Here is a 115343-nt window from a genome sequence, read left to right as displayed (position 1 = left end):
GCCGGGCTCGGGCTCGCCGTCCTGGTCAACCGGCCGCTCAAGGCGCGTGGACTGTTCCGCACCCTGCTCTATCTGCCGGCCGTGGTGCCCCCGGTCGGCGCGGGCCTCGCCTTCAAGGCACTCTTCGACCAGAACTCCGGTGCCGCCAACGGTGTCCTGACCCTCTTCGGCATCGACGCCGTCGGCTGGCTCGCCGACCCCTACGCCCGCTATGTGCTGCTGATGACGGTGCTCTGGGGCGCCGGAAACATCATGATCATCTCGCTGGCCGGGCTCCAGGACGTGCCCCGCGAACTCCACGAGGCGGCCCGGATCGACGGAGCGAGCGCCTGGCGGACCTTCCGCAGCATCACCGTGCCGCTGCTCTCGCCGGTGCTGCTGTTCCAGACGGTGACCGGAGTGATCGCCTCGGTGCAGACCATCATGCCGCTGCTGCTGTCCGCGGACGGCACCACGGCGGGCGTCACCGCCCTGCCGCAGTCCAACTACCTCTACATGATGCACGTGTTCGGGCAGTACTTCGCGCTCGGCCGCTACGGCTACGCCTCCGCGCTGCTGTGGGTGCTCTTCGTCCTGATCCTCGTCGTGACCGGGCTCATCTTCAGACTCACGTCCGGTGCGGTGTTCTACAACGTCGACCCGGAGGCGAAGAAGTGACCGCCACCAGCCTGCCCACGAAGACCAGGGGGTCCGCCCCCCGGGTACGGATACGCGTCAACCGCCTCGTCCTCTACACGGTCCTTGTCGCGCTCACCGGCCTGTTCCTCGGCCCCTTCGGCTGGCTGATCCTCACCGGCCTCAAGACCCCCGCCGAACTGGCCGCCTCTCCCGTGCACTGGCTGCCCGACCACGTCCTGTGGCACAACTTCGCCGACGCGTTCAACCTCATCGACTTCCTCGGCTACGCCCGCAACTCCCTCGTCATCGCCCTCATCTACGCCACCCTCGTCACCCTCAGCTCGGCCTGGGTCGGCTTCGGTTTCGCCCGCCTGTCCGCGCCCGGCAAGAAGACCCTGTTCGGCATTCTGCTCGGCTCGATGATGCTGCCCCAGCTCATCACCCTCCTGCCGACCTACCTGATCTTCGCGAAACTCGGCATGGTCGACACGTACTGGCCGTGGGTGCTGTGGGGCCTGTCCGCCGCCCCGTATCTCGTGTTCCTCTTCCGGCAGTTCTTCGCCGGCCTGCCCCGCGAGCTGGAGGAGGCCGCGATCGTCGACGGCTGCGGCTACGCCACGATCTTCTGGCGGATCTTTCTGCCGCAGTCCTGGCCGGTCCTGTCCGCGAGCTTCGTGATCGCCTTCACCTGGACCTGGGGCGACTACATCGCCCCGCAACTGCTGCTGTCCACCGACCGCTCCACACTCGCCGTCGCCGTCATGTCCACCTACGTCACCTCGGCCGGCACACCCGTCGCCAACCTCCAGGCCGCGGCGTCCGTGATGTACGTCGTGCCCATCCTGCTGATCTTCCTCGTCGCCCAGCGCGGCTTCGTGGCCGGGATGTCGACCTCAGGCCTCAAGTAACCCTTCCGGCACGTCTTTCGCAAGGAGTCCTGCATGAACACGCCACTGTCCCGCCGCACCGCCCTCCAGGCCGCGGGTGCCACCGTGCTCGCCGCCGGTCTGTCCGGCACGACGGCCACAGCGGCCCACGCGGACGACGACAACTCCGCACCCAAGCTGGTCACCTACCCGCGCCCGGCCGCCATGCCGACCAACACCAGCTTCAAGGTGAGAGTCCGCACCGCTCCCGACGGCGAGTGGCAGACCCTCGACATCTGGCGGCCGCAACTGGAGGAGATCAACGCCACCACCGGCTCCGGCAAGGTCTACAACACGTCGATGGTGTACTTCGACTTCTGCGACTCCGTCGAGATCGAGGTGACCTACCTCAAGGGTGGCACCACCAAGGCCAGGGTGAGACCGGACGCGCTCGGCATCACGCCCGAACTCCTCGGCGACACCCTGCGCTTCACCCTCGACGAGCCGCGCGACGTCGTCGTCCAGGTCAACGACGAGATCTTCGACTGCCTGCACGTCATCACCAACCGCGTGGACCGGCACCCGCCCGCCGAGGACGACCCGGACGTCATCTACTTCGGCCCCGGCGTGCACACCGTCACCGGCAACGTCCTCAGCGTCCCCAGCGGCAAGACCGTCCATCTGGCCGGCGGCGCCGTACTGAAGGCCCAGGTCTTCTTCAAGGACGTCGAGAAGGCCCGCCTGACCGGCCACGGCATGCTGTACGCGGGCCCCGGCGGCGTCCTGTGCGAGGGCAGCAAGAACATCCGCGTCGAGGACGTCATCATCATGAACCCCAACGGATACGCGGGCACCTTCGGCGAGAGCGAGAACGTCCACGTCAGGAAGGCACGCTCGTTCAGCTCCAAGGGCAACGGGGACGGCTTCGACGTCTTCTCCTCCACCGACGTCGTCTTCGACGGCTGCTTCATGCGCAACTCCGACGACTGCTTCGCGATCTACGCCCACCGCTGGGACTACTACGGCGACACCCGCGACATCACCATCCAGAACTGCACTCTGTGGGCGGACGTCGCGCACCCGATCAACGTCGGCACGCACGGCAACACCGACGCCCCCGAGGTCATCGAGAACCTGGTCATCAAGAACCTCGACATCCTCGACCACCGCGAACCCCAGATGGGCTACCAGGGCTGCATCGCGCTCAACCCCGGCGACTCCAACCTGATCAAGAACGTCCGCATCGAGGACGTACGGATCGAGGACTTCCGCTGGGGCCAGGTGATCCACATGCGGGTCATGTACAACACGAAGTACAACACCTCGGTCGGCCGTGGCATCGAGGACGTCTACGTCAAGAACCTCAGCTACAACGGCACCCACGCCAACCCGTCGCTCTTCCTCGGCTACGACGCCGACCACGCCATCAAGAACGTCACCTTCGAGAACCTGGTGATCAACGGCACGGTCGTCGCCGACTCGATGAGGAAGCCCACCTGGTACTACACCACCGACTCCGTGCAGTGGTACTACAACGAGCACGTCCTGAACCTGAGGTTCCTCACCACCGCCGAGGCGGAGGCGGCCGCGCAGTGAGCCCGATCAGCCGCCGCGGCCTGCTGAAGTCCTCCACGGCGCTGCTGCTCGCCGCGGGCACGAACTCCCTGTTCGTGCCCGCGGCCCGGGCAGCCGACGGCGCCACGGACTCCGCCTTCGCGTTCACCCACCCGGGCCTGCTGCACACGACCGCCGACCTCGCCCGCATGAAGGCCGCGATCGAGGCCCAGCAGTCCCCCATCCACGACGGTTACCTCGCCCTCTCGGCCCACGCCCGCTCACAGGCGACGTACACCGTCCAGAACACCGGCCAGATCACCTCCTGGGGCCGCGGCCCCTCCAACTTCATGAACCAGGCCGTCGCCGACTCGGCCGCCGCCTACCAGAACGCCCTGATCTGGTCCGTCACCGGCGACCGCGCGCACGCCGACAAGGCCCGCGCCATCCTCAACGCCTGGTCGGCGTCCCTGACCATCGTCACCGGCGCCGACGGCCCGCTCGGTGCCGGCCTCCAGGGCTTCAAGTTCGCCAACGCGGCCGAACTGCTGCGCCACACCGACTACGACGGCTGGGCCGACGCCGACATCGCGCGCTGCGAGCGGTCCTTCCTGGACGTCTGGTATCCGGCCGTCTCCGGTTACATGCTCTACGCCAACGGCAACTGGGACCTGACGGCAATCCAGACCGTCCTGGCCATCGGCGTGTTCTGCGAGGAACGCACCCTCTTCGAGGACGCCCTGCGCTACGCCGCGGCCGGTGCCGGCAACGGCAGCGTCCCGCACCGGGTGGTCAGCGCGTCCGGTCAGGGCCAGGAGAGCGGCCGTGACCAGGGGCACGAGCAACTCGCCGTCGGTCTGACGGGCGACGCGGCGCAGGTCGCCTGGAACCAGGGCGTGGACCTCTTCGCCTTCGACGGCAACCGCATCCTCGCGAACGCCGAGTACGCCGCCCGCTACAACCTCGGCGGCGACGTCCCCTTCGCTCCCGACCTCGACCGCACCGGCAAGTACATCAAACAGGCCGTCTCGACGACCGGACGCGGCACCCTGCCCCCGATCTACGAGATGTACTACGCCCACTACGCCGGCATCCGCGGTCTCGACGCCCCGTACACCAAGGCCGCCGTCTTCCGCGGCACCGGCGGCGCCCGCGTCGTCGAGGGCGGCAACGACGACCTGCCCAGCTGGGGCACCTTCGCCTACGCCGGCGCGACCTCGCCCACCCCCACCCCCACCGTGCCGGTGCCTCCGGCGGGCGTGACGGCGGCCGGTGACGACAAGGCCGTCACGGTGGCCTGGCTGCCGTCCGCCTGGGCGAGCGAGTACACCGTCCGACGGGCCACTCGCCCCGAGGGCCCGTACGAGGAGATCGCCTCCGGGGTCGTCGCGCCGACGTACACGGACAAGGGCGTGAACCCGGGCCGGACCTACCACTACACCGTCACTGCCGCCAACTCCCTCGGCGGCAGCCCCGATTCGAGTCCGGCGACTGCCGTGTCGGGCCTCCCCGCGCCCTGGTCCAGCCAGGACGTGGGGGAGGTGAGGATCCCCGGCTCCGCCGACTTCGACGGCGAGCGCTTCGTGCTGGAGGCTTCCGGTACCGCCGATGCCCACCGCCTCGCGTATGTGCCGTTGCGTGGCGACGGCACGGTCACCGCGCGGATCGTGTGGCCGCTCAGCTCCCAGTACTCCAAGATCGGTGTCACCGTCCGGGCGTCCCTCGACGCGGACGCGGCCCACGCCTCGATGCTGATCCAGGGGCTGCCGCTGCACACCTGGAGCGGGGTGTGGACGGTACGCCCGCGGGCCGGGGCGCCGGTGTCGGCGACCGGCAGCACCCCGGTACCGCCGTCCCAGCAGGAGGCCATCACCAGCAAGGCCTCCTTCCCGATCTCCGACCTCGGTGCGCTGCCCGAGTCGGCGACGCCCTTGGATGCGCCGTACGTGGAGGGTGCGGGCGACGGTTACCGGCTGCGGGCGCCGTACTGGGTGCGGGTGACCCGCAAGGGCCGCCGGTGTACCGGGGCCGTCTCTGCGGACGGTATGCAGTGGACCGTAGTCGGTAGGAGCGAGGTTGACGGTATGTCGCACACTGCATACACCGGCCTCACTCTCGCCTCCTGCCTGGGCGTCGACGCGGAGTACGCCGAGACCGGCGTCGGCGCCTTCGACAACGTCAGCGTCACCGCGGAGGACGGCGACGTCTGGCGCGTGCCGCGCCCCACCCGCACCGCCGACGACCTGCGGGCCACGACCGCCACCGACGGTGTGGAGCTGGCCTGGACCGACCCGGACCTCTCGGCCCGCTACACCGTCCTGCGCTCCACCCGCGCCCACGGCCCCTACGAGACCCTCGCCACCGGCGTCGGCGCGGTCGGCTTCGGCACCCGCATCCGGTACGCGGACGCCACGGGTACGCCAGGGACGGCGTACCACTACGCCGTGGCGAAGACCAACGCCGGTGGCCGTGGGCCGCGTTCGGCGACGGCGAGCGCGCCGATGCCGACCGGCACCGCCCCCGTCGCCGCCGCTGTCCCGACCACGACGACCACGACGACGACCGCCGACGCCGAGGCGGCACCCCTGCCCGCCCCCTGGACCCACGGTGACCTCGGTGACGTGGTCAAGGACCGGCGTGCGTTCGGCACGCTCGGCGTGGTGGCCGTGCTCACTCCCGGCGACGCGACGTACGCGGACGGGACCTTCACGGTGCGGGGCGCCGGTGTCGATCTCAACGTCAACTCCCAGGGGATGACCGGTCAGTTCGTGCGTCGGTCCGTCACCGGCGACTGCGAGATCACCGCCCGCCTGGTCTCCCGCGGCGGGGCCACCGCCGACCGGGTCGGGCTGCTCATGGCCAAGTCGCTGTCGCCGTTCGACCAGGCGGCGGGGCTGATCGTCACGGGCGGGAGCAGCGCTCAGCTGATGGTGCGCCCCACAGTGGCGGGCGCCTCCGCCTTCTCCGGGACGACCCCTGTCCAACTGCCCTTGTCGCTACGGCTGAGGCGCACCGGTACCGCCTTCACCGCCTCTGTCTCCACCGATGACGGTGCCACCTGGAGCCTCCTCGCGCAGGGGTCGGTCCCCGGCTTCGGTGACGCCCCCTACTACGTGGGCCCGGTGGTCTGCTCCCGCAGCCCCCTCGCCCTCTGCACCTCCGAGTTCGACGAGGTGAGCATCACCACGACCTGATCCCCCCACGGACGGGAGAGCACCGCAATGAGCCGCACATCCCCCCACCTCCACCGGCGCGTGAGCCGCCGCGGTCTGCTGAAGACCGCCGGCGGTCTCACCGTCGCCCTCGCCCTCGGCACGGCTTCCGCCACCGCCGCCCCGGCGACCTTCACCCACCCCGGCATGCTGCACAACTGGGGCGACATCAACCGGGCCAAGGTCAGGTCGCCGCCGGCACCGACCCCTGGCTGTCCGGCTGGAACAAACTGACCGCCAACTCCCACGCCCGGTCCACCTGGACGCCCAACCCCCAGGCCACGATCATCCGGGGCGGCACGGGCGAGAACTACGGCATCCTCTACAACGACATCGCCGCCGCCTACCAGAACGCCCTGCGCTGGCAGGTCGGCGGCACCGAAGCCAACGCCCGGTGCGCGGCGGACATCCTCAACGCCTGGTCGTCGACGCTCACCACGGTCACCGGCAACGCGGACCGCTTCCTCGCCGCCGGCCTCTACGGCTGGCAGTTCGCCAACGCGGCCGAGCTGATGCGCGACTACGACGGCTTCGACCTCGCCGCCTTCCAGCAGATGATGGCCGACGTCTTCTACCCCCTCAACAACCAGTTCCTCACCGGCCACAACGACGCCTGCATCACCAACTACTGGGCCAACTGGGACCTGTGCACCATGGCGTCCATCATGGCCATCGGGATCCTCACCGACGACGGCACCAAGTACGACCAGGCCGTCACCTACTTCAAGTCCGGCGCCGGCAACGGTTCCCTCGCGCACGCGGTGCCGTACCTCTACACCGACGACGACGGCTACGCCCTCGGCCAGTGGCAGGAGTCCGGTCGCGACCAGGGCCACTCCGTGCTGGGCATGGGCCAGATGGGCGCGATCTGCGAGATGGCCTGGAACCAGGGCGACGACCTCTACTCGTACGACGGCAGGCGGTTCATGAAGGCCGCCCAGTACGTCGCCAAGTACAACCTCGGCTCCGACGTCCCGTTCACCACCTACACGTGGGGCAGCGGCCAGAACTGCGCCCAGCAGTCGCAGACCGCGATCTCCGCCGCCTCCCGCGGCCAGGTCCGTCCCGTCTGGGCGATGCTGCACTACCACTACAACCGGCGCCTGTACCTGGACGACAAGTACATCTCCCAGATGTGCTTCTCGGTCGCCCCCGAGGGCGGCGGCGGGGACTACGGCTCCACCAGCGGAGGCTACGACCAGCTCGGCTTCGGCACGCTGATGTACGCCAAATAGCCCCGTCGTACGCCGAACGGCCCTGAAGCGGCCTCGTGCACCGGAATACCTCGCGCCGCTGTGGTGCTCTGGTCCTACCGGTGCACGAGCACGGCGAAGGGCTGGTGGGCGCATGACAGCAGGCCAGGCAGACCCCGTGGTCAGGACCCCCTACGGGGCGGTACGCGGCAGGTACGAGCGGGGGATCGCGGTGTTCCGGGGCATCCCGTACGCCGCACCCCCCTTCGGCCCCCGCCGGTTCCGGCCGCCCGTGCCGCCCGAGCCCTGGGACGGCGTACGCGATGCGGGCGCCTTCGGCCCGACAGCGCCGAAACCGCCGTACTCGGAGGCCTTCGCGCAGTACCTGTCCGACCCGGTCCTCCCGGGCGAGGACTGCCTCAACCTGAACGTCTGGACGCCGGAGCCGGGCCCGGGTGCCCGACTGCCGGTGATGGTGTGGCTGCACGGCGGCGCGCTGACCCGCGGCTCGTCGGCCGTGCCCGTGTACGACGGGCACCCCTTCGCCCGGGACGGGGTCGTGCTCGTCTCCGTCAACTACAGACTGGGAGTGGAAGGCTACGGACTGTTCCCGGACGCCCCCGCCAACCCCGGCCTGCGTGACCAGCTCGCCGCGCTGCGGTGGGTGCACGAGTCGATCGAGGCGTTCGGCGGCGACCCCGGCCGGGTGACGCTGTTCGGGCAGTCGGCGGGCGCGATCAGCATCGGCGCGCTGATCGCCGCCCCGCAGGCACAGGGGCTGTTCCGGCGGGCCGTGCTGCAGAGCGGGCCGCCGGAGGCCGTCGAGCGGGACAAGGTGCGGCGCGTCGTCCGCCGGATGGCGACCCGGCTGAAGATTCCCGCGACCGCCGAGGCGTTCGCCGCCGTCGACCGCGCGTTGCTGCTCAGGACCCAGGCCGAGGTCGGCCGCCTCAGCAGCCCGGTCCTGGGCGGGCCCGCCTTCGGCATCGTCGTCGACGGCGACCTCGTGCCCCGGGACCCCCTGGAGGCTCTGGTCGAGGGTGCCGCCGCCCCGGGAGCCGACCTGCTCCTGGGCTGGACCCGCGACGAGTACCGGCTGTGGCTGGTTCCGGGCGGGCTGCTGGAGCGCGTCGACCGGCTCGGACCGGTCGCCCTGGCCGGCGCCATGGCCCGCTGCCGCTGCGGCAGCGAGGTGGTGCGCGGCTACCGTGCCCTGCACCCCGACGCCGGCACCGCCGAGATCGTCGGCCAGCTGGTCACCGACCACCTGCTGCGGATCCCGCTGCACCGCCTCGCCGACGCCCGGCCGGGCTCGTCGTACGTCTACGAATTCGCGTGGCCCTCGCGGCTGCCCGGCCTCGGCGCCTGCCACGCCCTGGAGCTCGGCTTCGTGTTCGACACCGGCGATGTTCCGGAGTCGCGCAAACTCGCCGGAGAGGGTGCGCCGACGGAACTGGCCGACGCGATGCACGCGGCCTGGGTGCGGTTCGCCGTCGAGGGTGACCCGGGGTGGCAGGCGTGGGACGCCGCACATCCTGTGCAGATTTTCGGCGACGGTAGCCCGCATATTGCATACGGACCGCGGGATGCCGAGCGCGCCCTGTGGGCGGCCGACGTCAGAGCTCCGGAGTGCACACCCGCATCCGAGCCTCCTCCCGGTTGGCCCACGCGCGGCACGGAACTGCGGTCAGCGGTACGGCGGCTCCGTCGCAACGGCGGCGTCCGTCGGCACTGATCGCCCGCACCCCGCCCAGCAGATCCGGCGCATGACGGACGACGGACGGTCAGGAGAGCGTCCGACGGCAGCGTCAGGTCGTCGAAGCGGACGCCCGACGGCCGGGCGACGCCCTCCAGGCAGTACCCGAGCGGCCCGCGCTCCACGGCGACGCGGCCGCGGGCGGCGGCCACGCGCGGCTCGGGATCCGCCGGAGCCTTCTGCGCGGTGACGGTGATCCGGGCCTCCCACGGGTCTCGGGCCGCCGCCACCGAGTCCCGCACCACCACGTTCGAGCCGGGCGCTGCCGCGCGTGCGGCTGCCGGGACGGGCCCAGGACCGGACCCACCCGGCACCGCTGCCGGGATGCCTACGCCGACGTCTCGGCCGCCTCCTCGGCCGACACCCGAGGCCGTGCGGCGGGCGCCAGCCGCAGCCGGGTGCCCGCTGTCGGGTCCGCCGGGCGACGGGTGTGCCAGTCGGTGACCGCCTGGTGGGCGGCGGCGACCTCCAGCAGCCGGTCCTCCTCGTACGGCTGGCCGCCGAGGATCGCTCCGACGGGGACGCCGGCGTCGTCGAACCCGATGGGGAGGGCGAGTTCGGGCAGCCCGAGGATGTCGAAGGGGACGGGGCCGGTCTGGAGGACCACGTCGCAGGTGTCGAGCACGCCGTCCAGTACTTCGCGCAGCAGGTGGTTCTTGGCCCGCTGAGCGGTGATCCACTCGTCGCCCGACAGCATCAGACCTTGGAGCCAACTCAACAGTGAGACACCGAACTTGGCCGGGTCGTCGCGCAGCCAGTGCCGGAAGGGCTCGGTGCGTTCGGCGAGCCGGGCCGCGTTGAACGTGCCGGTGAGCAGCGTCCAGTCGTCCGGGTGGACGACATCGACGAGTGTCACGCCCGGGATCGCGTCGAGTCGGTCGAGGAACGCGCCCCGCACTTCCTTCTGGGCGGACAGGAAGTCGGCGGGCACGCCGATTCTCGTGGCCCGTCGCAGGCGGACCGTGCCGCCGCGGGAGATGACCGGGGTGGCAGCCCTGATCAGGTCCGGAACGGCCGGAAGTCCCAGCGTGCGCGGATCGTTCGGGTCCGGTCCGGCCATGACCTGGAGCATGATCGCCGCGTCCAGGGCGTCACGGGCCAGCGGCCCCGAGTGGTCCCGGGTGAACGACAGCGGGATGACGCCGTGCACCGACACCCGGCCCATGGTCGGCTTCAGCCCGGTCAGGTTCTGCTGGTTGGACGGCAGCACGATCGAACCACCGGTCTGTGTCCCGATCGACGAGGAGGCGAGCCGCGCGGCGACAGCGCAGGCCGGGCCGGTCGAGGAACCGCCCGGATCGACCGCCGGGTCGTCGGGCGTCCAGGCGTTGACCGTGGTCACCGTGCCGTTCGGCGTCGTGGCGCGGGTGGTGGCCAGCGGGCCCATCTGCCCCTTCCCGAGCAGGATTCCGCCGGCTGCCTTCAGTCGCGCCACGGCGGTGGCGTCCTCGTCCGGGACGAAGTCCGCAAAGATGTACGAGTTGCACCGGGTGGGCACGCCCCGCGTGAAGTAGTTGTCCTTGATGCACAGGGGGATGCCGCGCAGCGGGCCGCCGCCCGATCCCCGGTCGGACTTGTCCGCCTTGCGGGCGGCCTGCAGTGCCGCGTCCGCGGTGACCTCCGCGTACGCCTGGTAGGTGGAGTCGTGGCGCTCGATGCGGTCCAGGTACGCCTGGACGAGCCCGGTCGACGTCAGCTTTCCGCGCCGCATCAGGACCGCGGCCTCGGCGAGGGTGGCCTCGGACGGGTCGTCCAGGGCCGCCGGCCGTACGTCGATGTCGGGGACGCGTACGGAGGGGACGCCCGCAGCGGGCGCTGCCGATGCCGCGGTCGCCGTCCCCAGCGAGACTCCGCTCGACGCCAACGCCGCCGAACTCGCCAGGAAAACACGCCGGTTGAGAGGTCTGCTCATCACGCGCCCGCCTTCCCGGTCCATGCCTCGGTGATCGACGGGTACAGCAGCGGGGGAGAGGCCTGCTGTGCGGACGCGGGACTGTCGGCGGGCGGTGTCCAGCCGGCTATCGCCCCCGGTGTGGACGCCACGAACGACCTCAGAGAGGCGATGACTTGGGCCCGCGTCGGTACTCCTGTCGCGGGATCGGCCTGCTCGGGCAGCAGGGAGAGGTCGAACCCGGCGAGTGCGAGCCGGGTCCGTACATATGTGTCAAGCTGGTCCTGAGTGGGCGGCTCGGTCACAACGGCCTCCATGATCGGCGACGGGTACGGGGACTTCATCACCGGTCGATGAAGTCCCTGTTGACGCCGTGCTTCACCGGAGTTACCGCGCAAGTGCTCCCCTACCGCACGCGATTCAGCGTCCCGGCGATCGAGGCGATCGCCTCGGGGCCCACCCGGCAGCAGCCGCCGATCAGCCGTGCCCCGGCCGCCCGCCAGCCCTCCACCTGTCCGGCGGCGAAGGAGGAGCGGCCCGTCCAGGCGCGTGCCTCGGCGTCCCAGACCTCGCCGCTGTTGGGGTAGACCACGACCGGCTTGCCGGTGACGCGGGCCGCCGTCTCGACGGCCGCGGCCACGTCCTCGGGGGCGCAGCAGTTCACGCCGACCGCGATGACCTCGTCCGCCTCGGCGGCCAGGGCGAAGGCCTCCTCCAGCGGTTGCCCGGCGCGGGTACGGTCGCCGGCGACGGCGTACGACAGCCAGGCCGGTACCCCGAGCCCGCGCACCGCCCGCAGCAGCGCCCGGGCCTCGTCGGCGTCCGGGACCGTCTCCAGGGCGAGGACGTCGGGACCGGCGGCGGCCAGTACCTCCAGGCGGGGGCGGTGGAAGCGTTCCAGCTCGTCGACGCTCAGCCCGTAGCGGCCCCGGTACTCGGAGCCGTCCGCCAGCATCGCCCCGTACGGGCCGACCGACGCGGCCACCCACAGCGGACGCGTCACGCCCTTGGCGCGGGCCTGCCGTGCCGCCTCGCGGGCCAGTTCCACGCTCAGCCCGAGCAGCCGGGCCGCCTCCTCGCGGTCGACACCGCGCTTGCCGAAGCCCTCGAAGGTGGCCTGGTAGCTGGACGTGATCGCGACGTCCGCGCCTGCCTCGAAGTAGGCGAGGTGCGCCTCGGTGATCGCCTCGGGCCGCTCGGCGAGCAGCCGCGCCGACCACAGCTCGTCGCTGAGGTCGTGCCCGGCGGACTCCAACTGGTTGGACATGCCGCCGTCGAGGACGACGGCGCGGGCGGCGAGGGCCTCGGCGAGGGCTCCGGAGACGGGGGCAGGGGAGTCGCTGGTCATGTCACGACGCTAGTCGAAGGGCCGGAAGACAGCCGTGTGCGGCCGGAACATGAACAGATCGACCACCATGTGGGACGACGGGTACGGTCGCGCTCCTGCCCGTCCCGCTTTGCTGGTCCGCGACCTGGTCGTCGCCGCCCTCTCCTGCGAGGAGAGCGAAAAAGGCCGGGAGACCGGAAGGCCCGCCGCCTAGGCTTGGCGCGTGACCGAAACCGCTGCCGCCGTTCCGGACGCCGAGGTCCGCGAGATCCTCGGTACCGGGCCGGACCGGGTCGTCGTCGAACCTCTCGTCCACAACCACAAAAGCGGCGTCACCGCCGGCGTGTGGCGGGTGCGCGCGGGCGCCCGCTCGGCCGTCCTGAAGCTCCTCACCCAGGCCAAGGAGACCGACGCCCGCTGGGCGGCCTCGGACGACCCCCGGCACTGGAACTTCTGGCGCCGCGAGGCGTACGTCTACGAGTCCGGCATCGCCCGGCTCTGGGAGCCGTACGGCATCCGCGCGCCCCGACTGCTGGCCTGCGTCGAACGCGCCGACGGCGACGTGGCGCTGTGGCTGGAGGACGTACCGGGCGAACCCGCCACCGCCTGGCCGCTCGCCCGGCACGTCGAGCACGCCCGCCGCCTCGGCGCCGCCCAGGGCGCGACGCCCGCCGCCGACCAGCCCTGGCTGAGCCGCCGCTTCCTGCGCCGGTACATCGGCGGCCACACACCCGGCCAGGAACTCCTCGACGACGACGAGGCCTGGCAGCAGCCCCTGGTCCGCGACCACTTCCCCGCGGACCTGCGCCGCGACATGGTCCGCCTGCACCACGACCGCGCGTGGTTCCTCGAGGTCATGGAGGCGTTGCCGCGCACCTTCAGTCATCTCGACATGTGGCCGGCGAACATCCGGTCGCACGGCGGGGACTCGGTCGCCTTCGACTGGGCGTTCGCCGGCGACGGCGCGCTCGGCGAGGACCTCGGCAACTACCTCCCCGACTCCGTCTTCGACCTGTTCGTCCCGGCCGCCCGGCTGCCGGAGTACGCCGCGGACGCGTACGACGCCTACGTCCAGGGACTGGTGGACAGCGGTTGGCGCGGCGACGAGCGGCTCGTACGGCTCGGGCTGTGTGCCTCCGCCGTGAAGTACGACTGGCTCACCGCCCTGATGCTCGCCCGAGCGGGCGAGGAGCAGCTCGACTACGGCGGTCGCCGTGAGGTCTCCGCCGAACTGCGCTACCGGGAGCGCGGGTCGACCCTTGCCTTTCTCGCCGGCTGGGCCGCCGAGGCCCGTGCGCTGGCGCCTCGACTGGGCTTCCCGGAGGCACCGAGCGGCCGCTGACGGCCAGTCGTCAATTCCACTGCGCCGCATGCCGCCCGTTCCCGCGACGCCCGCCGGAGCGGGTGCGCCGGGCCGCCGGGACCAGCAGCCCGCCCCGTAGTGGCGAGGACCGGGGTTCGGCGACACTTTTCGTCCCGTCCGACCCGTTGACCTGCCCGTGACACGCCCATACCTTTTCGCCGTTCGTAATGACAGATGCTGTTCGCTATACCGAACGGTCTCGTGTGTCCCCCCACCGAGAGGCAGCCCGCATGAGTCGCGACCACGATCTGCCCCAGGACCGTCTGCCCCAGGTTCCCAGCCGGCGACTGCTGCTGAAGGGCGCGGCCGGCGCCACCGCCCTGGGGGTGGTCCCCGTCGTCCCGGATGTCGCCCAGGCGGCGACGCCCGCCGTGCCCCCGAAGGTGGCCCCGTACGTGAACCCCCTCGTCGCCCAGCGCGCCGACCCGCACATCCACCGCCACAGCGACGGCTCCTACTACTTCACGGCCACCGTCCCCGAGTACGACCGCATCATCCTGCGCCGCTCCCGCACCCTGAACGGTCTCACCACCGCCCCCGAGTCCGTCATCTGGCGTGCCCACACCACCGGCAGCATGGGCGCTCACATCTGGGCGCCGGAGCTGCACCGCATCGACGGCAAGTGGTACATCTACTTCGCCTCCGCGCCCGTCGAGGACGTGTGGGCGATCCGTATCTGGGTCCTGGAGAACTCCCACCCCGACCCCTTCAAGGGCACCTGGGTGGAGAAGGGCCAGATCAAGACCGCCTGGGAGACCTTCTCCCTCGACGCCACCACCTTCACCCACCGGGGCACCCGCTACCTCGTCTGGGCCCAGCACGAGCCCGGCATGGACAACAACACCGCGCTCTGGCTCTCCGAGATGGCCAACCCCTGGACCCTGACCGGACCCCAGATCCGGCTGACCACACCCGAGTACGACTGGGAGACCGTCGGCTACAAGGTCAACGAGGGCCCGTACGTCCTCAAGCGCAACGGCCGGATCTTCCTCACCTACTCCGCCAGCGCCACCGACCACCACTACTGCGTCGGACTGCTGACCGCCGACGCCGCCGGTGACCTCCTGGACCCGGCGAACTGGACCAAGTCCCCGACCCCCGTCTTCACCAGCAACGACACGACCAAGCAGTACGGGCCGGGCCACAACTGCTTCACCGTGGCCGAGGACGGCCGCACCGACGTCCTCGTCTACCACGCCCGCCAGTACAAGGAGATCACCGGCGACCCCCTGAACGATCCCAACCGCCACACCCGGGTCCAGAAGTTCGGCTGGAACCCGGACGGCACCCCCGACTTCGGCGTCCCCGTCGCCGACACCGTGAAGGAGAGTGCGTGAGATGAGACGTGCGTACGCCATCCTGCTCGCCGTGTGTTGTGCCCTCGCCGGCGCCCTGGTGACCGCCGGCCCCGCCCAGGCGGCGGCCCAGACGATCGCCAACGGCACGCAGTTCACGGACACGTCGGGCGCCGCCGTGCACGCGCACGGCGGCGGGGTCATCAAGGTCGGCTCGTACTACTACTGGTTCGGTGAGGACCGCAACGCCGACAACACCTTCCGGTACGTGGACGCCTACCGCTCCACCGACCTGAGGAACTGGGAGTTCCGCAGCCACGTCCTCACCCGGTCCAGCGCCTCCGAACTGGCCACCGCCTACATCGAGCGGCCCAAGGTCGTCTACAACGCGTCCACCGGCAAGTTCGTGATGTGGATGCACAAGGAGAACGGCACCGACTACAGCGAGGCCCGCGCCGCGGTCGCCGTCTCGAGCACCGTCGACGGCAGCTACACCTACCAGGGCAGCTTCCGCCCGCTCGGCTCCTACATGTCCCGGGACATCACCACGTTCGTCGACACCGACGGCACCGGCTACATGGTCTCGGCCGCCAACGAGAACTACGACCTGCACATCTACAAGCTCACCGCCGACTACACCGGCATCGCCGGCCTGGTCGCCAACCCCTGGGCCGGCGGCCACCGCGAGGCCCCGGCCCTGTTCAAGCGGGGCGGCGTCTACTTCATGCTGACGTCGGGCGCCACCGGCTGGAGCGCCAACCAGCAGCAGTACGCCACCGCGACCTCCCTCGCCGGCCCCTGGACCTCGATGACCAACGTCGGCGACTCGACGGCGTACGGCTCGCAGACCGCGTACGTCCTTCCCGTCCAGGGGACCTCGGGCACCTCGTACCTCTACATGGGCGACCGCTGGGGCAACTCCTTCGGCGGCACCGTCAACGACTCCCGCTACGTCTGGTTGCCGCTGACCTTCCCGACCACGACCTCGCTGTCGATGTCCTGGTCCCCGGAGGTCGCGGTCGACACGGCCGCCGGGACGGTCACCGGCACGAGCGCCACCTACAACACGCTGATCGCCCGGCACAGCGCCAAGTGCGCCGACGTGGCGAACCAGTCCCTCTGGCAGGGCGTCGCCATCAGCCAGTACACCTGCAACGGCGGCGGCAACCAGAAGTGGTGGTTCAAGGACCTGGGCAGCGGCTACTACGCGCTGGTGGGCCGGGGCAGCTCCCTGTGCCTGACGGAGAATGCCACCGACGTCACCCAGGAGAACTGCACCGGCGCCACCACCCAGCAGTGGTCGGTGACCGCCTCCGGCAGCTACGTCCTCGTCAAGGCCCGCGCCACCGGCGAGTGCCTGGACGTGTCCGGCGCGTCCACCGCCAACTCCGCCGCGATCATCACGTACACCTGCAACGGAGCCACCAACCAGCAGTGGACGCGCGGAACATGAGGGGCGTCAGGCCGGCAGGTCGATCGCGTCGATCGACATGCCCGCGCTGAGATAGGACGTCGTCCCCGAGCCGCTCACCACGTTGATCTTCAGCACGTTGTACTGGCCGGTGTCCGTGAGCCAGGCACTGGCCGGGATGTTGTACGTGAACGTGACGTTGTTGCCCCGGTACGAGCCCACGGTCAGCGACCGGGTGCTCGGCTGGGTGGGCGGTGAGGGGACGGCCGAGTCACCGTGGAGGTGCCGAGGCCGGACTCGACGTGCGAGTTCTTGCCGCCGTAGCCCTGGTACTCGGTGCCGCGGTACACGAGCGAGGTCAGGTCGCCGTTGGTCTTGCCGACCTTGAAGACGAGGTCGGCGCCGGTGTCGACGACATAGTTGGAGCCGTCGTCGCTCCAGCCGAAGCCCGCCGCCGACGCGGTGGTGGCGAGCGGACCGGCGAGGGCGGCCGAACCGGCGGCGGCCGCGGTGCCGAGCACGAAGGTACGGCGTCGGACCGGTCTGTTCACGGATCCGGACATGGGGGGTGCCTCCTTCGGGAGGTGGTGTGGGGGTGCGGGTGTGTGTGAGAGTGACAGTTGAATCGATTTCGCGAAAGGGCTTTCAAGCACTCCCAGTTGGCAATCTTGTGAAATGCGGCCAGGAGCTAGAAAGCGCTTGCCGAGAGCGGTACGGTCCAGCCGCCAGGCCTTGTCGCCGTGACGGAGGAGCCGCAAGTGAGACGTTTCAACATCGCCGTGCTGGCGGCGATGACGCTGACCGCCACCCTGTCCGCGGTACCCGCCCAGGCGCATGACGGGCAGCGCCCGCTCGGCATCGACAACTGCACCGCCACCGCCTGCCACTTCGACGTCCCGCCCGGCACGTACGACGTGCAGGTGCTCCTCGGCGGCGACGCGGAGTCGAAGACGAGCATCAGCGGCGAGACCCGGCGCTCCCTCCTGCCGGAGACCGCCGCGGCGGCCGGCGAGCACGTCGCCCGCAGTTTCACCGTGAACGTCCGCACACCGGAGGGCGAGCCGACGGGAGTCGAGGGGACTCCCGGCCTGGACCTGGCGATCGGCGGCACGGCGCCCGCGCTGGCCGGCATCAGGGTCACCCCGGCCGTCCCCCACTCTCGGCTTCGTTCGAGCGGGGGGACCCCCATCGCCCGCCAGATCTTCCTGGTCGGCGACTCCACGGTCTGCGACCAGCCCGGCGACCCCTACTCCGGCTGGGGCCAGCAGCTCCCGCAGTACCTGCGCAAGGGCGTCTCCGTCGCCAACTACGCGGACTCGGGGGAGAGCACGGTCACCTACCTCCAGAACCCGCGGCTCTGGGCCACCGTCCAGCCGCTGATCCGCCCCGGCGACCTCGTCCTGATCCAGCTCGCCCACAACGACAAGACGACCGACGAGGCGACCTACCGGGCCAACCTGGAGACCCTGGTGGCGGGCGTCCGGGCGAAGGGCGGGCAGCCGGTCCTCGTCACACCCGTCGTGCGGCGCTGGTTCAGCTCCGACGGCACGCTGAACAACGGCACGGCCCTGCTGGTCAACGGCCTCGGTGTCGACCACCCGGCGGTCATCCGCGCGGTCGCGGCCGCCGAGGACGTCCCGCTGATCGACCTCACCGCGAAGACGAAGGCGCTGGTGGAATCGCTGGGCGTCGAGGGATCCAAGGCGATTTATCTCTACAACGAGAAACGGGACAACACGCACACCTCCGCGCACGGCGCCACGGTGTACGCGGGCCTGGTCCGTGACGAACTCGTCGCCCGGCATCTGGTGCCGAAGGGCAAAGTCCGGGTGGGATGAGCAATGAGCAGCCGATGACACTCCTGGGGTGTCTCGACCGGAACCGGGACGCCCCAGGCCCCTGCCTGAACGAAAGACACCACTGATGCACCTGCCCCCGCCCGACCGCACCACCGCCCCCCGCACCGGCTACACCCGCGCCCACTGGGAAACGGCCGCCGACGCCCTGCTCGCCGCGGTGGAGCCGTACGCCACCGAGGACCGCGCCCTCTACCACCTCCCCGGTGACCACGAGAGCTGGTCGGGCCGCCTCTCCGACGGCCTGGAGGGCTACGCCCGTACCCTGCTGCTGGCGGCCTTCCGCCGGGACGAGACCGCGCTCGGGCGCTACGCCGAGGGCCTCGCGGCGGGCGTCGACGGCGTCTGGCCCCGGATCGAGGACCGCGGCCAGCCCCTCGTCGAGGCGGCCTCGATCGCCCTCGCGCTGCGGCTGACGCGGCCGCTGCTGTGGGACCGCCTGGACGACGCCGTACGACAGCGGGCCGCAGACTGGCTGGCCGACGCGCTGACGGCGGAAGCCTGGCCGTGCAACTGGGAGCTGTTCCCGGTGACGGTCGGCGGATTCCTCCAGGAGATCGGTCACGAGCCGGACGCGTCCCGCAAGGCGATCGACCACGGCCTGGAGCGCATCGAGGAGTGGTACGTCGGCGACGGCTGGTACACCGACGGCGACGGACGCAAGTTCGACTACTACAACGGCTGGGCGATGCACCTCTACCCTGTGCTGCACGCCTGGCTGGCGAAGGACGACCGGCTGCTGGAGCTGTACGGGAGCCGCCTCGAACGCCATCTCGCCGACTACGCCCGCCTGTTCGGCGGAGACGGCGCCCCGATGCACCAGGGCCGCTCCCTGACGTACCGCTTCGCCACGACGGTCCCGCTGTGGCTGGGGGCGCTGACGGGCCGTACGCCGCTGTCGCCGGGTGAGACCCGCCGACTGGCCTCGGGCGCGCTGAAGTACTTCCTCGACCGGGGCGCGGTCGACTCCCGCGGCCTGCTGACCCTGGGCTGGCACGGCCCCGACGAGGCGGTTCTGCAGGGGTATTCGGGCCCGGCGTCCCCTTACTGGGCGAGCAAAGGGTTCCTGGGCCTGCTCCTTCCGCCCGACCACGAGGTGTGGACGGCGGCCGAGGAGCCGGGCCCGGCCGAGCGGGCGGACGAGGTCACGACCATCGCCGCCCCCAACTGGCTGCTGCAGTCGACGAGTTCGGACGGCCTGGTCCGCCTCCACAACCACGGCAGCGAGGACGTGCGCTACGACCCCTACTACACGCGTCTCGCCTACTCGACCGTGACGGCGCCCTCGGCGACGTACGACAACAGTGTGATCGTCGGCGACGATCCGAGCCGCACCGGTATCGAACCGCTGGGCGTGGGCGACGGCTGGGCCGCCTCGCGGCACACGGCGGGCGGGGGAGCACGGGTGACCAGCCTCGTGCTCGCGCACGGGGCGACGGAGGTGCGGGCCCATCTCGTCGCGGGAGCGGAGCCCGGTACGGCGGTGCGCGTGACCGGGTGGGCGGCGCCGGACGGCGTCCGTGCCGAACTCCTGCCCGCCGTCGGACTCACCGACGAGCTCACCGGCGTCACCGGCGAGGGCGCCACCCTGTTCGTCGCGCTGGCCCGGCTGACCGCCGAGCCGGAACCGGCCCCGCTGGCCGAGTCGGTGTCCGTGCGGGTCGAGGGGGAGGGGGTGCTGGACATCAGCTGGAGCGGGGGGTCCGGGGCGCGGGTCCGCGTGGACGAGCGCGGAGCCGAGGTCACCGCACGGGACTGAGCGGTCCCACCTGCCGGCCCGTGCGTCCATTGGTTGCCGCCGGGCCGGAAGGTCGGTGTTGCCCTGGTTCACAGACCTCCACAAGAATCCCTCGCATGACATCCGCGATTCGCCACGTGACCATCGACTGCGCCGACGCCTACGCCCTCGGAACCTTCTGGTCCCAGGTCCTTGACCTGCCCCTGCACGAAGACGACCACCCCGGCGACGCGGCGGCGCTGATCGAGGACGCGGGCCTGCTCTTCATCACCGTCCCGGACGCCAAGACCGTCAAGAACCGCGTCCACCTGGACCTCCAGCCACAGGACCGCACCCGCGACGAGGAGGTCGAGCGGCTGCTCGCGCTGGGCGCGAAGCTGGTCGGCGACCACCGGAACGAGGACGGCACGGGGTGGGCGACGCTGGCCGATCCGGAGGGAAACGAGTTCTGCGTGGAGCGGAGTGCGGGGGAGCGCGGAGACTGAAGTGCCGGGGCGACCTGCGTCCCACGCCGCCCCGGCCCGCCCCGTCCTGGATACTTCGGCCGGCGCCGAAGAGATGCGCACCTAGCGTGCACGTGTGACCGACACCTCGCAGAAGACACCCGCTCAGGCCGTCACCGGCATGGTTGACCACGTGCTGGCCCTGGCCACCACCTGGACCGCCTGGGACGGCAGGCCCGCCCACGTCGACGATCGCGTCTACACCCCGCACAAGGCGATCCGCCGGGTCGCCGACCACCTGATCGACCACTTGGCGGAGATGGAGGCCAGGCTGGCCGGCGAGCGGCCCCGGCCCGACCACTGGCACGCCTCGGCCACCACCACGGAGGCGGACCTCGCCCCCTTCACCCAGGAGGACCTGGACGAGGCCCGCAGCCGCCTCGTGCGGCTCGCCCGGATCTGGGCCAACCGCCTCGACGCCCTCACCGACGAGCAGCTCGACGCCTCGCCCGGCGAGGGCTGGGGCTTTCGTGAACTCGCCCTGCACCTCCAGGAATCGACGTACTACGCCGACGCCGTGGGCGACCTCTCGGCGACGAGCCCCGTCATCGCTTCGTAGGTGCGGGCGAGGCGGCGGTGGTGCATGAGCGGAGACCGTCCACGAGGTGGAGGTCAGTCATCGTCCCTCTCCTCGCGGGGCCAGTGCTCCAGCGTCACGTGCAGGGCGTCGACGGCGCGGTCCCATGACTTCTGTACGTCACGAGGGGCGCCGAAGCCGCCGGCGGCCTCCAGGGCGCAGTAGCCGTGGAAGGTGCTGCGCAGCAGGCGTACGGCGTCGGTGAGGTCGGGTTCGTCGAGGTCGTAGGCGCGGAGCATGCCGTAGGTGATCTCGGCGGTGCGGCGGAGGGCGGGGGAGTCGGCGATGAGGGACTGGTCGATACGGATCTGGGTGGCCGCATACCGGCCAGGGTGCTGGAGGGCGTACTCCCGGTAGGCGCCCGCGAAGGCGGCCAGCGCGTCCTTGCCGGCGCGCCCGGCGACCGCCGCCGCGATCCGGTCGATCAGCTCGCCGCCCGCGAGCAGCGCGACCCTGGTGCGCAGGTCCTGGAGGTTCCTGATGTGCGAGTACAGGCTCGCGTCCTTCACCCCGAAGTGCCGGGCCAGCGCGGACACGGTGACGTTCTCGAAACCGGCCTCGTCGGCGAGAGCGGCGGCGGCTGCGACGACCCGGTCGGTCGTGAGTCCGGCACGGGCCACGGGGACTGCCTCCGCATCACTGGGGCTCCGACCTGGAGAGTCAAGGTCGGAGCCCAGTGTATGCAGTCGTCCGTCAGGGCAGGGTTTCGAGGAACTCCTCGACGGCCGCGCAGAACTCCTCCGGGCACGTGGTGGGATCAGCCGATCGGCGCGTACAGGACGCCCAGTTTGTCGATCTCGTCGCCCGCGCGGCCCGTGAAGCCGACGATCTGCCGGCCGGACGGGGCCGTGAAGGTCTTCGTGTCGGTCGTGGCCGTACCGGCGGACAGGGTGCGGCCCTTGTCCGTGGTGAACGCGGCCGAGAAGATCCGGGTCCAGCCGTTCTTCTGGCCCTCTGTCAGCTTCACCGAGGTGAGGTGTTCGCCGGACGCCAGGGTCAGGGACGTCGCCGTGCCGCCCGTGCCGCCGTGGGTCAGCGTCGTCCCGGCGTCGTGCGTCAGCGACACCGCGTCCAGACGGGCGCCGCCGCGCAGGGTCAGCGTGCGCGGGGAGAGGACGGCGGGCAGGTCGTCGGCGTCGTTGAAGGCCGTGCCGTGCGGACCGCCGAAGAAGTCGCTTGCCTGCAAGGTGGAGTCGAGGGCGTAGGAGAAGTCGACTGTGTGCGGGAAGTGGTCGGAGAGGTTGCCGCCCGAGGAGTCCAGGAAGGACGCCCACTCGTCGTTGTAGCGGGTCGCGTTCAGGGTCAGCAGCTTGCTGCCCCGGTAGAAGACCTTGTCCACCACTTCGCAGTCGTTGGTCGGTGCCGTCGTCGGGCACAGCAGCGCGTCCGCGCCCTGCGTCGGCCGCGTACCGCCCTTCACCAGCTTCACCCACGCGTCCGTCAGACCGTTCTCGTCGGCCAGTGTGCGGATGTTGTCGCCGGTGCGCGTGTACCGCGTGTTCGTGTCGCCCATCACGATCACCGCGTTGCCCGCGGAGTTCGCCTGGATGAAGTCGGAGAGCTGCTCGACGTTGGCGCGTCGGGCGGCCAGCGCGTCGTCCGTGTCGTCCGCGTTGGTGTGGACGTTGTAGAGGTCGACGAAGACACCCTCGGCGAGGCGTACCCGGGCGAGCGTGAAGCCCTTCGGGGTCAGGCAGTTGGTGCCGGTGCAGTTGTTCCACTTCACCCGCTCGAAGTCCTCGAAGGGGTGGTCGGAGAGGGTGTTGAGGCCGTCGCCTATGCCCGCCCCGCCGCTCGTCGCCGTGCGGTACGGGTGGTTGTCGCCCGCGTACAGCGCCGCGTGGTAGTTGAAGTCCTCCTGGACGTTGACGATGTCGTACGCCGCCAGGCGGGGTGATATCAGCGGGGTGTTCGTCTGCGGATTGCCCGAACTCAGGCCCTCCGGGAGGCCCGCGACGTTGTACGTCAGCACGTTGAACGAGCCGGTGGCCGTCGCGTCTGCGGCCGCGGCGGGTGCCGAGCCGGTGGCGGCCAGGCCGGTGACGGCCAGTACGGCGGCAGCGAGGGTGCCGAGGAGTCTTCTCATGGTGGGGGTGTCTCCGGTCGGGGGGAGGGAGGAAGGGGGTAGGGAGAGGGGGCAAGGAAGATGAACGCTGCTCAGGTTTGATGGCAATCAGTGTGACGGGCAAGCGCAGTTGGGGAAACAGTGGGAGACGGGGCGATCCGCCGTGCCCGGGTCGTTCCCCGCTCACCCCACGGTCGTTCAAAGTTCAGGTTTCGCGTGGATTCTCCACAGGCGGCGCAGAGGTGGCGCGGAAGGCAGCGGGATCCAGGAGGCGTTCATGGGGCACGGGCATCACCACCACGGACACGACCACGACCACGGGCATGCGCCGACCGCGCCCCTGCCCGCCGCCTTCGACACCTCCGTGCCCGACGAGGCCCTGACCCCCGAGCAGCAGTCCCGCCGTTCGCTGCTGCGCCGCGCGGGTCTGCTCGGCGCGGGTCTGGCTGCCGCGAGCGTCATGAGCCAGGCGACGCCCGCCGCGGCCACCGGAGGCCGCCGTACGAACGGCTTCCTCTGGCTGGCCGGCGACCACCACATCCACACGCAGTACAGCAGCGACGGCAAGTACCGCGTCGTCGACCAGGTCCGCCAAGGCGCCCGGCACGGCATGGACTGGCTGGTCATCACCGACCACGGCAGCACGACCCACGCCAAGATCGGGGTGGACAAGGTCAACCCGGACATCAAGGCGGCCCGGGCCGCGTACGAGGACACCCTCGTCTTCCAGGGCCTGGAGTGGAACATCCCGGGCGCCGAACACGGCACCGTCTTCGTCCACCCCGGCAACAACGAGGTCTCCGTCCTCAAGCAGTTCGAGACGGACTACGACGGCAGCGTGAAGAACGCCTCCGGCTCCTTGCCCGCCAACGAGGCCCTCGCCGTCGCCGGCCTAGCCTTCCTCGGCGAGCAGGTCCGCCGCCGCAAGGTCAAGGACGCGCTGATGCTCGCCAACCACCCGGCGCGGCGCGGTGTCGACTCCCCGCACGAGATCCGCGCCTGGCGCGACGCGACCGACGCGAGCCACCAGATCGCCGTCGGTTTCGAGGGCGCGCCCGGCCACCAGGCCGCCGGTCTGCCCGCGCCGCTGGGTATGGCCCGCGCCCGGGGCATCTACGACAACAACCCCAGCGTCGACTCCTTCGCCGGCTACCCGCTGGAGAGCTACCGCACCTGGGGCGGCTTCGACTGGATGACCGCCACCGTCGGCGGCCTGTGGGACAGCCTCCTCGCCGAGGGCAAGCCCTGGTGGATCACCGCCAACTCCGACTCCCACCAGGTGTACGCGGACACGGCGGCGCGCGGCACCAGCGGCGTCTTCGAGACCGACGGCCGGCACTCCGACCCGGTCTACAACGGCAAGATCGACATCACCCAGGGCGACTTCTGGCCCGGCCAGTACAGCCGTACGCACGTCGGCGCCGACGGCTTCTCGTACGCCGCCGTCATGGACGGCATCCGCGCCGGCCGCGTCTGGGTCGACCACGGCCAGCTGATCAGCGGCCTCGACGTCCGCGTCTCCGGCGGCGGCCGCTGGGCCACACTCGGCGGTGCCCTGCACGTCAAGAAGGGCACGCGCGTCACACTGACCGTCGACGTGGCGCTGGCCGGCGGCCCCAACTGGGCCGGGTACACGCCCAAGTTGGCCCGCGTCGACGTCATCCAGGGCGATGTGACCGGCCCGGTCTCCGACAAGGACACGTTCACCGCGCCGACGGCCAAGGTCGTGAAGTCGTACGCCATCGACAAGACGGCCGGCACGGTCCGCCTCACCTACGAACTCGGCCGCGTGGACCGCCCGTTGTACGTCCGCCTGCGCGGCAGTGACGGCAACCGGTCCGCCGTCGGCGCGATGGGTGCCGCGGTCGACCCGGCGGGCCCGGCCATCGATGTCGTCGGCGACGCCGACCCGTGGCGCGACCTGTGGTTCTACGCCAACCCGGTGTGGGTCCTGCCCTCGTGACGTCGTACGTTCTCACCGTGGACGCGGGGGTACGAGACCTGCGCGCGGCCGACCACCTGCTCCACGAGCTGGCGGCCGGACTCGTCCTCCCCGAGGGCTGGTTCGGCTGCACGCACCTGGTGCGCGGGGACCGTCCGCGGGTTGCTCTGTCTCTCGCCCTGCCGTCGGAGCCGCTCCTACGTGCCACGCAGGAGCGGCTCACGGCCCAGGGGCACCAGGTGTCGGACGGCGCCCCCGACGCGACGGGACGTGCGGTGATCTACCCAGGAGCCGAGTCGCTCACCGGCACGCTGACGATCGCGGAGCTGCTGGCCCGCTCCGCGATCGAGCGTGTGACGGTACTGGGCACCTCTGGTCAACCACCCTCTGACGTACCTCTGGTGACGAGAGATCATGTACGCCCGCAATGGCAGGGCGGCGAACTCGTGCTGACCGCCATGCCCGCCGTGGGCGGCACACTCGTCCCCTTCGAGGTCCCCGACCCGACACCGTGCTGTGCGGACCACTGAAGCCCGTCAGGCGTTCGGGTCGAGCCCGTTCGACGACCCCGTGCAGGCCGGCTTCGCCGCGTAGCTCTCGTCATACGGCGTTGCCGCCCCGTACCCGCTTCCGGAGGCGTGCGGCACGGCTGCTCCTCGTGGGGTGTGCGGTGCGAGATGCGGGTGGTTCTCTGTCGAGCGGTCGCCGGGGGACGTATGGTTGCCGGGGATTTCGAGTCACGGGGGCCCGGTTGACGTACGAGGCGCGGCGTGAGGACGGAGAGTCCGGCAGCCGTCCGCCCGACGGCACATCGGACGGCACTCCGCCACCGTCCGCGGCACGGTCCGCACCACCGCCCCCCACCGACCGACCCCTGTGGCGGCAGCGGGACTTCGGGATCTTCTGGGCCGCGCAGACCCTGTCCGTCCTCGGTGACTCCTTCGCCCTGATCGCCCTGCCCCTGCTGGTGCTCCAGGCCACGGGTTCCGTCGCGCGGATGGGGCTGCTCACGGCGGTGGGCGGGGTGGCCTCGGTGCTGGCGGCGCTGTTCTCCGGGGCGGTGGTGGACCGGGTCGACCGCCGCAGGCTGCTCATCGGCTGCGACCTCGTACGCATGGGGCTGTACGCGGTGATCCCGCTGGTGTGGCTGTACGGCCCGCGGATCTGGCTGCTGTACGCGATCCTGCCGCTGTGCGAGGCCGTCGGCATGCTCTTCGCCGTCGGCTACGTCACCGTCGTCCGGAGCCTGGTCGGCACCTCGCAGCTGACGGAGGCCAACGGACGGCTGAACGCGACCGCCGCCGCGGCCGGTGTGCTCGGGCCGCTGTGCGCGGGGCTGGTGGCCGCCTGGACCGGTCCGGCGGCCGCCGTCGGCGTGGACGCGGCCAGCTTCGGGGTCTCGGCCGCCTGCATGGTCTTCGTGCGGTTCCGAGGGCGGGCCGGGGCGGAAGCGGACGGGTCGGTGGGGCGGGCCGGGGCCGGAGCGGACGGGTCGGTGGAGCGGGCCGGGGCCCGAGCGGACCGGTCGACCGAGCGGACCGGGCTGTGGCGGGACCTGCGCGCCGGGGTGTCCTTCCTGTACCGGCACCCGGTGCTCCGCACCCTGACCGCCCTCCTCTTCGTCTTCAGCTTCCTCACCCTCGGCCTGACCGACCTGGTCATCTACCACCTCAAGCACGACCTTCGGCACGACGACGGCACGGTCGGCAGCGTCATGGCCGCCGGTGCGCTCGGCACGATCGCCGGCTCCCTGCTGGTGGCCCGGGTCCGCCGCCGGTTCGGCTTCGGAGCGACCTGGACCGGCGCGGTCGCGGTGTGCGGGCTCGCGTTCGCCGGGCTGGGCTGGGCGCGGGACGTGCCGGTCGTCGCGGTCCTGAGCGCGGTCTTCCTGGCGTGTGTGGCCGTGGCGGGCACCAGCTCCATGTCCCTGCGCCAGGAGGTGACCCCGGAACAGCTGCTGGGCCGGGTCACCTCCGCCTTCTGGACCCTTCAGTACGCGGCGGCCCCGGTCGGCGCGGTCGTCCTCACCTGGGCGGCGGAACGGCGGGGCACGGCGCCGGTCGGCCTCGTCGCCGGCGCGTGCTCCGTCCTGGTCGCGGTCGCCGCGCTGTTCACACCGATCCGCGGATCGGGCAGACGCTGACCGGGGCCCTCACTCACCCGCAGCGACCTGCCCCGCGCAGTGCGGCCGGCGCCGCCCAGACGGCGCCGGGCTCTTACCGGTCGAACACCCGCGGGACGAATCCGCCCCCGGCGGCGAACTGGTCAGCAGGACCGTACGGCCGCGTTCCTCGACCTGGTGGCGCAGGAACTCCCGCACCTGTTCCTTGACCACCACGTCCATGCCGATGGTGGGCTCGTCGAGGAAGACGACCTGCGGGTCGTGCAGCAGGGCGGCGGCCAGGTCGCAGCGCACGCGCTGGCCGAGGGAGAGAGGAGGTGGGCGTGAGGATGCCGGTGAGCATCTTGATGGTGGTGGACTTGCCCGCGCCGTTCGGGCCGAGCAGGGCGAGGAGTTCGCCCGGGGCCACGTCGAAGGTGATGTCGGAGACCGCGTGCTTGGCGACCCGCTCCGGATTGACGAGGGAGCGCAGCATGCCGGTGAAGCCGGGACGGCGGACGGTGGTGTGGAAGGTGCGGGAGAGGCCGCGGACTTCGATGCTGCCGGTCACTCGGTCGATCTCCTTGTCGTATACGTGAACAGCGGCCGGCCGGCTGGGAAGCCGACCGACCGCGGACGACATCACGACCCTGCCGGAATGTCGATCAGTGGGTCAATCGATTAATCGACCATGGATCGTGATCGGTCAGTCCGTCCTCGAGAAGACGAAGGAGAACTCCGTCGGCACGGCCCGCAGGAAGTACTGCGGAAGCGGGCCCGGGCCGCAGGACTGGGAGCCGATGCCCTGCTGGCCGTGGTCGAGGTTGACCCACACCGTGTCGCCGGCCGTGAGGTCGGTCAGGTGCGCGGCCACGTCCAGCTGCTCGTTCGTCCAGCGGCGGGCGGAGAACCAGAACTCCGGTTCGCCCTCGATGCGCAGGCCGCCGATCTCGACCCAGCGGACGTCGGCCCGGGCGCCGTTCTCCTGGGGGCGGACGTACGGCGTCTGCAGCCCGTCCACGGAGGACTCCCAACGGCCGAGCAGCGACGCCGACTTGGTGTCCGGGTAGGCCTCGCCGGGCCCGCCGCCGTACCAGCGCACGCGGTCCGCCGGGCCCGGCAGGCCGAGGCGGACGCCGAGCCGGGGCAGCGGCAGCGTCCACGTGCCCTCGGGAGTCACCGACACGGTCAGCCGCAGCCGGTCCCCGTCCGAGGTCCAGCGGTACACCGTGCTCAGGCCCACCTCCCGGGCGGCCGGCGCCACCCGGGTCCGGACCGTCAGCGCGTCGTCGTCCAACTCGACGGCGTCCAGGCGATGGTGCATCCGGTGCAAGCCGAGCTGCCGCCACAGCGCGCCGTAGCGGGTGTCGGACTGCCAGTCGGCGCCGTCGTCGTTGTCGGTGGTCGCCCGCCACACGTCGAGGCGCGGCCCGCTGACCTGCACCCCGCCGATCGACGTCGGCGCGCCGGTACGGGCGTCGAAGACGGCCGGGCCGAGGGTGATCTGCCGCTCGGCGAGCAGGGGCTGTTCCGTCCGGGCCACGGACACCGCCGGGCGGGCCGCGACGGGGAACTGACCCCAGCCGACCACATGGCCCTTCGGCGCCCACGCGGTGTCCGTCGCCAGCAGCGCCCGAACCGTCCACAGTGTCTCCGCGTGCCCCGCGCTGTCGGGCGGCTCTGGCAGCTTCACGTCGACCGACTCGCCGGCCGCCAGCGCCGGTACGGACAGCGTGCCCGCCTCGACGGTCTCGCCGTCCACCTGGTAGGCCCACTCGAAGGCGAGGGCGGACAGGTCGGCGAAGTCGTGCTTGTTGGTCACGCGGACGGTGCCGTTCGAGCCGCCCTCGATGCGGACCGGCTCGATCACCTTCTTGTACTCGAGGAGTCCGGGGGAGGGCTCGCGGTCGGGGAAGAGCAGCCCGTCGCAGACGAAGTTGCCGTCGTGCAGCTCCTCGCCGAAGTCGCCGCCGTAGGCGTAGCCCAGCTCCGGGTGCTTGATCCCGTGGTCGATCCACTCCCAGACGAATCCGCCCTGGAGCCGGTCGTGGGCCTCGAAGAGCCGCTGGTAGTCGGCGAGTCCACCGGGCCCGTTGCCCATCGCGTGCCCGTACTCGCAGTGGATGAAGGGGAGTTCGCGGCGCTTGTGGGTGCCGCCGTCCAGACCCAGGCCGATGCTCTCGACCTCGGCGTGGAAGGCGTACATCCGCGAGTACATGTCCGTGTCACGGCAGTCGATGTCGCCCTCGTAGTGGACGAGCCGCGAGGCGTCCCGGCCGTGGATCCACTCGGCCATCGCCGTCAGACCGCGGCCGGTGCCGGCCTCGTTGCCGAGGGACCAGATGACCACGGACGGGTGGTTCTTGTCCCGCTCGACCATGCGGGCCGCACGGTCCAGCAGCGCCGGGGTCCAGCGGTCGTCGTCGACCGGGTTGTCCCGCCAGCCCTGTTCGGTGAAACCGTGGGTCTCCAGGTCGCACTCGTCGATGACCCACAGGCCGTACTCGTCGCACAGGTCGAGGAAGGCCGGGTGCGGCGGGTAGTGCGAGGTGCGGACGGCGTTGATGTTGTGCCGCTTCATCAGCAGCACGTCCGCGCGCATGGTCTCGAGGTCGAGGGCGCGGCCCCGCTCCGGGTGCCACTCGTGGCGGTTGACGCCCTTGAAGAGGATCGGCTTCCCGTTGACCTTGATCAGGCCGTCCGCGAGCTCCACGGTCCGGAAACCGATCCGCAGGGGCACCCGCTCGCCCTCGACGGCCAGGACGCCGTCGTACAGCCGGGGCGTCTCCGCCGTCCACGCCTCCACCGCGACCGTCACCGACTCGCCGGTGGCGACATCGATGTCCAGGGCGGGCACGGACACCCGGCCGTCGACGTCGGAGTCGACGCGCAGGGTGCCCTCGCCCGTGACGTGGTCGTAGGAGGCGTGCACGAAGAAGTCCAGGGCGCTGCCCGCGGGGCGGTGCAGCAGGGTGACGTCACGGAAGATGCCCGGCAGCCACCACTGGTCCTGGTCCTCCAGGTACGAGCCCGCCGACCACTGGTGGACGCGGACCGCGAGCACGTTCCCGGCGGGCTTCAGCAGATGCCCGACCGCGAACTCGTGCGGCAGCCGCGAGCCCTTGAACTCGCCGATGTCCGTGCCGTTCAGCCAGACGCGGGCGCAGGACTCCACCCCGTCGAACCGCAGCACCGCGCCACCGTCCGACGGCCACTCGTCGGGCAGGTCGAAGAAGCGCAGGTGGTCACCGGTCGGGTTCTCCGTCGGGACGTGCGGCGGGTCGACCGGGAAGGGGTAGAGGTGGTTGGTGTAGATGGGCGAACCGTGTCCCTGGAGCACCCAGTGCCCCGGGACCGTGACCTCCGCCCAGTCCCCGGCGTCGTACCCCTCCGCGGCGAAGGAGTCGTCCCGCGCGTCCGCGGTCGGCGACAGCCGGAAGCGCCAACTGCCGTTGAGGGAGAGGGACGTGGCATCCGAGGACGCGTACCAGGCGCGGGGCGGCAGGGCCCCGCTGCCCGGTGAGACGTCCTCGACGTAGTCGATGGCGGAGGTGCGGAAAGACATCGGTCTCCAGATCCTGAGAAGAAGGCGTCAGCCCTTGATGCCGGTCTGCGCGATCCCCTGCACCAGCCAGCGCTGGAGGAAGAGGAACACGAACAGCAGGGGCAGGATGGAAATGGCGGTCGCCATGAAGATCAGGTGGTAGTTGACGGTCTGGTTGGTCATGTACGACGACAGCGCGACCTGGACCGTCCAGGCGCTGGGGTCCTGGCCGATGACCAGCGGCCAGAGGAAGGAGTTCCAGCCGTTGATGAAGGTGATCGTGGCGATCGCCGCGAAGAAGTTCAGCGAGTTGGGCACGACGACACGCCAGTACGCGCCCCAGTAGCCGAGCCCGTCCACGCGTGCCGCCTCCTCCAGCTCCTTCGGGAATCCGAGGAAGTACTGCCGGAACAGGAAGCAGGTGAAACCACTGAACAGGCCCGGGATGATGAGACCGCGGTAGCTGTCCACCCAGCCGAGGGACGAGACCAGCACGAAGCTCGGGACGAAGGTGACGGCGGTCGGCACCATCAGGGTGAAGAGGACGGCGTAGAAGATCTTGTTGGCGTGCCGGTACGGGATGCGGGCGAGGCCGTAGCCGGCGAGCGAGCACACCAACAGGGTGCCGACTGTATGCAGTACACCGACGATCAGCGAGTTCACCATCGACTGGCCGAAGTCGACCGTCGTGTCGTGGAACGGCTCGGTGATGTTGCTCCACTGGATGTCCGTCGGGAAGAACTTCCAGTTCTCGCCGGTGATGTCGGAGTCCGTGGAGAGGGCGTTGCGGATCAGCAGGTAGAACGGGATCAGGAAGAGGAGGGCGGCGACGCCGGTGGCGATGTACAGCCCGGTGGAGCTCATGACACCGCCGCGCCTGGTGTGCGGCGGTCGGGCCGTCGGCGTGGCGCCCTTGGACACCTCGGGTGCGGTCGTGCTCACTTGGACTCCTCCCCCCTTCCGAAGCCCATGATCTTGCCCTGGAACAGGGTCACGACGCAGATCAGCAGGGTCAGCATGACCGCGCCCGCGCTGCCCGCGCCGTAGTCCTGGTTCTGACCGAGGGCCATGTAGTACAGCTCGACCAGGGGCGGGCGGCCCCAGGTGGTCTTCGACAGGAGGTTGAAGAACTCGTCGAAGGCCTGGTACGCGGCCACGAGCAGCAGCAGGATCACGGCCGTCGAGGTCGCGCGCAGCTGCGGCAGCGTGATGTGCCGGAAGGTCTGCCAGCCCGGCTTGGCGCCGTCGATCGCGGCGGCCTCGTACAGCTCCCGCGGGATGTTCTGCAGCGCGGCCAGGAACAGGATCATGTAGAAGCCGGACTGCAGCCACAGCCGAGCGGTGACGATGACCAGCCAGTACCACGGCGGGTCGGGGTTGGCGAGCCAGGCGATGTTCTCCACGCCGAACCAGCCGAGGACCGTGTTCGCCAGACCGAAGCGGACGCCGTTGAAGATGGACATCTTCCAGATCAGCGAGGCCGCGACATAGCTGCACGCGGTCGGCAGGAAGAACACCGAGCGGAAGAACGCCCGCATGAAGCGCATCCGGTTCACCAGCATCGCCAGGCCCAGCGAGAGCGCCCAGGTGGTGGGCACGATGAACGCGGCGAAGACGGTGAAGGTGAGGAGCGCGCCGGTGAAGTTGCCGTTGTCCAGCATCTGCCGGTAGTTGTCGAACCCGGTGAACTTGTCGGGCGTGACGGTGAAGCGCGCCTCGAAGAAGCTGAGCCAGATGCTCCAGCCGATCGGAACGTAGACGAAGATCGCCAGGCCGAGCAGGAAGGGGCCGGTGAAGAGCCAGAAGTTGAAGGTGGGGCTGCCCCGCAGCCCCCGCCGCGGCCGGGCCTTGGAGGCCTTGGCCGGGGCGGGGCCCGCGAGGTCGAGCTCGGTGGTGGTCGACATGTCGTGGTCCGTCCGCCGGCCTATCCGAAGAGCTTCTTGAGCTCTGCGTTGACGGTCTTCTCGGCCTTGTCGAGGGCGGCCTTCGGGTCACCGCCCTTACGGACGCTGTCGGCGAAGACGTTCTCCGTGGCGGTGATCATCGCCTGGGTCCAGCCGATGTTGTCGAAGTGCCCGTACTCACCGAAGAGCTTGACGCCCTCGGCGGGCAGGCCCGACTTGAGCTTGGTGGCGGACTCGGCGATCGAGGTGCGCGGCGGGATGTGGAAGCCGTACGAGAGAGCCCAGTCCTCCTGGTACTTCTTCTGCTCGATCCACAGCCACTTGACGTACTCCTTGGCCGCGTCGACGTTCTCGCCCTTGGCGTTGACGAACATCGACCAGCCGCCGTTGTACACCGAGGGCTTGCCGGCGTCGTTGACCTTCGGGAAGGCGAACACGCCGAGGTCGTCGCCGAGGGCCTTCTGCATGGCCGGCATGGCCCACATGCCGCAGAACTGGATGGCGCACAGGCCCTGGTTGATCGCGGACGGGTCCCAGTAGTCGGCCGGGGCGTCGAGGAGCAGGTTGCCGCTGGTGAACAGCTTGCGCATCTTCGTCAGGCCCTCGGCGACGCCGTCCGTGTTGAAGGCCGGCTCGTTCTTGTCGTTGAGGGTGTCGGCACCGGCCGACCAGATCATCGGGTTGATGACCGAGTGCAGGTCGTTGCCGAGGAAGGCGCCCTTGACCTTGCTGGTGGTGAGCTTGGCGGCGGCCTCGATCAGCTCGTCGAGGGTCTGCGGCACCGCGACGTTCGCCTTCTCCAGCATCGACTTGCGGTAGAAGAAGAACTGCGGGTCGTCGATCATGCGGACGCCGTATATCTTGCCGTCGACCGTGTGCGAGGCGATGTCGGCCTGGTTGAAGTCGTCCTTGACCGGGTCGATGATGTCGGTCAGGTCCGCCACCTGGCCGCTCTTGACGAGCTGGATCTGCGGGTGGAACTCGAACAGGTCCGGCGCGTTCTTGGTGAGCAGGGTCGCGAAGAGCTTGCTCTCGAAGTCGGAGCCGGTGATCCACTGCGTGGTCACGTTGGCCTCGGTGTACGCCTTCGCGTACTTCTTGATGGCCTGCTCGGTGCCGGCCTCGCCGTAGGCGTGGAAGAACTGGACCAGGTTCTTGCCCGAACCCGACCCGCCACCACGGCCGTTGTTGCTGCCGCACGCGGCGAGCGTGCCTGCCGCGGCCATGCCCGCGGCGGCCCGGAAGAGTGATCGGCGGGACCAGTTGCTGTTGCTCATTGCCGACATGGTGACGTCCTTGTCTCGAATGCGGCCGCGGCTCGACGGCTTCAGCCCTGCGTGGGTCAAAAGGCGTTGCGCTGCGGGACGTTAACCTTCGGCTAAGGCTTCGGCAAGGGGTTGGACGAAGCCTGTTCGAAGCGTTGCGTTCGGTTCGGAATCACGAACAAGGCCCTGGTGTGCAGGGGTTTGAGGGCCGCCGGGTCAGGGGTTCCGGCGACCCTCGGTTCCAGGGGTGGCTACCGCCTGGCCCAGGCCTGGTCGGTGCCTGCGTCGCAGGTGAAGAGGCTCACCTTGCCGCAGTCGGTGGTGGCACTTCACCGACACCGGGCCCCCCTTCCGTCGTCATGAAGACGGTGCGGTACGGCTCCTTGCGGGGGTGGAGCGCTTGCCGGTCCTCTGCCCCACGGACTGGAGGGCGCCTTCGAGCGCGAAGGTCGCGGCGCCCAGGCACACCGGGTCGGTGGGGATGGGGGACAGGACGATCTCGGTGGCGGCCAGCGGCCGCCGCAGCGCGTGCCGGGCGACGGCCTCGCGTACTTCGTGGACCAGCGGTTCGCCGAGCCTGGAGGCGACCCAGCTGCTCAGCACGACCACTTCGGGGTTGAGGAGATTGACGAGGTCGGCGACAGCCGCACCGAGGTAACGGGCGGTGTCCCGGACCACCTTGACCGCCACCGGGTCGCCGGCGCCCACGCCCCGGGCCAGCGCGTCGATGGTGGCCGTCTGGTCCTCCGGGTGCAGCAGTGAGCTGCGCGGGCTCAACTCCCGCAGGTTCAGCATGATCCCGGGCGCGCCGACGTACGTCTCCACGCAGCCGTGATTGCCGCAGTGGCACAGCCGCCCGTCCAGCACGAGCGTGGTGTGACCCCATTCGCCGGCGCTGTTGCTCACGCCCCGGTGCAGTCCGCCGCCCAGGACCAGCCCGGCGCCCACCCCGGTCCCGAGGTTGACCACCACGGCGTCCCCGTGCCCGCGCGCGGCCCCGAACCACAGCTCGGCGACCGCGCAGGCGCGCAGCGGATTGTCCAGGTACAGGGGATACGCGATGTGTTCGGAGAGCAGATCCAGCAACGGCACGTCGTGCCAGTCCCAGTTGGGCGCGTACTCCGCGATCCCGGTGTCGCGGTCCACCTGCCCCGGCACGCTCACCCCGACGCCGAGGACGCGGGCCGCTTCGACGCCGGCCTGCGCGACCACCGAGCCGACGGCGGCCGCGACATGGCTGACCACCTGCTCCGGGAGGCTCTCGCCGGGGCGCATGTCCTCCTCCGCGCGGGCCAGGACGTTCAGCGCGAGGTCGAACAGCTCGACATGGACGTACGTCTCCGCGATGTCGACGCCGATCAGCGCGCCCCCGGAGGTGTTGACGGCCACCAGGCCCCGGGGGCGTCCGCCCGCCGAGTCCTCGAAGCCGACCTCCGTGATCATGCGCAGGTCGAGCAGCTCGCCGACGAGCGTGGCGACCGTGGCGAGACTGAGGCCGGTGGCGGCCGCCAACTCCTGCCGGGAGGTGGGCGACGCGGCGATGATCTGGCGCAGCACCTCGTAGCGGTTGGCGGTACGGATGTCACGTGATGTGCGCTTCACCGGAGCCCCCTCGCATCCCTTCCGGTCCGGGCCGGGGCCACGTCGGCACCGGCGCGGCGTCAGGCTATGGGGGCACGGGGACTTTCGACAAGGGGTAAGGAAAGGGGGTTTATAAAGTCAGTCGCCCAGGACGTCCCGCACGAACACGTTGGTGAACTTTCCGGCCGGATCCAGCTCCCGCACCAGCGCCCGGAAGTCACCGAGCCGCGGGTAACGCCCCCTCAGCACGTCCGCCGGCACGGCGAAGACCTTGCCCCAGTGCGGCCGCGGCTCGAAGGCGTCCAGCGCCTCCTCCACCCGCCGCACCACCGGCAGCACGACGTCCGTGTCCTCGACCCAGGTGAAGTGCAGGGCCACGGTGTCCCGCCCGTACGCGGGGCTCAGCCACTGCTCGTCGGCGGCCACGGTGCGCACCTCGCAGGTCTGGAGCACGGGCGCGACGACCGCCCGGATCGCGTCGAGCGCGTGCAGCGCGTCGAGGGCGCGGGCCCGCGGAAGCAGGTACTCCGACTGGAGCTCGGCACCGCTGCTGGGCGTGAACTCCGCCCGGAAGTGCGGCAGCCGCTCGTGCCACGGCCCCGGCACACCGAACTGCTCCGTGCAGTTGACCGCGGGCATCCCCGGCACCGGGTGCAGCGCCTCGGTGGCGGGCGCGGCCCACGGGAAGTCCGCGAGCGGCTGGTCGCTGCGCCGCTTGAGCCAGACCTGCCGGAAACCGGGCTCGCGCCAGTCGGTGAACAGGCTCACGCTGTACGCGGCCGAGGCCACCGTCTCGAAGTCCAGCCCGGCGAGGGGCAGTTCGGTGAAGAGATGCTGCTCGACCTCGAAGGCCGGCTCCAGGTCGAGGACGAGCGCGGTGACGACTCCGAGGGCGCCGAGCGAGGTGACGGCCCCGCCGAACCGCTCGTCCCCGCGCCCGATGACGAGCGTCGACCCGTCGGCGGTGACGATCTCCACCTCCCGTACGGCCGCCGCGAGCGGCCCGTTGCCGACCCCCGACCCGTGCGTACCGGTCGCCACCGACCCGGCCACGGAGATGTGCGGAAGGGAGGCCATGTTGGGCAGCGCGAGTCCGTGCCCGTGCACCTGCCGCGCGAGCTCCGCGTACCGGACGCCGCCTCCGACCCGTACGGTACGGGCGGCCGTGTCGACGTCGACCTCGGCGGGCAGGGCGTCGAGCGAGAGCAGCACCCCCTCGCCCCCCGGGGTGACGATCTCGTTGAACGAGTGCCCACTGCCCAGCACCCGGACCCGGGCGCTCGCGGCGACGATCGAGCACACCGCGGCCGACGAACTCGGGCGGTGCACCTCCTTGGCGGCGTACGTGATGTTGCCCGCCCAATTGCTCACGGTCTCGGCCATGCGGTCGTCCCTCCCGAGGAGAACGAGATCCAGGAATCCTCGAAGGAACCTACCCCTCCGCCTCGGGCGGCCGAGGAGGTGGTGCCCCGCCGCGCCGTGCCCCAGGGATCGGCCCGCCACAGTCGCGCGTGGACGAGCCCGACGGCGAGGACGCCCGCGGCTGCCGCCGTGTACGCCGGCAGGGGATGGGACGCCGTGTCGGCGAAGTGCCGGCACACGGCCGCGACGAGGAGCATCGTCCAGCCGCTGACGACATGGGTGAGCGCGGACGGGCGGAACGGCCCCGGGCTCGTGCGCTCGCCGGTGCTTCCGGCGACGTAGCAGGGAAGCCCGTTGCCCGCCCGGAAACCGGCGGCGAACCCGAGCAGTACGGTGCCGAGCATGTCTCTCAGCTCCCACTCCGGACAGGTGTGCCGAGGCCGCCGACGACCAGTTCGACCAGGCGGCGCAGGCGGTGGCGCAGCTCCTCCGGGGTGCCCTCGGACTGGCCGATGCCGGCGGTCGAGGCGAGCAGGAGGGCGGCGGTGTCGCTGGGGTCGGGGGTGTCGGCGAGGAGGTCCGCAAGGGCCGCGACGAGACCCGACTCGAGGGGGGTCACCCCCATCGCGGCCGCCTCCGCGACCAGCTCCTGCCGGTAGCGCGCCCCGGCGACCCCGATCGCCGCCTCCAGCTTCAGGGACAGCACCCCGTACAGCCGGTCGGCGCTCGTGCCCTCGGCGTCCCGTGCCAGCCGCGCCGCCTCGGTCATATGGTCGGCGACCCGGGCGGCGACGGCCGTGAAGACGTCCCGCTTGTTGCGGAAGTGCTGGTACAGCGCGGGACGTGAGACCCCGGCGGCCTGTGCCACGAGGTCCATCGACGTCCGGCGGAAGCCATGACGGCCGAACACCTCGACGGCGGCCGTGACGATGTCGTCCCGCTTGCTCATGCTGACAATCCTGACGAGAAGTGTCAGGGTCGTCAATGGGCGGTTTGTGCGTGGTGCACGCCACGCGGGGGGACCCGGCACCGACCACGCGGCACCGGGGGCATACCGTGAGGAGTCGTACGTCTGAGCTGGGAGGAGAGACGGATGGGCAGCCGTACCGCGCTGGTCGAGGATCTGATGGAGCGCTTCCCGCATGTCCCGCGGGAAGCGGTCTTCAAGGAGGACCTGCTTCGGGGCGGCGTGGCGTTCGACCCGTCGGCCCTCAGCGACAACGAGAAGGGCGAGGTCAAGCCGAAGTCCTACTTCATCTTCTCCTTCGACCACGGCACCCTGCCCGAGCTGGGCGAGGCCGCGCTCCGGCGCCCGCCGGAGGAGATCATCCTCACCGGCGGGCCGTACGACCTGCGGCGGACCGTCGTCTCCGTGCGCGTGAACCCGGCCTCGCCCTACCGCGTCGCGGCGGACGAGGAGGGGCTGCTCGGGCTCTACCTCGACGGCGCGCGCATCGCCGACGTCGGCGTGCCGCCCATGCCCGAGTACTACCGGCACACCCTTTCGAACGGGAAGTCCGTGATGGAGGTGGCGCCCACCATCCAGTGGGGCTACCTGATCTACCTCACCGTCTTCCGGGTCTGCCAGTACTTCGGCGCCAAGGAGGAGTGCCAGTACTGCGACATCAACCACAACTGGCGCCAGCACAAGGCCGCCGGGCGGCCGTACACGGGCGTCAAGGACGTGGAGGAGGTCCTGGAGGCGCTCGAGATCATCGACCGCTACGACACCCAGAAGGCGTCCACCGCCTACACCCTCACCGGCGGCGCGATCACCAAGACGGTCGCAGGCCGGGACGAGGCCGACTTCTACGGCCACTACGCCAAGGCCATCGAGGAGCGCTTCCCGGGCCGGTGGATCGGCAAGGTCGTGGCGCAGGCGCTGCCCAAGGCCGACGTGCAGCGGTTCAAGGACTACGGCGTGCAGATCTACCACCCCAACTACGAGGTGTGGGACCGCCGGCTGTTCGAGCTGTACTGCCCGGGCAAGGAGCGCTACGTCGGCCGCGACGAGTGGCACAAGCGGATCCTGGACTCCGCGGAGATCTTCGGCGCGCGCAACGTGATCCCCAACTTCGTGGCCGGTGTGGAGATGGCCGAGCCCTTCGGTTTCACCACCGTCGACGAGGCCATCGCATCCACCACCGAAGGCCTGCGGTTCTTCATGTCGCACGGCATCACGCCCCGCTTCACCACCTGGTGCCCGGAGCCCACGACCCCGCTCGGCAAGGCCAACCCGCAGGGCGCGCCGCTGGAGTACCACATCCGGCTCCTCGAGGCCTACCGCGCCACGATGGACGACTTCGGCCTGTCGTCGCCTCCCGGATACGGCCCGCCCGGCCCCGGCAACGCCGTCTTCTCCGTCAGCTCCTTCATGGACAGCCTCCCCGCCGAGGAGACCGCCAAGCAGGGCGCCGGGGGAACCGCGGAGGAGACCACGACGGTGTGACGCGTGGTGCGCGCGGTGAGTACAAGTGCGGTCGCAATCCGTACAGTGGGGCGGAGTTGAGGTTCCCCCCGCGTATGCCGGCCGGCCGCGCGACCGCCACGTCATGACATTTGAACAGGGCGCTTGTCAGTTGTGTGCGAAGCGTGAAAGGCTCGGGTTCTGCCGCGAGGTTCCCCCCAACTCCATTGCCAGTATGGTGAGTTGACCTCGCTTGTGGATGCAGGAGACTCATGCCCGACCTGCCGACCCCCAGAGACGCCGCCGAGGCCGCGCTGTTCTCGGAGTGCTGGGACGCGGTCCTTTCCTACGCCGACCTCTGCACGGCCGGTTCCACCGCCGCCCAGCAGCTGGCCAGGGAGGCGTTCGCACTCGGCGTACGCGAGACCCGCGAGGCCGAGACCGGGATGCGGCGCGGCGCCGGCCGCCGTCCCTCCGGGCTGCCCCGGATCCCGCTGCTGCTGACCGCCGTACGCACCACGGCGGCCGCCTGGGAGGCCGGCGGCCAGGGGCACAAGCTCGACCCCGATCTGCGCCTGTGGCTCAACTCGGGCAAGGCCGCCCGCTACACCGGACCGCCGCTGCGCCGCCCCATCGCCCTGCGCGGTCTGCGCGACATGCAGGAGCCGGACGCGGCGCTGCTGTGGCTCGCGGAAGTGGAGGCGCTGCCGGTGCGGGCGGTGGCCCGCAGGCTCGGCCTCGACCCGGCCGCCGCCACCGAGGAACTCAACCAGGTGCGGGGCCTGTTCCGCGACCGCTGCCACCGTAACCACCTGGACACGCCGCTCGACGCGGAGTGCCGCAGCTACGTCCGGCTGCTGGACGCGGTCACCCGCTCGCCCGCGGCCGACACCCCTGGCGACCTCTCCCGGCACCTCGCCACCTGCGTGGAGTGTGCCGAGGCCGCCGCGTGTCTGCGGCTGCACGGGGGCGGGCTGCCCGCCGCCCTCGCCGTTGGGGTGATCGGCTGGGGCGGCCTCGCCTACCTGGAGCGCCGCCGCCGGGCCGTCGAGGTGCGCCTCGGCGCGCCCCGCCCCGAAGACAAGGACGCGGAGAACGAGGAGGTGAAGGCCGGCGCCCACAAGGCGCGCGTCGTGCGCAACGGACTCCTCGTCGCCGCCGTCCTGGTCTCGATGCTCGCGCTCGCCGTGTCGATGATGCCCTTCGGCGGCACCGGCGACGACACCGCCGCCGCCGGCGACGACCGTCAGCCGGTCGCCGACCCCCGTCCCTCCGTGCCGTCCATCGACGCCACCGGGTCCGCGTCGGCCTCCCCCGACTCCCCGATGCCCTCCGCCGGCGGTACGTCGGCCACGCCCCCGCACGACGATCCCGATCCCGACCCGGAGCCCCAGGGCACCTCCTCGTCCACCGCAGCCGGCGACACGCCCGGCCCCGGGGAGAGCGGGGCGGCTGCCTGCCACGTCCAGTACGACCTCGTCAACGAGTGGCCCGACGGCTTCCAGGCCACGGTCACCGTCACCACCGTGCAGACCCTCGACAACTGGCGGGTCGCCTGGTCCTTCCGGGACGGCCAGAAGGTCGGCCAGATGTGGGACGCGACCGTCGCCCAGAACGGCTCCCGCGTCACCGCCACCGCCGCCGACTACAACAAGTCGGTCCCCGCGAACAGCTCTCTCGCCTTCGGGTTCCTCGCCTCGTGGCAGGACAAGAACTCGGCGCCGTACGACTTCACGCTCAACGGGAGGGACTGCACGCAGTCCTGAGCCGTCCCGAGCCGTGACCATGGGCGGACGAGTCCGCCCCGTCAGATCGAGTGGAGCAGGGCGAGTGTCTGCTCGAGCTCGTCCCGCAGCGCACGTCCGGCCACCCCGGCGTCTGCCTTCGAGGCGCGCGGACAACCGAGCCCGCAGGCCTCAGTCGCCTGCCCCGTGCTCCGGCCCCAGCCACCCCCGCCCCGCCGCCCGCAGCGCGATCTGGAAGCGGGTCTTCGCGCCCAGCGCATTGCCCGCGTCGGTGACGTGCTTCTGCACGGTGCGGCGGCTCACCTTCAGCACCCGGGCGATGGAGTCGTCCTTCAGGCCGGTGGCCATCAGCCGGAGGATCTCACGGGTCCGCTCGTCGACCCGGGGCACGTCCGGGCCGCCCGGACCCTCCGAACCATCCGCGCCGCCGAGGCCGTTCGCCCCGCCCGGCACCGGCCAGTCGTCCCGGCTCTCCAACGACACCGGCGTAGCCCCCGCCCACAAGCTCTCGAACAGCGCCGCCAGCGCCTCCACCAGCGCGGGGGAGTGGACCACCAGCGACCCCGCCTCCGGCCGGTCGCCGCGCACCGGCAGCAGCGCCGCCGTCCGGTCGAAGACCACCAGCTTCACCGGCAGCCACGAGGCCAGGCGCAGTTCCCCGCCCCGCGCCGTACCACGCAGCGCCGTCTCCAGCGAGACCGCGTCGGTGAACCCGTCCGTCTCGTACACCGAACGCAGCTGCACCCCCACCTCCACGCCCAGGTCGCCCGAGGACACCTCGGTGCCCGTCACATACGGCGGCTTCGCCAGGTGCAGCACCTCCACCGAACTCTGCTTCAGGAGCTGGGTGTAGCGCGCGGACACCTCCTCCTCGTGCTCCAGCACCTCCATCAGGTGCGCGGCCCGAGGGCCCGACATCGCCTCGTACGCCTCCTGGAGCCGGTCCAAGGTCCCTTCGGCCGCGGCCAGTTCGGCCCGGCGGCGGGCCAGCGTCGCGCCGAGCGACGCGCGCGGCGGACTCGCGGCCCAGCGCACCGGCCGCCCGTCGAGGCGTATCACGAGCAGGGCGCCCTCCAGCCGCCGCAGCGCCTCCTCGGCCTCGCGCGGCGAGATCCCGGCGGCCTCCGCGACCGTGGCCGCGTCCGCCGACGGCACGCCCACCAGGTGCTCGAGCACCCGCCCGCTGGTCGCGTCCAGACCGGCTGCCGCCCATGGGCTGTTCGAGATGACGTTCATACGGCCTGAACACTCCTGTGCGCGGGGCCGGGGCGAGCCCGGTCCGAACCGATGCTGAAGCTCAACGGGCTCCGGTGGTAAGTCCGCTGGGACGACTCAGCACATGTGGGCAATTGCGCGAACGCGCGCGCCGACGGTCTTGTTCCGGCCCACGCGTCCCGCGAGATTGATCACGCCACCCGCACGCCCCGCCAGTCCCGAAGACGTGGCTGGACTTCCCCCTCTTCTTCCTCCCACCAGGGACCTCCCCGAAGGGCGTCGCATGTCACCACGCCATCTCAGAGCGCCGGTCGCGGTGCTCACGGCCCTGATCATCGCTGTCACGGCGGCCCCCGCCGCCCACCCGGCCGAGTCCGCCCGGCCCGGCTCGCAGGCAGCCGCCACCTCCGCCTCCTCCTCCGCGGCCCACAGCATCACCCTCGCCGACGGCTCGATCGTCCGCTGGAGCGACGACGGCACCGGCACACTCACCGCCAAGGACGGCACCACCCGCCCCTTCCCCGTGCCCGGCGGCACCGGCAGCAGCGGGCTCGGCGAGCAGCTCACTCCGTCCGCCGGGCTGTTGCAACGAAGAGCCGACGCGGCGAAGTCGACGCCGTATCAGGTCAGCTCGGGCGTCGGTTCGGCCTCCTCCGCCGTCCGCCCCCAGACCATGAACACCGGCGCCGTCGAGCTGCCCGAGCAGGTCCGGTCCGCCATCGACGACCTCGCCCCTCCGACGGCGGCCGGCGCACGCTCCGCGGCGCCCAAAACCGCGCCCGAAGCCGCGCCCGGCGCTGCCCCCGCCGATCACGACATCGCCGACGCGCCCACCAACGCGGGCCTGACCACGTCCTTCCAGTCGTACCTCAACGCCGGCGGAGTCAACGCCGTAGGCGCCTTCCAGGACACCGCGACCTACCTCAACGCCCTCCCCGGCGCCGGGCAGATCGTCACCAACGTCTCCCTCGGCGACCTCACCGACCAGTCCATGGCCGACGCGGGCGACGCGTACGTCCAGCAGTACGGGCCCACCACGGTCGTCAAGGACGGCCGGCGCTACCTCGATTACCCCTCCCTGCCGCTGATCCCCACCTACACCAGCGACAACGAGGGCCACCTCGACCCGGCCGGAAGCATCGAGGGGCAGGACCCCAACCTCGGCGAGGTCCTCCTCGACTTCTCGATGATGGCCCCGCTGCCGCACGACCGGCAGCGCCCGGAGGCGACCGGCAGCGGCGCCACCGACCTGCTCGGCATCGCCCCCGGCGCCGACTACCGCCTCGTCATCCCCGAGGAGCCGTCCACCACGGGCATCGCCGCCGCGCTGCGCGCCGCCGCCGCCCAGAAACCCCGGCCCGACGTGATCACCGCGAGCCTGGGCTTCGGTACCGACGGCTCCATCGGCTTCCCGTCGCGCTGGCTGGAGGACGACCCGGAGATACGCGAGAGCCTGCGCGAGATCGTGGACTCGGGCATCGTCGTGGTCGTCTCCTCCAACGACGGCACCCGGCTCGGCCTGCCCGTCTCCGTCGGACCCGACGGGGGCAGCACCCCCACCGAGCGCACCACCAGCGCCAAGTCCGAGACCGGCATCGACGACGTCGCAGCCACCACCGTCCCCTCGAAGGTCCGCGACACGGGCGTGATAGCCGCCGGTGGCAGCACCACCGACGACACCCTGACCTCCGGCGACGTCCGCACCTCGGCCTACCCCACCACCCGCTACAACGGCACGGCCGGCTACTCCTCCGGCTTCGGCAGCCGTATCGACCTCGCCGCCCCCGGCGACAACCTGCCCTCGCTCATCCACATCCCCGGCGGCACCGGCGTCGTCCTCAGCGGCGGCACCTCCGCCTCCGCCCCGATGATCGCCGCCGCTGCCGCGAACGTCCTGTCGGCCGCCGAGGGCACCGGGCAGAAGCTCACCCCGCGCCAGGTCCGCGACCTGCTCATCGACACCGGGCGCCCGCTCGCCCAGCCCCCGCAGACCGACCAGGAACTGACCATGGGTCCGCAGCTCGACGTCACCGCCGCCGTCGAGAAGGTCCTGGCCGAGAAGCACGACATCACCCCCGCCGCGGCCCGGCTCTCGGTCGCGGAACGGCAGTTGATGTCCGTCACCCCCACCACCAACTTCGTGGAGGCCACCGACCCGGACGCCATCGACCTGGGCGGACCGCGCGACGACGACGGCAACGGCATCGGCCAGAACGCCGTCTCCCCGATCACCCTCGGCCTCGACCTCACCGGCGCCCGCGAGGGCCTCACCTACCGGCTGCGCGTCGACGGCGGCAAGACCATCCCCGCCACCGGCCCCAGCCTGCGCCTCCTGCCCCGCGAACTGTTCGCCGCCGCCGGGCTGCCGCTCACCTCGAGCGAGTCCCGCAGCATCGAGGTCACCTTCGAGGCACTCGACCACGGCCGCGTCGTCGCCTCGGCGGGCCGGGCGCTGACCTTCGGCGCCACCGACGGCACCTACCTCCAGCCTCAGGCGCCCACCGCGCCCGGCAGGACCCCGCTCGGCAAGTCCGTGACCGTCCACTACGACCTGACCGGCCTGCGCGACACCACCGAACCCGAACTGGTGCTCTCCTCCGTGGGCCACTGGACGCCGTTCACCACCGCCGACAAGTGGCGCGCCACCTGGAGGACCCCGCTCACCGCGACCAAGGGCACGGTGACCATCCCCGCCACCGCCTTCGAACCGGGCGGCGCGGGCCTCTACGGCGTCGGCATCACCCTGCACGGCGGACAGGTCTACGGCGACTTCCGCGCCCTGACCGTGGGAGCCGGCGCGGACCAGCGCCCCGAGGCGCCCCTGATCGGCCACGGCACCGCCACCGCGCACTCGGCTCAACTCACCTACAAGGACCGTACGTTGACGGTGTCCTGGGACACCCGCGCGGTGCGGGGCGCGGACGGCGCCGCCATCGAGTTCCTCACCCCCGGGCCCACCCTGTACGGCGCCCTCAACACCACCACCAACCAGAACGGCAGTGGACGCGACGACAACGGCGTCGACCACGCCTCCACCCTGTTCCGGGCGCTGCCGTCCGCCAAGGGCCGTACCAGCCTGGATCTGAAGGCGCTCGGCCTGCCCACCGGCCTCCAGTACCCCGTACGGATCATCGCCACCCGGGACGGCAAGCCCGTGGGCCAGGCCTCCCCGACCTCCTTCCTGGAGTACCTCGACGGCGACCTCGTCTCCGGCGTCCTGGAGAACTTCGAGGTCACCGGCGACACGGCGCTGCTCGCCACCGACACCTTCTCCGAGGACAGCGAGCTCACCGGCGGCAGCGTCACCGGATACTCGCTGGCCGACGGCGGCCTCGGCTCCGCCGTCTCCACCGACACCGGCTCAGGGATGATGCGGATGGTGGTCGGCGCCGACCCCACGACCGGCAACACCCTCATCGCACACAGGCCGTACGCGGGAGGCGTCCTTCCGGCGATCGACCTGCGTGACACGGAGACCGGTGCCGAGGTCAGGACCACCACGCTGGACCCGGAGGCAGGCACCAAGTCCGTCTACTACCAGGGCGGCGCCGTCGACCCCGACCGGCACCGTGCCGTGATCGTCACATACAACGCGGTCTCCGGCATCGATCAGCTGTGGACCGTCGACATGAAGAGCGGCGAGGTCTCCGAGCCCCTGCCCGTCAACCAGTCGAGCCCCGGCCGCGCCTTCAGCAATGTGTCGGTCGACGCGTCCACCGGCACCTTCTTCGTCGCCACCACCGGCACCCAGGGCCCCTGCCTCAACGCTCGCGTCCCCTATGCCGCCGTCAGCTTCGACCCCGAGGCCCGCACGGTCTCCCCGATGGGCGCCATGCCGCAGTGCACCGCGGGTCTGCTGCCCGACGGCAAGGGCGACAAGGTCTACGTAGCCGCCGGCCCCGCCACGCCCGACTACAACAGCGGCTCCTTCCCGACCGGCACCTGGCGCGCCGCCGACCAGCACACCCTGGCCACCGGCACCGCTGCCGACCTCGGCACCCGCGGCGTGGTCTGGCCCGCGCTCGACACGCGCAACGACGTGGCCGTCGTCGCTCATCTCTACGAGGAGACCACCACCGGCGACAACAACGCCCTGAGCGAGATCACCGTCGTCGAACCCGCCACCGGAAAGGTCCTCGCCCGGCACCCCCTCGCCAACCTCGTCAACACCATGGGAGGCCTCACCAACTTCGAGTCGACCTCCCGCCGAGGGCTCCACCTCGACCCCGAGACCCGCACGGTGTACCTCGTCAATCCGTGGGCGAACGGGTTGCAGCGGCTGAGGTACTGACAGCACATCACCGCAACAAGCACGGACGGCGCCGCACCCCTTGTGGGGGTGCGGCGCCGCCTTGTCGGAACCGGTGGTGATCTCGTTGCGTAATTCGATGGCGTCGTGATCCGGATACCTCTAGGGTCGGTTGCGATGGAGCGGCGACCCGGGGTTGCCGCGGGTGACTTGTTTTGGTTGGGAGGTGTGACCGATGGCTGTCGTTGAGATGGGTGCTGCCCGCATCCGGAAGTTCATCAAGTCCACCTCTGTGGTCTCCGGCTGATCTCTCCACTTCTCCCGCGCCTGTGAGCGCGGTGCCGGGGCCACCCTTGTGAAGGGTCACCCCTTGTCTTCCTCTTCTCTTCTGGGTTCGTCCTCGTCTTTCCCGCGCCCTCTCGTGCCGTACGGGTGGGACGCGGACCGGGAGGCCGAGTTCGCCCCGTACGCACAGCAGGGTTTGTTGCCCGGCCGTGTCGTGCGTGTCGACCGTGGTCAGTGTGATGTCGTCACTTCGGCAGGCGTTGTCCGTGCCGATACCGAGTTCGTCGTGCCCCGTGACCCGATGAAGGTCGTGTGCACGGGGGACTGGGTCGCCGTCGACCCTGACGGCAGCGATCCGCGGTACGTACGGACGCTCCTCCCGCGCCGTACCGCCTTCGTGCGCTCCACCTCCTCCAAGCGGTCCGAGGGGCAGATCCTCGCCGCCAACGTCGACCACGCGGTCATCGCCGTGTCCCTGGGCGCCGAACTCGACCTCGGCCGGGTCGAGCGGTTCCTCGCCCTGGCCTGGGAGTCCGGGGCCCAGCCCGTGGTCGTGCTCACCAAGGCCGACCTCGTGCCGGACCCGGTGGGGCTGTCGTACCTCGTCCAGGACGTGGAGACGACGGCGCCCGGAGTGCCGGTGCTGACCGTCAGCGCCCACGACGGGGACGGCCTCGACCTGCTCGTCGCCCTCGTCTCCGGCGGCACGGCCGTGCTGCTCGGGCAGTCCGGCGCGGGCAAGTCGACGCTCGCGAACGCGCTGCTCGGGGACGACGTGATGGAGGTGCAGGCCACGCGGGACGTCGACGGGAAGGGCCGCCATACGACGACCACCCGCAACCTGCTCGCCCTGCCGGGCGGCGGCGTACTGATCGACACCCCCGGGCTGCGCGGGGTCGGACTGTGGGACGCCGAAAGCGGCGTCGGTCAGGTCTTCGCCGAGATCGAAGAGCTGGCACGGGAGTGCCGGTTCCACGACTGCTCGCACGTGAGCGAGCCGGGGTGCGCGGTGCTGGCCGCCATCGAGACGGGGGAGCTGCCCGAGCGACGGCTCGAGAGCTACCGCAAGCTGGTCCGGGAGAACCAGCGGATCGTCGCCAAGACCGACGCGAGGCTCCGGGCGGAGATCCGCAAGGACTGGAAGCGGAAGGGAGCGGAGGGGCGGGCCGCCATGGAGGCGAAGAGAGGGCGTTGGCAGTGATCCGTACGTAGCCGCAGGCCGGCGGGCGAGCGCCAGGTCCGATTCCCGCCAGCCCCACGTCCCGGCATCGCCCACACTGGCCTTGTGATGGACGAGGACACCAGGTACGAGGCCGTACGCAGCCGGGACGCCCGTTTCGACGGCGAGTTCTTCTTCGCCGTCGAGACGACCGGCATCTACTGCCGGCCGAGTTGCCCCGCCGTGACCCCGCGGCGGCGCAACGTGCGGTTCTTCGCGACGGCCGCCGCCGCGCAGGGCTCGGGGTTCCGGGCCTGCCGGCGGTGCCGGCCGGACGCCGTGCCGGGGTCGGCCGCGTGGAACGCGCGGGCCGACGTGGTGGGCCGCGCGATGCGGCTGATCGGCGACGGCGTGGTCGACCGGGAGGGCGTCGCCGGGCTCGCCGTACGGCTGGGGTACAGCGCCCGGCAGGTGCAGCGGCAGCTCACCGCCGAGCTCGGCGCGGGGCCGGTCGCCCTGGCGCGGGCCCAGCGGGCGCACACCGCGCGCGTGCTGCTGCAGACGACCGAGCTGTCGGTCACCGAGATCGCGTTCGCGTCGGGGTTCGCCAGCGTACGGCAGTTCAACGACACCGTCCGGGCCGTGTACGCCTCGACGCCGAGCGAGCTGCGGGCCGCCGCGCCCCGGGTCGGACCGAGGGCCAGGGCCACGCCCGCCGCCGGGATCCCGCTGCGGCTCGCCCACCGCGGGCCCTACCAGGCCGGCCCCGTCTTCGACCTGCTCGCCCGCGAGGCCGTCCCAGGCGTCGAGGAGGTGAGCGGTGCCCGGGGCGACCGTACCTACCGGCGCACCCTGCGCCTGCCGCACGGCACCGGGATCGTCGCGGTCCACGAGCGGCCGGGAACGCAGCGGGGGACCGTGGCCGCCCACTCCGGCGGCTGGCTCGACGCCGGGCTGCAGCTCACCGATCCACGGGACCTCACCACCGCCGTACAGCGGCTGCGGCGGCTGTTCGACCTCGACGCCGATCCGTACGCCGTCGACGAGCGGCTCGGCGCCGACCCGAGGCTCGCCCCGCTGGTCGCCGCCCGGCCGGGGCTGCGCTCACCGGGCGCCGCCGACCCGGAGGAGCTGGCGCTGCGGGCGCTGATGGGGCGGGCGGCGGCCGAGCAGCTGGTGCGCGGCTGCGGCAAGGCGCTGGACGCGCCCACCGGCACGCTCACCCACCTCTTCCCGGAACCCGCCGCCCTCGCCGAGGCCGAGCGGGACGGCCCCCTGGGCACGCTCGCCGCCGCCCTCGCCGACGGGACCGTACGGTTGGACGCGGGCGCCGACCGGGACGACGCGCAGCAGGCCCTGCTCGCCCTGCCCGGCATGGACGCCCGGACGGTCGCCGTCATCCGCACCCGCGCCCTCGGCGACCCGGACGTCGCGCCCCCCGGCATGGACGTCCCCGACACCTGGCGCCCCTGGCGCTCGTACGCACTGCACCACCTGCGCGCGGCAGCGGAGCGGGACGAAGACGAATGGGAGGACCGATGACCGGCCCGACGTACTGGACCAGCCTCGACAGCCCTGTCGGGCAGCTCCTGCTCACCGCCGACGCCGACGGTGTACTGGTCTCGCTGTCCCTGTCCGGCCAGAAGGGCGGCCGGACCCTCGCGGACCTGGACGGCCTGCGGCCGGATCCCGCGCCCTTCCGCGAGGCCGCGGAGCAGCTCGCCGCCTACTTCGCCGGTGAACTCAAGGAGTTCCGGCTGCCGATGCGCGCCGAGGGCACGCCCTTCCGCGAGAAGGTGTGGGACGCCCTCGACACCGTGCCCTACGGGGCGACCACCACCTACGGCGAGATCGCCGCGCGGATCGGAGCCCCCAGAGCCGCCGTGCGGGCCGTCGGCGGTGCGATCGGCGCCAATCCGCTGCTCGTCGTCCGCCCGTGCCACCGGGTGATCGGCGCCGACGGCTCGCTGACGGGATACGCGGCGGGTCTGGAGCGCAAGGTGCGGCTGCTGACGCTCGAAGGTGCCTTCTGAGCGCCCTCCCGGCGCCGCCGACGCCGCCCTCCTCCAGCCCCCGGCTGTGGATCCGCCGCGACGACCAGGGCGACCTTCGGGTTGTGCCGCAGGTTGCGCTGAGGGCTTACCGCGGCGGGGCCCGGGCCCGTTCGTCACCCCCACACCACCGCCCCCAGCCAGGCCCCCATGATCAGCAGGCAGGTGAACAGCTCCGCGAGGACGCTCCAGCCGCCGGCCCGCATCGCCGTGCGGACCGCGGCCCTGGCCGCCCTGGACCGGCCGAGGCGAAGCCGTTCGCACAGATAGATGCCGCCCAGGAAACCGGGGATCGCGCCGAGCACGGGTATCAGAAAGAAGCCGGCGAACGCCCCGGCCCCCGCGTAGACCGCCATGCGGGGGGTGGCACCGCTCTCGCGCAGCCGTCGGGGCGGCAGGGCCCAGCGCACCACCTGGTAGAAGAACAGCGCGAAGGTGGCGCCCACGAGGACGCCCCAGGCGACCGGTCGAGGGTCCTTCAGGGCCCACCACAGGACCCCGGCCCACACCAGCCACGACCCCGGCACGCCGGGCACCAGCACTCCGCACAGGCCGAGCAGGATGACGAGGCCGACCAGCAGGAGTTCCCACACTCCCATCTGCCCAGCGTGCCTGAGCCCGGGGGGAACCGCAGGTCAGTCCCGTGCCACCCAGCCCCGTTCGTACACATGCCAGCCCAGCTGCAGCCGGGTCGTCACCCCCGTCAGTTCCATCAGCCGCTTCACCCGGCGCTGCACGGTCCGCAGGCCCAGGTCGAGCTGCTTGGCGACGCTCGCGTCGGTCAGCCCGGCCAGCAACAGGGAGAGGATCTCCAGGTCGGTGCCGTCGGGGCCGTCCGGCTCCTGCTCCGTGACGCCGTCCGTGCCGAGCCGCAGCGGCAGGGCGTCCCGCCACACCGACTCGAAGAGGCCCGACAGCAGCTCCAGCAGCCCGCTGGAGTGCACCACGAGCGCCGCGGGTTCGGTCATCTGCGAGGTGAGCGGCACCAGGGCGATGGCCCCGTCGGCGACCACCAGCTTCGTCGGCACCTTGTCCACGACCCGTACCTGCTCGTCGCGGCCGAGTGCGGCGGACAGCTCCGTGATGCCGTGCGGCTGGTCGAGCACCGCCCGCTCGATCACCACCCGGTAGCGGACGCCGCGGTCGGCCGCCTGTTCCTCCGCGTCGTTCTCCATGCCGGTCACCGCGACGGGACGGTCGGTGACCAGGGCGCACACCTCCTCGCTCGCCCCGAGTTGGAGCTGGAGGAAGCGTTGGGTGACGGCGGCCGCGCCCGTCACCACCTCGACCAGGTCGTGCACGGCGGGCTCGGCGGCCGACGCCCGGTACTCCTCGGCGAGCAGCGCCGCGGCGAGCTCCGCCTTCTCCAGTTCGTGCCGCTGCTGAGTGAGCAGCGCGCCGAGCGCCACCCCGGGCGGCGCGGCGACCCAGCGTCCGGGCCGGCCCGAGGACTGGGCCGCGAGCCCGTGCCGCTCCAGTCGGCGCAGGGCACGCTCGGTGTCCTGCTCCCCGAGGGTCAGCCGACGCGCCAGATCGGGCACGTCTGCCGCGCCCACGGACACCAGCGCGCGATACGCCGACTCGTGCATCGCGTCAAGACCTATCGCTCCCAGCATGGAGTGTCGTCCCTCCCCAAGACTTCACCGAAGGCAAAACCGGCGGTCAGAACCGTGGCGGGAACCGGCCACGGCGTAAACCCGCCTCCGCACATCATCGCCGTACCGCCGGTCACTCTGCCAATGTGGCGATACGGCAGTGCAACGTGATCAACCGGCACAGTCGATCTTCAGGAAAGTGGCCCACCACTTGCCGGGGCGGCCGAAAGGCACCCGGGTCACCAGACGTCGCCGGGCGGTTCTCCCGTGGGGGGTGGAGCCGCCCGGCGACTTTTCCCCTCACCTCTCGTTTCTCTCGCTTCTCTTCGTGCCTCACCACTCGTTTCTGGTCTCGCATCCCTGTTCGACTCTTCGCTCGACACGCGTCCGACGCGACGAGACCGCGCCGGAATTTCCTGATGCCCCGTTTTCATACGGCCCGTGCGGTGGACAATCAGGGGCATGAGCCAGCAGGGGGGAAGGCCCACCGGTCAGGAGGACGACTGGTGGGGGCAGCTGTACGACGACTCCACCGAGGACACGGGACCCGCGGTCGCGGCCGACTCGCTGGACGACCGGTTCGCCTCGGTGGCGGGGACGCTCGAGGCCGGACGGACCGCGCCGGAAGACGCGGCTCCGAGCGAAGGGCCGCCACGGCGGGGCGCCCCCGGGGATTCCCCGTCCACACCCGAGGGCCCCGCGACCTTCCCGCCCGGACCGATGCCGCCGGGGTTCGAGCAGCGCACACCCCGGGAGCGTACGAGCTCCACGACCGGTCCTGCCGTGACCGTGACGGGCGGCCGCACCTCCATGGAGGCACCAGCCCCGGAGGAAGGCGCCGACGCCACCTCCGCCGCCGCGGAAGGCGGCCCGCCCCGCCCCGATTCCTCCCCGACCGTCCCACCCCGGGCCGCGCGTACGACGGAAGGCGCCGCCGCCGACATCCGCACCGCCACCCGCCTCGACCTCCCCACCGTCGACTACGTCGGCTCCGGCCCACCCACCTACGACGCCGAGCCCACCGCGCTGCCGCCCGCCGACCCAGACGAACTCGACGACCTGGTCGCCGACACCGTGCTCGACGGGGCCCGCTACGGCGCCTGCACCCTGCGCGCGGTGTCCGCGCGCGGGGACTCGGCGCGCTTCCGGGGCGAGCCGCGCCGCGACTCGCTGCTCACCGCACGCTTCGGCCACGGCGAGACGGCACTGGTGCTGGTGGCGATGGCGACCGGAGCCCGCGCCACGGCCGGGGCGCACCGGGCGGCCGCCGAGGCCTGCCACTGGATCGGCCGGGCGGTGGGCCGCAGCCACGCCCGGCTCGCGGAGGACATCCGGGCCGGCCGGCGCGGTGACCTCAAGTCCGGCCTGCACCGCCTCACCGACCGCAGCCTCGGCAAGCTCCGTGCCAGCGCCGCCGAACAGGGCATCGACCCCGACGAGTACGCGGCCGGCCTGCGCTGCCTGCTGCTCCCCGCCGACCCCGCATGCCGTACGCGCGTCTTCTTCGGCGTCGGCGGGGGCGGTTTGTTCCGGCTGCGGGACGGCGAGTGGCAGGACATCGAGCCGCGGGTCACCGAGATCACGGGGGAGCCGGTGGTCGGCTTCGGCTCGCTGCCCAGCGAGACCCCCGAGGGCGACCGGCTCACCATGGACCTGGGCATCCCGACCCCTCCGAGCCCGTACGAACCCGCCCCCGGGCCGCCCCGCGAACCCTTCCGCTTCCGCGCCTCGGTAGCCCGACCGGGTGACACGCTGCTGGTGTGCACCGGCGGCCTCGCCGAGCCGCTGCGCGGCGAGCCCGAACTGTGCGGGTACCTGGGCGGGCGGTGGTCGGGCCCGGTGGCGCCCGGCCTCGCGGCGTTCCTCGCCGACACCCTGGTCCGGGTCAAGGGGTACGCGGACGACCGTACGGCGGCCGCTGTTTGGGAGGCGTAACGGCACTCGCTGTGAATTCATGGAACCCAAAGGCATCCCCGGAGACCGAAGGGGTACACAGCGTCATGGCCAAGCAGAACGTAGCCGAGCAGTTCGTCGACATCCTCGTCCGTGCCGGAGTCAAGCGCCTGTACGGCGTGGTCGGCGACAGCCTGAACCCGGTCGTGGACGCCGTACGCCGGAACTCCGCCATCGACTGGATCCACGTCCGCCACGAGGAGACGGCGGCCTTCGCGGCCGGCGCCGAAGCCCAGATCACGGGGAAGCTGGCGGCCTGCGCGGGCTCCTGCGGGCCCGGCAACCTCCACCTCATCAACGGCCTGTACGACGCCCACCGCTCCATGGCCCCGGTCCTGGCCCTCGCCTCGCACATCCCCTCCAGCGAGATCGGCCTCGGCTACTTCCAGGAGACCCACCCCGACCAGCTGTTCCGTGAGTGCAGCCACTACAGCGAGCTGATCTCCAACCCGAAGCAGATGCCCCGGCTGCTGCAGACCGCCATCCAGAACGCGGTCGGCCGCAGCGGGGTCAGTGTCGTCTCCCTCCCCGGCGACATCGCCGACCAGCCCGCCCCGGAGAAGGCCGTCGAGACCGCCCTCGTCACCACCCGCCCCTCCGTCCGGCCCGGCGACACCGAGATCGACCGGCTGGTCGAGATGATCGACGAGGCCGAGAAGATCACCCTGTTCTGCGGCAGCGGCACGGCCGGCGCGCACGCCGAGGTCATGGAGTTCGCCGGGAAGGTCAAGTCCCCGGTGGGGCACGCGCTGCGCGGGAAGGAATGGATCCAGTACGACAACCCGTACGACGTCGGCATGAGCGGACTGCTCGGCTACGGCGCGGCCTACGAGGCCACCCACGAGTGCGACCTGCTGATCCTGCTCGGCACCGACTTCCCGTACAACGCCTTCCTGCCCGACGACGTGAAGATCGCCCAGGTCGACGTCCGGCCCGAAAACCTCGGCCGGCGCTCGAAGCTGGATCTCGCGGTGTGGGGCGACGTGAAGGAGACGCTGCGCTGTCTCATCCCGCGGGTGCGGCCCAAGGAGAACCGCCGCTTCCTCGACAGGATGCTCAAGAAGCACGCGGACGCGCTGGAGGGGGTCGTCAAGGCGTACACGCGGAAGGTGGAGAAGCACGTGCCGATCCATCCGGAGTACGTCGCGTCCGTACTCGACGAGCTGGCGGACGAGGACGCGGTGTTCACCGTCGACACCGGCATGTGCAACGTCTGGGCCGCCCGCTACATCTCGCCCAACGGCCGTCGCCGCGTCATCGGTTCCTTCTCCCACGGCTCGATGGCGAACGCGTTGCCGATGGCGATCGGCGCGCAGTTCACCGACCGCGGCCGGCAGGTCGTGTCGATGTCCGGGGACGGCGGATTCTCCATGCTGATGGGCGACTTCCTGACCCTGGTGCAGCACGACCTCCCGGTGAAGGTCGTCCTGTTCAACAACTCCTCCCTCAGCATGGTGGAGCTGGAGATGCTGGTCGCGGGCCTGCCCTCGTACGGCACCGCCAACAAGAACCCCGACTTCGCCGCCGTCGCCCGTGCCTGCGGTGCCCACGGTGTGCGCGTCGAGAAGCCCAAGCAGCTCGCCGACTCCCTGAAGGGCGCCTTCCGGTACAAGGGCCCGGCCCTCGTCGACATCGTCACCGATCCCAACGCCCTGTCCATCCCGCCGAAGATCAGCGCCGACATGGTGACCGGCTTCGCGCTGTCCGCGTCGAAGATCGTGCTGGACGGCGGAGTCGGCCGGATGCTCCAACTGGCCCGCTCCAACCTGCGCAACGTGCCGCGGCCTTAGCTTGGCTCTGACGGGAATCTCCGGAGCGGGGAAACTCCAAGATCTCCGGCAGAGTCGGGCTGACCGGCAGGCACCCCGTCTTCGTCCGCGGCTGCCTTCTCCGGAGCAGCCGCAGACGAAGACGCCGTCGTCATGGAGCGTCAGCAGGGCACCAGGCTGCCGCCGTCGCTCAGCAGAGTGTCGCGGACCCACCCGTAGACGTCGGGGCTCTTGCTGTCGTTGCGCAGGTAGGTCCAGCTGTAGCCGTCGGCCCCCCAGGTGTAGCAGTGGTAGTCGAGATGGTTACCCGAGGCTGCGATGCCGTTGATGGCGCATGAGGTACTCGACCCGCTGCGCATGTTGGCTCCGCCTCCGGTGGCGTCCCAGGCGGTGGAGTCCTTGTCGGTCGCGCTGGTTCCGCACAGGGCGTTGGCGGATGCGGAGCCCGCGAAGGTGACGGGCAAGCACGCGGCGACGACGGCCACGGCCGGGAGAGCCCACATGATTCGACGTCTCAACGTTCCTCCTGTTGAAGGGACTGCCTCGCACCTGTGTTGATGCAAGGCGAGCAGGCGGGCCGGCTCCAGCCTCCGCAACGGCCGGCTGTGCGGCTCCCTGCGCTCGGTGTTTCCTCGTTCTCTCCGTACAGACCGGTACGGAAGGGCGTTCGACTGCCCTGCAGATAATCTTGGGACGGGTGTCTCATAAGCGGCTAACATGCCGCTAACACGGCCGAGGGGCCGACGGGCAGAGGGGCGGCTCCCGGGGGTGCAGGTGCGGTTCTCACTGCTTGGTGCGCTGACTGTCCACGACGGCGCTGAGGAGGTGCCCGTCGCGGGGCCGATACTCCGGTCGCTGCTCGCCACCCTGCTGCTGCGGGCCAACCGCCCGGTGACGATGGAAACCCTGTGCGCCGCCCTGTGGGGCGACTCCCCGCCCGAGTCGGCGCACGCCTCGCTCCACAACCATGTGGCCCGGCTCAGGCGGGCGATCGGCGCGGACCGGATCAGGTCCGTGGCAGGTGGTTACCTCCTGGCCGTCGGTGACGGTGAGTCGGACGTCGAGGAGTTCACCGGGCATCTGCAGCGCGCCCGTAGCGCGGTGCTGGCCGAGGACTGGGAGACGGTGTCTGCGGCGGTCACGGCGGCCCTCACGCTGTGGCGTGGTCGGCCGCTGTCGGATCGGCCCCGTGCGGCCGAGACCCACCCGGAGGTCGAGCAGCTCGTCGAGATGAGGCTGCAGGCGCTGGAGTGGCGCTTCGACGCAGCTCTCCATCAGGGCCGCGACCAGGGCCTGGTGGCGGAGCTGGCCAACTGCGTGGCTGAGCATCCCCTGCGTGAGGCGTTCCACCGCCAGCTGATGTTGTGCCTCTACCGTGCCGGACGGCGGGCTGAGGCATTGGAGGTGTATCACCGGTTGCGCCGCACGTTGGTCGCGGAGCTCGGTGTCGAGCCAGGGCCGGCTGTGCAGGAGGCGCATCAGCGGATCCTCACCGACTCCGAGCCGCAGCCGGTGCCCGCCCCGGCGGGGGAAATGCCACAGGCAGAAGCCGCTCGGGTGGCGGCGCCCATCCCGGCCCAACTACCGCCCACCGCGCGTAGTTTCGTCGGCCGCGGTGAGCAGATGGATAATCTGCGCGCGGTGCTCGGGCAGGACGCAGGCCGGCCGCGGCTCGCTGTGGTGTGCGGGATGGCGGGTGTCGGCAAGACCGCCCTGGCGGTGGAGACCGCCACAGCACTGCGCGACGTGTTCCCCGACGGGCAGTTGTTCCTCCGCCTGAACGGGGCCACCACGGGCCTGAGACCGCTGAGCCCGTGGCGGGCGCTGGCCATCCTGCTCAGGGACCTGGGCGTGCGGGCCGGACAGCTGCCCACCGGACCGGACGACACCGATGCGGCCGCCGCGCTGCTGCGTTCCGTCCTGGCGCCCACCCGCACCCTGCTCGTCCTGGACGACGCAGCGACCGCCGCCCAGGTACGTCCACTGTTACCCGCGGCCCCCGGCTGCGCGGTCCTGGTCACCAGCCGCTCCCCGCTGGCCACACTCGAAGCCGTGACGATCGCGCTCGATCCGCTCACCGAGGACGACAGCCTCGCACTGGTACGACTCGTGTCGGGGCGGGGCATCGCCGAGGGCGTGACGTCGGCCGACGGGTCCGTCCGTCGGCTGGTGGAACTGTGCGGCCGGCTTCCGCTGGCACTGCGGGTGATCTCCGCCCGGCTGGCGGCCCGGAGGAGCCTGTCCATCGACGCCGTGGTCGCATCGCTCACCGTGCAGCAACAACGGCTGGACCAACTGGACTTCGACGACCTGAGCGTCCGCGGTTCGCTGTCCGTCGCCTATCAAGCGCTGGCTCAGGCCGACAGCATCGACGATCGTACGGCCGCCCTCGCCTTTCGGCGGCTCGGTCTGCTCCACGTGGCCCACTACAGCCCGCCGGTGGCGGCCCGGCTCATGGGCGTCTCACACCGGCGGGCCGAGGCTGCCCTCAACCGGCTGGTCGACGTTGCTCTCCTGGAAGAAGTTCAGTTCGGGCACTACGTCCCGCACGACCTGGTCCGTGATGTCATGCGGGAACTGGCCCTTTCGCAAGACGGCGACGATGCCGTCACCCGCGCCGCGGCAACCGAACGCGCCGTGCACTGGTACGCGGCCATGACAAGCGGCGCCGCGCGCGCGGTGCTCCCACCAGGCCACCGTTGGGTCAAGCCGCTGACGCCCCCCGACGACATCCGGGTGCCCAGCGATGCGGACGAGGCGGTGACGTGGTTCGACGCCGAGCGCGCGAACCTGATGGCACTCCTCGGACAACCCGACCTCGCGTCCCTGTCCACCGATCACATCATTGCCCTGAGCCTTGCGACGAGTGCCGTCCTGATGCAACGGGGCCACTTCGAAACCTTGCTGTCCACGGCGCGCACGCTCGCGACACTGGCCGAAGCACACGGTTCGGACGAGGCACGGATTCTGGCTCACAACTACGTGGCCGCCGCGCACTGGGGAAGCGGACGACCCGAAGCTTCTCTGCAGACGGTGGACCACCTGATCGACGTGTGCCGGGCCATCGGGGATGACTACGGAATGCGTGCGGAGATGAGCAACCGTGGAATGCTGCTGCGGGAGCTCGGCCGCATGCAGGAGGCGGACGCGGCATTGCATGAATGCCTGCGACGCTGCCAGGAGGCGGGAGACCTCTACAACGAGGCGTTGACCTTGACGAACATCGGCAACATCCATTACGTCGAGGACCGACCGCAACTGGCCATTGGCTACTACGAGCAGAGCATTGCGGTTGGACGGAAGCTGGACATGCCCATCGTCGAGCTGCAGGCGCGCTGCAACATCGGACACGCTCACCTGGCACTTGGCGACAACGACAGCGCACTCCACCACTTCGAGGCCGCGTTGGCGTTCACTCTCGCGGAGAGCGACTGGGTAACCGAACGGGAGATCCGTCTTGGACTGAGCCGCAGCCTGCGGGCCGTCGGCGAGTACGACCGAGCCGACGGCGAGTGCGTGGTGGTCCTGGACCGCGCCCTTGCCCAGGGTGACATTGTTTCCCAACGGCTCGGCCATACGGAGCACGGTCATGTCCTGCATGCGGCCGGGCGCCATGCCGAGGCCCGCGCAGCCTGGGAAGCGGCACTGCTCCTGTGCGCCGATGACGTCACGGCAGAAGGTGAGTATCGCAGCCTCATTGCCTCTGCCGACCAGGCTGCGCAGGGTTCCTCTCAGCCCGACTCTGTCGCAACCGCGTAGCGCGCCTGCCCCTCCGCGGTTCCCGACAGAGCCGAGCTGGAGGTGCGGGTCACCCCCGCCGCAGCCTCAGGGTGCGGATCTCGAACGGTCGCAGGACCGTGGGACCGGAGGTCACCGACGTCTCGGACCGCGGTCGTTCGAGGAGATCCGTCATCTCCGTCCGGGACACCGGGAAGTCCGCCGTCAGCTCGAACCGGGCCCGCCCGCCCCGGGACTCGTAGAGCCGTACGACCACGTCTCCACTGCGGTCGTCCGCGAGCTTGACCGACTCGATCGTCACGGCCGGGTCGTCCACGCGCACCAGCGGCGCGAGGAGCGGCGCCTCGGTCACCCGCAGCGGCAGGTTGAGCGCCAGCCCCTCCGCGACCGCGTCCCCGACGCCCGCCCCCGGCAGCAGCGCGTAGGTGAAGCGGTGCGTGCCGAGGTCGGTCTCGGGGTCGGGACTGTGCGGGGCGCGCAGCAGGGTCAGGCGTACGGTCGTGCCGAGGCCGCCTTCGTGCGGGGTGCGGGTCACGTCGTGGCCGTACGTCGAGTCGTTGAGGACCGCCACGCCGTAGCCCTCCTCCGCGACCCGCAGCCAGCGGTGGGCGCAGATCTCGAAACGGGCCGCGTCCCAGGACGTGTTCGCGTGGGTGGGCCGATGGACGTGGCCGAACTGGATCTCGGCGGCGGAGCGCTCGGCGTGCACGTCGAGGGGGAAGGCGGCCTTGAGGACCTTCTCGGACTCCTGCCAGTCGACGTCCGTGACGATGTCGAGGCGCCGGCTCGCCGCCGTGAGCCGGATCTCCTGGGTGATCCGGGACTTGCCGAACGTCCGGGTCACCCGCACCGTCGCCCGCAGCGGCCCCTCCTCCAGCAGCTCGACCGACTCGGCGTCCGTCAGGTCCGTGTGCCGGCGCCGGTAGTGCCGGTCGATGTCCCAGGCGTCCCAGGCGTTGGGGTGGTCGGGGTGCAGTTGGAGGAGGTTGCCCCGGCCGCACAGGACTTCACGGTCCGCCGTGAGATCCCGTACGGACTCGATCAGACCGTCGGCGTCGATCCGTACGCGCGTCCAGGCGTTCTCCAGCACGATGGTGTCGCCCGTGCGTTCGGTCCGCACGGTCCCGACGGCCTCGGAGGCCGTCGCCGCGACCGCCGCGCTTCCCAGCCCCGGCACCGTCACGACGCCGTCCCCGACCACCTCGGTCCGTTCGTACGGTGATGAGTTGAGCGCCGTCCGCCGGCCCGGCCCCAGCGCCCGCACCGCCTCCGCCGTGATCTCCGCCAGCTCCCCCAGCACACGCGCGTACGTCTCCCGTGCCTCCCGGTGCACCCACGCGATCGACGAGCCCGGCAGGATGTCGTGGAACTGGTGCAGCAGCACCGTCTTCCACAGCCGGTCCAGGGCGTCGTGGGGATAGGCGTACGCCGGACTGCGCACCGCTGCCGTCGTGCACCACAACTCCGCCTCGCGCAGGGCGTGTTCGCAGCGCCGGTTGCCCTGCTTGGTCTTGGCCTGCGTGGTGTAGGTGGCCCGGTGCAGTTCGAGGTACAGCTCGCCCGACCACACCGGCGCGTGCGGACCGTACTCCTCCTCGGCGGCGGCGAAGAAGGCGGAGGGCTGTTCGATCTCGACCCGTGGTGAGCCCTCCAGCGAACGCAGGCGCCGCGCCTTCTCCAGCATCTCCCTCGTGGGACCGCCACCGCCGTCGCCCCAGCCGAAGGGGACCAGGGAGCGGGTGGCGCGGCCCTTGTCGGCGAAGTTGCGCTCCGCGTGGGCGAGTTCGCGGCCGTGCAGCTGCGAGTTGTACGTGTCGACCGGCGGGAAGTGGGTGAAGACGCGTGTGCCGTCGATGCCCTCCCACCAGAAGGAGTGGTGAGGCATGCGGTTGGACTGGTTCCAGCTGAGTTTCTGGGTGAGGAACCAGCGGATTCCGGCCAACTTCGCGAGCTGCGGGAAGGCGGCGGTGTAGCCGAAGGAGTCGGGCAGCCAGATCTCCTCGGTCTCCACGCCCAGCTCCTCGGCGAAGAAGCGCCTGCCGTGGGTGATCTGGCGGACCAGCGCCTCACCGCCGGGCATGTTGGCGTCCGACTCCACCCACATCGAGCCGACCGGCGCCCAGTTGCCGTCCCGCACCGCCTTCCTGATGCGCTCCCAGATGTGCGGCTGGTGCTCCTTCACCCACGCGTACTGCTGGGCCTGCGAACAGGAGAAGACCAGCTCGGGGTAGTCGGCGGCGAGTGCGGTGACGTTGGCGAAGGTGCGGGAGGCCTTGCGGACGGTCTCGCGCAGGGGCCACAGCCAGGCCGAGTCGATGTGGGCGTGCCCGGTCGCCGAGACGCGGTGCGCGCTCGCGGAGGCCGGGCGGGACAGGACGTCCGTGAGGGCCGCGCGGGCCGCGGGGGCCGTGCCGGGCACGTCGTGCAGGTCGAGCGTGTCGAGCATGTCCTCCAGGGCGCGCAGGATCTCGTGGCGCCGCGGACGGTCCGCGTCCAGCTCGTGCATCAGCTCCGACAGCACCTCGATGTCGAGGACCAACTGCCACACGTGCTCGTCGAGTACGGCCAGTTCGGCAGAGCGGAATCGGTAGACGGGCCGATCTCCCGCGGTCAGGACGTCTCCCAGGCGCGTCGGCTCGAAGCCGTGCAGTACCGCCGGGTTGGCCGCCGCTTCCAGGAGCAGATGGACCGGCTCGCCTCCGCTCGCGGGGTGGCCGACGGTCAGGTGACGGTTGCGCGGGTGAATTCCTTTCAGCGGCACTCCGGCGGCGTCGTACAGCAGCCCCTCCGCCTGGAAACCGGGCCCGTCGCCGGTGAACCCGGGGTCGATCACCGCCTCCACCCGGCGGCCCGCCCACTCCTCGGGAACCCGCCCCTCCAACCGGAACCAGCTCGTCGACCAGGGCTTTCCCCACTCCGTGCCGGCCGTGAAGGGCTGGTAGGCCGCCTGCAGGGCCTGGTCCACCGGCACCGGCTCACCCGGCACGTGCCACACGGACAGCACCAGCGGCACCCTGGCCCCGTACTGCGCGGGCCGCACGAACTGTCGCAGGGCCCGCTCCAGGCGCGCCTCCACCAGGGTTCGGTCGTCGTGCACGGCGGTCTCCTCGGCGGCTCGGACGGCTCTGTCAGATGTCCTGTACCCACCCGGGCGGCTCCGCGGACACTTGTCCTGGCATCCGTCCGAGGTGCCGTGTGCGTGGCCGAACACCTGGTCGTCGAGGATTCGACATGACTGCCGCCGCGCCTGTGGGGCATGGATCCCGTGAACGTGTTCGAGCTGGAGGGGAACCGACATCGGCGCGCGGGCGGGGGTCATGAAGAGGCAGGCACGGGGGAGCGGGCCCATGGCGATCGGGGTCGCCTCGGCGAACACGAGGACAGCGGACGAAGAGGCCGACGGCGCCGGGGAGCGGGCGCGGTCGCCGCAGCTGCGGCGCAGACTGGGGCGGGCGGACCTGCGCGCGGTGCCCGAGGCGCGCAGGGCGCTGCGCGAACTGCTGCGGCACTGGGGGAAGCCGGGTCGGTCGGAGATCGCGGAGCTGCTCACCAGCGAGCTCGTCACCAACGCCCTCGTGCACACCGACCGCGAGGCGCTGCTGACCGCCACCGTCGGGCCCGACGGGCTCCGGGTGGAGGTACGGGACTTCGTCGCCCGCCGGCCCCGGCTGCCGGTACCGGACACCGACGACAGTACGCACGGCAGGGGTCTGGTCCTGGTGCAGTCCCTCGCGGACGCGTGGGGTGTGCAGCCGCACGGGGTCGGGAAGGCGGTGTGGTTCGAGCTCGACGCGAATGCCGCGTGACGAACCGCGTGACGAACGGCGTGCCGACGCTCATGACGAACGGGAGGGGGGTGCGGCTCGCCGGAGCCGCACCCCCCTCCCGTGATGCCCGGTCCCGGGCTGTCCGCTCAGCCGAACTGCTGCTCGAGGTCCTTGAGCTTGCGCTCCAGGGAGTCGAGGCGCGGCAGGGCCATGGTGTCGTCCTCGGTGGTCAGGTCGACGGTGATCGGGTCAGAACCGGTCCGTACGGGCTGAAGGGACGGACGTGAGGGCACGGGCGGCAGCTGTTCCGGCGACGATATGGCAGGCTCCGCGGTGACTCGCTCGGAGCCGCGCTCCAGGGCCTGTGCCTCCATCTGGCGGCCGCCGCCGCGTCCCACGAAACCGCGGTGACCCCGGCTGATCGCCTTGAGCTGCGCCCGCTCGACGCGCTCCTTGTCGCGGCGCCGCAGTCGGGCCGCTTCCTTCTGGCGCTTGTCCTCGCGTACCTCGTCGACGGCCTCGTCCAGGCTGCGCACACCCTCCAGGAGCATCAGCGACCAGGCACTGTACGTCTCACGCGGGGCCCGCAGCCAGCGGACGATGCGGATCTGCGGCAGCGGACGCGGCACCAGACCCTGCTCGCGCAGCGCGGCCCGGCGGGTCTGCTTCAGCGCGCGGTCGAACAGGACCGCCGCGGAGAGGGACATGCCGGAGAAGAACTGCGGCGCGCCGTCGTGGCCGGCGCCCCGCGGCGCGTGAACCCAGTTGAACCAGGCGGCGGCACCGGCGAACGTCCACACGAGTATCCGGGAGCCGAGGGCCGCGTCGCCGTGGCTCGCCTCGCGCACCGCGAGCACGGAACAGAACATCGCCGCACCGTCGAGGCCGAACGGCACCAGGTATTCCCAGCCGCCGGAGAGGCCGAGGTTCTGCTCACCGAAGCCGACCAGGCCGTGGAAGGAGAGCGCGGCGGCCACAGCCGCACAGCAGAACAGCAGCACATAGGAGGCTGTGCCGTATATGGCCTCCTTGCGCCTGCGGCGCTCTTCGCTGCGCTCCCACGAGTCGTCCGCGCTCGTGTCCTTCCCCGAGGAGCGCTTTCCGCGCGCCAGCACCGCAACCGCCGCCAGCATGCCCAGGAGTAGTACGGCGCCGGGAAGCAGCCAGTTCAGCGATATGTCGGTCAATCTCATCTGGGGTCCCTTGCATTGGGATAGGGCGTAACGCCCGCCATAGTGGCCCAATTCCACCGGCCCTCAGGGGGTTTCGGGGCAAGAGGCCGCCAAGGAGGTGCAAGGGGATGCCCAGGGCGGCGTTCTGCTCGAACTGCCGCATGAGGGGCGGGAGTTGAGTTCGAATAAGACTACCTGTACGGGTGGTTCCACGGAAAGTTCCCGCGACAAGTGAGAAAGTTGTGAAGCGCCTGTAACCGTACCGGGGTCGAGTTCGTGGGCGATCTTACGGGACGCCCGGACGCGTCCGACCCTGAGGGGGTGTCAACTGGTTGCGACGGCCCTCAGCTTGGCGACCCGGTCGGCGTCGCAGGTGCGCGGGCAGGTGGCGCAGGTGTCCTCCGGGCGCACCGTGTAGAACATGCAGCAGCTCGCCCGGTCCCGGGTGGGCAGCGGCTCGCCGTCCGGCCCGGTCAGCTCACGGAAGGCGGCCGAGCCGACGTACGGCTCGGTCGCGCCCGGCAGCAGCAGTTCCAGCTCGCGCATGGCGCGCCGCTCCTCGCCGAGCAGGTGGGCGACGTACCAGAGCCCCTCGACGACCTCGTCGGTCACCATGCCCCACAGGGCGCGCCCGCGCCGCCGCATGCGCGGTCCGAACCCGGCGAGTACCGGCTCCATGTGCTCGGCGACCGCCGCGCGTACCTCCGTGCGCAGCGCCTCCTCGCCGGCGACCACCCGGGCGCCGGGCAGCGTCGCCGCGGGATCGCCCGGCAGGCAGGCGAAGGAGGCGGCGCGGACGGCCATGCGGCCGGCGACGCGGTCGTACGAGACATGCGTCACGGGGACGCGGGGCACCCGGCGGTGCAGGAACCAGGGCACGGTGATCAGCAGGCAGGCGGGCCAGGCGTACCGGTGCAGTCCGAAGCTCGCCACGACATCCGGGCGTGCCTTCTGTCCGTAGTCCCGCACCACCTGTGCGTCGTCCCAGGCCAGGAAGGCCTCGAGCCCGGCGCCGCCGTCCGAGAGCGAAGCCGCGCCGACCCAGCCGCCGCCCTCGGGGACGGCTGCCCCGGCGCCGAGCTCCGTGACGGCCAGCCCCGGGTAGACCTCGGTGAGCCGGGTGTACGCGTCCGCGACGGCCGACGTGAGCAAGGGCATACCGGGACCACCGAATCACGGTCGATTGAGGGCATTTGAAGGTAAGCCTTACCTTACCCTGCATTGGTTGGGATTTGAACGGGGGACTTCTGCGCCTAAGGTGCTTGACGGACGAGTAACAACCCGCCGTAATGACCCCAAGTACCGACAACCCGGAGGAGGGCCCGTGAAGCCGAGCGCGCAGGGCTCCGCCCGGCTGGGCACCCCCGAGGTGCGTCCGGGAGAGGTCCGGGTGCCGGCCCGGCAGCAGGCCGCGGACCTGGGCCGGGACCGCGAGCACGAGGCGCCGCCGAGCGGCGCCGCCCGCGGCGAGCACACCCACTGCGAGCAGCCGATCCCGCACCCGCGTCCCGCCGTCCAGCGGTCCTCGGTGCGCGGGCAGATCCTCGACGCCTTGCGCACTGCGCTGGTGACCGGGGAGCTCAGGCCGGGCGAGGTGTATTCGGCGCCCGCGCTGGGCGAGCGCTTCGGGGTCTCCGCGACGCCCGTGCGGGAGGCCATGCAGCAGCTCGCGCTGGAGGGGGCCGTCGAGGTCGTCCTCAACCGCGGGTTCCGGGTGATCGAGCGCGACGCGCGCGAGCTGGCCGAGCTTGCCGAGGTCAGGGGTCTGATCGAGGTCCCGGTGATGCTGCGCCTCGCCCGCGCCGTGCCGGCCGACCGCTGGGCCGAGCTGCTTCCGCTCGCCGAGGCGACGGTACGCGCCGCGTCCACCGGCTGCCGCGCCACGTACGCCGAGTCCGACCGCGCGTTCCACCGAGCGATGCTGGCCCTCGCGGGGAACGAACAGCTGGTCCGGATCGCCGACGACCTGCATCGCCGCGCGCAGTGGCCTCTTGTCGGGGATCCGGTCCGGCAGCGGCGCGCGGAGCTGGTGGCCGACGCGGCGGAGCACATGGCGCTGCTGGAGGCGTTGACCGCGCGGGACCTGGATGTGGTGCGGTCCCTGGTACGGGAGCACTTCGCCGGGGCGCCCTGAGCCGCGCACTCGCCGTGGGCTGCCGTGCGCGGGCGGGTCGCGCAGCCCGGCGCTGCCGGGGCGTCGCCCGCGCCGGCCGCGTCGCCCGCGCCCACCGGCGCCCACCCGCGCCCCCCGGCGCCCACCCGCGCCGGCCGCGCCCACCCAGCCTATGCGCGCCGCCCCTGGACGGCACGCATGCTCGCGGACTGACGGAGCAGCCGGGCTGTCGTCGGTTGCGCCTGCTCGGCTCGGCGGAGTGGCCGGGCTGTCGTCGGTTGCGTCTGCTGGTGTTGCTCCGCCGGCACAGTCGCCTGTGGCCCGGCGGAGCCGTCACGCCGTCGCCGCCGGTGGCGTCGGTGCCAGTTGTCGGGCCAGCCACGTCGGTACGCCGCCGAGGAGTCGGTACAGTCGCCGGGCCTCCTCGCGCAGGCGTGATGCCTCCGGCTCTGTCTCGGCGTCCGCCAGGGACGCCAGGGCGGGTGCCGTGCCGACCAGGTAGCCCAACTCCTCCCGGATCCGGAGGGATTCGGCGAAGCCGTGCCGGGCCTCCGCCAGTTCGCCGTCCCGGAGGGCGAGGCCCGCTAGGTGGCGCCAGGTGAAGGACAGCAGCAGCGCGTCGGAGTGCGCTACGGCGCCCGCGTGGGCCCGGCGGTAGGCGGCGCGTGCCGCCTGCGGGGAACGCGACAGGTTCTCGGCGAGCAGCCCCCGACGGAAGTCCAGCAGGGCCCGCCCCGCCACCCCCGGAGGGATCAGCGCCGCCGCCCGCCCCAGCGCGGCCCGCGCCTCGTCCGCCCGGTCGCGCACGCCGTGCAGCGTGGCCGCGTAGGCGAGTTGCCCGCGTTCGCAGGCTGCCGCGCCGCGCTCCTCGTCACCGGCCGCCAGCGCCTCGGCCGTACGCAGCGCGTCCTCGGCGTCCTGCCAGCCCTGCTCGGTGTACAGACACCGTTCGACCAGCAGCGCGGCCCGCTGCAGCGCGGCGGCCGCGGTCTCCGGCGGGAGCAGGGCCGCCGCGTCGGCCCAGCAGGCGCGTGAGCGCAACCGCCATACCGCGGTCTGGAGGGGATCGTCACCAGCGGTCGTTCCGTTACCAGACATGGCGGTATGCGCCACGTTGCCCTCCCCGAGCACGCCATCGAGCTTTGAGTGGTGGCGGCATTCCAGCACCAATCCTGGCGCCCGGCCAAGGGGGTGGGTGAAGGATTTCACAAAGTCGTGGGCCGGGGAGAGTACTTGATCCCCTTCCGTCCCACGCCGCCGTGACCTCAGCTCATGCGCAACGCCAGGAAGAAGTCCAGCTTGTCCTCGAGCCGGGACAGGTCACGGCTCGTCAACTGCTCGATCCTTCCCACCCGGTACCGCAACGTGTTGACGTGCAGGTGCAGCCGGGACGCGCACCGGGTCCAGGAGCCGTCGCAGTCGAGAAACGCCTCCAGGGTCGGGATCAGTTCGGCGCGGTGGCGGCGGTCGTAGTCGCGCAGGGGATCCAGCAGGCGGGCGGTGAAGGCCCGGCGGACGTCGTCCGGCACGAAGGGCAGCAGGAGCACGTGCGAGGCCAGTTCCTGGTGGCCCGCCGCGCAGACCCGGCCGGGGCGCGCCGCCGCGACCCGCCGGGCGTGCCGTGCCTCCTCCAGCGCCCCGCGCAGCCCCTCCGCCGAGTGCACGGCCGCGCTGACGCCGAGCGTGAGCCGCCCGTCGTCGTCGAGGCCGGCCGACAGCGGGTCCCGTACGGACTCCAGGAGCACGTCGGCGAGGACCCCCGCCTCGGAGCCGTCGTGCTCGCTCGACACGGCCGGCAGGGGTACGAGCGCGACGGCCTCGTCGCCCGTGTGGGCGACGGCGATGCGGTCGGAGGGCTCGGGGCCGGTGGCGAGCGGGTTGACCAGGATCTCCTCCAGGAGCGACTGGGCGACCGGGCCGCCCTCGACATACCCCGCCCCGCGCCCGCCACCACCCTCGACCGAGGGCCCCGCGGGACCGCCCCCTGCTTGCTCCCACTCGACCCGGGCCACGACCACCTGCCAAAGGGGGGCCGCGCCGAGGCCCGGCAGCAGCACCGGCGCCGCGACCCGCAGCCGCGCCGCGATCTCGGCGGGCGCCGCGCCCGTCTGCACCAGTTCGAGCACCTCCTGCGCCAGACGGCGCCGGACCGTGCGGGCCGCGTCCCGCCGGTCCCGCTCGACCGCGATCAGCTGGGTGACGCCCTGGAGCAGGTCGAGCCGCTCCTCGGGCCAGTCCCCGGCGTCCGCCTCCACCGCCAGCAGCCAGTCGGACAGCACGGTCTCGCGCACGTCCCGGGAGCCCTGCGACGAACGGCCGCTGCTGCGGATCGGGAAGAGCGAGTACGTGGCGGAGCCGAGCGTCACCCGGTGCGGCTTGCGCCGGCCCGTGCGGGTGGCGGTCAGGTGTTCCGCGGCGAGCCTGGCGCACACCTCGGCGGGCAGCGCGGGGCCCGCCACCTTCGGGCCCGCGATGAGCCGGCCGGCCGGGGAGAGCACCCAGGCTCGCAGGTCCAGGTCCGAGCCGAGCAGATCGAGGACCACGTCCGGGCCGCCGCCCGCCGGGCCCGAGGTCATCATCCGGCGGTGCCGGTCGACCACGGCCGCGAGGTCCCCGGCCCGCTCGCCGGACACCTGCCGGACCACGTGCTCGGTGATCGTCGCGAACGCCACCGACTCGTGCACCGCGAACAGCGGCATCCGGTGCCGGGCGCAGGCCACGACCAGGTCCTCGGGCACGTACCCGAACTCGGCCGTACCGGCGGCGACACCCGCCACCCCGGCCCCCGCCAGGGTCCGTACGAACGGCTCGGAGTCCTCGGCGTCCCGGCGCCACGCCAGTCCCGTCAGCACCAGCTCGCCGCCCGCCAGATAGCGGCTGGGGTCCCTGAGGTCGGTGGTCATCACACCGCGTACGGTGCGGTCCAGCTCGTCCTCGCCGCCGAGCAGCCGCAGACCCAGCGCATCGGTGTCCAGCAGTGCGCGCAGCCGCATTCTCGTCGCCGCCGTTCTTTGTCTCGAAATCTACGATGAATCTTGAAGGGTCTTGTGGTCAGGCGATCCGGCGAGAGGGTTCTCGGCGCGGGAGGGCGACGGCCCGGGAGATACCGGGCCGAGTCTCACGTTTCCACAGGAAAACCAAGAGGTTACTGATGGCTTCCGTTCATACGAATCTACAAGATGCCCCTGCTGGCCAGCCAACTCCTTCATGGTTTCGGTGACTGACCCCGTCGGAGTACCGCGCGGTGTACTGAGCTCACTCCGCGTAAACAGCACGTGAACGAGCCGGCCCCGCCGCACACGATCTGGCTCGATCCGTACGACCCACGAGACGAAGAAGAAGAGAGCCGGTCATGGACTTCCTTCGCCCCGCCAGCTGGGAGGAGGCGCTCGCCGCCAAGGCCGAGCACCCCACAGCTGTGCCGATTGCGGGTGGCACCGATGTGATGGTCGAGATCAACTTCGACCACCGCCGGCCCGAGTACCTGCTCGACCTGAACCGCGTCGGCGACCTGTACGAGTGGGAGGTCGGCGAGGAGAGCGTGCGGCTGGGAGCCTCCGTCCCGTACGCGAAGATCATGGAGAACCTGCGCGCCGAACTGCCGGGCCTGGCCCTGGCCTCGCACACGGTCGCCTCCCCGCAGATCCGCAACCGCGGCGGCGTCGGCGGCAACCTCGGCACCGCCTCTCCGGCCGGCGACGCCCACCCCGCCCTGCTCGCGGCCGGCGCCGAGGTCGAGGTCGAGTCGGTACGTGGCTCGCGCCTGATCCCGATCGACGCGTTCTACACCGGCGTGAAGCGCAACGCGCTCGCCGCCGACGAACTCATCCGCGCCGTCCACATCAAGAAGGCCGACGGCCCGCAGCAGTACTCCAAGGTCGGCACCCGCAACGCCATGGTCATCGCGGTCTGCGCCTTCGGTCTGGCCCTGCACCCCGAGACCCGCACGGTCCGCACCGGCATCGGCTCCGCCGCCCCCACCCCCGTCCGGGCGAAGACGGCAGAGGACTTCCTGAACGCGGCGCTCGAAGAGGGCGGCTTCTGGGACAACGGAAAGATCATCACCCCGTCGGTCGCCAAGCAGTTCGCGGACCTGTGCTCCGCCGCCTGCAACCCGATCGACGACGTCCGGGGCACCGCGAGCTACCGCCGCCACGCGGTCGGCGTCATGGCCCGCCGCACGCTGACCTGGACCTGGGAGTCGTATCGCGGCACCGCCGCCCGCACGGAGGGAGTCGCCTGATGCGCGTCAACTTCACTGTCAACGGACGTCCGCAGGAAGCCGACGACGTATGGGAGGGCGAGTCCCTGCTGTACGTGCTGCGGGAGCGGCTCGGTCTGCCGGGTTCCAAGAACGCCTGCGAGCAGGGTGAGTGCGGTTCCTGCACGGTTCGCCTGGACGGCGTGCCGGTGTGTTCCTGCCTGGTCGCCGCCGGTCAGGTCGAGGGGCGTGAGGTCGTCACCGTCGAGGGGCTGGCGGAGTTCGCCCGGCAGCGGGCCTGCGGTTCCGAAAAGTGTGACACTTCCGCGGAATGTGGCACATCTTTGGACGAGGCCAAGGGGTGGGCCGCCAGGCCCACCGACTCCCGGACCGGCGAGGGCGCCGAACTCTCCCCCATTCAGCAGGCGTTCATCGACGCCGGCGCCGTCCAGTGCGGCTTCTGCACCCCGGGTCTGCTGGTCGCCGCCGACGAGATGCTCGAGCGCAACCCGAATCCGACCGACGCGGACATCCGCGAGGCGCTGTCGGGCAACCTGTGCCGCTGCACCGGCTACGAGAAGATCATGGACGCGGTCCGCCTGGCGGCCGCCCGGCAGGGAGAGGCGGTCTGACGATGCCCACCAACGGCGCACCCACGAAGATCACCCAGGATTCCCGGACCAAGGGCGGCATCGGCGAGTCCACGCTCCGCCCGGACGGCACCCTCAAAGTCACCGGCGAGTTCGCGTACTCGTCCGACATGTGGCACGAGGACATGCTCTGGGGCCAGATCCTGCGCTCCCCGGTCGCGCACGCCGAGATCGTGTCGATCGACACGAGCGAGGCCCTCGCGCAGCCCGGCGTCCACGCCGTCATGACGTACGACGACCTGCCGACCGACGTGAAGAACTACGGCCTGGAGATCCAGGACACCCCGGTCCTCGCGCACGGCAAGGTACGCCACCACGGCGAGCCGGTCGCCATCGTCGCCGCCGACCATCCGGAGACCGCGCGCCGCGCCGCCGCCAAGATCAAGGTCGAGTACCGCGAGCTCCCGGTCATCACCGACGAGGCCTCCGCGACCGCGCCGGACGCGATCCTCGTCCACGAGGGCCGCACCGACCACCACATCGGCCACGTCCCGCACCCGAACATCCTCCACCGTCAGCCGATCGTCCGCGGCAACGTCGAAGAGGCCGCCGCGAAGGCCGACTTCGTGGTCAGGGGCGAGTACACCTTCGGCATGCAGGACCAGGCCTTTCTCGGCCCCGAGTCCGGTCTCGCCGTACCCGCCGAGGACGGCGGCGTCGACCTCTACATCGCCACCCAGTGGCTGCACTCCGACCTGCGCCAGATCGCGCCCGTGCTCGGCCTGCCCGAGGACAAGGTGCGGATGACGCTGTCCGGCGTCGGCGGCGCGTTCGGCGGCCGCGAGGACCTGTCGATGCAGATCCACGCCTGCCTGCTGGCGCTGCGCACGGGCAAACCGGTCAAGATCGTCTACAACCGCTTCGAGTCGTTCTTCGGGCACGTCCACCGCCACCCGGCCAAGCTCCACTACGAGCACGGCGCCACCAAGGACGGCAAGCTCACGCACATGAAGTGCCGAATCGTCCTGGACGGCGGCGCCTACGCGTCGGCCTCCCCGGCGGTCGTCGGCAACGCCTCCTCGCTGGGCGCCGGACCGTACGTCATCGACAACGTCGACATCGAGGCGATCGCGCTCTACACCAACAACCCGCCCTGCGGAGCCATGCGCGGTTTCGGCGCGGTCCAGGCGTGCTTCGCGTACGAGGCCCAGATGGACAAGCTCGCCGACAAGGTGGGCATGGACCGGGTCGAGTTCCGTCAGCTCAACGCGATGGAGCAGGGCACGCTGCTGCCGACCGGCCAGCCCGTCGACTCCCCGGCGCCGGTCGCCGAACTCCTGCGCCGAGTCAAGGCGATGCCGCTGCCGCCGGAGCGCCAGTGGGAGAGCAGCGAGGGCGCGGACGTACGACAGCTGCCCGGCGGTCTGTCCAACACCACGCACGGCGAGGGCGTCGTACGCGGCATCGGCTACGCGGTCGGCATCAAGAACGTCGGCTTCTCCGAGGGCTTCGACGACTACTCCACCGCCAAGGTCCGCATGGAGGTCATCGCCGGCGAGCCCGTCGCCACCGTCCACACCGCGATGGCGGAGGTCGGCCAGGGCGGGGTCACCGTCCACGCGCAGATCGCCCGCACCGAGCTGGGCGTCGCGCAGGTGACGATCCAGCCGGCGGACACGCAGGTCGGTTCCGCGGGCTCCACTTCGGCCTCGCGGCAGACGTACGTCACCGGTGGCGCCGTCAAGAACTCCTGCGAGCTGGTCCGGGAGAGGGTCCTGGAGCTCGGCCGCCGCAAGTTCGGCACCTACCACCCCGCCTGGGCCACCGCCGAGCTGCTCCTGGAGAGCGGCAAGGTCGTCACCGACGGCGGCGAGGTCCTCGCCGACCTGGTCGACGTGCTCGAGGGCGAGGCCGTCGAGGTCGAGGCCGAATGGCGGCACCGGCCGACCGAGGCCTTCGACCTGCGCACCGGTCAGGGCAACGGCCACGTCCAGTACAGCTTCGCCGCCCACCGCGCCGTCGTCGAGGTCGACACCGAGCTCGGCCTGGTCAAGGTCATCGAACTGGCCTGCGCCCAGGACGTCGGCAAAGCCCTCAACCCGCTGTCCGTCGTGGGCCAGATCCAGGGCGGTACGACCCAGGGTCTCGGCGTGGCGGTCATGGAGGAGATCATCGTCGACCCGAAGACGGCGAAGGTCAGGAACCCCTCCTTCACCGACTACCTGATCCCCACCATCCTCGACACGCCGACGATCCCGGTCGACGTGCTCGAACTCGCCGACGACCACGCCCCGTACGGGTTGCGCGGCATCGGCGAGGCGCCGACCCTGTCGTCCACCCCGGCGGTCCTCGCGGCCATCCGGAACGCGACGGGGCTGGAGCTCAACCGGACGCCGGTACGCCCGGAGCACCTGACCGGAACCGCGTAAGCAGTCCGGCGTCCGCAGCACACCCAGTTCGTCTCGGGCCGTCCCCCGGGTCGTGCACCTTCCCAAACCCCGCGCCCGTCAGGGCGGTTGCGTGGGTGCCCCTATGAACCTTGGGAGACGGCACCATGACCCAGCAGTCAGTGGAGCCCAGGACCACCGCCGAAGACGCGGGTGCGGGAACCCGCGTCCCGGCCGGCAGGTCCTGGCTCGACCGGTACTTTCACCTATCCCGGCGGGGATCCACGGTCGCGCGCGAAGTGCGCGGCGGCGTCACCACCTTCATGGCGATGGCGTACATCCTCCTGCTCAATCCCCTCATCCTGTCCGGCAAGGACGCGGCGGGGAACACCCTCGGCCAGCAGGCCCTGATCACCGCGACCGCGTTCGCGGCGGCGTTCACCACGCTGCTGATGGGCTCCTTCGGCAAGGTGCCCCTCGCGCTCGCCGCCGGACTCTCCGTCTCCGGCGTCCTGTCCTCACAGGTCGCCCCGCAGATGACCTGGCCGCAGGCCATGGGCATGTGCGTGATGTACGGCGTGGTCATCATGCTCCTGGTCGTCACCGGCCTACGCGAGATGATCATGAACGCGATTCCGCTGGCCCTCAAGCACGCGATCACCATGGGCATCGGCCTGTTCGTCGCCCTGATCGGCTTCTACAAGGCCGGCTTCGTGCACCAGGGCAAGGCGACCCCGGTCACCCTCGGCCCGACCGGTGAACTCGCCGGCTGGCCCGTCCTGCTCTTCGCCGTGACCCTCCTGGCGATCTTCATGCTCCAGGCTCGGGGCGTTCCCGGCGCGATCCTGATCGGTATCGTCGGCGGCACGGTTCTCGCGGTGGCGCTCAACGCGGTGGGGGCGATCGACCCCGGGCAATGGGCGAGCGGTGCACCGGAGTTGCACGGCAGCGCGGTCTCCGTGCCGGACTTCTCGCTCTTCGGTGACGTCGAGTTCGGCGGCTGGGGCGACGTCGGCGCGATGACGGTAGGCATGATCGTCTTCACGCTCGTGCTGGCCGGCTTCTTCGACGCCATGGCGACGATCATCGGCGTCGGCACCGAGGCCGGGCTCGCCGACGAGCGGGGCCGGATGCCGGGCCTGTCCAAGGCGCTGTTCATCGACGGCGCGGGCGGCGCGATCGGCGGCGTCGCCGGCGCGTCGGGCCAGACCGTGTTCGTCGAGTCGGCGACGGGCGTCGGCGAGGGAGCCCGTACGGGCCTGTCGTCCGTGGTCACCGGACTCCTCTTCGCCGCCTGCCTGTTCTTCACCCCCCTCACGGCGATCGTGCCCGGCGAGGTCGCGGCCGCGGCCCTGGTGGTCATCGGCGCCATGATGATGACGAACGCCCGCCATGTGGACTGGGCCGACCGCGCCACCGCGATCCCGGTCTTCCTGACCGTCGTGATCATGCCGTTCACGTACTCCATCACGGCGGGCGTGGCGGCCGGAGTCCTCTCGTACGTCGCCATCCGGATCGCCCAGGGCAAGGCCCGGGAGACCGGGGCCTTCATGTGGGGCCTCACGGTGATCTTCCTTGTCTACTACGCCCTGAACCCCGTCGAGAGCTGGCTGGGCGTGCACTAGCCGGCTGGCGGCAAGCGCCTTTCATCCGACCGCTGTTAAGGAGACCGAGACATGCTGGACATCGCCGAAGAGCTGAACCGGTGGGTCGAGCAGGGCCGCGACTTCGCCGTGGCCACCGTGGTGGCCGTCGGCGGCAGCGCGCCCCGCCTGCCCGGCGCCGCCCTCGCGGTGGACGCCGACGGCACGGCGATCGGCTCGGTCTCCGGCGGGTGTGTGGAAGGCGCGGTGTACGACCTGTGCCGACAGGCGCTGCAGGACGGGGAAGTGGTCCTGGAGCGCTTCGGCTACAGCGACGAGGACGCCTTCGCCGTCGGTCTGACCTGCGGCGGCATCATCGACATCCTCGTCACACCGGTACGGGTCGGCGACCCCGTCCGACCGGTGGTCGCGTCCGCGCTGTCCGCCGCCGCGACCCGGGAGGCGGCGGCGGTGGCGCGGATCGTACGGGGCCCGGCGGAACTGGCGGGGCGCGCCCTGCTCGTCCGCTCCGACGGCTCCTACGAGGGCGGCTTCGGCGCGCACCCGGAACTGGACCGCACGGTCGTGGCCGAGGCGACTGCCTTCCTGGACGCCGGCCGCACGGGCACCCTGGAGATCGGAGAGCAGGGCTCACGCTGCGGAGCACCGCTCACGGTCCTGGTCGAGTCGTCGGTCCCGCCGCCCCGGATGATCGTCTTCGGTGCGATCGACTTCGCGTCGGCGCTGGTCAGGATCGGCAAGTTCCTCGACTACCACGTGACGGTGTGTGATGCCCGCCCCGTGTTCGCGACCCGAACCCGCTTCCCCGAGGCCGACGAGATCGTCGTCGAGTGGCCCCACACGTACCTGGAGCGCACGGACGTCGACGCCCGCAGCGTCCTGTGCGTCCTGACCCACGACGCCAAGTTCGACGTACCCCTGCTCCGGCTCGCGCTGCGACTGCCGGTGGCGTACGTCGGCGCGATGGGCTCCCGCCGAACCCACCTGGACCGCAACCAGCGGTTGCGGGAGGTCGGGGTGACGGAACTGGAGCTGGCGCGGCTCAGGTCACCCATCGGGCTCGACCTGGGCGCCCGTACGCCCGAGGAGACCGCCCTGTCGATCCTGGCGGAGATCGTCGCCGACCGCCGTGGCGGCAGCGGGGTCTCCCTGACCGGCGCGCACACGCCGATCCATCACGACGTGACGTCGGTGCCGGCGGGCCGGATCGGGTCGGTCGCCTGAACCAGGCCCCGGCGCACCACCGGCTGGTCCGGCCAGGTGAAGGCGTAGTCCGGGTCGCCGCCCTGGCTCACTCTCACGAAGCGCAGCAGTTCGCGCGCGATGCCCGCGTTGCCCATCGCCCACCCGGTCTGCGGTTCGAGGTCGCTCGGCGTGGCCCGGTGCTCGACGTTGGACCAGCGTGCGCCGTCGGCGTCCCGGGTCGCCCGCGCGGCGAGATCCGCGACCAGGAGACGGGCGAAGTGCGGGGCGTCCCCCTGCTCGGCCATCCGGTCGCAGGCCAGGGCCAGAACGCCCGAAGTGCCGCAGCAGCGGCCGTTGTTGTCCCAGAAGCCGGGGCGCAGCCGGCGCGGCAGACCGGAGTGGGTCACGGTGTGCCAGCAGCGGTCGGCCAGATCCGACCAGGCGGGCTCGGCGAGGGTGTCCCTGAGCAGCCGGAAGACCTGGGCGTCGCCGGCCGGGCCATGGCACCAGCCGTAACTGTGCCGCTCGATCAGGTCGGGGAGGTACTGCGGGTCGGAGTGGGGGACGAGGAAGCCCGCCGGTCCGGCCTCGTCGCGGGCCACCACGTCCGCGACACCGGCCCGCGCCGGCTCCACTAGGTCCGGGCGGCCGGTGTCCGTACCGACGGAGGCCAGCGCGTACACGATGCCGAGGGTGCCGTGCGAGATGTGGTGCAGCCGCTCCGTCACACCGCGGCGGAACTCCCAGGTGACGCCTGACGGAGTCGCCTCGGCCGTGCGTGCGTAGGGCTCCAGGGCGAGTACGGCGAGGTCGGGGTCGCCGGCCGCCAGCGCGCCGAGGCCGATGCCCGCGTTGCCGCCCATCAGCTCGAACAGGTCGCCCCAACGGGTCCCGTCGAACCGGGTCCGCACGCGCCCCAGGGCCCGGTCCGCCGCGGCGCCGGCCGCGCTGTCGCCCAGCTCACGCTGGACGGTCCGCAACACCAGCGCCATGCCGGTGAGGCCGAAGTACAGCGAGTCGTCCGGGTGGTCGTCGACGGCGTCGGCGAGACTGCGCGCCGCACGCCGCGCGGTGTCGGCATACGCGTCGTCGCCGAAGTGCCGCCAGGCCTCCAGGAGCGCCGGGACCACCCCGGCCGTCCCGTTGTAGAGCATCGGGTCGGGGTCGGCGTCCGAGGGCCTGACGGGCCAGGCGAGCCCGCCGCCCCCGGTGTCCCGCGCGGCGCCGAGCAGCCAGCGCAGGGCGTCCGCGGCCAGTGCCTCCACTTCCTCGACCGTCACATTCGCCGCAGTCATGTCCCCCGCAGTCATGTCCTCCGCCGTCATGTCCCCCGCCCCCATGGTCCCAGCCGTCATGTTCCCCGCGGCTGCGTTCCGCACCACGTCCCCACCCTGACATGCGGCGGGGCGTCCGACCAGAGGGTTCGGGCGGGCACCGCGAAGCAGCGCACCCCGCCCGGCTCCAGGTCGTCCCAGGTGCCGGGCGACCGGTGTCACGGCCGGCGGAGCAGGCGGTTCACCGCCCGTCCGAAGACCGAGCGCGCCGCCGCGCGCAGGAACGGGTCGAAGGGGGACGGCAGCAGGCGCACCCGCAGCTCCTCCCGCCAGATCACCCGGGCCCGTCCTCCGGGCCCCGGCCGCACCTCGATCTCGGCCCAGCCCAGGACGACCCGCCCCCGCTTCTGCAGGCGGCACAGGCCCGGTTCGTCCTCGTACGGTGGCTGCCAGACGGTGACCTCCATCCGGTCGTCGAAGGAGAGCGGGCCGATCCCCGAACGCGCCACGATCAGCGTGCCCTCGTGGGTGGGCGGGGGTGTGTCCACGGTGACTCGGGTCAGGGGGACCACGTCGCCATGCCGGGGCCACTCCGTGAGCCGTCGCCATGCCTCGTCGAGGGGGAGCGGTACCGTGCGTTCGAGTTGGAAGTTGACCACGGGACGATCGTAAGCAAGTGGTCCGGTTCACCTACGCGTTCGCCCCCCGGTCACCCCATTCGCCGAGTGGGGTGTCGGCAAGGAGACGTACTGGGAAACACCGCGTGTCCCGCCACGAGGCCGACGGCTCACGGCCGGTACACCTTGCCGGGTTCCGCCGTCCCCGGCGCCAGCAGTTGCGGCACCGTCACGAACACGTACCCCCGCTTTTTCAGCCCGTCGATGATCCCGGGTACCGCGGGCACGGTCCCCGGGTAGATGTCGTGCAGCAGGATGATCCCGTCCCGGGACGACTGGGCGAGGACACGCTTGCGGATCAGGGCGGAGTCGTTCGTCGTGTAGTCCTTGGCGGTCACGCTCCACAGGACCTCCGACATGCCGAGCTCGCGACAGATCTCGTGCACGGTGTCGTTCGTACGGCCCTGGGGCGGGCGCATGAGCGTCGGCCGGTGTCCGGTGAGGCGCTCTATCTCCTTGTTGGGCCGCTCGAGTTCCTCGCGTATCTCCTCCGGCTCGATCCGGGTGAGGATCTTGTGGTCCCAGGTGTGGCTGGCCACCTCGTGGCCCTCGTCCGCCATGCGCTTGACGAGCTCGGGGTACTTCTCGATGTGGTTCTTGCCCAACAGGAAGAAGGTCGCCGGGACCTGCTTCTCCTTCAGGATGTCCAGCAGGCGGGCGGAGTTCTCGCTCGGCCCGGCGTCGAAGGTGAGTGCGATGCACTTCGCCTCGCTGCAGTCGACGGTCCCGAAACGGGCCTGGGCGGTGGGCTGGGCTCGGGCGGCGCTCGGAGCCGTGGTCTCGAGCCGGGTGCACCCGGTCAGAGCCAGTGCCAGGGAAGCGGCCGCCACCGACATGGTGACGGCACGCAACCCGGCCCCCGTTTTCTTCATCTTCTTGGTCCGAGAAGGCATGCCAGGACTATACACAGCGAGTATATACGCGGTGCATAGTCCCTTCCGTGTTCCGCGTGTGCGTCACTGCTGGGCGTAGAGAAGCACGGGTCTGCGGTGGGTTCGAGGCATACGAGGCCGTTCCTTGTCCGTAATGCGCCCGTCCGTAATTTCGAACGTTGTTCGTGAAATCGATCAGACCATAGGTGGGGGCATGTCCGCGTCAGTGAGATGGACTTCGGAAACCGATCGGTTTACCATGCGATGAAACCGATCGGTTTCCTCATCTGCCCCGGACTTCCCCGGGCCTTTCCTGGAGTCGGACATGACCACGATCAAGAACGCCACCGTCCTCGTCACCGGCGGCAGCCGGGGTGTCGGCCGTGCCCTGGTGGAGGAGCTGTACGCCCGCGGCGCCGCCAAGGTCTACGCCACCGCCCGCGACCCGCGCACCGTGACCCACCCCGACGCCGTCCCGCTGGCGCTGGAGGTGACGGACCCCGCCTCCGTGGCGGCGGCCGCCGCCCAGGCCCAGGACGTCACCGTCCTGATCAACAACGCGGGCGCCTTGGCCGGCACCCGCTATCTCGACGCCCGCCTCGACGACGTGCGCCGCGAGTTCGAGATCAACTTCTTCGGACCGCTGCTGCTCACCCGCGCCTTCGTGCCGGTCATCGAACGCAACGGCGGCGGTCACGTCCTCAACGTCCACTCCGTGCTCTCCTGGTTCGCCGACGGCAGCACCTACAGCGCCACCAAGGCGGCGATGTGGTCACAGACCAACTCCCTGCGCCTGGAGCTGGCACCGCGCGGCATCGGCGTCACCGGGCTGCACATGGGGTACGTCGACACCGACATGACGGACGGCATCGACGCGCCCAAGTCCAGCCCCCATGACATCGCCATGGCCGCCCTCGACGGCATCGAGAGGGGGGCGTACGAGGTGCTGGCCGACGACGTCTCCCGACGGGTCAAGTCGGCGCTGTCCGGGGACGTGGAGGGGCTGTACCAGCAGCTCGCGCAGTGACGCGTCCCTTCGGGCGGACCGTACGGCGTTTCGGGACGTGGTCGTGGGCGACCCCGCCGCCCGGTTCCGTCTGGTCCCGGCCGGGATCAGGGGCTCCTCGGTCGCCCACGGTGCGGCCAGGACTTCACTCTCCAGTCGGCACGCGCTGCGCCGTTCGGGCCTGCCGGGCGGGCCGGAGCCGGCCGTGTCGGCCAGCGTGCATGGGGTGGGGGTAACCACTTTCGCGCCTTCGCTTCACCGGGTGAAGCTGGGCCCTACGCCATGTAAGGGCAATGGGTGAACGATGGCCGACAGCACGAACGCCACCCTGGCCGGAGCCCGGCGCCCCGGTTCGTCCCGGGCCGCCGCCATGCCGTGGCGGGCGCGCGGCGACACGTGGCTCGCCGCGGTCGCGGCCGCCTTCGTCCTCGCCCAACTCGCCCTCGTGCGACCGGGCATGGGCCTCGGCTGGGACGAGACGGTGTACGTCAGCCAGGTCAGCGGCCACGCCCCAGCCGCCTTCTTCAGCGCACCCCGCGCCCGCGGAGTCCCCCTCCTGGTCGCGCCGATCGCCTCCTGGTCGGCGTCCACCCCGCTGCTGCGCGTCTACCTGGCCGTGCTCGCCGGTCTCGCCCTGTTCCTGGCCCTGCGCGTCTGGCGCGGACTGTTCCCGGCCCGCGTACTCGCCCTCGGCGGCGCCCTGTTCGCCTCGCTGTGGGTGACACTCTTCTACGGCCCGCAGGCCATGCCCAACTACTGGGTCGCCATCGGCGCCCTGGCCTGCGCCGGCTGCTTCCTGCGCGCCGGGCCCGCCCCGCACGACCGGGCGGCCGTGTGGGGCGTGTTCACAGGCGCTGCCCTGATGGCATGGATGCGCCCCATGGACGCGGTCTACGTGGTCCTGCCGCTGCTCGCCCTGTGTCTGTGCCTACGACGGTGGCGGCGCCCGGCGCTCCTCGCCGCCCTGCTCGCCGGACTGGTCGCCGGAGTGGGGGAGTGGGTGGTCGAGGCCTACCTCGGCTACGGCGGCCTCGCCCAGCGTCTGTCCGACGCCTCCCGCATCCAGGGCGGCCTCGGCTGGCACCTCGCCCTCGGCGACCAGCTGCGCAGCCTGGGCGGGCGCACACTGTGCCGCCCCTGCGCCGGATCGATGCCCAGCCCGGCGGTGACGGCGTGGTGGTTCGTCCTGCCGCTCCTCGCCGTGCTCGCCGCGGTGATCGCGATCCGTGCCCGGCGCCCGGCACCCACCCTGGTGCCCCTCGCCTGCGCCACGACGGCCGCCGTCCCCTACCTGTTCCTCATCGGCTACGCTGCCCCCCGCTTCCTCCTCCCCGCCTACGCACTGCTCTCGATCCCCGTCGCCGACGCGCTCGCCCACCTGGTCACCGCGCCGGGCCGGGCTCGGCGCCCGGTGGCCGTGACCCTGCTGGCGCTGGGGCTCACTGGGCACCTGGCCGTCCAGTACGTGGTCCTGGACCACACCGTGCACCGCACCACCGCCGCCCACCGCGACTGGTCCCGCACCGCCGCCGGACTGCACCGTCTCGGCGTACGGCCGCCCTGCCTGCTCACCGGGTACGAGGCGACCCCGATCGCCTTCTACGCCGGATGCGCCTCCGCGCAGACCAGCGGTCACAACGCGAACCCCACCGCGTCGGCGATCGACCGCACCGCCCGCACCACCCCGACCGCCGCCCTCACCCCGCCCGGCGGGCGTCCGCCGGCCTACGCCCGCACCTGGCCGGCCGAGCACATGGGCGGCGTGTCGGCCTACGTGGCCCCGCACGTGCACCGGGGGCGGTGACGATGTGCGCGGCCGAGCCGTCGCCGACCCGGGGGACGCCGGTACACAAGGCTCGTACCGTGCGGGGCATGAGGCTTCCGTCAAGCGGAGCCGTGAGCTCCCATTGAGCCGGTATGTGCAGGCCTGAAGTCCTTCTGGGTCGACACGTTCATGTGGGGGCGCGGACGACCCGGTTCGCGGCCGCCTTCTGCAGCAGCCCATAGGCGAGGACCGGCAGCAGCAGGTACGGCTTGTCGGGCAGCGCGGTGGTGAGCAGGACCGCGCTCGCGCTGCTGTTGTTCATGCCGCAGGCGAGGGTGAGCGAGGAGGCCGCCGGGGCGTCCAGTCGCAGCACGCGGGCCGTGACACGTCCCAGCGCGAAGGACAGCGCGCACACCAGCGCGGCCACCGCGACGGCCGCCGCGAGCAGCAGCGGGCGCGGCCGGGCCAGGAACGACCCCAGCGCGCCACTGGCGTTGACGTACGTCAGCAGCAGCGACCCCACCAGTGCTGCCGGCCCGACGGCCGTCGACACCCGGTCGGGCCACGGCCCCGACAGGACGAGCCGGCTCAGCACACCGGCCGCGCACGGCAGCACCACCGTCGTCAGGGCGAACCAGCCGTCGAGGCCGTGTCCGGCCGAGGCGAGGGTGGCCGTGTGGCCGCCGCCGAGCAGCGGGGCCAGCGCCCCGACCGTCACCGGGATCGTGACGGGGCTGACGAGCGAGGAGGCGAGCACCAGCCCGACCATGGTCGGCTGGTCGCCCCGCCCCTTGCCGGTCCACACCGTGGCCCCGGCCGCCACCGGCATCGCGACGATCAGGATCATCGCCGTGACCAGTCCGCTGCCGCCGTCGGTGTCGGGGGAGCGGCGCAGCAGGAACACGACCGGTGGAATGATCAGCAGCGGGGCCGCAAACCTCAGGGCCACCCCGGCCAGCAGCGCCCTCGGGCGGCGCAGCAGGCGGCCCAGCGCCTGTGCCGGCACCTGGAGTCCGGCCGAGAACAGCACCAGCGAGAGCAGCAACGACGTGGTGTGCAGGGGCAGTTCGCGCTCGTGCCCGAGGGGTAACGTGTGCGGTTGGCGCAGCCACAGGCCGGGCCCCGGCAGGACCAGTGCGGCGAGGTAGGACAGGGCGACGGCCCGGCCCAGCCGCCGACGCAGCCAGTGCGTGAACCGGGCGGTGCGGGCGGTACGGCCCCCGGTGTCCACGGTGGTGGCGACCGCGCTCGCGCGGGCGCGCGACTCGTCGTCCGCCTGGACCTGGAGGCGGTGCCGGTGCCGGTGCCGCACGACCGTGTTGAACACCACGCTCAGGATCGTCATCAGCGGTGCGGCGATGGTGACCGCGACCAGCGAGAGCCGGCCGCGCGGGACGCGGGGCGCCGGGCGCGGAAACGGGTTCCTCATGACAGGCGGTGGCCGATCCCCCGGGCGAACTCCTCCCGTGGCCCGAGCGACAGCACATCACGCAGGGCGTGATCGTCCTCGACGACCAGGATCCGGGGGTGCATGGTCCTCCTGCGGGGTGTCGGGCTCGGGTGACGGTCGGGGTGGGTGGGGCGTGTGGGGGAGGGGAGTGGGGCGAGAGCCTGAGCCGGAGGCCGGGCCGGGATGCGTGCGGGAGCCGGCAGCGGGGCCCGTGCGAGGGTCGTGCGGGCCGGGATTCAGGCCGGGAACCGAGCCGGCGTGGGGCCCGGGGCCGGTACGAGCGCGGGAGTCCGCATCGGAAGCAGAACCCGAGATCATGTCGGGGCCCGGGCAGAAGGCCGTGCCCCTGATGAACCTTCCCGGGAGCCACCGCGCCGCCACGCACAGGCACACCCCGAGCCAGCCCAGGGCGAAGAGCCAGCCGGCGAGGACGTCGGTGAACCAGTGCACGCCGAGATAGACGCGGGTCAGGCCGACCAGTGCGCCCCAGCAGCCGACGGCGACACGGAGCGGGGTGCCGGACCGAGGGGCGGTCGCGGACAGCGCGACGATCAGCAGTCCGGCCGTCAGTGTCGCCGTGGTGGAGTGGCCGGAGGGGAACGACCAGCCCGAGGCGTGCGTCTGCCAGTCCTGCCGCGGCGGGCGGGGCCGGTGCACCAGGGCCATCGCGCCGTACCGCAGCAGCTGGCCCGAGGCCAGGCAGGCGACGCCGAGCGCGGCGCCGAGCAGCCGGTGCCGTGCGGTGCGTCCGACGAGAACTCCGGCCAGTGCGGCGAGCAGGTACGGGATGACGCCGGTCCCGGTGGCGGTCAGCACGCGGGCGACGGCCATGGCCACCACCGGGCGGTGGCTCATGGACCAGGAGTGCAGCCGGTCGTCCAGAAACAGCGAGGCACCGTCGCCGCCGACCACGACCATCGTCAGCACGCCGAACCCGGTCCAGGCGCCGAGCCCCACGCTGCCCGACAGCTCGCTGAGGTCATCACGCCTCATGACGCCCGCTCCGGCGGACGGTGCGGACGGTGCCGGCGGGGGAGGGCAGGGATCATCAGGCCTCCGTCCTCTTCGCGCTCGTCTTCGCGGCGCGCCTGGCGCGGTACAGCTCGGCGGCGAGCGGGAGCAACGACACCACGACGATCAGCGCGACCAGGGGCAGCAGATAGCGGTCGACGTTCGGGACGGAGGACCCGAGCGCGTACCCGGCCAGCGTCAGGCCCAGCGCCCAGACGAGCCCACCCACCACCTGCCACACGGTGAACACCCGCACGGGCACGTGCAGTGCGCCCGCCACGGGGTTGAGCACGGTTCGCACCACCGGCACGAATCTGGCCAGCACGATCGCCTTCGCATACCCGTACCGCTCCAGCAGCTCCTCCGCCCGGTGCGCCCCCTCGTGCAGCCGGGCGGAGCGGGTGCGGGCCAGCAGCGCCCCGCCCGCCTTCCGGCCGAGCAGATATCCGACCTGCGATCCGGCCAGGGCGCCCAGCGCGGCGACCACCAGCAGTGGCCCCAGCGACAGCTTCACGCCGCGGTCGGCGCTTCCGGTGCACAGCAGACCCGCGGTGAACAGCAGCGAGTCGCCGGGCAGGAAGAAGCCGATCAGCAGTCCCGTCTCGGCGAACAGCACCGCGCCGACGCCGAGCACCCCGAACGCGGCCAGCAGCGAACGGGCGTCGAGCACATTGACGGCGAGCTGGGACGATAGGTGGAGGGTGGTGGTCATCGTCGCGAGGCCCTTCCGATGAGTGACAGCTCAGTGACAGCTTGAACAACGCCAGAACAACCGCTTTGAACAACTGTTTGAACAACCGCCTGAACAGCTGCTCGATCGACTACAATCCTGTAGACGGTCTACGACACTGTAGACGAACGCGGGGTGAGGATCGTTCCCATGACCGACGCGAAGGACGAACGCCGGCCGGCGGGTGAGCTGGAGGCCGCCGTCATGGCCGTGCTGTGGGCCGCGGACCTGCCGCTCACCGCGGCGCAGGTTCAGCTCGAACTCGACTCCGGCCTGGCCCGGACGACCGTGACCACGATCCTGACCAGGCTGCACGAGAAGGGTGTCGTGCAGCGGGAACGACATGGCCGCGGCTTCGCCTATCACCCGGCCCAGGACCCCCAGGGCCTCACCGCCCGCCGCATGCACACCGAACTCGACCGCGACAGCGACCGCGAGACGGTCCTCGCCCGCTTCGTCGCCCAGCTCGGCCCGGACGACGAACGAGTCCTGCGCCAGCTCCTGGAGGCGGACGAGGCATGACCCCGCAGCCCGACGGCCGCCCGGCCGCCACCGCGAGAGGCCGCCGCACGATGCCGATGCCGCCCTACGACCGTGCCGCCCTCGTCCCCGTTCCCGCAGCACCTCGCACCTCGACCGCGACCAGCCGCTCCCCGCACGGGGAGGCCGTCGCCCCATGACCGTCGTCCTGCTGATCACCCCGCTGCTGCTGCCCTTCGCGGTGCCGCCCCTGGCCCGGCGCGCGCTGGAGGGCGCGCGCCCCGTCGTCGCGCTCTGGACGCTCACCGTCTGCGCCCTGGTGCTCGCGGGCGCCTGTGCGGCCTCGCTCGGTGCCCTGGTGCTGACCGGGCTGCTGCGGGTGCCTGCCTTCGCCGCGCTCGGCGAACTGGTCCACCCCCTGCGCGCCCCTTCCGACCTCGTCGTCGCTCCCGCCGCCGCGCTCGCCACCGGCGCGCTGACCGTCGGCGCGGTGACGCTCGGGCGCTCGGCGGTCCGCCAGCTGAGGGCGTTCCGCCTCGCCCGTCGGCAGGCCGGCCGGCGCCCCGCCGCGGGCGATCTCTGTGTCGTCGACTCCCCCCACCCGGACGCCTACGCCCTGCCCGGCCGCCCGCATCGCATCGTCGTCACCACCGGGATGCTGCGCAGCCTGGGACCAAGAGAGCGCGAGGCCCTCTTCGCCCATGAGCGCGCCCACAACGCCGGCGGCCACCACTACTTCCTGGCCGCAGCCGAACTCGCGGCGCACTGCCACCCCGCGCTGCGCCCGGTCCGCGAGGCGATCCGGCTGGCCGCGGAGCGTGCCGCCGACGAGGCCGCCGCGACCGCCGTCGGCGACCGGCGCCTGACCGCCCATGCCATCGCGCGCGCCGCCCTGGCGGGCCACGCCGCCCATTCGCCCCGCCCGGACTTCGCGCCCGCGGTGACGACCGGCCCTGTCCCCCAGCGGGTCACCGCCCTCCTCGCACCGCCCGGCCGTCCGTCCCGCGCCACGCGCCGCATCGCCGTCCTCCTGGCCGCCTGCGCGGTCCTCTCCGGCGCCGCCGCGTCGACCGGCGTACTCGACTTCCACCACGAGGTCGAGGTGGCCCAGGGAGAAGCGGCCCGCTGACCGGCGGGCCGCCGTTCACTGGCTCCCGGCGCTGCGCCCAGCCGCGACCCACCCGGAGACGAACACCCGGACCAACGCCTCGGTGCGCGACGACATGCGGCAGGTCGTCGCGGCCGACAAGATCGATGAGGGGTACGAGCGCGTCCTCGACCAGGACGTGCGCGATCGCTTCGTGCTCGACGCCCATGGACCCTGACCGCATCACCGCCTTACCGCCCGATCGACAGGAACCGTGCCATGACCACCATCGCCATCATCGGGGCGGGCCCCGGCCTCGGAGCCGCCGTCGGCCGCCGCTTCGGCCGGGAGGGCCACGACATCGCCCTCGTCGCCCGTGACCGGGCCGGCCTCGACGTCCTGGTCGCCGGGCTGTCCGGCCAGGGCGTCACGGCGCGCGGCTTCGCCGCCGACGTAAGGGACCCCGAAGCCCTCGCCGCGGCCCTCGACGCCGCGAACGCGACCCTCGGCCCCATCGAGGTCCTGCAGTACAGCCCGGTCCCGCACCGGGACTTCATGCGGCCGGTCCTGGAGACCACGCACAGGGACCTGCACGGCCCGGTCGAGTTCTCCGTCTACGGCCCGGTCGCCGCCGTACAGCAGGTGCTCCCCGGCATGCGCGCCCTCGGCCGCGGAACGATCCTCTTCGTCAACGGGGGCACCGCCGTCGTCCCGCACCCCGACCGGGCCGGCACGTCGATCGCCTTCGCCGCAGAGAGCGCGTACGGCCACCTCCTGCACGACAGGCTCGCCGCCGAGGGCATCCACGTCGCGCAGCTGATCATCCCCGGAGCGATCATTCCCGGACACCACCGTAAGGATCCGGACGTGCTCGCGGACGCCCTGTGGACCATGCACCGGGAGCGGCACGGCTTCCGGCACTTCGCCGACGACCTCGACAGCTGACCGACGATGACAGCTTCGGGGTGGCCGTGACGAACAAGGCACCCGGCCCCACCTCCGAGGGCGGACAGCGTGTGTCCCTGCGGACTCCCGCGCACGCGGACTGCCCCCTGCGTCACCGAGACCGGGTCGGCTGCCATCCCTCGCGGGGGACCGCGGTGAGCAGGTCGCGCGGGTACGGGTGTTCCGGGGCGGTCAGCACCTGGTCGGTGGCACCGTGCCAGGTCGATGCTGTGTGAGTCGGAGGACGCGGCGGCGGCCGGTGGTGACGAGCCGGGCGGCGGTGGTCGGGCATCGCCCGCCGGGCCGGCAGGGCGTCCCGCCGCTCAGCCGGCGGCCTGGGCGCGCGGGTCGCGCTGTGACATGGCGAGGCAGCCGACGAATCCGACGATCGCGACCGTCCATGCGAGCGTGACCGGCGCCAGTCCCAGGCCGAGGCCGCCGCGAGTGTGGCCGAGCGCCATCCAGTCGGCGAGGGAGGCGCCGAGGGGCCGGGTGATGACGTACGCCGTCCAGAAGGCGGTCACCGCGTTCAGGGCGCCGAAGCGATGCGTCAGAGCGGGCACGCAGATGGCGGCCGCGAAGAGGACGACCGACCCCAGGTAGCCGAAGCCGACGGTGGCGGTGAGGTCGCCCGCGGCGGTGCCGAGGGCGAAGGTGGCGAGAACGGCCGCCCAGTAGAACGCTTCACGGCGGCGGGTGCGGATGCTGTGGATGGACAGCGTCCGCTCACTCACGTACCAGAGGACGAAGACAGCGGCCAGTACGGCGAGGAAGGCCGGGGTCGACACGGCGTACGGCACCCCGAGGCCGACATGCAGGACGTCCGCCGCCATGGTGCCGAACACGCTGACCATGACGACGGCTGTCCAGTAGGCCCAGGCGACGTACCGACGAAGAGCGAACTGGACGGCCAGGGAGGCCACCAGGGCGAGGCCGCCGAGCGCGACCGCCGGTACCGGGCCGAGCAGACGGGCCAGGAGGTCCGACGCCGTCTCGCCCATGCCGGTGGTCAGCACCTTGATGATCCAGAAGTAGGCGGTCACTTCCGGCACCTTGTTCGCCATCCGGCGAACGGGGACGAGGGGCCGGTCGTCGAGGACGTGCTCTGCGGTCATGATCCGCACCCTGGCACTCCGAGCCTGAATGCAACCTGAACAGCGTGCGAGCGGGACGGCGGCACGTAGTACCGCGGTACTACCCGACGGGCGCGGATCAGTCCCCGGTACCACCGAATCGGGGTGTTTCGGTCCTTAGCGTTGTCGATGAGGCGTCAGGGGCGACGGACGCCGGTGTCCGACAGGAAGAAACGCGAATGATCGACGCACAGCAGCTGACCAAGAGGTACGGCGAGAAGACAGCCGTCGACCGGCTGGACTTCGCCGTCAAGCCGGGCTCGGTGACCGGCTTCCTGGGGCCCAACGGCGCGGGGAAGTCCACGACCATGCGCATGATCGTCGGGCTCGACGCCCCGACGAGCGGGTCCGTGAAGGTCAACGGCCACCACTACGCCCGGCACCGGGCGCCGCTCCAGGAGGTCGGCGCCCTGCTGGAGGCGAAGTCGATCCACCCGGGCCGCTCGGCCTACCACCACCTGAGGGCGCTCGCGCTGACGCACGGGATTCCCCGTCGCCGGGTCGACGAGGTCATCGACCTCGCGGGACTGGGCAGTGTGGCGAAGAAGCGAGCCGGCGCCTTCTCCCTCGGCATGGGCCAGCGGCTGGGGATAGCGGCGGCGCTGCTGGGCGATCCGCAGACGGTCATGCTGGACGAGCCGGTCAACGGGCTGGACCCGGAGGGCGTGCTCTGGATCCGCAACCTGCTGAAAGCACTCGCCGAGGAGGGCCGGACCGTGTTCGTGTCGTCCCACCTGATGAGCGAGATGGCCCTGGTGGCGGACCATCTCATCATCGTGGGGCGCGGCCGGCTGCTGGCCGACACCACCGTGCGCGACCTCGTCCGTGAGGCGGGCGGCGACACGGTGAAGGTGGCCACGCAGGACCCGGCGCGGCTGCGGGAGGTGCTGGCCGGTCCCGGTGTCGACATCACGGGCCGCGCGGGCTCCGAGGAGCTTCAGGTGACCGGGCTCAGTGCCCGCGAGATCGGCCTGAAGGCGGCCGAGCACGGGATCGCGTTGTTCGAACTGACCGCGCGGACGGTGTCGTTGGAGGAGGCATTCATGAACCTGACCAGGGATGCCGTGGAGTACCACGGTTCCACGGCCGGCATCGACACCCCCGCGGCCGACAGGAGGGCGGCATGAGCACCCTCACCGCGCTCGTCGAGGCGTCCCCGGCCACTCCCGCCCGCCCCGCCTACCGGGTGACCGGACGGCGCGTGCTGGCCTCGGAGTGGGCCAAGCTGTGGTCGCTGCGTTCGACATGGATCACCCTGAGCCTCGGCCTGCTCTTCCTCGTCGCCTTCGGGCTGATCGCCTCGAGCCGCTACAAGTCCGGGATCGGGTCCGGCCACCTGGACCGGGACTTCGCCGCTTCGACGGCCGTGAGCCTGTCCCTCTTCGGCACCAACTTCGCCCAGCTGGCCCTGGGCGTGCTCGGCGTGCTGGTCACGGCGGGGGAGTACTCCACCGGCATGATCCGCTCGACGCTCGCCGCCGTACCGCGCCGGCTGCCCGTGCTGTGGTCCAAGGCGGCCGTGTTCGGGCTGGTCGCGCTGGTGGTCGGCACCCTCGGCGCGTTCGTCGCCTTCGGGTTCGGCAGCGGTATCGTCTCCGGCACGCCCGCCGCGATGAGCCTGACGCACGCGGGAGTCGTACGAAGCCTGCTGGGCGCGGGGCTCTACCTCGGCCTGGTCGGCGTGATCGGCACCGCCCTGGGGGCGCTGCTGCGGTCGGTGGCCGGCGGCATCTCGGTGCTGGTGGCCACGCTGATGCTGATCCCGGGGCTGATCTCCCTGCTGCCCAGCTCCTGGCAGGACAACATCAGCCCCTACCTGCCGAGCAACGCGGGCGAGTCGATGTTCGCGCTGAGCCACGACAGCACCACCCTGTCGCCCACCGCGGGGCTGCTGGTCTTCCTCGGCTGGACGGTGTTCGCGCTGGCGGGGGCGGCGTACCGGCTGGTGCGCAGCGACGTCTGACCGGCTGCACCATGGGCAGGTGACCACCTTGAAGACACCCACGTCCGCCAGCGACATAGGAGGCATGGGACCGCTGGTCGCCCGGCTCGCCCGGGTCGGCCAGCGGCTGCGGCAGGCGGACCGGGACCGTCCATGGGCGCTGGACACCGCGGTGGTGGTGCTGGTCTTCCTCATGTTCTGCCTGCCGGACCTGCTGCACGGGGGTGCCGGGTACGGTGACGGTCCACGCCGGTTCCGACTCGCTTTCACCCGGCTTCCTCCGGCGGCCATGCTGCTGGTGCAGGCAGGTCTGGTACTGCCGCTGCTGTGGCGGCGGCGCAGGCCCATGGCGGCCTTCGGCGCCATCGCGGCCGTGTTCGTACTCCAGTGGTCGCTGGGTGCCGCGCTGCGCGCGGACGTCGCCCTGTTCATCGCCCTGTACAGCCTGGCTCTGCACGGGCGGCTACGGCAGCTGCCGTGGGCCTGCGCGATCATGGCGGCGGGGATGGTGCTGGTCGCGGTGCGCGTATCGGCGGCGGTGTCCGTCTGGGACGTGCTGTTCTTCCTGCTGAGTACGGCGACCGCGGCCCTGGCGCTCGGCCTGATGATCAGGACCCGCCGGGCCCAGCTCGCGGGACTGCGGGAGCGAGCGGCGCGTCTGGAGACGGAACGCGACCAGCGCAGCAGACTCGCGGCCGCGACCGAGCGCGCCCGGGTGGCCCGCGAGATGCACGACATCGTCGGCCACAACCTGGCCGTCATCATCACCCTCGCCGACGCAGGGGCGTACGCCACGGGCACGGCTCCCGAGCGCGGCAAGGAGGCCCTGCAGCTCATCGGCGAGACCGGCCGGACGGCGCTCGGTGAGCTGAGGCGCGTGCTCGGCGTGCTGCGGGAGGCATCGGACGGCCCTCGCCAGGCGCCCGAACTCAGCCCGCAGCCCGGCCTCGTGGACATCGAGGCGTTGTGCGACGGTGTGCGCACCGCCGGCCTGGACGTCGTCTACCGGACCGTCGGCGACGTGGACGCCCTGGACCGCGGGATGCAGCTGACCGTCTACCGCATCGTCCAGGAAGCCCTCACGAACACCCTGAAGCACGCCGGAGCCGGCACACGGGTGAAACTGTCGGTCATCGCCGAGGACACTCGGCTGGTCGTCCGCGTCCGGGACGACGGCCCGGCCGGACGCTCCCGACCACGGAACGAGGAAGGACACGGCCTGGTGGGCATGCGAGAACGAGCGGCGCTCTACGGAGGGAACGTCAGCGCCGGACCCGCGACCGGCGGCGGATGGACGGTGGAGGCCATCCTCGACATGGCATCCCAGGCAGGCCGCAGGTGACCACGGTACTCGTCGTGGACGACCAGCCGCTCCAGCGCTACGGCTTCCGGGTGCTGCTCGACTCCGTCCCCGAGACGGACGTGGTCGGCGAGGCCGCGCACGGCGCCGAGGCCGTCCGCAAGACCGCCGAACTGCGCCCCGACGTCGTCCTGATGGACGTACGGATGCCCGGTATGGACGGCATCGAGGCCACCCGCCGGATCACCGCCGCCGGCGGCCGCTCCCGCGTCCTCGTGCTGACCACCTTCGACGTCGACGAATACGTCCACGCCGCCCTCCGGGCCGGAGCCAGCGGCTTCCTCCTCAAGGACGCACGGCCCGAGGAACTCCTCGCCGGCATCCGCGCCGTCGCCGGCGGCGACGCCGTGATCGCACCGGCCCTCACCCGCCGCCTCCTGGACGAGTACGCCCAGCACGTGCCCGCTCGCCGGAGCGACTCCGACGAAGACCCGAGGCTGGGTGCCCTCACCGACCGTGAGCGCGAGATCCTCGTCGCCGTCGGCAAGGGCTGGACCAACGGCGAGATCGCCGCCCGCTTCGTCCTGTCCGAGTCCACCGTCAAGACGCACGTCGGCCGTGTCCTGGCCAAGATCGGCGCACGTGACCGCATCCAGGCCGTGATCATCGCCTATGACCTCGGACTGGCCCGCCCCGGCGCCGGATGAGCGGGCGGCGGAGATCAGCCCGCCGGCTCCGAAGCATCGCGCGACGAGGCAGCGGGCGCCTTGTTCGCCCGGCTGACCGCCGGAGAACGGGACGGCGGTCAGGATGCGTTCAGGTATCCCGTGGCACGGTCGGGCCTCATGACATACGAGACCTCAGAGTCCTCCGCGCCTTCGGCGGCCGGCACCCGGGCGGTGTCCTCCGGCCGCCGGCCGGGCTGGAACAAGGTGCCCGAAGTCACCGTGTACTTCTGGATCATCAAGGTGCTGTGCACGACGGTCGGCGAGACCGCCGCCGACCTGCTCAACGAGAGGGCCGGCCTCGGCCTGACGGGGGTGTCGCTGTTGATGAGCGCCCTGTTGGCAGTCGTCCTGGTGGCGCAGTTCCGCACCGGCGCCTACCGAGCGGGCGTGTACTGGCTCGCTGTCGCCCTGATCAGCGTCGTCGGCACGCTGATCAGCGACAACCTCACCGACAACATGGGGGTACCGCTGGAGACGAGCACCACCGTCTTCGCGATCGTCCTCGCGGTCGTCTTCGTGGTCTGGTACCGGCGCGAGCGGACGCTGTCCATCCACAGCATCGACACCACCAGCCGCGAGTCCTTCTACTGGCTCGCCGTCCTGTTCACTTTCGCCCTCGGCACCGCGGCGGGAGACCTGGTCTCCGAGCGCATGGATCTCGGCTACTGGCTCGCCGCGGTCCTGTTCGCCCTGGCCATCGCCGCGGTCGCCCTTGCGCACTTCAAGCTCGGCCTCGACGCGGTGTGGAGCTTCTGGATCGCCTACATTCTCACCCGCCCGCTGGGTGCGTCCATCGGCGACTACCTCTCCCAGCCGACCGGCGACGGCGGCCTCGGCCTCGGCACCGTCATCACCAGCGCGCTCTTCCTCGCCGTCGTCCTCGGCCTGGTCGTGTACCTGTCGGTGACCCGGAAGGATGTGACGGAGCCGCAGCGCACCGCGCGGCGCCCGGTCTGAGCGGGCACGCGGCAGGCGTTCAGGATGCGTACGGGCTGACACTGCGGCAAGGTCGGTTCCGGCGATCGCCGCCGCGTGGTTGCCCCTTCTCGCAGGGCTCTCGTCGCCATCGCGAGCGGGGCGCTCTGCCGTACGACCGAATGGGAGCCCCACCTTGGAGCAACGGGACATGCTCACCGACCCCGACAGAGCGAGTACGACCAAGTCGGTGATGAAGAAGCTCCCGGAGGTGACGCTGGCGTTCTGGATCATGAAGATCGCGGCGACGACCCTCGGCGAGACGGCCGGCGATCTCTTCGCGCAGACCCTCAAGCTCGGCTATTTCCTCACCACCGTCGCGCTCTTCCTGATCTTCGGGGTGACCCTGGTCGTGCAGCTCAGGTCCAACCACTACAACCCGTTCTTCTACTGGACCGTGATCCTGTCGACCAGCATGGCCGGCACCACGATGTCCGACTTCATGAACCGCGACGCCAGCACCAAGTACCTCTCGAACGGCGCCACTTCACTGGGATGGGGCCCGCAGGGTCTTGGGCTCGGCTACCCCACCGGCGCCGCGATCCTCATCTCGATCCTGCTGGTCATCTTCGCGGTCTGGAAGGTGACAGGGATGACCTTCCAGATCCGCGACATCGTCACCTTCCGAGGCGAGGCCCTGTTCTGGTCGGCGATCCTGGTTTCCAACACGCTGGGCACCTCCATGGGCGACTTCCTCTCCGACAGCTCCGGCCTCGGTTACGCCGGCGGCGCGCTGCTCGTGACAGGGGCGCTCGCCGTTCTGGCCGTCCTGATGAAGGTGCCCGTGGTGCCGAACGTGCTGCTGTTCTGGATCGCCTTCGTCCTCACCCGTCCGCTGGGTGCCACCGCAGGTGACTTCCTGACCAAGCCGGTCGCCAAGGGCGGCCTGAACCTCGGCACCGCAGGCTCCTCGGCCGTCCTGCTCGCCGTCCTCCTTGGGCTGATGGTCTACGCGCAGGTCCGGGAGCGCAGGACCACCACCCCGCACACGAAGGAGCGGGGGCCGGTCACCCAGCAGGCCGACTGAGACGGCATTACGTGCCGGCCCGCACGGGGTCGGACAGCCTGTCATCCGGCAGGCAGGTTGACCAGGAAGAGTGCTCCGGGCGTGTGCCCGGGGTCGTGGGACACCTCGCCGCCGGCGGCACGGGCCAGGCGCCGCGCGAGCGGCAGCCCGAGGCCCGCGCCGTCGTGCCCGTCGCCGGAGTCGGCACGGCGGCCGGGCTGGAAGAGGTCGTCGACGAACGCCTCCGGCACGCCGGGGCCGTCGTCGGTGACATCGATACGCACACCGCCGGGCAGTTGCCGCGCGGACACCGTCACCGTGGAACGGGCGTACCGGACCGCGTTGGTCAGCAGCGGGCTGACGATGCGTTCGAGGAGAGCGGGCGCGACGCCGGCCTCCAGCTCCGGATCCGTCACGTCGACGACGGTCTTCACCTGCTTCCGTGCGTCGAGGTTCCCGACGAGCCGGTGCAGGACGGGTACGACGGCCGTGGCACCGGGGGCCGTGGAGGCGTTCTGCGCGCCTTCGCGGGCATCGTTCAGCACCGTGTCGCAGATGGTGCGCATGGACTGGGCAGCCTCGGCGATCACTTCGTGGGTCGCACGGGTTTCGGCGCCGGAACGGGGGCGGGCCCGCCACCAGTCGAGCTCGATGATGATCCTGGTGAGCGGGGTGCGCAGTTCGTGGGAGAGCTCGCCGGTCAGCTGCTGCTCGTGGCGCAGCACGGTGCGGATCCGGTCCAGGAGCGCGTCCAACGAGGTGCCCAGGCGGGCGAGTTCGGCCGGATGATGCTCGGCGCCGAAGCGTTCGTCGGAGCCGACGGCGCTCCACTGGGTGGCCTGGTCGGTCATGGTACGCACGGGGCGCAGGGCCCGCCCCACGGCCAGGCGCGTCAGTGCGTAGGTGCACGCGAGCATGACGGCGTCCAGGATCAGGAAACCCAGCAACAGGGTGTCCGCCGAGTTTCGGTATGGGGCGAGATCCAGCGCCGTGACGACAGTGGCGGTGCTGCGGTGACCGGGCACGGGCCGGGAACACAGGCGGACGAAGCGGGGGCCTTCGGCCTCGACGGTCGTGCAGACCCGCTTCCCCAGCGTGGCGAGCCGGTCGGCGGCCCGGGTCAGTGTGCTCTCGGGCGTGGTGGACGGCGGCTTCTCCACCAGCCGTGTCCCGACGTAGATCCACACGTTCGCGTCGAGGAGGCTGTCGTTGACGGTCTCCAGAACCCGCACCCGGGGACCGCTGGTGTCGATGGTCGTGGCGACCGCGGCCGCACGGTTGCGCAGTTCGTCGTCCGCCTGGTGCCGCAGGTGCCGGTCCGTCACGGTGCTGAACGCCACGGTCAGGACTGTCATCAGGAGCGCGGCGGTGGTCAGCGCCACGAGGGACAGCCGGCCGCGCAGGGTGCGGGGAGCAAGGCGCCGCAGGACACGGTTCATGACAGCCGATGTCCGATCCCGCGCGCCGTGGTGAGGCGCAGGTCGCTGCCGGCCTCGCGCAGCTTGCGGCGCAGCCGGCTCAGGTACTGGTCCAGCGTGTTGTCGCTGACCTGTGCGCCGTCCGGCCAGGCGGCCCTGACCAGGTCGCGACGGCGCACGATGCCGCCGCCCGCGGTCACGAGCGTGGCCAGGAGACGGAACTCCGTCGGGGACAGGTTGATGTGGACGTCCCCGACCCGCGCACTGTGCTGAATCGCGTCCAGCACCAGATCTCCGGATGTGGCCACAGCCGGTGGCCCGGCGCGTTTGAGCGCGGCCCGCAGCCGGGCGAAGAGTTCGGCGAGGTGGAACGGCTTGGGCAGATAGTCGTCGCCCCCGGCGGAGAATCCGGACAGCCGGTCGGTGAGGTGATGGCGGGCCGTCAGGAAGATGATCGGGGCGGCGAACCCGTTGGCGCGCATCGCCTGGCAGACGTCCCGGCCGTCCGCGTCGGGCAGCCCGACGTCAAGGACGACCGCGGCGATGCCGTCGGTGGCGAGCCGCAGAGCGGTGGCGCCGTCGGCGGCGAGTACGGGCACGAAGTCCTCGTCGGACAGGCCGCGGCGCAGCACGTCACGCAGGGCGTGATCGTCCTCGACGACCAGGATCTTGTGACGCATGGGCCTCCGTCGGACTCTCGGCCGTATGGGTCGCCGGCTGCGAGGCAGGGCACATCGGTGTGGTCATGGACGGGAGTCCTTTCCCGCGGGCAACTCGACGCGAACCGCTGACCGACTACAGTACTGTAGACGGAGCCTGCGTGCTGAGCGGCAGGGAGGGGGCGGCTGGTCTACGCGGTGCGGCAATGTGGGCGCGGGTGCCGGTGGGCTTCGAAGGCGTTTGACGCCCAGGTCGCGGCCGGGGATCCGCCTGCGATCCTGAACCGCGTCAAGTAGGTGCCGCCGGCCTTGGTGCCGAGGGTCTGGGCGGCGGTTCCCGCGGTGCAGGCGCCGTTGAGGTCCGGCGACTGTCCACCCTCGGCGGTCGGCCACCTTCGGGAGTTACGAACGCGTGGCTCATCGGGCATTCTCCGCCCGCCGGCCCGCGCGGCACGCCCGGCGGAACGGTCAAGCGGCGTAGCAGAGCGCCGCGGGGTCGGCCGGGGCCGAGGCGTGGGCCGCGGTCGCGTGTGGGGGACGGGCGGCGCTGATGGTGGTCGCGGTCTGCGAACGGTTCCGCGCGAAGACGACGAGGCGCAGCACCGCGAACCGCGCGACACCGGCGAGTGCGGAGGCGGACAGGTAGACGACCTGCTCGAGCACCGCACCGGGCGCCGCCACCAGCTGCTGCAGGACAAGCATCGCCACGCAGGTCACCGCGTACGCGGCCGCCGCGGACCCGGCCGACTGCGCATGTTGGCGCCAGGTCGCGCGCCCGCCCGCGCCGAAGGTGAAGCGGGCGTGCAGCTCGGTGGCGAGGAGGGTGGAGACCACGGTGATCAGAGCGTTGGCGAAGACCCAGGGAATCCAGGAGGCGAGGGCCGTCACGGCGAAGCTGGAGGCGAGTCCCACACCGCCGCCGCAGAACACGAAGCGGGCGAAGGCGGTGAAGGCGCCGGGCGCCGCCTGCTGTCGGCTCTGTGCTCTTTCCATGATCCGACCCCTTTGATGGCTCACCCCGTGAAACGCGCACCCTTCGGCTGCGAGGCCGCGCTCCCTATGGCGCCATAGTGACACATGGATGGCGCCATTGGGAGTCATTTGCGATGCCGCCGCTGACGTTAGTGGTGTCACGACGTGGCGGGAGTTGTGAACGTGCAGGTCAGCGGCCCGGCCCTAGGTGCATCAGGTGGTGCCACCAGTCGTGCTAAGGGGGCTGGGGTGTCATGTGGTGCCGCGTTGACGCAACTCGATGCCAGCACGTTTCGGCAGGTCAGGGGCGTTGGATCAATCCGGCTCGCCATCACCCCCCTCATGGGCTTGCGCATGGCGCCACGATGGTGCCATCATGGCGTCATGGACCTCACGCCGTATGTCGACAACCTCCGCCGCGAACTCGCGGTGGCCGCCGAAGCCGGCGGCGAAGAAGCCCGCGAGCTGGCCGAGCGGCTCATCGCTCCCCTGGAGTCGGCGACCCGCCTGACGATGCTCAATGTGCTCTCCGCCGCGATGGACGAGATCACCCGCGACCTCGCCCCGGGCTCGGTCGACGTACGACTGCGCGGGCTCGACCCCGACTTCGTGGTGACGCGGCCGACGGGCGACGAGGGGTACGAGGGCCGGAGCGGGCCCGCCGAGCCGCCCAAGGCGCCGACCCCGGCACCCTCCGACGGCGACGAGGGCGGCACCGCCCGCGTCAATCTGCGCCTGCCGGCCCACCTCAAGGCCCGCGCCGAGGAAGCCGCGAACCGCGAGGGTCTGTCGGTCAACGCCTGGCTGGTGCGCGCCGTCTCGGCCGCGGTCGAGGGCGGCGCCGCGCCGCGTACAGCGCGTACAGCAGACAAGACCCGCACCATCGGACAGAGCTTCACGGGCTGGGTGCGCTAGCCGCACCCGTGCCCGCCCACTTCACCTGCACCACGTCCCACCTGCGGGGACGCCCCGACGACTCATGAGGACGGTACAGCCATGCCTTCTTTCGACACTCCCCAGCCGATCTCGGTCACCGCCAACGTGGCCGTCGGTTCCATCCAGTTTTCCGCGAGCGACCGGCTCGACACAGTCGTCGAGGTGCGGCCCCGCGACCCGAAGAAGGACAAGGACGTGCGGGTCGCCGAGCAGACCGAGGTCAGCTACGCGAGCGGCGTGCTGACCATCAGGACACCCAAGGGGCGCTACCTCGTCGGGCCCACCGGCAGCGTCGACGTGACGGTCGAACTGCCCACCGGCTCGCGCGTCGACACGACCGGCTCCTGGACCCAGGTGCTCGGCGAGGGCCGGCTCGGCGAGGTCCGTGTGAAGACGTCGTCGGGTGACGTCCGGCTGGATGCGACGGGTCCGTTGCAGCTGACCGCGTCGCACGGCTCGATCACCGTGGACCAGGTCGAGGGCCTGGCCGAGATCACCACCAGCTCCGGCAGCCTGCGTGTCGGTGTCGTGGACGGCCCGGCCGTCCTGAAGAACTCGCACGGCTCCACGGCCGTCGGCGCCGCGATCGGCGAGCTGCGGGTGAGCGGCGCCAACGGCGACATCGACATCCAGCGCGCCGAGAGCTCGGTCACCGCGACCACCGCCCACGGCGCCCTGCGCGTGGGTGACGTGGCCCGTGGCACCGTCCAGCTGGAGACCTCCTACGGCGCCATCGAGGTCGGCATCCGCGAGGGCACGGCCGCCTGGCTCGACGCCAGCTCGAGCAACGGGCAGGTGCGCAACACGCTCGCCGCGTCCGGCAGCCCGGACAAGTCCGAGGACACCGTCGAGGTCAGGGCCCGTACCCGCTACGGCAACATCGACATCCGCCGCGCCCGGGCCTGACCCGCCCCATCTCCTGACAACCGAAGCACTTCACCGCTCACCACGCCTTCGAAGGGGAGGACCCCATGCCTTCGTCTGTCATGCCCACGTCCAGGCGAGTTGACGGCGAGCAGCCGCCCGCCGCCGTCTCCACCGTCGGTCTGCGCAAGTCCTACGGCGACAAGGTCGTGCTCGACGGCATCGACCTGCGGATCCCGGCCGGGTCCGTGTTCGCGCTGCTCGGCCCGAACGGCGCCGGCAAGACGACCGCCGTGAAGATCCTGTCCACGCTCATCACCGCCGACGGCGGCCAGGCCCGGGTCGCGGGCCACGACGTCGCCACGTCACCGGACGGGGTGCGGGCCGCGATCGGTGTCACCGGGCAGTTCTCCGCCGTCGACGGGTTGATCACCGGCGAGGAGAACATGCTCCTCATGGCGGACCTGCACCACCTGTCCAAGCGCGAGGGACGGCGCGTCGCGGCCGAACTGCTGGAGCGGTTCGACCTGGTGGAGGCGGCGAAGAAGCCCGCCGCCGGCTACTCCGGGGGCATGAAGCGCCGTCTCGACATCGCCATGACCCTCGTCGGAGGTCCCCGGATCATCTTCCTCGACGAGCCGACCACCGGCCTCGACCCGCGCTCCCGCCACACCATGTGGCAGATCGTCCGCGAGCTCGTCAGCGACGGTGTCACCGTCTTCCTCACCACCCAGTACCTGGAGGAGGCCGACGAACTCGCCGACCGCATCGCGGTGCTGAACGACGGCAAGATCGCCGCCGAGGGCACCGCGGAGGAGCTGAAGCGGCTCGTGTCGGGCGGGCACGTCCGACTCCGCTTCACCGACCCGACGGCCTACCGGTCGGCCGCTGCCGCGCTGTACGACGTCACCCTCCCCTCCTCTCGGCTTCGCTCGAGCGGGGGGACTCCCCTCGAGGAGTCGCTGTCACTGCAGATCGCCGGCGACGGCAGCCAGCGCGAGCTGCGCTTGCTCCTCGACCGACTGGACGCCGCCGGCATCGAGGCGGACGAGCTGACCGTGCACACCCCCGACCTCGACGACGTCTTCTTCGCCCTCACCGCCACCACCGTGCCCGACCAGACCGAAAAGGCTGACCGATGAGCGCCCTCTCCCTCGCCGTACGCGACTCGAGCACGATGCTGCGCCGCAACCTCCTGCACGCGCGCCGCTACCCCTCCCTCACCCTGAACCTGCTGCTCACCCCGGTCATGCTGCTGCTGCTCTTCGTCTACATCTTCGGGGACGTGATGAGCGCGGGCATCGGCGGCGGCGGTGCCGACCGCTCCGAGTACATCGCGTATGTCGTCCCGGGCCTTCTGCTGATGACCATCGGCAGCACCACGATCGGCACCGCGGTCTCCGTCTCCAACGACATGACCGAGGGCATCATCGCCCGCTTCCGTACGATGGCGATCCACCGCGGTTCCGTCATCATCGGGCACGTCGTCGGCAGCGTGCTGCAGTCGATCGCCAGCGTGGTCCTCGTCGGCGCCGTCGCCGTGGCCATCGGCTTCCGCTCCACCGACGCCACCATCCTGGAGTGGCTCGCGGCGTTCGGGCTGCTCGCGCTCTTCGCCCTGGCGCTCACCTTGATCGCCGTCGGCATGGGCCTGATCAGTCCGAACGCCGAGGCCGCCAGCAACAACGCGCTGCCGCTGATCTTCCTGCCGCTCATCTCCAGCACCTTCGTGCCGGTCGACGCGATGCCGGGGTGGTTCCAGCCGATCGCCGAGTACCAGCCGTTCACCCCGGCCATCGAGACGCTGCGCGGGCTGCTGCTCGGCAGCGAGATCGGCCACAACGGGTGGCTGGCCGTGGTCTGGTGCCTGGGTCTCGCGGCGCTCGGCTACGTCTGGTCGAAGTCGGTGTTCGACCGCGACCCGGAGTAGAGGCCGGCAACTCGTCCCGTTCCGGGGCGGCGTACTCCGACACCGCGTCGGCGTACGCCGCCCCGTCGGCGTCTCCGCCGCCTGCCGGGCCCGCGCCACCGGCATCGTCGGCCGGAACTCGCGCTGCATCCACGGCCGTTCGCCCTGCGGGTCGAGCACCACGCCACGATCGTCGCCGTCCCGCGACGCAGAGAAGGCCAATGGGGAAGGCCCTCGGCTATGTGACTACGTGATCCACGCTGTCTGCGCGCTCCACGCGACCCATCGGTCTGTTTTGTCTGCTTGGTCTGCTTGATCGCGTAGCCGGATATACGGAACAAACGGCGCGGGAGTGCGGTGCGGGTCCAGGATCCGGTGAGAGTTGCGGACAAAGGGTGTCCGCAAGCGGCACTAGCGTGCGGAGCATGACGAAGACGACGACGGCCGCGACGGCCCCCCTGCTCGGCACCCGCGCCCTCAACCGCGCGACCCTCGAGCGGCAGCTGCTCCTGCGCCGCTCGCCGCTGACCGCCGGGGCGGCCGTCGCGCATCTGCTCGGTCTCCAGGCGCAGAACGTGAAGCCGCCGTACTACGCGCTCGCGGCCCGCCTCGAAGGCTTCGCCCCTGAGCAGTTGTCGGGGCTGATGGCCGACCGCGAGGTCGTCCGTATCGTCACCATGCGCTCGACCATCCACACCCACACCGCCGACGACTGCCTCATCCTGCGGCCGCTCGTCCAGCCCGCCCGCGACCGCGAGCTGACGAACTTCCGCAAGGGGCTCGCCGGCGTCGACCTCGACCGGCTGGCCGCCCTCGCCCGCGAGCTCGTCGAGGCCGGACCGCACACCATGAAGCAGTTGCGCGAGGCGCTGCTCGTGGAGTGGCCGGACGCCGACCCGCAGGCGCTCGGCGTCGCCGCGCGCTGCCGGCTGCCGCTCGTGCAGGTCACCCCGCGCGGGCTGTGGGGCCAGAGCGGACAGGTCGCGCTCACCACCGCCGAGCGCTGGCTGGGACGCTCCGCCGAGCCTGCCCCGGCACCGGACGCGACTGTCGTGCGCTACCTCGCCGCCTTCGGTCCGGCCTCCGTCAAGGACATGCAGACCTGGGCCGGCCTGACCCGTCTGCGTGACGCCTTCGAGCGGCTCCGCCCGCGCCTCGTCACCTTCCGGGACGACAGCGGCGTCGAGCTCTTCGACCTGCCCGACGCGCCCCGCCCCGCCCCGGACACCCCGGCCCCGCCCCGTTTCCTGCCCGAGTTCGACAACCTGCTTCTGTCCCACGCCGACCGCACCCGCGTGGTGCCGAAGGAGTACCGGGGCCGCGGCTGGCAGGGCAACCAGGCCTACCGCACCCTCCTCGTCGACGGCTTCCTGGCCGGTCTGTGGGCGCTGGACGGAGAGTGCCTGGTCATCGAGCCCTTCGGCACGCTCACCAAGACCCAGCGGAACGAGGTCGCGGCGGAGGGGGAGCGGATGCTCGGGGTCATGCACCCGGGTGCCGTGTACGACATCCGGTTCGGGACCGTCGTACGGCAGTGAGCGGCAGTGAGCGGCAGTGAGCGTCAGTGGCGGGGCGGGGCCTTCAGTGCGCCCGGCCCGTCACCGCCGGAACGCTCGGCCCGCTCCGGGCATGGAAAGGGGGCGCTGCGGGCTGCTCGTGGTAGCTCGCAACGCCCCCTGGTATTCACCTGAGGGGTGTCTCAGGAGTTCTTCCGGGCTACGAGTTGACCTGTGCGGTCACCAGGCTCGAGAAGGTGGTCAGCCGGGTGTAGACACCCGGGTAACCGGCCTCCGCGCAGCCCTCGCCCCAAGAAGTGATCCCTGCCAGGACGCCCCCGATGAGCAGGGGACCGCCGCTGTCGCCCTGGCAGGTGTCAACGCCGCCGGAGGTGTATCCGGCGCAAACCATGTCGGTCTGGACGAAGTCCGAACCGTAGGAGCTCTTGCAGCTGGTGTCGGACACGATCGGGACGGTCGCGGTCCGCAGCTGGTTGGAGGAGCTGCCGTTCTCCGAGGTGGTGCCCCAGCCGAGGATGCGGGCGGTGGTGCCGGCCGCGTACAGGCTGGTCTGGGAGGAGGAGACGTACGACGCCGTGGTGTACGGCATCGACGTCGAAAGCGTCAGGACGGCCACGTCGTCGCCGTTGGTGGCATCCGTGTAGTCCGGGTTGACCCAGATCTTGCTGACCCTGCTGACCGTGCCGTTCGTGCCGTTCAGATAGGTTCGCCCGCCGACGACTCTGACGCTGCTGGTGGTCTCGCCGACCATACAGTGCGCGGCGGTGACCACCTTGGTCGCCGACACCAGGGTGCCGCCGCAGAACTGGTTCTGCGAGGCGTCCGTGATCTGCATCATGAACGGGTACGTGGTCGTCGTGGTCGTCGTACCGCCGACGATGGGCTGGGGGGCGGCTACAGCGGTGGGGGCGCTGAGCAACGCGGTCGCGGCGGCGGCAGCGGTCGCCGCGACGACGGCGGCGGTTCTCTTTGCGCGGTTGAGCCCGAACATGAGTCTCCTCAGTGGGGGGTTGCCGGTGGGGGGCGCGCGGGTGTGGGGGGTGATGCACGGAGGCCGCGGGACCGACCCCCGTGTGCCCGGGCGAGCGGCACACCCCAAAAGCTAGGACCCGGAACACCTGCCTCCCAATGAGGGAACCCCCTAAGGGAGTTGGGCAGGGATAACCCTCGGTGGCCCCTCGGTAAACCCGCCAGTGCAGTAAACCCGCGCGAGGCTCACTTCGCGTGGCGCCCCGCCGCCAGCCGGACGATGTCCACCCGTGAGCGGATCCCCAGCTTGCGATAGACCCGGGTCAGCGTCGCCTCGACCGTCTTGACGCTGATGTACAGCCGCGCGGCGATCTCCCGGTTGGTCGCGCCCTCCATGACGAGCGCGGCGACCTGACGCTCCATCGCGGCCAGGCCCTCCAGCGCGTCGAGCGCGGGATCCCGCGGGGCGGCGACGACGGGTTCCGCCGGCTCCTGAGTGGCCGCCGCGTCCACCCGGCGCAGCCAGGGCAGCGCACGGCAGCGTCGGAACAGCCGCGCCGCCTCGTCGTACGACGTCGGCCCGGGCCGCCGGGTGCGCAGCCCGGCCAGTGCGAACGCGGCCCGCGCCTCCTCCAGGCCGTACCCCAGCTTGGCGAGCCGGTCCTGAACGGACGTCAGCTGCGCGAGCGCGGCCTCCTGGTCGCCGCGGGCCGCCCGCACCAGCGCCTCCGACCGGTCCAGCGTGGCCAGCACGCTCTCCCGGCCCAGCCGCAGCGCGTGCTCGCGCGACACGTCGATCACATCCTGCGCCTCGCCCGGCTCCCCGATCCGTACGAGGGCCTCGGCGAGGTCGCTCTGCCAGCGGCCGCGCGCCGGGTCGATGATGCCGAGTCCGAGCTCCAGTTCGCGCACCCGGCGCAGCGAGCGGACCGTGCCCGCCGCGTCGCCGGCCACCAACTGGGCGTACCCGAAGGCGGCCAGGGCCCGGGAGAGGTACATCTGGTCGCCGTCCTCCTCGGCGCGCTCCGCCGCCTCCCGCGCCAGCTCCAGTGCCCGGTCCACGTCCCCGCCGGAAGCCTCCGCGAGCGAGGTGAGCATGGCCGAGGCGCCCAGTCCGATCCCGGAGTCCCGGGCCAGGCGCAGGCTCTCGCGGGCCAGGTCCAGGGCCCGGCCGCAGTGTCCGGAGCGCAGCTCGGTCTCGGCCAGGAAGCGCTGGAAGTGCACCTCGCTCTCGACCATGCCGCGCCGCTGCGCCTCGCGCAGCAGCGCGGTGATGGTCGTACGGGCCTCGGGCAGCTGGTCGCTCATCAGCAGCCAGCGGAACCGGGCCGCGCCGGCGCCGTTGTGGTGGCACGCCACGTACGGGTCCTGGGGCTCCCCGAGCGCGCGCTTGATGGTCGCCGGGGCGTTCGCGTGGCCCATCAAGGTCTCGGTCGAGGCCTGGAAGGACAGCGCCATGAGCTCGGTGCGCCGGTCGCCGCCGCGCGCGGCCAGCTCCGCGGCGTGCGCGGCCTCCTGCCGGGCCTCGGGGAAGTCGCCCTCGACGACCAGTCCGCGCCAGGCCAGCTGGTAGTGGACCAGGGCGAGCAGCCGCGGGTCGTCGCCCGCGTCGGCCAGTGCCTGCGGGAAGACGGCGTCGACCTCGCCGAGGGCCTGCCCGGCCGACTCGATGACCACCATCCAGGCCCGCACCCGTTCGGCGGGCACCGTGGCCCGGGTCAGCACCTCGCGCGCGATGTCCCGGGCGAGCTCCACCTCGCCGGCGGTGATCGCGTCCTCCGCGGCCTGCAACCGCCGGTCGTCCGGGCCGGGCGTGCTGCCCGCCGGGGTGTGCCGGGCCGCGAGCAGTCCGAGTGACGCGGCGACCGACGGGGCGCCGCGGTCCCGGGCCAGCGCGGCGGCGCCGGCGAGCCGGGCGGCGACGTCCGGGTCGGTGCCGGTGGTCGCCAGGGCCAGGTGCCGGGCTCGCTCGATCGGGTCGGACGCCGCCGTGGACAGTGCCGCGTGCACGGCCCGCCGCTCCTGCGCGGGTGCCTCCGCGTACAGCGCGGCGGAGATCAGCGGGTGCGCGAACCGTACGGCCGGACCGTCCGGCTCGGTCGCCAGCAGCCCGAGCCGGGCGGCCTGGGTCGTCTCCGCCTCGGCGTTCTCGCGGCCGGCCGCGAGCAGCAGCGACAGGGTGGGGCGTGCGCCGGCACTGGCGACGAGCAGTGTGCGGCGGACGTCGTCCGACAGCATGTCGAGGCGGTTGAGGACCAGGGCCCGCAGCGAGGTGGGCACCGGCAGCGGCTCGCCCGGTCTGGGCGGGGTGGGGTTCTCGCCGAGGGCGCGCCCCAGTTCGAGCGCGAACAGCGGGTTGCCGCCACTGGTGCGGTGGATGTCGCGGACCGTGGAGCGGGGCAGGTCGGTGTAGCCGCGATGGTCGAGCAGGACGGAGACCTGGGCGCGGGAGAGGGGGTTGAGCCGCACGGCGAGGGTGTCCGGCGGGGACGCGCGTAGATACCGGTCGTACTCCTGGCCCTCGGTCCGGACCGCGCACAGCATCTGCACCGGGGTGTCACCCAGACGGCGGGCGGCGAAGCCGAGGAGCTCGGCGCTGGCCGAATCCAGCCACTGCAGATCGTCGGCGACGATCAGGACGGGGCCCTCGGTGGCGAGGGCGCGCAGCGCCGAGAGCACGGCGAGGCGCAGGGCGAGACCGTCACGCTGGAGGGTGGACTCGCCGCGGCCGGTGATCGCCGACTCCAGCGCGGTGCGCTGGGCGACGGGCAGCTTGTCGGACACGTCGTCGAGGGCCAGGCCGAGGAGGTCGGCCAGGGCGAGGAACGGGAGATGGGATTCGGACTCCGTCGCCGAGCAGCGCAACACGGTACGGGCCACCTGCCCGTATTCCGCGGACAATGCCCGCAGCACGGTCGACTTTCCTATTCCGGCGGGGCCGTGCAGCAGCACACTGCCGCCTCGGCCGAGCTGCTCCCGGGCCGCCGTGAACAGTTCCTCCCTGCCGATGACCAGGTCGGGGCGGCATCGGGCAGGCTCCTGGAAGTCCCGTCGCACGGTTACCGCTCCCCTCCGTGTGTCGTGTCCGTACCAAATTCTAGGCAACGTCTCTTTGAAATTCGGACGGACGGCGTGGTGAGGGATATAACAACGGCGATGCATATGTAAATTCACCGCGTGGACGTATGAATAAAGAGCGGCTATTTTGTCCGAAATCGGACGATTTGAAGTCCTTTGGTGTGGACCAGTGAAACCTCCTTCGGTTACGGCAGCACCCCGGTCCGGCGCGCGGCCGCGACGGCCTCACCGCGCGTACGGGCACCGAGTTTGCGCATCGCCGACCTGAGGTAACCCTTCACCGTCTCCGGCCGCAGTCCCAGCCGCTCCGCGGCCACCGCGTTCGTCGCCCCGGCGGCCACACACGCCAGCACGTCCAGCTCACGGGGCGCCAGACGCACCCCGGCCACCCCGGCCACCGGGGCCGCCGCCGGCGTCAGCAGCCCGCACGCGGCCAGCAACTCGGCCCGCAGCCCCGGGTCCGTGATCCTCGGCGCCAGCGCGCGCAGCGCCGCATGCGCCTCCCGCACCTGCTCCCAGGCCGCCGCGCCGCTCCGGTCGGCGGCCGCGGCCGGCCGGGCCGCCGTCAGCAGGTCCCGTGCCTCGTCCCGCACCACCAGCGCCTGCTCCACGTCCCGCGCCGCCTCGACGGCCGCGGTCAGCGCGCGGTCGCCCAGCGGCTGGGCCGTACGCAGGGCCCCGTACAGCACACCGCGCACCCGGCGCCGTACGACGACCGGCACCGCCAGCACCGAGCGCAGGCCCTCCACGGCGACGGCGGAGTCGTACTCGTGGCTGATCTGCCGCGAGGAGGAGTAGTCCGTCACCGCGCACGCGCGGGCGAGGGCCACGGCCTTGCCGCCCAGGCCGCTGCCCGCGGTCACCGCCAGCGCGCTCAGCGCCGGCGTCGCGTTGCCGCTCAGCTCACTGATGCGCATCTGCTGCCGCCCGGCGTCGACCAGACCGCCGAAGGCCACCGGCAGCCCGGTCGTACGCCGCAACCGGGCCAGGGCGCCGCGTATCTCCGTCAGTCCGGTCACGTTTGCTGCCACGTCCTCGCCCCTTCATCGCGGCTTTCGTGCGGGCACACCCCCGTTCGGGGGTAGTGAGACCTGCATCACGGATTACACGATGTCAGAGAGCCGCCCGGCAATGGTCCGGCACGGAGCGGGAGTGAGCCGCAGGGGCGCCCCGGAGGCGAACGACCGAAAGAGGAGGACGAATGACGACGGCGACGGAGCTCTTCCGCAGGGCGCGGGACTTCCTGCTGGAACACCGCGAGGACTACACCACCGCCTACGAGGGCTTCGCCTGGCCGCGCCCGCAGCACTTCAACTGGGCGCTCGACTGGTTCGACGTGATCGCGGACGGCAACGACCGCACCGCGCTGCACATCGTCGAGGAGGACGGCTCCGAGACGCGGCTGTCCTTCGCCGAGCTGTCCGTGCTCTCCGACCGGGCCGCGAACTGGCTGCGCGAGCGCGGGGTGCGTGCCGAGGACCGTGTCCTGGTCATGCTCGGCAACCAGGCCGAGCTGTGGGTGACGGCCCTGGCCGCGATGAAGCTGCGCGCCGTCGTCATCCCGGCCACCCCGCTCCTCGGCCCGGCCGACCTGCGCGACCGCGTCGAACGCGGCCGGGTCCGGCACGTGGTCGTGCGCGCCGAGGACACCGGCAAGTTCGACGAGGTGCCCGGCGCGTACACGCGCGTCGCCGTCGGCGGCGCACCCCGGGGCTGGCTGCCGTACGAGGACCTGTACCAGGCCGACGCCGCCTTCACGCCCGACGGCCCGACCCTGGCCGACGACCCGCTGATGCTCTACTTCACCTCGGGAACCACGGCGCATCCCAAGCTGGTCGAGCACACCCACACCTCGTACCCGATCGGGCACCTGGCCACCATGTACTGGATCGGCCTCAAGCCCGGTGACGTGCACCTGAACATCTCCTCGCCCGGCTGGGCCAAGCACGCCTGGTCGAACCTGTTCGCCCCGTGGAACGCCGAGGCGACCGTCTTCATCCACAACTACACCCGCTTCGACGCGGCCCGGCTGATGACGGAGATGGACCGGGCGGGCGTGACGACCTTCTGCGCCCCGCCCACCGTCTGGCGCATGCTCATCCAGGCCGACCTGACCCAGCTGGGCACTCCGCCGCGCGAGGTCGTCGCCGCCGGCGAGCCGCTCAACCCCGAGGTCATCGAGCAGATCCGCCGGGCCTGGGGCGTCACAATCCGGGACGGCTTCGGCCAGACCGAGACCGCCGTGCAGGTCGCCAACAGCCCCGGTCAGCCGCTGAAGACCGGCTCCATGGGCCGCCCGAGCCCCGGCTATCGCGTCGAACTCCTCGACCCGGTGTCCGGCGCGCCCGGCGTCGCCGAGGGCGAGATCGCGCTCGACCTGTCCGCGCGGCCAGTGGGCCTGATGACCGGCTACCACGGCGACGCGGACCGTACGGCGGAGGCGATGGCGGGCGGCTACTACCGCACCGGTGACATCGGCGCGCGGGACGAGGACGGATATATCGTTTATGTCGGTCGAGCTGATGATGTGTTCAAGGCCTCCGACTACAAGATCTCCCCCTTCGAGCTGGAGAGCGCCCTGCTGGAGCACGAGGCGGTGGCCGAGGCGGCCGTCGTGCCCGCCCCGGACGAGCTGCGCCTGGCGGTGCCCAAGGCGTACGTCGTGCTCGCCGAGGGCTGGGAACCGGGCCCCGACACGGCGAAGGTGTTGTTCGAGCACTCGCGCGAGGTCCTCGCGCCCTACAAGCGCGTCCGCCGCCTGGAGTTCGCCGACCTGCCCAAGACGGTCTCCGGCAAGATCCGCCGGATCGAGCTGCGCGAGGCGACGGCGGCGGGGTCGGCGGACGAGTACCGCGAGGAGGACTTCCGGTGACCGCGCTCTCCTACGCGCACGGGACCAGCGAGGTCCCGCTGCTCGGCGACACCATCGGCGCCAACCTCGACCGGGCGATCGCCGCGTTTCCCGACCGTGAGGCGCTGGTCGACGTGCCGTCCGGGCGACGGTGGACGTACGCCGATTTCGGTGCGGCGGTCGACGAGGTGGCGCGCGGGCTGCTCGCCATGGGAGTGGCCAAGGGCGACCGGGTCGGGATCTGGGCGGTCAACTGTCCCGAGTGGGTGCTCGTCCAGTACGCCACCGCCCGCATCGGCGTGATCATGGTGAACATCAACCCGGCCTACCGTGCACACGAGTTGGAGTACGTGCTGAAGCAGGCCGGTGTCGCGGTGCTGGTCGCCTCCCTCGCGCACCGGACGAGCGACTACCGGGCGCTGGTCGACCAGGTCCGGGGCAGGTGCCCGGAGTTGCGGGAGGTCGTCTACATCGGTGACCCGTCCTGGGAGGAGTTCACGGCGGGCGCGGCACGGGTGCCGTACGGGAGACCCGCCGCGGCACAGGCGGAGTTGAGCTGCGACGACCCGGTCAACATCCAGTACACCTCGGGTACGACCGGCTTCCCGAAGGGTGCCACGCTCTCCCACCACAACATCCTCAACAACGGCTACTGGGTGGGCCGTACGGTCGGCTACACGGAACAGGACCGGGTCTGCCTGCCCGTGCCCTTTTACCACTGCTTCGGCATGGTGATGGGGAACCTGGGAGCCACGTCCCACGGCGCGTGCATCGTCATCCCGGCGCCGTCCTTCGAACCGAAGGCCACGCTGGAGGCCGTCCAGCGGGAGCGCTGCACCTCGTTGTACGGCGTTCCGACGATGTTCATCGCGGAGCTGAACCTCCCGGACTTCGCGACGTACGACCTGTCGTCCTTGCGGACGGGCATCATGGCGGGCTCGCCCTGCCCGGTCGAGGTGATGAAGCGGGTGGTCGCCGACATGCACATGGAGGAGGTCTCCATCTGCTACGGCATGACCGAGACCTCCCCGGTCTCGCTCCAGACACGGATGGACGACGACCTCGAACACCGCACCGGCACCGTCGGCCGCGTCCTGCCGCACATCGAGGTCAAGGTCGTCGACCCCGCCGACGGGGTGACCCGACCGCGCGGCACCGCGGGCGAGTTGTGCACCCGTGGGTACAGCGTGATGCTCGGCTACTGGAACGAGCCGGAGAAGACCGCCGAGGCCGTCGACACGGGGCGCTGGATGCACACGGGCGACCTGGCCGTGATGCGCGAGGACGGGTACGTCGAGATCGTCGGCCGCATCAAGGACATGATCATCCGGGGCGGCGAGAACATCTATCCGCGCGAGATCGAGGAGTTCCTCTACGCCCATCCGAAGATCCGGGACGTCCAGGTCGTCGGGGTGCCGCACGAGCGGTACGGCGAGGAGGTCCTCGCCTGCGTCATTCCCGGCGACCCGGCCGACCCGCTCACGCTGGAGGAGCTGCGGGCCTTCTGCGAGGGTCAGTTGGCCCACTACAAGGTCCCGAGCAGGCTGCGGATCCTGGAGGCCTTCCCGATGACGGTGTCCGGGAAGGTGCGCAAGATCGAGCTGCGGGAGAAGTGGGCCGCACACCCCGACTCCTGAGGTCCTGCGCCCCGCGCGAAAAGCGGTCTACGGGGCGCTCTGTGCCTGGGCGACCCGGCATTCCGGAAAGTGACATCGAGCCGCGGGGGCGGTGTGGCCGGCGCGGTCCGACCGCCCGGTCACACCGCCCTCGACTCGTCCAGCTGGTCCGCCGGGCCGTTCATCGGGCGTGGGATGCCCGTGAGGTCGAGGACGAAGAGGGGAACGCCCAGGGTGTCCGCGCGGGCGCGGGCGTCCTCGGTGTAGCCGACGAGGGAGAAGTACACGCAGGCCGAGGAGTCCGTCATGGCCGTCAGCCAGAGGCACTCCACGTCCCGGACGCAGGCCTGGCGTGCCGTCGGGTCGACCTGGGCGAGGATGCCGCGGGCGGCCAGGCCGATGCCGGACGGGGGCCGCTGGTCGGCCCGGCGGATGTCCCGGTAGCCGAGCCGGCTCAGGTACACGGCGGCGGCCGTGACCGCGTCCACCGCGGTGCGGATGGTGACGGGTCGGAAGGCGGGCCGCTCCACCGGGGGCGTGGGCCTGCTCGCGACCGGAATGCGCAGCACCGTGCCGCACGCGCAGCCCAGCTCGGGTGTCGGCCACTGGCCCCGGCGGCCGCAGGACGCGCACCGCACCGTGACCCACTGTTCCTCCCAGACGCGGTGGGCGACGGCCGTCGGCGCTCCGCACGGGTCGAGCGGCGGGGTCACGGGCACACCGCACGCGCAGGGATAGGACGGCGCCGCGTAGAGGTGCTCGCGCCGGCAGGCCGGGCAGCGCACCGGCACGCTCTCGGACATGGTCCGCTCCAGGACGACGTCACGTGAGGGACAGGGCCCCCATCGTCCTCCATGAAAGCCCTGTCTGTCCGTCTCTTGACTGCCTTCGCTCACCCCACCTACATTATTTCCAGATAGTAGAAAGTAATTTCCACAATACGGAAGTCAGTAAGGGTGTAGTTCTCGCGCGGGGCGCGACGGGAGAGCGAATCCGACAGCCGAAGCAGGAGTACTCCATGGCTCGTATGACCGCTGCCCGCGCGGCAGTCGAGATCCTCAAGCGCGAGGGCGTCACCGACGCGTTCGGTGTCCCGGGCGCGGCGATCAACCCCTTCTACGCGGCACTCAAGGCATCCGGGGGCGTCAACCACACCCTCGCCCGCCACGTCGAGGGCGCCTCGCACATGGCGGAGGGCTACACCCGCGCACACCCGGGCAACATCGGCGTCTGCATCGGTACGTCGGGCCCGGCGGGCACGGACATGATCACCGGGCTCTACTCCGCCATCGGCGACTCGATCCCGATCCTCTGCATCACCGGCCAGGCCCCGACCTCCGTGATCCACAAGGAGGACTTCCAGGCCGTCGACATCGCCTCCATCGCCAAGCCCGTGACCAAGATGGCGGTCACCGTGCTGGAGGCGGCCCAGGTCCCCGGCGTCTTCCAGCAGGCCTTCCATCTCATGCGCTCCGGCCGCCCCGGCCCGGTCCTCGTCGACCTGCCGATCGACGTCCAGCTCACCGAGATCGAGTTCGACCCGGAGACGTACGAGCCGCTCCCCGTCTACAAGCCGGCCGCGTCCCGTGCCCAGATCGAGAAGGCGATCGGGCTGCTCAACGAGTCGGAGCGGCCGCTGATCGTCGCCGGCGGCGGTGTCATCAACGCCGACGCCGCCGAACTCCTCGTCGAGTTCGCCGAGTTGACCGGCATCCCGGTCGTGCCGACCCTGATGGGCTGGGGCGTTCTGCCCGACGACCATGAGCTGAACGCCGGCATGGTCGGCCTCCAGACCTCCCACCGCTACGGCAACGCGACCTTCCTGGAGTCCGACTTCGTCCTCGGCATCGGCAACCGCTGGGCCAACCGCCACACCGGCAGACTCGACGTCTACACGGCCGGCCGGAAGTTCGTCCACGTCGACATCGAGCCCACCCAGATCGGCAGGATCTTCGCCCCGGACTACGGCATCACCTCCGACGCGAAGGCCGCCCTGGAACTCTTCGTCGAGGTGGCTCGGGAGTCGAAGGCGGCCGGCAGGCTTCCCGACCGCTCCGGCTGGGCCGCCGCCGCGCAGGAGAAGAGGGCACGGCTCCAGCGCCGTACGCACTTCGACGACATCCCGATCAAGCCGCAGCGCGTCTACGAGGAGATGAACAAGGCCTTCGGCCCAAAGACCCGCTACGTCTCCACCATCGGCCTCTCGCAGATCGCTGGCGCCCAGATGCTGCACGTCTACCGGCCGCGCCACTGGATCAACTGCGGCCAGGCGGGCCCGCTCGGCTGGACCGTTCCGGCGGCGCTCGGCGTCGCCAAGGCCGACCCGGAGGCGTCCGTCGTCGCCCTGTCCGGCGACTACGACTTCCAGTTCATGATCGAGGAGCTGGCCGTCGGCGCGCAGCACAGGATCCCGTACGTCCATGTCCTGGTGAACAACGCCTACCTGGGTCTGATCCGCCAGGCGCAGCGGGCGTTCGACATCGACTTCCAGGTCAAGCTGGAGTTCGAGAACGTCAACTCTCCGGAGCTGGGCGTCTACGGTGTCGACCATGTGAAGGTCGCCGAGGGCCTGGGCTGCAAGGCGATCCGGGTCACCGACCCGGGCGAGCTGGGTGCCGCCTTCGAGCAGGCCAAGAAGCTCGCCGCCGAGTACCAGGTGCCGGTCGTCGTCGAGGCGATCCTGGAGCGGGTCACCAACATCTCCATGTCGACCACCAACGACATCGGCAACGTCGTCGAGTTCGAGGAGCTCGCCACCGAGCCCGGCCACGCGCCGACCTCGGTCAGGACGCTGAAGGTCTGACGCGTACGTCGGTGAGGGGCGGCCCGTCCAGCGGACGGGCCGCCCCTCGGTGTGTTCAGTCGGAGCCGCCGTCTCCGCCGCCGCAGGAGTAGGCGGCGCCTCCTGTGCCGCCGCGAGGGGAGTGCCTGAGGAGTCCTTTGTCCGCCACCTCGGCCCGGCCGGTCAGCCCCGCCCGGAGGGCGAAACGCGGCACGAGCGCCGACAGGGCGGCTTCGCCGTGCAGGGCGACGGCGAGCAGCTTGTCGTGCTCCGACATGCCGCGCCTGCTCGCCGGAAGCGGGTGCCGCTCCCGCAGGTCCCGCACATGGCGGCGGGTGGCGCGCGTCGGACCGAGCAGCGGATACCGCAGCAGTCCGGCTTCCGCGAGGCCGACGCGCATCAGGGCCACCGCCAGGCGGATGTCCGGCCGCTTGGCCAACTTCCGCAGCCCCGCGGGCTCGTGGAGGGATTCGAGTACCGCCTTCTCCAGGCCTTCAGGGTGCGTGCGGGAAGGCGGGGGCTGCCCCGCGTCCGCGTCACCCGCCCCCGACACCCGCATCGTGCCCGGCCGGCCGGCCTCGACGGCACCCCGCAGGTGCAGCGCCACTATGGCGACCGTGACCGCGGCGCGAGGACCGCCCCGCAGCAGTGCGATCTCGTGCGGTTCCAGCCGGACCGTTTCGGCGCTGTTCATGACACACCCCCGTGCGGGGCCCGCCGCCCCCGTGCCGGCGGGCCCCGCGTGAGAAGAATGTGCCCGCGCGCGGGGGCGGTTGAAGCCTCGACGGCCGTGTTCAGAGCATGATTTGAGGAATGCGTAGACCGCGTACGCCCGGTGTCGTACGCGGCGTCTCTACACCTCGTGCTCCGACAGCCCAGGCCAGTCGTCCGGGCCCCCGCCCTGCCACTCGATGAGGTCGCTCTCCTCGACCTCGATCCGGTCCAGGTCGGCCATGCGCAGGATCTCGATCACGTCGTCCAGGTGAGAGGCGAGGCCGAGTGTCACGTCACCCTCGGTCACCCGGCGCGAGCCGTCCAGGGCCGGGGCGTGCACCACGATGTGCGGGAACTCCGTCGGTGGATGTGTCATGCCTTCAGGCTCCTGCGGGCAGGACGGATCCGCACCCCGGAAAGGCCGGGGGGGGGGGGGGGGGGGGGCGGGCCCCCCCGGCCCCCCCCCCCGGGGGGGGGGGGGGGCCCCCGCCCCCCCCCCCGGGGGCGGCGGGGCGGGCGCCGCCGCGACGCCGGGCCCCCACGCGCGCGGGGGCGGCGGGGGGGGGGC

At 71.5% G+C, this 115343-nt stretch carries 90 protein-coding genes and 5 pseudogenes (1 of these 95 running past the window's edge); 53 read left to right on the top strand and 42 right to left on the bottom strand.

The genetic code is table 11. The features are described 5' to 3' along the window. From ACFY16_RS14005 to ACFY16_RS13980, 6 genes and pseudogenes are all read left to right on the top strand, one after another. Positions 1-657, top strand: partial view of a carbohydrate ABC transporter permease gene (locus ACFY16_RS14005; RefSeq protein WP_390647348.1) — the 3' portion only. Its footprint begins 342 nt before the window's first position; only the last 657 of its 999 coding nucleotides appear in the window; its start codon lies off the left edge, out of view; it ends in the stop codon at positions 655-657. Further along, positions 654-1526, top strand: coding sequence for a carbohydrate ABC transporter permease (locus ACFY16_RS14000; RefSeq protein ID WP_390647347.1), 873 nt, complete (start codon positions 654-656; stop codon positions 1524-1526). Before ACFY16_RS14005 ends, ACFY16_RS14000 begins: the two co-directional genes overlap by 4 nt. Before the next feature lie 33 nt (positions 1527-1559). Beyond that, positions 1560-3080: a glycosyl hydrolase family 28 protein gene (locus ACFY16_RS13995; protein WP_390647346.1), complete on the top strand. Its 1521-nt coding sequence runs from the start codon at positions 1560-1562 to the stop codon at positions 3078-3080. Then, complete coding sequence (locus ACFY16_RS13990) at positions 3077-6232, top strand: alginate lyase family protein (RefSeq protein ID WP_390647345.1); 3156 nt, start codon at positions 3077-3079, stop codon at positions 6230-6232. The genes ACFY16_RS13995 and ACFY16_RS13990 overlap by 4 nt, the downstream gene beginning before the upstream one ends. Positions 6233-6259: 27 nt before the next feature. Then, a pseudogene (locus ACFY16_RS13985) lies at positions 6260-7485 on the top strand (alginate lyase family protein). A gap of 112 nt (positions 7486-7597) precedes the next feature. After that, positions 7598-9178, top strand: coding sequence for a carboxylesterase/lipase family protein (locus ACFY16_RS13980; RefSeq protein WP_390647344.1), 1581 nt, complete (start codon positions 7598-7600; stop codon positions 9176-9178). A 71-nt stretch (positions 9179-9249) separates the two neighbouring features. Here ACFY16_RS13980 and ACFY16_RS13975 read toward each other — a convergent pair. From ACFY16_RS13975 to mmuM, 4 genes and pseudogenes are all read right to left on the bottom strand, one after another. Continuing rightward, positions 9250-9351 (bottom strand): annotated as a pseudogene (locus ACFY16_RS13975) (hypothetical protein); the annotation flags it as partial. 176 nt (positions 9352-9527) lie between these two features. Beyond that, positions 9528-11111 (bottom strand): amidase, encoded by a 1584-nt coding sequence (locus tag ACFY16_RS13970; protein ID WP_390647343.1) that lies wholly within the window; start codon positions 11109-11111, stop codon positions 9528-9530. Next, the gene (locus ACFY16_RS13965; protein ID WP_390647342.1) at positions 11111-11434 is read right to left on the bottom strand and encodes a hypothetical protein; all 324 of its coding nucleotides are present in this window, start codon (positions 11432-11434) and stop codon (positions 11111-11113) included. Before ACFY16_RS13965 ends, ACFY16_RS13970 begins: the two co-directional genes overlap by 1 nt. A gap of 62 nt (positions 11435-11496) precedes the next feature. Continuing rightward, positions 11497-12438 carry a homocysteine S-methyltransferase gene (gene mmuM / locus ACFY16_RS13960; RefSeq protein ID WP_390647341.1) on the bottom strand — a complete coding sequence of 314 codons (942 nt, stop codon included), beginning with the start codon at positions 12436-12438 and terminating at the stop codon, positions 11497-11499. Positions 12439-12487: 49 nt separating this feature from the next. On the opposite strand from mmuM, the gene ACFY16_RS13955 reads away from it, so the two are divergent. From ACFY16_RS13955 to ACFY16_RS13940, 4 genes are all read left to right on the top strand, one after another. Further along, positions 12488-12631: a hypothetical protein gene (locus ACFY16_RS13955; protein ID WP_390647340.1), complete on the top strand. Its 144-nt coding sequence runs from the start codon at positions 12488-12490 to the stop codon at positions 12629-12631. A gap of 9 nt (positions 12632-12640) precedes the next feature. Continuing rightward, a complete protein-coding gene (locus ACFY16_RS13950) occupies positions 12641-13759 on the top strand; it encodes an aminoglycoside phosphotransferase (RefSeq protein WP_390647339.1) in 1119 nt (372 codons plus the stop codon). A gap of 251 nt (positions 13760-14010) precedes the next feature. Next, positions 14011-15117, top strand: a complete 1107-nt coding sequence (locus ACFY16_RS13945; RefSeq protein ID WP_390647338.1) for a family 43 glycosylhydrolase — start codon at positions 14011-14013, stop codon at positions 15115-15117. A 1-nt stretch (position 15118) separates the two neighbouring features. After that, on the top strand, positions 15119-16528 hold the full coding sequence (locus ACFY16_RS13940) for an RICIN domain-containing protein (protein ID WP_390647337.1): 1410 nt from the start codon (positions 15119-15121) through the stop codon (positions 16526-16528). A gap of 6 nt (positions 16529-16534) precedes the next feature. On the opposite strand, the gene ACFY16_RS13935 is transcribed toward ACFY16_RS13940, so the two are convergent. Together ACFY16_RS13935 and ACFY16_RS13930 are read right to left on the bottom strand one after the other, a co-directional pair. Then, on the bottom strand, positions 16535-16708 hold the full coding sequence (locus tag ACFY16_RS13935; RefSeq protein ID WP_390647336.1) for a hypothetical protein: 174 nt from the start codon (positions 16706-16708) through the stop codon (positions 16535-16537). 47 nt (positions 16709-16755) lie between these two features. Next, positions 16756-17049, bottom strand: a pseudogene (locus ACFY16_RS13930) (rhamnogalacturonan lyase B N-terminal domain-containing protein); the annotation flags it as partial. 195 nt (positions 17050-17244) lie between these two features. Between ACFY16_RS13930 and ACFY16_RS13925 the strand changes: the two are divergent. The 4 genes from ACFY16_RS13925 (at position 17245) to ACFY16_RS13910 (ending at position 21142) form a co-directional block, all read left to right on the top strand. Next, positions 17245-18324, top strand: a complete 1080-nt coding sequence (locus ACFY16_RS13925; RefSeq protein ID WP_390647335.1) for a rhamnogalacturonan acetylesterase — start codon at positions 17245-17247, stop codon at positions 18322-18324. A gap of 85 nt (positions 18325-18409) precedes the next feature. Continuing rightward, positions 18410-20101 (top strand): DUF2264 domain-containing protein, encoded by a 1692-nt coding sequence (locus ACFY16_RS13920; RefSeq protein WP_390647334.1) that lies wholly within the window; start codon positions 18410-18412, stop codon positions 20099-20101. 95 nt (positions 20102-20196) lie between these two features. Next, positions 20197-20565, top strand: coding sequence for a VOC family protein (locus tag ACFY16_RS13915; protein ID WP_390647333.1), 369 nt, complete (start codon positions 20197-20199; stop codon positions 20563-20565). A 139-nt stretch (positions 20566-20704) separates the two neighbouring features. Further along, entirely contained in the window at positions 20705-21142 is a 438-nt protein-coding gene (locus ACFY16_RS13910; protein ID WP_390647726.1) for a hypothetical protein, read from the top strand. A 53-nt stretch (positions 21143-21195) separates the two neighbouring features. Here ACFY16_RS13910 and ACFY16_RS13905 read toward each other — a convergent pair whose 3' ends face one another. Together ACFY16_RS13905 and ACFY16_RS13900 are read right to left on the bottom strand one after the other, a co-directional pair. Further along, positions 21196-21780 (bottom strand): TetR/AcrR family transcriptional regulator, encoded by a 585-nt coding sequence (locus tag ACFY16_RS13905; protein WP_390647332.1) that lies wholly within the window; start codon positions 21778-21780, stop codon positions 21196-21198. A 137-nt stretch (positions 21781-21917) separates the two neighbouring features. Next, positions 21918-23246, bottom strand: a complete 1329-nt coding sequence (locus ACFY16_RS13900) for a jacalin-like lectin (protein ID WP_390647331.1) — start codon at positions 23244-23246, stop codon at positions 21918-21920. 256 nt (positions 23247-23502) lie between these two features. Here ACFY16_RS13900 and ACFY16_RS13895 point away from each other — a divergent pair, with 256 nt between their 5' ends. From ACFY16_RS13895 to ACFY16_RS13885, 3 genes are all read left to right on the top strand, one after another. Further along, entirely contained in the window at positions 23503-25188 is a 1686-nt protein-coding gene (locus ACFY16_RS13895) for a PHP domain-containing protein (protein WP_390647330.1), read from the top strand. Continuing rightward, the gene (locus ACFY16_RS13890) at positions 25185-25697 is read left to right on the top strand and encodes a hypothetical protein (protein WP_390647329.1); all 513 of its coding nucleotides are present in this window, start codon (positions 25185-25187) and stop codon (positions 25695-25697) included. Before ACFY16_RS13895 ends, ACFY16_RS13890 begins: the two co-directional genes overlap by 4 nt. A gap of 221 nt (positions 25698-25918) precedes the next feature. Further along, positions 25919-27310, top strand: coding sequence for an MFS transporter (locus ACFY16_RS13885; RefSeq protein ID WP_390647328.1), 1392 nt, complete (start codon positions 25919-25921; stop codon positions 27308-27310). 117 nt (positions 27311-27427) lie between these two features. On the opposite strand, the pseudogene ACFY16_RS13880 reads toward ACFY16_RS13885, so the two are convergent. From ACFY16_RS13880 to ACFY16_RS13840, 9 genes and pseudogenes are all read right to left on the bottom strand, one after another. Further along, positions 27428-27839 (bottom strand): annotated as a pseudogene (locus tag ACFY16_RS13880) (ATP-binding cassette domain-containing protein); the annotation flags it as partial. 135 nt (positions 27840-27974) lie between these two features. Then, positions 27975-30833, bottom strand: a complete 2859-nt coding sequence (locus ACFY16_RS13875) for a glycoside hydrolase family 2 TIM barrel-domain containing protein (RefSeq protein WP_390647327.1) — start codon at positions 30831-30833, stop codon at positions 27975-27977. 27 nt (positions 30834-30860) lie between these two features. Further along, a complete protein-coding gene (locus ACFY16_RS13870; RefSeq protein ID WP_390647326.1) occupies positions 30861-31754 on the bottom strand; it encodes a carbohydrate ABC transporter permease in 894 nt (297 codons plus the stop codon). Next, a complete protein-coding gene (locus tag ACFY16_RS13865) occupies positions 31751-32716 on the bottom strand; it encodes a carbohydrate ABC transporter permease (protein ID WP_390647325.1) in 966 nt (321 codons plus the stop codon). Before ACFY16_RS13865 ends, ACFY16_RS13870 begins: the two co-directional genes overlap by 4 nt. 20 nt (positions 32717-32736) lie before the next feature. Next, positions 32737-34002, bottom strand: coding sequence for an ABC transporter substrate-binding protein (locus ACFY16_RS13860; protein WP_390647324.1), 1266 nt, complete (start codon positions 34000-34002; stop codon positions 32737-32739). Between the two features lie 336 nt (positions 34003-34338). Beyond that, the gene (locus tag ACFY16_RS13855) at positions 34339-35583 is read right to left on the bottom strand and encodes an ROK family transcriptional regulator (RefSeq protein WP_390647323.1); all 1245 of its coding nucleotides are present in this window, start codon (positions 35581-35583) and stop codon (positions 34339-34341) included. Positions 35584-35700: 117 nt separating this feature from the next. Continuing rightward, the gene (locus tag ACFY16_RS13850; protein WP_390647322.1) at positions 35701-36945 is read right to left on the bottom strand and encodes an FAD-binding protein; all 1245 of its coding nucleotides are present in this window, start codon (positions 36943-36945) and stop codon (positions 35701-35703) included. After that, complete coding sequence (locus ACFY16_RS13845; RefSeq protein WP_390647321.1) at positions 36930-37328, bottom strand: hypothetical protein; 399 nt, start codon at positions 37326-37328, stop codon at positions 36930-36932. Before ACFY16_RS13845 ends, ACFY16_RS13850 begins: the two co-directional genes overlap by 16 nt. 5 nt (positions 37329-37333) lie before the next feature. Beyond that, entirely contained in the window at positions 37334-37873 is a 540-nt protein-coding gene (locus tag ACFY16_RS13840) for a TetR/AcrR family transcriptional regulator (protein ID WP_390647320.1), read from the bottom strand. Between the two features lie 144 nt (positions 37874-38017). Here ACFY16_RS13840 and ACFY16_RS13835 point away from each other — a divergent pair, with 144 nt between their 5' ends. After that, complete coding sequence (locus ACFY16_RS13835; protein ID WP_390647319.1) at positions 38018-39373, top strand: radical SAM protein; 1356 nt, start codon at positions 38018-38020, stop codon at positions 39371-39373. 230 nt (positions 39374-39603) lie between these two features. Further along, positions 39604-41097 (top strand): cellulose binding domain-containing protein, encoded by a 1494-nt coding sequence (locus ACFY16_RS13830; protein WP_390647318.1) that lies wholly within the window; start codon positions 39604-39606, stop codon positions 41095-41097. Between the two features lie 150 nt (positions 41098-41247). Here ACFY16_RS13830 and ACFY16_RS13825 read toward each other — a convergent pair whose 3' ends face one another. Next, positions 41248-42312, bottom strand: a complete 1065-nt coding sequence (locus tag ACFY16_RS13825; RefSeq protein WP_390647317.1) for a LuxR C-terminal-related transcriptional regulator — start codon at positions 42310-42312, stop codon at positions 41248-41250. 262 nt (positions 42313-42574) lie between these two features. On the opposite strand from ACFY16_RS13825, the gene ACFY16_RS13820 reads away from it, so the two are divergent. The 4 genes from ACFY16_RS13820 to ACFY16_RS13805 all read left to right on the top strand — a co-directional run bounded on the left by ACFY16_RS13820 (position 42575) and on the right by ACFY16_RS13805 (position 50017). Further along, positions 42575-46582 carry a S8 family serine peptidase gene (locus ACFY16_RS13820; RefSeq protein WP_390647316.1) on the top strand — a complete coding sequence of 1336 codons (4008 nt, stop codon included), beginning with the start codon at positions 42575-42577 and terminating at the stop codon, positions 46580-46582. A gap of 529 nt (positions 46583-47111) precedes the next feature. Then, the gene (gene rsgA / locus ACFY16_RS13815; protein WP_390647315.1) at positions 47112-48026 is read left to right on the top strand and encodes a ribosome small subunit-dependent GTPase A; all 915 of its coding nucleotides are present in this window, start codon (positions 47112-47114) and stop codon (positions 48024-48026) included. Positions 48027-48113: 87 nt separating this feature from the next. Continuing rightward, the gene (locus ACFY16_RS13810; protein ID WP_390647314.1) at positions 48114-49526 is read left to right on the top strand and encodes a bifunctional transcriptional activator/DNA repair enzyme AdaA; all 1413 of its coding nucleotides are present in this window, start codon (positions 48114-48116) and stop codon (positions 49524-49526) included. Beyond that, positions 49523-50017, top strand: coding sequence for a methylated-DNA--[protein]-cysteine S-methyltransferase (locus ACFY16_RS13805; RefSeq protein WP_390647313.1), 495 nt, complete (start codon positions 49523-49525; stop codon positions 50015-50017). Before ACFY16_RS13810 ends, ACFY16_RS13805 begins: the two co-directional genes overlap by 4 nt. 134 nt (positions 50018-50151) lie before the next feature. Here the strand turns inward: ACFY16_RS13805 and ACFY16_RS13800 are convergent, their stop codons facing one another. Both ACFY16_RS13800 and ACFY16_RS13795 read right to left on the bottom strand, forming a co-directional pair. Further along, complete coding sequence (locus ACFY16_RS13800) at positions 50152-50634, bottom strand: DUF456 domain-containing protein (protein WP_355505055.1); 483 nt, start codon at positions 50632-50634, stop codon at positions 50152-50154. A gap of 36 nt (positions 50635-50670) precedes the next feature. After that, positions 50671-51651, bottom strand: coding sequence for a helix-turn-helix domain-containing protein (locus ACFY16_RS13795; protein WP_390647312.1), 981 nt, complete (start codon positions 51649-51651; stop codon positions 50671-50673). Positions 51652-52092: 441 nt separating this feature from the next. On the opposite strand from ACFY16_RS13795, the gene ACFY16_RS13790 reads away from it, so the two are divergent. Next, positions 52093-53565, top strand: a complete 1473-nt coding sequence (locus tag ACFY16_RS13790; RefSeq protein WP_390647311.1) for a protein phosphatase 2C domain-containing protein — start codon at positions 52093-52095, stop codon at positions 53563-53565. Positions 53566-53630: 65 nt separating this feature from the next. Beyond that, positions 53631-55373 carry a pyruvate dehydrogenase gene (locus ACFY16_RS13785; RefSeq protein WP_390647310.1) on the top strand — a complete coding sequence of 581 codons (1743 nt, stop codon included), beginning with the start codon at positions 53631-53633 and terminating at the stop codon, positions 55371-55373. 140 nt (positions 55374-55513) lie between these two features. Here the strand turns inward: ACFY16_RS13785 and ACFY16_RS13780 are convergent, their stop codons facing one another. Then, entirely contained in the window at positions 55514-55870 is a 357-nt protein-coding gene (locus tag ACFY16_RS13780) for an SH3 domain-containing protein (protein WP_390647309.1), read from the bottom strand. A 250-nt stretch (positions 55871-56120) separates the two neighbouring features. Between ACFY16_RS13780 and ACFY16_RS13775 the strand changes: the two genes are divergently transcribed. Further along, positions 56121-59111 carry a BTAD domain-containing putative transcriptional regulator gene (locus ACFY16_RS13775; RefSeq protein ID WP_390647308.1) on the top strand — a complete coding sequence of 997 codons (2991 nt, stop codon included), beginning with the start codon at positions 56121-56123 and terminating at the stop codon, positions 59109-59111. A gap of 49 nt (positions 59112-59160) precedes the next feature. Here the strand turns inward: ACFY16_RS13775 and ACFY16_RS13770 are convergent, their stop codons facing one another. Beyond that, positions 59161-62187: an alpha-mannosidase gene (locus ACFY16_RS13770; protein ID WP_390647307.1), complete on the bottom strand. Its 3027-nt coding sequence runs from the start codon at positions 62185-62187 to the stop codon at positions 59161-59163. A gap of 250 nt (positions 62188-62437) precedes the next feature. Between ACFY16_RS13770 and ACFY16_RS13765 the strand changes: the two genes are divergently transcribed. Continuing rightward, positions 62438-62896 (top strand): ATP-binding protein, encoded by a 459-nt coding sequence (locus tag ACFY16_RS13765; RefSeq protein ID WP_390647306.1) that lies wholly within the window; start codon positions 62438-62440, stop codon positions 62894-62896. Between the two features lie 107 nt (positions 62897-63003). Here ACFY16_RS13765 and ACFY16_RS13760 read toward each other — a convergent pair whose 3' ends face one another. Continuing rightward, complete coding sequence (locus ACFY16_RS13760) at positions 63004-64050, bottom strand: DUF2637 domain-containing protein (protein WP_390647305.1); 1047 nt, start codon at positions 64048-64050, stop codon at positions 63004-63006. 303 nt (positions 64051-64353) lie between these two features. Next, entirely contained in the window at positions 64354-65187 is an 834-nt protein-coding gene (locus ACFY16_RS13755; RefSeq protein ID WP_390647304.1) for a (2Fe-2S)-binding protein, read from the bottom strand. Between the two features lie 166 nt (positions 65188-65353). On the opposite strand from ACFY16_RS13755, the gene ACFY16_RS13750 reads away from it, so the two are divergent. Next, a complete protein-coding gene (locus ACFY16_RS13750; protein ID WP_390647303.1) occupies positions 65354-66163 on the top strand; it encodes a GntR family transcriptional regulator in 810 nt (269 codons plus the stop codon). A 312-nt stretch (positions 66164-66475) separates the two neighbouring features. Here ACFY16_RS13750 and ACFY16_RS13745 read toward each other — a convergent pair whose 3' ends face one another. Together ACFY16_RS13745 and ACFY16_RS13740 are read right to left on the bottom strand one after the other, a co-directional pair. After that, entirely contained in the window at positions 66476-67255 is a 780-nt protein-coding gene (locus tag ACFY16_RS13745) for a hypothetical protein (protein ID WP_390647302.1), read from the bottom strand. Between the two features lie 152 nt (positions 67256-67407). Further along, positions 67408-69135 (bottom strand): PucR family transcriptional regulator, encoded by a 1728-nt coding sequence (locus tag ACFY16_RS13740; RefSeq protein WP_390647301.1) that lies wholly within the window; start codon positions 69133-69135, stop codon positions 67408-67410. Between the two features lie 359 nt (positions 69136-69494). Between ACFY16_RS13740 and ACFY16_RS13735 the strand changes: the two genes are divergently transcribed. From ACFY16_RS13735 to ACFY16_RS13715, 5 genes are all read left to right on the top strand, one after another. Continuing rightward, positions 69495-70385 carry an FAD binding domain-containing protein gene (locus tag ACFY16_RS13735; protein ID WP_390647300.1) on the top strand — a complete coding sequence of 297 codons (891 nt, stop codon included), beginning with the start codon at positions 69495-69497 and terminating at the stop codon, positions 70383-70385. Next, the gene (locus ACFY16_RS13730; protein ID WP_390647299.1) at positions 70385-70975 is read left to right on the top strand and encodes a (2Fe-2S)-binding protein; all 591 of its coding nucleotides are present in this window, start codon (positions 70385-70387) and stop codon (positions 70973-70975) included. The genes ACFY16_RS13735 and ACFY16_RS13730 overlap by 1 nt, the downstream gene beginning before the upstream one ends. Positions 70976-70977: 2 nt before the next feature. Beyond that, complete coding sequence (locus tag ACFY16_RS13725) at positions 70978-73362, top strand: xanthine dehydrogenase family protein molybdopterin-binding subunit (protein WP_390647298.1); 2385 nt, start codon at positions 70978-70980, stop codon at positions 73360-73362. Between the two features lie 125 nt (positions 73363-73487). Next, the gene (locus ACFY16_RS13720) at positions 73488-74945 is read left to right on the top strand and encodes an NCS2 family permease (protein WP_390647297.1); all 1458 of its coding nucleotides are present in this window, start codon (positions 73488-73490) and stop codon (positions 74943-74945) included. Between the two features lie 51 nt (positions 74946-74996). Beyond that, a complete protein-coding gene (locus ACFY16_RS13715) occupies positions 74997-76148 on the top strand; it encodes an XdhC family protein (protein ID WP_390647296.1) in 1152 nt (383 codons plus the stop codon). Here the strand turns inward: ACFY16_RS13715 and ACFY16_RS13710 are convergent. From ACFY16_RS13710 to ACFY16_RS13700, 3 genes are all read right to left on the bottom strand, one after another. Continuing rightward, positions 76100-77419 (bottom strand): lanthionine synthetase LanC family protein, encoded by a 1320-nt coding sequence (locus tag ACFY16_RS13710; protein WP_390647725.1) that lies wholly within the window; start codon positions 77417-77419, stop codon positions 76100-76102. The two genes, ACFY16_RS13715 and ACFY16_RS13710, sit on opposite strands and share 49 nt — an antisense overlap. A 182-nt stretch (positions 77420-77601) precedes the next feature. Continuing rightward, entirely contained in the window at positions 77602-78042 is a 441-nt protein-coding gene (locus ACFY16_RS13705; RefSeq protein WP_390647295.1) for an SRPBCC family protein, read from the bottom strand. Between the two features lie 128 nt (positions 78043-78170). After that, positions 78171-78953: a polysaccharide deacetylase family protein gene (locus ACFY16_RS13700; RefSeq protein ID WP_390647294.1), complete on the bottom strand. Its 783-nt coding sequence runs from the start codon at positions 78951-78953 to the stop codon at positions 78171-78173. A gap of 304 nt (positions 78954-79257) precedes the next feature. Between ACFY16_RS13700 and ACFY16_RS13695 the strand changes: the two genes are divergently transcribed. Then, a complete protein-coding gene (locus ACFY16_RS13695) occupies positions 79258-79959 on the top strand; it encodes an SDR family oxidoreductase (RefSeq protein ID WP_390647293.1) in 702 nt (233 codons plus the stop codon). A 283-nt stretch (positions 79960-80242) separates the two neighbouring features. Further along, positions 80243-81742: a hypothetical protein gene (locus ACFY16_RS13690; RefSeq protein WP_390647292.1), complete on the top strand. Its 1500-nt coding sequence runs from the start codon at positions 80243-80245 to the stop codon at positions 81740-81742. Between the two features lie 148 nt (positions 81743-81890). Here ACFY16_RS13690 and ACFY16_RS13685 read toward each other — a convergent pair whose 3' ends face one another. The 3 genes and pseudogenes from ACFY16_RS13685 to ACFY16_RS13675 form a co-directional block, all read right to left on the bottom strand. Beyond that, entirely contained in the window at positions 81891-83132 is a 1242-nt protein-coding gene (locus ACFY16_RS13685) for a sodium-dependent transporter (RefSeq protein WP_390647291.1), read from the bottom strand. Between the two features lie 369 nt (positions 83133-83501). Continuing rightward, positions 83502-84146, bottom strand: a pseudogene (locus ACFY16_RS13680) (phosphatase PAP2 family protein); the annotation flags it as partial. Positions 84147-84201: 55 nt separating this feature from the next. After that, a complete protein-coding gene (locus ACFY16_RS13675) occupies positions 84202-84876 on the bottom strand; it encodes a DedA family protein (RefSeq protein WP_390647290.1) in 675 nt (224 codons plus the stop codon). Between the two features lie 168 nt (positions 84877-85044). Between ACFY16_RS13675 and ACFY16_RS13670 the strand changes: the two genes are divergently transcribed. The 4 genes from ACFY16_RS13670 to ACFY16_RS13655 all read left to right on the top strand — a co-directional run bounded on the left by ACFY16_RS13670 (position 85045) and on the right by ACFY16_RS13655 (position 87406). Further along, positions 85045-85416 carry a BlaI/MecI/CopY family transcriptional regulator gene (locus ACFY16_RS13670; RefSeq protein ID WP_390647289.1) on the top strand — a complete coding sequence of 124 codons (372 nt, stop codon included), beginning with the start codon at positions 85045-85047 and terminating at the stop codon, positions 85414-85416. Beyond that, on the top strand, positions 85413-85574 hold the full coding sequence (locus ACFY16_RS13665; protein WP_390647288.1) for a hypothetical protein: 162 nt from the start codon (positions 85413-85415) through the stop codon (positions 85572-85574). Before ACFY16_RS13670 ends, ACFY16_RS13665 begins: the two co-directional genes overlap by 4 nt. Continuing rightward, positions 85571-86503 carry a M48 family metalloprotease gene (locus tag ACFY16_RS13660; RefSeq protein WP_390647287.1) on the top strand — a complete coding sequence of 311 codons (933 nt, stop codon included), beginning with the start codon at positions 85571-85573 and terminating at the stop codon, positions 86501-86503. The genes ACFY16_RS13665 and ACFY16_RS13660 overlap by 4 nt, the downstream gene beginning before the upstream one ends. Positions 86504-86740: 237 nt before the next feature. After that, complete coding sequence (locus tag ACFY16_RS13655) at positions 86741-87406, top strand: SDR family NAD(P)-dependent oxidoreductase (RefSeq protein ID WP_390647286.1); 666 nt, start codon at positions 86741-86743, stop codon at positions 87404-87406. Positions 87407-87729: 323 nt separating this feature from the next. Here ACFY16_RS13655 and ACFY16_RS13650 read toward each other — a convergent pair whose 3' ends face one another. After that, positions 87730-88521: a hypothetical protein gene (locus tag ACFY16_RS13650; protein ID WP_390647285.1), complete on the bottom strand. Its 792-nt coding sequence runs from the start codon at positions 88519-88521 to the stop codon at positions 87730-87732. Positions 88522-88718: 197 nt separating this feature from the next. Between ACFY16_RS13650 and ACFY16_RS13645 the strand changes: the two genes are divergently transcribed. The 6 genes from ACFY16_RS13645 (at position 88719) to ACFY16_RS13620 (ending at position 94511) form a co-directional block, all read left to right on the top strand. Further along, positions 88719-89666 carry an ATP-binding cassette domain-containing protein gene (locus ACFY16_RS13645; protein ID WP_390647284.1) on the top strand — a complete coding sequence of 316 codons (948 nt, stop codon included), beginning with the start codon at positions 88719-88721 and terminating at the stop codon, positions 89664-89666. Next, positions 89663-90502, top strand: a complete 840-nt coding sequence (locus tag ACFY16_RS13640) for an ABC transporter permease (RefSeq protein WP_390647283.1) — start codon at positions 89663-89665, stop codon at positions 90500-90502. Before ACFY16_RS13645 ends, ACFY16_RS13640 begins: the two co-directional genes overlap by 4 nt. 64 nt (positions 90503-90566) lie before the next feature. Then, positions 90567-91823, top strand: a complete 1257-nt coding sequence (locus ACFY16_RS13635) for a sensor histidine kinase (protein ID WP_390647724.1) — start codon at positions 90567-90569, stop codon at positions 91821-91823. Then, entirely contained in the window at positions 91820-92488 is a 669-nt protein-coding gene (locus ACFY16_RS13630) for a response regulator (protein ID WP_390647282.1), read from the top strand. Before ACFY16_RS13635 ends, ACFY16_RS13630 begins: the two co-directional genes overlap by 4 nt. Before the next feature lie 138 nt (positions 92489-92626). Continuing rightward, entirely contained in the window at positions 92627-93466 is an 840-nt protein-coding gene (locus ACFY16_RS13625; protein WP_390647281.1) for a hypothetical protein, read from the top strand. Between the two features lie 154 nt (positions 93467-93620). Beyond that, a complete protein-coding gene (locus tag ACFY16_RS13620) occupies positions 93621-94511 on the top strand; it encodes a hypothetical protein (protein ID WP_390647280.1) in 891 nt (296 codons plus the stop codon). A gap of 41 nt (positions 94512-94552) precedes the next feature. Here ACFY16_RS13620 and ACFY16_RS13615 read toward each other — a convergent pair whose 3' ends face one another. From ACFY16_RS13615 to ACFY16_RS13605, 3 genes are all read right to left on the bottom strand, one after another. Continuing rightward, positions 94553-95929, bottom strand: a complete 1377-nt coding sequence (locus tag ACFY16_RS13615) for a sensor histidine kinase (RefSeq protein ID WP_390647279.1) — start codon at positions 95927-95929, stop codon at positions 94553-94555. Beyond that, positions 95926-96588, bottom strand: a complete 663-nt coding sequence (locus tag ACFY16_RS13610) for a response regulator transcription factor (protein WP_390647278.1) — start codon at positions 96586-96588, stop codon at positions 95926-95928. The genes ACFY16_RS13615 and ACFY16_RS13610 overlap by 4 nt, the downstream gene beginning before the upstream one ends. A gap of 447 nt (positions 96589-97035) precedes the next feature. Continuing rightward, positions 97036-97560 carry a hypothetical protein gene (locus ACFY16_RS13605; RefSeq protein ID WP_390647277.1) on the bottom strand — a complete coding sequence of 175 codons (525 nt, stop codon included), beginning with the start codon at positions 97558-97560 and terminating at the stop codon, positions 97036-97038. A gap of 363 nt (positions 97561-97923) precedes the next feature. Here ACFY16_RS13605 and ACFY16_RS13600 point away from each other — a divergent pair, with 363 nt between their 5' ends. From ACFY16_RS13600 to ACFY16_RS13580, 5 genes are all read left to right on the top strand, one after another. After that, complete coding sequence (locus tag ACFY16_RS13600; RefSeq protein WP_390647276.1) at positions 97924-98454, top strand: toxin-antitoxin system HicB family antitoxin; 531 nt, start codon at positions 97924-97926, stop codon at positions 98452-98454. Positions 98455-98535: 81 nt separating this feature from the next. Then, positions 98536-99381, top strand: a complete 846-nt coding sequence (locus tag ACFY16_RS13595) for a DUF4097 domain-containing protein (RefSeq protein ID WP_390647275.1) — start codon at positions 98536-98538, stop codon at positions 99379-99381. A gap of 80 nt (positions 99382-99461) precedes the next feature. Beyond that, positions 99462-100481, top strand: a complete 1020-nt coding sequence (locus ACFY16_RS13590) for an ATP-binding cassette domain-containing protein (protein WP_390647723.1) — start codon at positions 99462-99464, stop codon at positions 100479-100481. Then, positions 100478-101269 (top strand): ABC transporter permease, encoded by a 792-nt coding sequence (locus ACFY16_RS13585; RefSeq protein WP_390647274.1) that lies wholly within the window; start codon positions 100478-100480, stop codon positions 101267-101269. Before ACFY16_RS13590 ends, ACFY16_RS13585 begins: the two co-directional genes overlap by 4 nt. 404 nt (positions 101270-101673) lie before the next feature. After that, positions 101674-102786 carry a winged helix DNA-binding domain-containing protein gene (locus ACFY16_RS13580; protein ID WP_390647273.1) on the top strand — a complete coding sequence of 371 codons (1113 nt, stop codon included), beginning with the start codon at positions 101674-101676 and terminating at the stop codon, positions 102784-102786. A 178-nt stretch (positions 102787-102964) separates the two neighbouring features. Here the strand turns inward: ACFY16_RS13580 and ACFY16_RS13575 are convergent, their stop codons facing one another. The 3 genes from ACFY16_RS13575 to ACFY16_RS13565 all read right to left on the bottom strand — a co-directional run bounded on the left by ACFY16_RS13575 (position 102965) and on the right by ACFY16_RS13565 (position 107843). Continuing rightward, complete coding sequence (locus tag ACFY16_RS13575) at positions 102965-103756, bottom strand: S1 family peptidase (protein WP_390647272.1); 792 nt, start codon at positions 103754-103756, stop codon at positions 102965-102967. Between the two features lie 224 nt (positions 103757-103980). Then, positions 103981-106791, bottom strand: a complete 2811-nt coding sequence (locus ACFY16_RS13570; protein ID WP_390647271.1) for an AAA family ATPase — start codon at positions 106789-106791, stop codon at positions 103981-103983. A 206-nt stretch (positions 106792-106997) separates the two neighbouring features. Then, a complete protein-coding gene (locus tag ACFY16_RS13565) occupies positions 106998-107843 on the bottom strand; it encodes a response regulator transcription factor (RefSeq protein ID WP_390647270.1) in 846 nt (281 codons plus the stop codon). Positions 107844-108013: 170 nt separating this feature from the next. On the opposite strand from ACFY16_RS13565, the gene ACFY16_RS13560 reads away from it, so the two are divergent. Next, positions 108014-109684 carry an AMP-binding protein gene (locus tag ACFY16_RS13560; RefSeq protein ID WP_390647269.1) on the top strand — a complete coding sequence of 557 codons (1671 nt, stop codon included), beginning with the start codon at positions 108014-108016 and terminating at the stop codon, positions 109682-109684. Next, positions 109681-111300 (top strand): AMP-binding protein, encoded by a 1620-nt coding sequence (locus tag ACFY16_RS13555; protein ID WP_390647268.1) that lies wholly within the window; start codon positions 109681-109683, stop codon positions 111298-111300. The genes ACFY16_RS13560 and ACFY16_RS13555 overlap by 4 nt, the downstream gene beginning before the upstream one ends. Before the next feature lie 119 nt (positions 111301-111419). Here the strand turns inward: ACFY16_RS13555 and ACFY16_RS13550 are convergent, their stop codons facing one another. Continuing rightward, positions 111420-112082, bottom strand: coding sequence for a hypothetical protein (locus ACFY16_RS13550; RefSeq protein ID WP_390647267.1), 663 nt, complete (start codon positions 112080-112082; stop codon positions 111420-111422). Between the two features lie 215 nt (positions 112083-112297). Between ACFY16_RS13550 and gcl the strand changes: the two genes are divergently transcribed. Continuing rightward, the gene (gene gcl, locus ACFY16_RS13545) at positions 112298-114082 is read left to right on the top strand and encodes a glyoxylate carboligase (protein WP_390647266.1); all 1785 of its coding nucleotides are present in this window, start codon (positions 112298-112300) and stop codon (positions 114080-114082) included. A 55-nt stretch (positions 114083-114137) separates the two neighbouring features. Here the strand turns inward: gcl and ACFY16_RS13540 are convergent, their stop codons facing one another. Continuing rightward, positions 114138-114755: a TIGR04222 domain-containing membrane protein gene (locus tag ACFY16_RS13540; protein WP_390647265.1), complete on the bottom strand. Its 618-nt coding sequence runs from the start codon at positions 114753-114755 to the stop codon at positions 114138-114140. A gap of 159 nt (positions 114756-114914) precedes the next feature. Next, a complete protein-coding gene (locus tag ACFY16_RS13535; protein WP_390647264.1) occupies positions 114915-115151 on the bottom strand; it encodes a hypothetical protein in 237 nt (78 codons plus the stop codon). Positions 115152-115343: the final 192 nt, after the last annotated feature.

It is taken from the genome of Streptomyces sp. NPDC001315 (assembly GCF_042896175.1).
GTDB lineage: Bacteria > Actinomycetota > Actinomycetes > Streptomycetales > Streptomycetaceae > Streptomyces.
Note: the sequence above shows the minus strand (reverse complement) of the source record. Positions and strands in the feature narration are given on the sequence as shown.

What these genes read in the sequence shown, in the direction of transcription:
- ACFY16_RS13995 (WP_390647346.1), top strand. Translation starts at nt 1,560, where the DNA reads ATGAACACGCCACTGTCCCGCCGCACCGCCCTCCAGGCCGCGGGTGCC.
- ACFY16_RS13980 (WP_390647344.1), top strand. Translation starts at nt 7,598, where the DNA reads ATGACAGCAGGCCAGGCAGACCCCGTGGTCAGGACCCCCTACGGGGCG.
- ACFY16_RS13970 (WP_390647343.1), bottom strand. Translation starts at nt 11,111, where the DNA reads ATGAGCAGACCTCTCAACCGGCGTGTTTTCCTGGCGAGTTCGGCGGCG.
- ACFY16_RS13965 (WP_390647342.1), bottom strand. Translation starts at nt 11,434, where the DNA reads ATGAAGTCCCCGTACCCGTCGCCGATCATGGAGGCCGTTGTGACCGAG.
- mmuM (WP_390647341.1), bottom strand. Translation starts at nt 12,438, where the DNA reads ATGACCAGCGACTCCCCTGCCCCCGTCTCCGGAGCCCTCGCCGAGGCC.
- ACFY16_RS13955 (WP_390647340.1), top strand. Translation starts at nt 12,488, where the DNA reads ATGAACAGATCGACCACCATGTGGGACGACGGGTACGGTCGCGCTCCT.
- ACFY16_RS13945 (WP_390647338.1), top strand. Translation starts at nt 14,011, where the DNA reads ATGAGTCGCGACCACGATCTGCCCCAGGACCGTCTGCCCCAGGTTCCC.
- ACFY16_RS13940 (WP_390647337.1), top strand. Translation starts at nt 15,119, where the DNA reads ATGAGACGTGCGTACGCCATCCTGCTCGCCGTGTGTTGTGCCCTCGCC.
- ACFY16_RS13920 (WP_390647334.1), top strand. Translation starts at nt 18,410, where the DNA reads ATGCACCTGCCCCCGCCCGACCGCACCACCGCCCCCCGCACCGGCTAC.
- ACFY16_RS13915 (WP_390647333.1), top strand. Translation starts at nt 20,197, where the DNA reads ATGACATCCGCGATTCGCCACGTGACCATCGACTGCGCCGACGCCTAC.
- ACFY16_RS13910 (WP_390647726.1), top strand. Translation starts at nt 20,705, where the DNA reads ATGGTTGACCACGTGCTGGCCCTGGCCACCACCTGGACCGCCTGGGAC.
- ACFY16_RS13900 (WP_390647331.1), bottom strand. Translation starts at nt 23,246, where the DNA reads ATGAGAAGACTCCTCGGCACCCTCGCTGCCGCCGTACTGGCCGTCACC.
- ACFY16_RS13895 (WP_390647330.1), top strand. Translation starts at nt 23,503, where the DNA reads ATGGGGCACGGGCATCACCACCACGGACACGACCACGACCACGGGCAT.
- ACFY16_RS13875 (WP_390647327.1), bottom strand. Translation starts at nt 30,833, where the DNA reads ATGTCTTTCCGCACCTCCGCCATCGACTACGTCGAGGACGTCTCACCG.
- ACFY16_RS13865 (WP_390647325.1), bottom strand. Translation starts at nt 32,716, where the DNA reads ATGTCGACCACCACCGAGCTCGACCTCGCGGGCCCCGCCCCGGCCAAG.
- ACFY16_RS13860 (WP_390647324.1), bottom strand. Translation starts at nt 34,002, where the DNA reads ATGTCGGCAATGAGCAACAGCAACTGGTCCCGCCGATCACTCTTCCGG.
- ACFY16_RS13850 (WP_390647322.1), bottom strand. Translation starts at nt 36,945, where the DNA reads ATGGCCGAGACCGTGAGCAATTGGGCGGGCAACATCACGTACGCCGCC.
- ACFY16_RS13845 (WP_390647321.1), bottom strand. Translation starts at nt 37,328, where the DNA reads ATGCTCGGCACCGTACTGCTCGGGTTCGCCGCCGGTTTCCGGGCGGGC.
- ACFY16_RS13840 (WP_390647320.1), bottom strand. Translation starts at nt 37,873, where the DNA reads ATGAGCAAGCGGGACGACATCGTCACGGCCGCCGTCGAGGTGTTCGGC.
- ACFY16_RS13835 (WP_390647319.1), top strand. Translation starts at nt 38,018, where the DNA reads ATGGGCAGCCGTACCGCGCTGGTCGAGGATCTGATGGAGCGCTTCCCG.
- ACFY16_RS13830 (WP_390647318.1), top strand. Translation starts at nt 39,604, where the DNA reads ATGCCCGACCTGCCGACCCCCAGAGACGCCGCCGAGGCCGCGCTGTTC.
- ACFY16_RS13825 (WP_390647317.1), bottom strand. Translation starts at nt 42,312, where the DNA reads ATGAACGTCATCTCGAACAGCCCATGGGCGGCAGCCGGTCTGGACGCG.
- ACFY16_RS13820 (WP_390647316.1), top strand. Translation starts at nt 42,575, where the DNA reads ATGTCACCACGCCATCTCAGAGCGCCGGTCGCGGTGCTCACGGCCCTG.
- ACFY16_RS13810 (WP_390647314.1), top strand. Translation starts at nt 48,114, where the DNA reads ATGGACGAGGACACCAGGTACGAGGCCGTACGCAGCCGGGACGCCCGT.
- ACFY16_RS13805 (WP_390647313.1), top strand. Translation starts at nt 49,523, where the DNA reads ATGACCGGCCCGACGTACTGGACCAGCCTCGACAGCCCTGTCGGGCAG.
- ACFY16_RS13800 (WP_355505055.1), bottom strand. Translation starts at nt 50,634, where the DNA reads ATGGGAGTGTGGGAACTCCTGCTGGTCGGCCTCGTCATCCTGCTCGGC.
- ACFY16_RS13795 (WP_390647312.1), bottom strand. Translation starts at nt 51,651, where the DNA reads ATGCTGGGAGCGATAGGTCTTGACGCGATGCACGAGTCGGCGTATCGC.
- ACFY16_RS13790 (WP_390647311.1), top strand. Translation starts at nt 52,093, where the DNA reads ATGAGCCAGCAGGGGGGAAGGCCCACCGGTCAGGAGGACGACTGGTGG.
- ACFY16_RS13785 (WP_390647310.1), top strand. Translation starts at nt 53,631, where the DNA reads ATGGCCAAGCAGAACGTAGCCGAGCAGTTCGTCGACATCCTCGTCCGT.
- ACFY16_RS13765 (WP_390647306.1), top strand. Translation starts at nt 62,438, where the DNA reads ATGGCGATCGGGGTCGCCTCGGCGAACACGAGGACAGCGGACGAAGAG.
- ACFY16_RS13760 (WP_390647305.1), bottom strand. Translation starts at nt 64,050, where the DNA reads ATGAGATTGACCGACATATCGCTGAACTGGCTGCTTCCCGGCGCCGTA.
- ACFY16_RS13755 (WP_390647304.1), bottom strand. Translation starts at nt 65,187, where the DNA reads ATGCCCTTGCTCACGTCGGCCGTCGCGGACGCGTACACCCGGCTCACC.
- ACFY16_RS13740 (WP_390647301.1), bottom strand. Translation starts at nt 69,135, where the DNA reads ATGCGGCTGCGCGCACTGCTGGACACCGATGCGCTGGGTCTGCGGCTG.
- ACFY16_RS13735 (WP_390647300.1), top strand. Translation starts at nt 69,495, where the DNA reads ATGGACTTCCTTCGCCCCGCCAGCTGGGAGGAGGCGCTCGCCGCCAAG.
- ACFY16_RS13730 (WP_390647299.1), top strand. Translation starts at nt 70,385, where the DNA reads ATGCGCGTCAACTTCACTGTCAACGGACGTCCGCAGGAAGCCGACGAC.
- ACFY16_RS13725 (WP_390647298.1), top strand. Translation starts at nt 70,978, where the DNA reads ATGCCCACCAACGGCGCACCCACGAAGATCACCCAGGATTCCCGGACC.
- ACFY16_RS13720 (WP_390647297.1), top strand. Translation starts at nt 73,488, where the DNA reads ATGACCCAGCAGTCAGTGGAGCCCAGGACCACCGCCGAAGACGCGGGT.
- ACFY16_RS13715 (WP_390647296.1), top strand. Translation starts at nt 74,997, where the DNA reads ATGCTGGACATCGCCGAAGAGCTGAACCGGTGGGTCGAGCAGGGCCGC.
- ACFY16_RS13710 (WP_390647725.1), bottom strand. Translation starts at nt 77,419, where the DNA reads ATGACTGCGGGGGACATGACTGCGGCGAATGTGACGGTCGAGGAAGTG.
- ACFY16_RS13700 (WP_390647294.1), bottom strand. Translation starts at nt 78,953, where the DNA reads ATGCCTTCTCGGACCAAGAAGATGAAGAAAACGGGGGCCGGGTTGCGT.
- ACFY16_RS13695 (WP_390647293.1), top strand. Translation starts at nt 79,258, where the DNA reads ATGACCACGATCAAGAACGCCACCGTCCTCGTCACCGGCGGCAGCCGG.
- ACFY16_RS13690 (WP_390647292.1), top strand. Translation starts at nt 80,243, where the DNA reads ATGGCCGACAGCACGAACGCCACCCTGGCCGGAGCCCGGCGCCCCGGT.
- ACFY16_RS13685 (WP_390647291.1), bottom strand. Translation starts at nt 83,132, where the DNA reads ATGAGGAACCCGTTTCCGCGCCCGGCGCCCCGCGTCCCGCGCGGCCGG.
- ACFY16_RS13675 (WP_390647290.1), bottom strand. Translation starts at nt 84,876, where the DNA reads ATGACCACCACCCTCCACCTATCGTCCCAGCTCGCCGTCAATGTGCTC.
- ACFY16_RS13670 (WP_390647289.1), top strand. Translation starts at nt 85,045, where the DNA reads ATGACCGACGCGAAGGACGAACGCCGGCCGGCGGGTGAGCTGGAGGCC.
- ACFY16_RS13665 (WP_390647288.1), top strand. Translation starts at nt 85,413, where the DNA reads ATGACCCCGCAGCCCGACGGCCGCCCGGCCGCCACCGCGAGAGGCCGC.
- ACFY16_RS13660 (WP_390647287.1), top strand. Translation starts at nt 85,571, where the DNA reads ATGACCGTCGTCCTGCTGATCACCCCGCTGCTGCTGCCCTTCGCGGTG.
- ACFY16_RS13655 (WP_390647286.1), top strand. Translation starts at nt 86,741, where the DNA reads ATGACCACCATCGCCATCATCGGGGCGGGCCCCGGCCTCGGAGCCGCC.
- ACFY16_RS13650 (WP_390647285.1), bottom strand. Translation starts at nt 88,521, where the DNA reads ATGACCGCAGAGCACGTCCTCGACGACCGGCCCCTCGTCCCCGTTCGC.
- ACFY16_RS13645 (WP_390647284.1), top strand. Translation starts at nt 88,719, where the DNA reads ATGATCGACGCACAGCAGCTGACCAAGAGGTACGGCGAGAAGACAGCC.
- ACFY16_RS13640 (WP_390647283.1), top strand. Translation starts at nt 89,663, where the DNA reads ATGAGCACCCTCACCGCGCTCGTCGAGGCGTCCCCGGCCACTCCCGCC.
- ACFY16_RS13635 (WP_390647724.1), top strand. Translation starts at nt 90,567, where the DNA reads ATGGGACCGCTGGTCGCCCGGCTCGCCCGGGTCGGCCAGCGGCTGCGG.
- ACFY16_RS13625 (WP_390647281.1), top strand. Translation starts at nt 92,627, where the DNA reads ATGACATACGAGACCTCAGAGTCCTCCGCGCCTTCGGCGGCCGGCACC.
- ACFY16_RS13615 (WP_390647279.1), bottom strand. Translation starts at nt 95,929, where the DNA reads ATGAACCGTGTCCTGCGGCGCCTTGCTCCCCGCACCCTGCGCGGCCGG.
- ACFY16_RS13610 (WP_390647278.1), bottom strand. Translation starts at nt 96,588, where the DNA reads ATGCGTCACAAGATCCTGGTCGTCGAGGACGATCACGCCCTGCGTGAC.
- ACFY16_RS13605 (WP_390647277.1), bottom strand. Translation starts at nt 97,560, where the DNA reads ATGGAAAGAGCACAGAGCCGACAGCAGGCGGCGCCCGGCGCCTTCACC.
- ACFY16_RS13600 (WP_390647276.1), top strand. Translation starts at nt 97,924, where the DNA reads ATGGACCTCACGCCGTATGTCGACAACCTCCGCCGCGAACTCGCGGTG.
- ACFY16_RS13595 (WP_390647275.1), top strand. Translation starts at nt 98,536, where the DNA reads ATGCCTTCTTTCGACACTCCCCAGCCGATCTCGGTCACCGCCAACGTG.
- ACFY16_RS13590 (WP_390647723.1), top strand. Translation starts at nt 99,462, where the DNA reads ATGCCCACGTCCAGGCGAGTTGACGGCGAGCAGCCGCCCGCCGCCGTC.
- ACFY16_RS13585 (WP_390647274.1), top strand. Translation starts at nt 100,478, where the DNA reads ATGAGCGCCCTCTCCCTCGCCGTACGCGACTCGAGCACGATGCTGCGC.
- ACFY16_RS13580 (WP_390647273.1), top strand. Translation starts at nt 101,674, where the DNA reads ATGACGAAGACGACGACGGCCGCGACGGCCCCCCTGCTCGGCACCCGC.
- ACFY16_RS13575 (WP_390647272.1), bottom strand. Translation starts at nt 103,756, where the DNA reads ATGTTCGGGCTCAACCGCGCAAAGAGAACCGCCGCCGTCGTCGCGGCG.
- ACFY16_RS13560 (WP_390647269.1), top strand. Translation starts at nt 108,014, where the DNA reads ATGACGACGGCGACGGAGCTCTTCCGCAGGGCGCGGGACTTCCTGCTG.
- ACFY16_RS13550 (WP_390647267.1), bottom strand. Translation starts at nt 112,082, where the DNA reads ATGTCCGAGAGCGTGCCGGTGCGCTGCCCGGCCTGCCGGCGCGAGCAC.
- gcl (WP_390647266.1), top strand. Translation starts at nt 112,298, where the DNA reads ATGGCTCGTATGACCGCTGCCCGCGCGGCAGTCGAGATCCTCAAGCGC.
- ACFY16_RS13540 (WP_390647265.1), bottom strand. Translation starts at nt 114,755, where the DNA reads ATGAACAGCGCCGAAACGGTCCGGCTGGAACCGCACGAGATCGCACTG.
- ACFY16_RS13535 (WP_390647264.1), bottom strand. Translation starts at nt 115,151, where the DNA reads ATGACACATCCACCGACGGAGTTCCCGCACATCGTGGTGCACGCCCCG.